We start from the raw sequence: 115,343 nt of genomic DNA, 5'->3' as shown, positions 1-115,343 counted from the left end.
TCCCGCCATAACTTTTTAGCGTGATGCCACGTGTGTCGTCTTCTTCATATGCCTCTTGTAACGAATTCAGTACTTGTTCTGCTTTTTGTTCTTCGCACTGTAACAATGCGGCTAACTGTCCAAGAGTTAATCCTTCTTCACCTGCAACGAATAAAAAACTTTCCGTCATCCCGACCAAACGGGTTTCGATATCCATTCCTATCATCCCTTCACATCAACGAGATTCGTAATTCTTCAAAATTATTACTCTGTCGTACTTTGACTTCTTGTAATTTCATCAGTTCGAGCAATGATAAAAATGTTAATACGAGCTCAGGTACAGTCGTCGTTTCAAACAGTGCATGGAAATCACATTCTCCACCATATAGTTCCAACTTACTCATGATCGAAGACATCTTATCACCGACAGATTGCTCGGACTTTGTTATACTCGCTGTTAGAGGCAGCTTTAGCTTCTTTCTGTGCAGCATTTTTTGAAATGCACCAATCAAGTCAAAAACATTCAATTGATCTTCCGTCTCAGTTACAATCGGTTCACCATAATCCGTTAAGTCTTCAGGCTCTTTGGTGAAATGCTCATCACGATAGGCTGCTGACTCACGAAGTGAGTTGGCTGCTTCTTTAAACTTCCGGTATTCCATTAAACGGGCTATCAATTCTTCACGCGGATCTTCCTCATAACCGAATTCTTCGATGAACGCTTCTTCTTCATTGACCGGTAACAGCATTTTGCTTTTCACTTCGAGCAACGTCGCTGCCAGTACAAGGTATTCACTTAATTCATCCAAACGAAGAACACGCATGGCATGCAAATGTTCTATGTACTGCTGTGTTAGCTCCGCCATGGGGATGTCATAAATATCAATTTCGAGCCGATTGATCAAATGCAACAACAGATCAAGTGGTCCTTCGAAGACTTCGAGTTTTACACTATAACTCATTTTTACCAACCTACCTAACCAGAAAGGAATGATTTGGATGCACCCTTACTACCATCCACTTTTTCTACAGTTTATTGTTTATTTCAATGACAATCAAGACTATTTCGAATGCCACGAAGTACTGGAGGAATATTGGAAAGAACAAGAGAACTTTTCAAAAGACCATCCGCTAACAGGCTATATTCTTATGGCTACTGGATTATATCATTGGCGCAGGGGTAATACAGCAGGTGCTTCACGTACTTTAAATAAGGCCATCACACGCTTCCGTGAGATGCCTGTACAATTTGATGACTATCTTGAAGAGGTGTCTATTGATGAAATCATCATGCAGCTAGAGCATTGTCTTACACGCATTGAATTAGGTGAAGATTTCTATACATTTCAGCTTCCAATCTCTTCAGAGTTAGAAGTTGAAGCAGAGAAATCTAAGCCTCTGATTGTATTACTACCTAAAAACAGCGCGTCTGTTATTCATAAGCATATGCAACGAGACAGGTCAGATATTCTTTTACAACGTGAAGAAAAGAAGAAGGGCAGCCGTTAAAGATCTGCGCCTTCTTCTTTTCTTAAACAACTTTGTATAAATGGCTCTGTAAAGTCAGTACTTTTACAGCCATATCCTGGATAGATCTCCTGCAATTCCTTCACCATCTTAAATGCAATTCCTTCTCCACGAAAAGATGGATTGACTGAAATATGCTGAACAGTGTACATCTTGTCATTGTCGTTGACTTCTACCCCTATTAATCCGATGTAATCTTCTGCTTCTTTGTAAAGAAATAGCTGCCACTGTTCATCACATAGATATTGCTGAACAGTCTCTTGCAATTTGCATAACATCTTCTCACTAGGGATATAAGATAAAAAGCCCATAGCAATTTTCTCTTGTGCCTTCTTAAAACGAATTAGATTCAATAGTAACCCCTTCTTTTCAGAAATCCTTTGTACAGTTTACATCATTACCCCATTTACTTCAACTCGCGCATCATTTGAAGCGCGGATCAATCACAGGAACAACAAAATACCAATAGATGACTCCCCAAATTATGGCCATCGCAACAATCGATATGAAAAGAATAATATTTTTCTTTTTCATCAGAAACTCTCCTCCCGATCTGATTGCAACGGAAGGTCCAATTTAATGATGTCTTCGTAAGTTTCGCGCCTTACTACCAACTGATATTGCCCTTTTTCCGCAAACACAACGGCAGGTCGAGGCAGTCGGTTATAATTGCTAGCCATGGAGTACGTGTAAGCTCCTGTACAAAAGACAGCTAGTAAATCACCGGTTTTCACTTTGGGCAAATTGGCTTTTTCAATTAATTTATCGCCTGACTCACAGCACTTCCCTGCGACTGTCCATTGCTGGTCATGTGGTTCGTTCATCCGGTTAGCAAGTGCACTAGAATAGTGGGCATCATATAAAGCCGGGCGAATATTATCTGACATACCGCCATCTACTGCTACGTATGTACGGACACCCGGCACAACTTTCGTACTGCCAGCAGAATAAATAGTCGTTCCTGCATCTCCTACGAGCGAGCGGCCGGGTTCAATCCAAATTTCAGGAATCGGATACTCATATTCCTCTGCCATCTTTTTCACTACATCTGCCATTTCCTCTACATAGACAGCTGGCTCAAGTGGCGTATCTTCTTCCGTATAGCGTATACCAAATCCTCCGCCTAAATTTAAGACAGGGCAGATAAATTGATAATTCTTTCGCCATTCAACCATTCTTTCCATCAGCACTTCTGCTGCGTATTTGAATGCATCGGTTTCAAAAATCTGTGAGCCTATATGACAATGCATGCCGAGGAAATGAATATATCCATGATCATGCAAAGCAAGAAACGCTTGATTCGTTTGGCCATTTTTTAAATCAAAACCAAATTTTGAATCTTCTTGGCCTGTCGTAATATAATCATGTGTATGTGCTTCAATACCCGGTGTTACTCGGATTAAGACATTCATCGATTGCTTTCGCTCATCCGCAATTTCTTTGATGATATCGATCTCCAAGAAATTGTCGACCACGATGCATCCGATGTTTTCTTCAAATGCGTATACTATTTCTTCCCTGCTTTTATTATTGCCATGGAAATGAATACGCTCGCGCGGGAATCCTGCTGCTACAGCCGTATATAATTCCCCACCTGAAACCACATCTAGAGACAACCCTTGTTGTTCTGCCAACTGATACATTGCGATTGAAGAAAAGGCTTTACTCGCATAAGCAACTTGTGCTTTAATATCTTTTTTTTCAAACGTTTCTTTAAATGCCTGCGCACGCTCTTTGAATAGCTCTGTATCATAGACCATGACTGGTGTTCCGTATTGTTTAGCCAATTCTGAAACGTCCACTCCACCGATTGTCAGATGACCGTTTCCATTCACTGCCTGTGTTCCATAAAGATGCATGTCCCATACCCCTCCCGAATTCTCTCAGATAACTTTATCACAAGAAGGCGGAAAGTAGCAACGACATGCAGAATATCTAACTAGTCCTATGACATCCTATCACGGTTCGGCGATTCAGTGATAAACGGCCGTGGATCGTCGATTGTCATAGGGAAACGAATCAATACTCGCAACAAAGCTTTCGGGAAGAATGGTGTGAACGGCCACAAATATGGCACATTCATCGGCTTTAACGAACACAAATAATAGTAAATTAAAGCAAGTGCTATGAAAAAGCCTGGGGCCCCTAGTAACGCAGTGGCAACTAATAAGAAAACCCTGAACACTTTTGTCGTAATACTTAATTCAAATGACGGAATGGCAAATGTCAAAATGGCACTAACCGCCACATATAGTACAACTTCTGAAGAGAACAAGCCTACGTCAATCGCCACTTGCCCAATGACAATAGCAGCAACGAGTCCCATCGCGGTCGACAGTGGTGTAGGAGTATGGATTGCAGCCATCCGCAACACTTCTATACCGACGTCAGCTATTAACAATTGGACAAATAACGGAACTTCTCCCCAATCATTCGGACCAATATACTTAATTGCTTCCGGAACGAATTGTTTTTCGACTGACATCAAATACCAAAACGGCAACATCACTAAACTAAAAAAAGTCCCTATGAAGCGTACCATTCGGATGAAAGTCCCAATCAAAGGTGCTTGTCTATATTCTTCTGCATGTTGTAAGTGATGCACAAGCGTAACAGGCACTAAAATGACGGAAGGAGATGTATCGACGATGATCGCAATATGGCCCTCGAGTAAATGCGCGGCACAAATATCGGCGCGTTCCGTATACCGAACAAACGGCATCGGATGAAATCCTTGTTTAAACAGAAATTCCTCGAGTGATTTATCGGTCATCGTCAAGCCATCTGTTTTCAATGCATCCAGTCGCTCTCGCACAAAATTCAAATGCTCTTCATTAGCAGCACCTTTCATAAAGGCAATGGCTATGTCCGTTTTACCTTTTACTGATGTCTCGTGCATTTCAAATCGTAGTTCCGTTGTGCGTAAACGCCTTCGAATTAATGCAGTGTTCGTCAAGATATTTTCCGTAAAACCATCCCTTGAACCTCGTATAACTTTTTCAGTATCAGGCTCTTCAGGATTTCTACCGGGGTATGATCGTACATCAAGCGCGAATGTGAAACCATCTTTCATAATGAATACAGCTAACCCACTTAAAATCACTTTTGCGAGTTGATCTTCATCCTTTACGATTTCCAGCGAATGATACGGAAAATAATCCATCAATGCGCGGTCAATGTTTTCAATAGGTTCACTTGTATATAGATCATTACGATATTGCATCTCCGTCAATAAGGTTGTTAAGACCTCTCCATCCACTAAACCGTTCATATACAGAAGAAGTATTTCTTTATCCCATAGGTGGATCAACCGTTTAGTCGCATCAAATGTTTCGTCTTCGCCAAACTGGTTGATGAACCACCTTTCCCCTTCTCGTATGGACGTAAATAGTGTATCGGTCAAATTACGGTCTCCTCGCCTTCTCGAGCGCATCTTCGGCATCTGCGCCCATCCATGTTTTCATTTGAGCTAGTATTTTCTTTTCCAACCGTGATACTTGAACTTGTGATATTCCGATTCGTTTCGCAATATCACTTTGTGTGTAATCTAAATAATAGCGCATATAAATGATTGTCTGATCACGTTTATTCAACCGTGTAATGACATCTCGTAACGGAATATGATCGAATACCCTCTCTGATCTATCGTCTCGAAGTTGATCCATTAACGTTAAGCTATCCCCATCACTCTCATACAATTGTTCATGTAGCGAGGCGGGATCACGGAGCGCATCTGAGGCTAGAATAATATCTTCTTGTTTCACTTCTAATATTTCCGCCATTTCCGAAATAGAAGGTGAACGTCCGTTTTTCTTAAAGAAATCATCGGTTGCGTGACGAATTTTATAACTTAACTCACGAATGGTGCGTCCTACTTTCACCATTCCATCGTCACGTAAATAACGTTGTATTTCTCCGACGATCATCGGTACAGCATACGTTGAAAACTTCACCTCATAGGATAGATCGAACTTATCTATTGATTTCATCAAGCCAATGCAGCCTATTTGAAATAAATCTTCTAAATCCGCACCACGCGAAGCGAAGCGTTGAACGATGGACCACACAAGTCTTGTATTGCCTTCTACCATCATTCGTCTAGCTTCTTTGTCACCCGCTTGTGATTCTTTGATGAGTTCTCGCATTTTTTCTTGTGACAATAGAGCGTGTTGCTTCTCAACAGATGCTTCCATATGTCACCTCATTCTACTTACTTCTGTGACTGGAGAAAAATTCTTCTCAAATGTCACGATTGTCCCATTTCCAAGGGTAGAATCTACACGGATACCGTCCGAGAAACTTTCCATGATCGTAAAGCCCATACCGGAGCGCTCCATTTGTGGTTTGGTCGTAAACATCGGCTCCATTGCTTGCTCAATGTCGAAGATACCCATTCCCTCATCTGTTACCGTCATTTTTACTGTGCGGTCGTCAATCGCTGCATGGATCTTCACCATACTTTTACCATCGCATTCGTAACCGTGGATAATCGCATTCGTAACAGCTTCCGAAACAATTGTTTTAAATTCCGAAAGTTCTTCCAGTGTCGGATCCAATGGTGCGATAAAACAGGTGAGTGCCATTCTGGCAAGTGCTTCATTTTGTTCTATCGCTAGAAACGACAAGGTCATTTCATTTTTCATGTACAACCCCTCCGATTTCGTCGATTGCTTCTTCGACTGTACATATTCTGACGACATCACCAAGACCTGCAAATTGGAATAATTTCTGCATTGTCGGAGATGGATTCAATATGAGTGTTTCTCCGTTTACGGGTACTAGATCACGCATTCTTCCAAGAATAAGTCCGATTCCTGCGCTGTCCATGAAGCCTAGTTGGTAGAGGTCCCAGATGATTGCACGCGTCTTTCCCGTGAATATAGCAGTAGATACTTCTTCTCTAATTTGATTGGCTTCGTGGTTATCGAGTTCCCCTGCTAGCGTGATTAAGACAATGCCATTTTCCAGTTGTGTAATAGTTGCCATGTGTAGATACGCCTCCTTCATGAAGGCATTGTCGCACATTTAGAACGGCTATCCTTTAGTTTTGACAAAACTAGTCAGCTGTCCCTAAAACTTCTTAAGTTGTGACAGAAATTAAACGGGCTGGAAAGATATCTTTAATCGACGTTCCACGCGACATCTTCCAGGCGGCCTACAGCAGTCGGGCTGAACTTCTCTGAAGAACTCTCCCGAAGATACGCGTTAGCCTAGCATCGGATTCATAGCTAGTCACTCCCTCGCTCCTTACCCGAGCTACACAAGAGTATGTACAGTTGCATTTGTTTTTACACATGAACGACAAAAAAGCCATGTGCTCTGAAGGGAGCCAATTTCTTGGCATGCTTCAGGTACATGGCTTTTATTCATTACAAGGAATGTATAAGCGGTGGTGCTGCTGTTTTTTCCTTTGAAATATGCATATGAGTTTGCAGCAGTTGGATCGAATCATCCACTTGCTCTGTGTTTGCATGGAGAATAGCGAGTGCCTCTCCCTTTTTTACAAAGTCCCCTATTTTCTTGCGCAGCACAATCCCGACCGCGAGATCAATGACGTCTTCTTTTGTTGCACGACCCGCGCCAAGATGCATAGCGGCAACACCTATTTCATCGGCATCGATTTTGGATACATAGCCGCTTTCAATAGCGGGAACTTCAATTTGATACTGTGCTTGCGGCAATAGATTTGTATTCTCAATGACTTTTTCGTTGCCGCCTTGTGCTTTGATTAACTCACCGAACAAACGCAGTGCGTCACCGTTTTCTACGACATTCTGTAGTTGTTTGCGTGCGCCTTCTTCAGTTTCTGCTTTGTTCGCTGCCAGCAACATCTTGCTACCAAGAACTAAACACAGCTCCGTTAGATCGGCTGGACCTTTTCCTCGCAGTGTTTCAATCGCTTCTTTTACTTCCAGAGCATTACCTATCGCAAGTCCTAGGGGTTGGTTCATATCCGAAATAATAGCACTTGTGTTTCTTCTAACTTCATTGCCGATCGCCGTCATGGCATCTGCCAATTGCTTTGAGTCTTCCAATGTTTTCATGAAAGCTCCTGCGCCTGTCTTGACGTCTAGTACGATAGCATCTGCGCCCGCCGCCAACTTTTTACTCATAATTGAGCTTGCAATCAGTGGAATGCTGTTGACGGTCGCTGTGACATCCCTTAACGCATATAGTTTTTTATCAGCTGGTGTCAAATTGCCACTTTGGCCGATTACAGCGATTTTCAAATCATTGACCTGTTGAATAAATCGTTCGGTAGAAATCTCTACGTGGAAGCCTTCAATTGCTTCTAGCTTATCAAGTGTGCCCCCTGTATGGCCTAGTCCCCGGCCACTCATTTTAGCAACTGGTACACCGCATGCTGCGACAAGTGGCGCTAAAATAAGTGTCGTAGTATCACCTACTCCGCCTGTTGAGTGTTTGTCTACCTTCACTCCTTCAATTGCAGATAAATCGATTTGATCGCCAGACTCCGCCATGGCCATCGTTAAGTAGCCTTGTTCTTCTGTAGTCATACCCTTAAAGTAAATGGCCATTAAGAAAGCACTCGCCTGATAATCTGGGATTGAGCCATCCGTATAACCCGTCACAAAAAACTCGATCTGTTCTTTGTTTAGTTCCTTTCCGTCTCGCTTGTTTTCAATGATATCCACCATTCGCAGCATAAAATTAGTCCTCCTTAACTAATGCAGACAAGAAACTTTCACCATGTTCAGGCTTATCCACTTGGAAATTTTCGGCAATCGTCGCCCCGACATCAGAGAATGTTTTACGGATGGGCAATTGCCCTGCTCCTTTGTTGGAAGGAGAGTAGACGAGTAACGGTACATATTCTCTTGTATGATCCGTTCCTTCATGAACCGGATCATTCCCATGGTCTGCTGTGATGATCAGTAAATCGTCCGGTTGCATTGCATCCATAATTTCAGGCAAACGTGCATCAAATTCTTCAAGTGCATTACCGTAACCAATCGGATCGCGACGATGACCATATAATGCATCGAAGTCTACTAGATTAACGAAACTAAGGCCTTCAAATTCTTTTTTCATCACCGAGACAAGCTGATCTACACCATCCATGTTCCCTGTTGTACGAACTGCTTCAGTCACCCCTTCACCATTGTAAATATCCGCAATTTTACCGATGGCGATAACGTCATAGCCTTTATCTTGCAATTCATTCATTACCGTTTTACCAAATGGCTTCAATGCATAATCATGACGGTTTGTAGTCCGTGTGAATGTACCCGGTTCCCCAACAAATGGACGCGCAATCACACGACCGACTAAGAATTCAGGTTGCAATGTAAGTTCTCTTGCGATTTCACAAATTCGATATTGCTCTTCAATTGGAATAATTTCTTCATGTGCTGCAATTTGCAGGACAGGGTCGCCAGACGTGTAAACGATGAGAGCTCCTGTGTTCATATGCTCTTCACCTAGTTCATCGATAATTTCCGTACCGCTTGCCGGTTTATTTCCGATGACTTTTCTACCCGTTTTTAATTCCAATTCATCTATAAGTTCTTTGGGAAAACCATTCGGATACACTTTAAATGCATCATCGATACGCAAGCCCATGATTTCCCAATGCCCTGTCATCGTATCTTTACCGACAGATGCTTCTTGCATCTTTGTGTAATATCCTTGTGCTTCTTTTTGTGGTGCGAGACCTTTAATTGGTGCAATATTCGCAAGACCGAGACGTTCCAAATTCGGTAGTTTCAGTCCATCCATTTCTTCACCGATATGTCCAAGCGTATTAGACCCAACATCGCCAAAAGCTTCAGCATCAGGTGCTTCGCCAATCCCTACTGAGTCAAGTACGATTAAATGAATACGATTATAACGAAATTTCTCCATATGAAAACCTCCAGTAATAGTAGTTTACGCTCTAGGATGATATTGACTGTAGACATCTTTCAAGCGTTTTTTGCTGACATGCGTGTAGAGTTGCGTCGTGGAAATATCGGCATGTCCGAGCATTTCCTGAACTGCGCGTAAGTCAGCTCCATTTTCAATCAAATGTGTGGCGAATGAGTGGCGCAATAAATGCGGTGAAATGACTTTCTGAATTCCCGCCTTCACTCCTGCCTCTTTCAAGATCTTCCAACATCCTTGTCTTGTCAGCCGTCTGCCATGCATGTTGAGGAACAACGCTTCAGTATCGCTGATGAACTTAGGACGCCCTTCATTTAAATACAAAGTACAGGCATCGATTGCTGAACGTCCAAGTGGCACGATTCGTTCCTTACTGCCTTTTCCAAATACCCGCACAAACCCCATGGTCAAATGAAGATCAGCCAAATCAATCGCTATCAATTCACTTACCCTCATTCCAGTCCCATATAACAATTCAAGCAATGCAATATCGCGCATACCTTGTGAAGTATGGCCATCAACGGCATGGATCAATCGTTCTATTTCAGGTATAGAGAGGACATCCGGCAGCTTTTGTTCAATTTTAGGCAATTCGATATGAATCGTGCAATCATGTGTCGTGATTTGTTCTCTTACTAAAAATTGATGGAACGAACGAATGGAGGAAATATGTCGGGAGAGGGTACGACTGGATTTACCACTATCTTTCAACTTCTGCAAGTATTGCAGAACCATCGTGCGTTCAATAGAATTAACTGTTTCTAAATTTAAACTTGCGATGTAACGTATATAGGCTGTCAGATCGCGTTGATACGACTTCACCGTATTTTGAGCCAATTGTCTTTCAACTGTTAAAAAGTGCACATAATCCTCCAATGCAAACTGTGCATCTTTCATAGACTTTCCTCCTTTCTTATGTAAAAAGTAAAAAAGGACAGCGCTTAGGCTATCCCATTGTCTTCCTGTTCTTTCTCTTCGTCTTTCGCTTTACAACGTTTACAAATTCCATGGAACGTCAGCCAATGATCTTTGACTGTAAAACCATACCGACCTTCTACGACTTTTTCTACTTCACCGAGTAAGTCTTCCTGAATTTCATCAACCGTTCCACATTCTAGACAAATTAAATGATGGTGGAACCGCGCAGCGCCTTCTTCTCGTAAATCATAACGCGCTACCCCATCGCCAAAATTAATTTTATCGACAACTTTTAGTTCAGTTAATAATTCTAATGTACGATATACAGTCGCCAGACCGATATCTGGAGCCTTTTCTTTTACTAGCAAAAATACATCTTCTGCACTTAAATGGTCTTCTTCATTTTCCAGAAGAACTGCTACAGTCGCTTCACGCTGAGGCGTCAACTTGTAGCTGGCCCCGTGCAATTGCTTCTTAATTCGTTCTATTCGGCTTTCCATACGACGCCCCCCTCAAATTGTTTCCATTATACCAAACTGTCGTTCCAGATGACAATAGAAAGGAAAGGTTCAGTTCATTATAGTGTGTAGTGGATATTACTTTATAAAATGAAAGATCGCTAGTTCCAGTATCTGCGTGATCAACAATAGAGCAATCAATGGTGGCACTGCAGTTAATGGACGATTTTTCTTACTAGCCGGTGGAGCAAAAAATGGCGGGTTCAACACTGAACATAAAATCAGGAACAACAAACAGCTGATCAATTGAAATGGGAACCACCAAATCGTATAGGATACCAACTTTAAGCCTGTCGACAATAAATAGGTGGATGACAAACCAAAAAAAGCACATTTAATCGCTCCGAGAAACATAGTGATAAAACGGACCCTTTTATATTTAGACAGAATGATGGCTAATAGAATAAAGCTCAACGTCACCACAACAGGTGACCACAAAGCCGCTTCAGATCCCTTCACTACGCGTTGATCATATAGACCGATGATCTGCTCTAGCGACGTGACAGGCCACTCCCTGAATAATAAAGCCCCTCCTATATAACTGATTGCGAGTATAACGAATAAATAGACAAAAGACAATGATCGAGCCATAAATAGGACACCTCCGCATCGTTTCTATAACATATGCTTGTCCGTCCAGAAATAGCTCAATCCTTTATAGGTTTTTTACATACCAGACAGCCGCAACTGTCTTCGCATCATAAATCCGTTCATTCGCAATTAACTCCTCTGCCTCTTCAACAGTTACTTCCAGCACTTCAATGAATTCATCTTCATCTCCTATAGCAGGTTGTTCCACTTTCTCAAGATCTTTTGCTATGTATAAGTGAATGATTTCATCCGCGAAACCTGGAGAAGTCGAGAATGTCTGCAAATATTCGAATGAATGTGCACGGTACGCTGTCTCTTCTTCCAGTTCACGAATCGCCGTTAGCTTAGGTTCTTCGCCCGGTTCAATCTTGCCTGCCGGTATTTCTAGCATCGTTCGTTCCAAAGGCTTTCTGTACTGTTCAACTAACACGATTTTTTTATCTTCAGTCAATGCGATAATCGCCACGGCTCCTGGATGTTTTACTAATTCTCTTTTTGCTAGTTTTCCATCAGGCAATTCTACTTCGTCTACTTGTACCGAAATGATTTTACCTGTAAAGATCTGTTCTGTTGAGAGGGTTCTTTCTTCAAACTTCATCCAGCACTCAACCCTTTCCATTGGTTTTATAGCCCGCTTTCATTGTACCATGAAACGAAAGGAGTGAGGCACATGAAGAAGCGTATAATAGGTTCTAGTAGTTTACTTGTTTCCGAAATTGGACTAGGTTGCATGTCATTACCGACTGAACTTGAATCGGCTCGTTCCGTACTTGATGAAGCAGTAGATCATGGTATCAACTACTTCGATACAGCAGATCTTTACGATAAAGGAACAAACGAAGAACTTATAGGAAAAGTATTGAAAGAAAAACGTCAAGATTTGATCATCGCGACGAAAGCCGGTAACAAGTGGCAGGGAGAAGATTCCTGGATATGGGATTCTTCAAAAGCCCATATTATGGACGCTGTAAAACAAAGTTTACGACGTTTACAACTCGAACATATCGACTTGTACCAACTTCACGGTGGTACGATGGAAGATGATGTGGAAGAAACAATTGAAGCATTTGACACATTAAAAAAAGAAGGCATCATACGTGAATATGGTATCTCAAGTATCCGCCCCACTGTAATCGAACGTTTTCTGAGTACTAGCCAAGCAGTTTCCGTCATGATGCAGTACAACTTGCTGGATCGCCGTCCTGAAGAATACTTTTCTTTGATTGCTGAAAAAGGTGCATCTGTTGTCGCTAGAGGGACGTTGGCAAAGGGTTTACTTACGAATGAAGGCGTGGAGCGTGCGAAGAATTTGAATGGCTTTGTATCTTATTCACAGTTTGAATTACAGCAGACAGTTCAGACACTTTCTAATGAAACGATTGACTTACAAGCATATGCCATTGCCTTTGTACTTAAAGAGCCCGCTGTAGCATCGGCTTTGATTGGTTCCAGAACACAAGAGCAACTTCGAGAGTCATTAAAAGCTTATGACTCGCCAATAGATTCACAATTGCTGACGATTTTAACAAACAAAACAGAGCCACATCAATATGAACAACATCGCGTGTAATATAAGAAAAAGAGCAACCGCATTTTTTGCAGGTTGCTCTTTTTCTTATTTATGATTAGCTGTTGCACTAACTAAGACAGAAGATGGTCCTTCCTTAACGCTAAGTGGCATAGCTTCCGCTTGATGTGCTTGTTGGACAGCTTGCTTCTTTTTTGAAGGAAGCATATTGAAAATGATATTCAAGAAGATTGCCGTGATACTTCCGAGTACAATCCCATTACTCGTTAGGATCTGTACACTTTCAGGTAATTCCTTAAATAGATCCGGTACAACTGAAACACCAAGACCAATGCCGATGGAACACGCTACAATCATTGCGTTATCTTGGGTTTTGGAAATAACAGGACTCAACATTTTAATTCCTTGCGAAACCACCATTCCGAACATCGCAACCATAGCCCCTCCAAGGACTGCCGGTGGGATAATGGTTGCAAGAGCCGCTATTTTCGGCAAGAACCCTAAAGAAATCAACATAATCGCGGTCACGAATATCACACGACGTGACTTCACACCAGATAATTGCATTAAACCCACGTTTTGTGAAAATGTCGTGTAAGGAAATGCATTGAAAATACCGCCAATAACGGAAGCCAATCCTTCTGCACGATAGCCTTTTTCCAACATTTTTTTGTCGATTTCTTCTTCACAAATATCACCAAGCGCAAAGTATACTCCAGTAGATTCTACAAGTGACACCATTGCCACCAACGTCATAATGGCGATCGGCAGTAGATGGAATGTAGGAGTGGCTAAATAAAACGGCATCACCATATGGACATAAGAAGCATCTTGTACATTGGAGAAATCTACGATACCCAGGAATATCGCTGCAATCGTACCACCAACTAAACCTAACAAAATAGCGATAGACTGCATAAAACCTGAAGTGAATCGGAACAGTAAGACAATGAATAATAACGTGCCAAATGAGAGTAAAACATTTGTCATCGATCCAAAATCTTCAGCACCTTGTCCACCGCCCATATTATTGATCGCAACAGGAATCAATGTAATTCCAATAATAGTTACGACTGAACCGGTAACGATTGGAGGGAAGAATTTCACGAGACTCCCAAAGAAGCGACTAATGAAGAAAATGATTACGCCTGAAGCAATAACCGCTCCGTAAATAGCGGAAATTCCATAGTCATTGCCTATTAAAATCATGGGACCTACAGCTGTGAATGTACACCCAAGAACCACGGGTAGACCAACGCCAAAATATTTATTACGTGAAATTTGCAACAACGTAGCGATACCACACATTAAAATATCAATTGAAACAAGATATGTCAGTTGTGTAGGAGTTAACCCAATAGCATTCCCCACAATGAGTGGTACCAATACTGCGCCAGCATACATAGCAAGTAAATGCTGAAAACCTAGCAGTGTTGTTTTCATCAGTTATTTTCCTCCCCAACAAATTGAACTTCACCGTTATTCAGTGACTGAAGCTCAGCTAGCGACTCTAAACGTACGCCTTCTTTACGAATCAAATCCCCGCCTGGCTGGAAGCACTTTTCAATGACAATGCCAACACCTGCGATAGTGGCACCTGCTTGTTTTGCGATATCTATGAGTCCTAGTGCAGCTTGTCCATTGGCAAGGAAATCATCGATGAGCAATACCGTATCTTCATTTGAAATAAAATCTTTAGAAACAGAAATATCATTCGATTCTTTCTTAGTGAAAGAATATACTTTCGCGGAGTATAAATGATCCGTCAATGTAAGTGATTTACGCTTTCTGGCAAACACTACCGGAACGCCCAATATCATTCCCGCCATTGTAGCTGGAGCAATACCTGAAGATTCAATCGTGATGATCTTTGTGATATTTTGATCGCTGAATCGTCTAACAAACTCTCTTCCGATTTCTTGCATCAGTAATGGATCAATTTGATGATTCAAGAACGAATCCACTTTCAGTACCTCTTCCGATAATACATTACCTTCTTGTCGAATCTTATTTTTTAGCAACTCCACGCTGTTGTGCTCCCTTCATTTTTCCGAATAAAAAAAGCGTATATGCCATACTCCCATATAACAACTATGAGAGAGCGGCATGTACGCTTTTAAAAATGAAAAAGCAATTCCTCTGTCGAACGACAAAGAAAGCTGCTTTTCATTCTCCCCATAGGCGGTCTATTTCCGGTAGACCGGTAGAAACTTACGGGCCATATCCCCGTGATTATATGAGTCTTATTTAACTGAATGCTAACAGTATAGCACGATTCGACAAATTTTCAATATGAATATTTACCAATTAGTTTGATAGTTTTAGGCTAGCAATCTTCTGGACATATTCTGGACAAAAAGTTGGGTTAGATTGGGATAAAGCATAATTTCAAAAGAGAGTGCAAAGGATTGAAGCGCCCCCTCCTTAGTGCCAATCCCTTACCCAAACAGTAGGGAGGAAAGATAAATCACTACGCCTACTGTAAAGCTGCTAGCTACGGTGTTGAACAAGACGATTTGGGCTGCTAGCTCGGGCTCAACATCGTATTCCAATGCTAGCGTGGAGCTATTTCGCGAAGTTGGAAACGAGCTGGCAATCCAGAGTGATTGTGCCGTTACACCTTCTATCCCTAGTAATAAAATCAACAACAACGCCACGGTGGGTGAGATAATGAGTCGACCGATAGCGCTTAAGTAGATCAAACGGTTCCACAGTGTCTTCACTTTAATCTGCGCTAACTGCGCGCCAAGTGTAATGAGCGCGATGGCGATAAAAGCATCCGATAAATGACTGATTGGCAACTCGATAAACTGTGGCAACTGGATATCTGCCAAGTTAAGCAAAGCACCTAGCCACAAAGCATGGATAATTGGCATTCGAAGGAACTGTTTCACAATATCTTTCCCGGACTGCGTGGAAGATACGAGATTATACAATCCATATGAATACGTCAGTAAGTTCTGATAGACGATCAAAACGATCTGAATAGACACCCCGAGTGGATTCTCATGAAAGACTAGCTGACTGACAGGTAATCCATAGTTTCCTGAGTTAATTAGAACAATACTGTTTTTCATTACGGCGGTCTGCTGGCGATTCAAACGCAAGAGCTTACTAAATACATGGCCAGTAAGTATTAAAGTGGTCGTAAATAATAGTACAAATATGAATACGTCAAGTAGGATGTCTATATCAATGACAGTATGATATAAGTTCATGAACACGGCAGCGGGTATTAAACAGTATGTCAGAATATTCCCCAATGCCTTAACATTAAAAGTAAATTTTATTTGTAAAGAAACGCCTATTGCTAATAAAATAAGCATCGGTGTGATAACATTTACAAAGACTATGAGTAAGTACTCCACAAAGGAATCTCCTTTCTGCTGTTTCAGCTACATACTTCTCAGAACAATCTTCAAGGAATACAGGAGGCTTCATAATGGAAAAAGAACGACCGAGTAAACATCTACATTTCCCTAAAAGTCAGTGGGTGTTATTAGCGGGTATTTTATTTTTAGCCGCTACCATCCGTTCCCCACTCACTTCTGTCGGACCTATTATCGGAAACATTCGCGATCAACTGCAAATTTCTAATTCGTTGGCCGGATTTCTGACTACAATCCCATTACTGGCATTTGCCATTGTATCACCTTTTACACCTCGCCTTGCGAAACGGTTTGGCATGTCACGAACGCTTTTCTATGCGATGATTATTTTACTGTTAGGCATCATCATGCGTTCTGTCGGCAATAGTATATTGCTACTGATTGGTACATTTTTAATTGGGGTAGGAATCGCTTTTGCAAACGTCCTATTGCCAAGTCTTCTTAAACTGAGCTTCCCCTTACATATCGGATTGATGACGGGTCTGTACTCAGTATCTATGAGTATATCTGCAACACTCGCTTCTGGTATCGCTTCTCCCATCGCCAATGAAACAGTATATGGCTGGCAAGGTGCGTTAGGCATTTGGGGAGTCATTACATTGTTAGCCATTATCGTATGGATTCCTCAGATACGTAAAAAGAAAGAAGTCATCAAAACAGCTCAGAAAAACATGAAGACAAAACCTGCTCTCCCTATTTGGCGTTCGCCACTAGCCTGGAGCATCACGATTTTCATGGGACTGCAATCGTTCCTATTTTATACGACAGCTTCATGGATTCCAGTTGTGTTGCAAACCAATGGCATGACTGCTGATGCTGCTGGATGGATGTTAGCGCTTGTCCAACTTGCACAATTGCCTATGATGTTCATCATACCAGTCGTTGCGGATAAAGTACGCGATCAACGTATCCTTGTCGTAGCTGTTTTCGCCTGTTATTTAATTGGCTACGGTGGCGTACAGTTTGGAAGCGAAGCTCTGACTGCACTTTGGATGATTTTCATCGGTCTGGGTGGCGGTTCAGCATTCGGACTAGCTATGATGTTCTTCACTTTACGTACGAATACACCAGACCAAGCGGCTTCAATTTCCGGGATGGCACAGTCGATTGGCTACTTACTAGCGTCTGTTGGTCCTGTGTTGTTCGGTATTCTTCATGACTTTACTGGTTCATGGACAGCACCACTGTATACCTTCATAGTGGTCGCAACTATTCTATTTATCAGTGGAATGTACGCAGGGAAAAAGCGCTATATTTCGCTTGAACCCAAACAGAATGAGTCGTAATGAAAAGTGCATTTTAACAAAAATAAAACGAAGAACCCCAATTCACAATGGAATTGGGGTTCTTCGTTTTATTTTGATAGTGGTTGCAACCCGTTGATCTGCGCTGCAGCCGGACGCGTTCTGGAGGAACAGAGTCGCCGGCTTCCGCTCCGATCAACTAAGCTAAGGCTTCAAACATTATTATAGTGATAGGTAAGCCTTTGAAGTGATCGCCAGCTTTTCCCCACTTCATACCGTACGTGAGACTTTCACTTCATACGGCGTTCTAACTAATCCAAATCAATTCAATCATCAACACTTTATGTGTCTCAACTCTTCCGTTTCAATAAGTCGGTGCCTTCCGGAGAAAGTGAACCTCTATTAGTCTTACAAGAACCTTATTAACCGATAAAGACTTGTCTAACATGATTGAATGAACCTTTTATTAGTCTAGTGGCTATCCCTTCACGTTCATTATTACGATAATATTCTTTTGGGATTGCAATTAATATGTATCTCCATTCCGATTGTCCAGACCAATATTCTCTTTTAAATCGACCTATATAATTAGTTTGCAGATTTAAATCGGATGTTTTTCTTCCACATTTATTACAGATGTTCTTATCTATTTTTCCAACAGTTGGGTTAATTAAGTCATCATCTTAAGTATAGGTTACTGGTATAAGCTGTGGAGAATACTGTGGAGAATACGGTGGAGATATGCATACATCATTTTCCGTCATTATTTTATTACTTGGTAACGGAATACCATTCTCATCTAAATCAAAATTGAATAGATTTGTTGAAATTCCAATTCTAAATCCATAGTAATGATATAGAATGTCTGCCATCTATTTTCTAATCGAGCAATTCTGACTGTTATCCCAAGTGTGAGGATTCACATATCTATCTGTCTTTATTAAATAGAAATACTGATTCTTTAAACGCGTTATTCACCAATCTGGCTCGTTTCTCGAAAATTGAGCCTAAGCTTTTTACCATTCGTAAAGCAGACTTATTTCAATAGTAGTGAAAAAAACAAATGGCACGCTTCATCCCAATGCCATTTGATGTTCTAATATGATTATAATTCGTTTATTAATTCAGCTTTTTATCCTCTAGACTGAACAAGTTCATCTGAAATGCTCTTACTCATTTTTATATTTCTAATTCCGCAGAAATCGGACAATGATCACTGCCCATGATTTCTGAATGAATGGCTGTTGTTTTTAGAGCCGACTGAAGACGCTCTGAAATAATAATGTAATCGATGCGCCAACCAATATTACGTGCACGTACGTCGCGCATATACGACCACCAGGTATAACTCTCTTTTAGACCCGGATTCATAAAACGAAACGTATCAATGAATCCAGTGTCTAACAATCGCGTCATTTTCCCGCGTTCTTCATACGTGAATCCCGAATTGCCAATATTAGATTTAACGTTACGAATATCAATTTCTTCATGCGCTACGTTCAAATCTCCGCAATAAATGACGGGCTTGATGGCATTCAATGACTGTAAATGCTCAAGTAAATCATCTTCCCATGCCAGTCGAAATGATAATCGCGCTAAGTCCCGCTGTGAATTGGGCGTATAACAATTGACGAGAAAGAATTCTTCAAATTCTAGCGTCAGCACTCGTCCCTCTGCTTCATGGTCCAGATCATTCAATCCATTACGTACAGAAAGAGGTGTTTTCTTCGTAAAGACCGCCGTACCTGAATATCCTTTTTTCTCTGCATAGTTCCAGTAGGATTCATACCCTTCAAAAGAAAGATCAATCTGTCCTTCTTGACATTTGATCTCCTGTATACAGAATATATCTGCCTGTACTTGTTCAAAAAAGTCACTGAAACCTTTTTTTACACATGCTCTAATACCGTTCACGTTCCAAGACACTACTTTCAATTTTACACAACCTGTCTATATTAATTACCGTTAAAACTCACTGCCAATTTTGCTGCAAGTTCAGCGTTTGACTTCACCAATGCAATATTGGCCTCCAGACTTTTACCGCCTGTCATTTCCTGAACCTTTTTTAACATATGAGGTGTGAGGTTCTTTCCGCTAATGCCCATTTGTTCTGCTTCTTTAAGTGCATCTGAAACCAATCCATCCATATAGTCCTGATCCATTGCATATTCTTCAGGAATTGGATTAGCGATAATCGCACTCCCCTCCAAGCCTAAATTCCATTTGACACGCAACATTTCTGCGATCATGTCGATTTCATCCACTCGGTAGTCTACATGATGTGTACTGCTTCTTGTGTAAAAGGCAGGAAAAATATCTGTTTGATACCCCATTACCGGCACACCTTTTGTTTCCAAATACTCAAGTGTTTTACCGATATCCAAAATAGATTTTGCTCCTGAACAAACAACTGCTACACTTGTACGGGCAAACTCTTCAAGATCCGCAGAAATATCCATCGTTTGTTCCACACCTCTATGCACACCACCAATGGCCCCAGTCGTGAATACACGGATCCTCGCCAAGTCAGCAAAGAACATCGATGCGGCAACCGTCGTTGCACCAGGTTTCTTAGTAGCAATTAAGTAACTGATATCGCGTCTAGATGCTTTGACAACACCTTTGCTGTCCCCGAACCGTTCCAACTCTTCATCAGTTAGCCCGATTTTTATTTTTCCGTCCATAATTGCAATCGTCGCCGGGACCGCACCATGATCACGCACAATCTGTTGAACTTCACGTGCAGCTTTCACATTCTCAGGATAGGGCATACCGTACGTAATAATTGTGGATTCCAATGCGACTAGCGGCTTGCCGTATTTCATCGCTTCTTTCACTTCTTCTGAATACGAAACATATCTTCTCATTATGAATCTTCCCCTTTACCGTTCAATTGCTATATATTCATAATAATCATTATACGCTCTTTATTCAATGTTCATCGACAATTATTTGATTAATAGAGTAGTGTTCTAAGTCCCATCCAGTCTCTTGGCCTAGCACTAGCTGGGATAATAGCTTGCCAAGAAGAGGTCCTACTGTTAAACCAGATGAACCAAGACCATTCGCAATCCAAACTTGCGGATAATCAGGTAATTGACCAATGACCGGCATAAAATTCGGTGTATGTGGACGAATGCCCACACGGACTTCAGCCAATACTGCTTCGCTCAGTACAGGTGCAATGGGTAAAGTATTCGACAATACCTCCAGTATTCCACCAGCTGTCGGTTGAATATCGTAATCATCAGTATCTTCGTGTGTTGCACCCGCAACGAATCTGCCGTCTTGAAATGGCACGAGGTACTGAGTGCTCGGCGGCATGATGACTGGCCATTCACCTGACGCTTCATGATTTGATTGTAAATGGAGGATTTGCGCTTTCTGTCCTATTACTTGAAGTTTCTTGCCAAATGACTCTGTAAATTCACTAGCCCATGCACCTGCCGCTATAATGATTTGATCTCCTTCAATAATTTGCCCATCCACCATAACACCACAGACTTTCCCTTCCTTTATGTACGGTATAGCGGAACCTTTTATATATTGCACTCCTCGTTTAACTGCCACACGTTCCAATGCACTAAGTAGTTGATCTCCTTCGACTTTTGCCGCACCAGAAATACGAACAGCTGCGTATTCATCCGATAACACAGGAAAATAGCTAGCCGCCTGCTCTGTATCTAGTAATTCCACTTCTCCAATCTCAGGTGCATGTTCTTTTCTTTTATTCAATAACTCAACTTTCTTTTCCAAACGGTTTACATCAGTATGAATCGCCAAAGCACCCACTTTCTTATATCCTGTTTCCACCTCGCCCTGCTCTTCCAATGAACGAATGAATTCCGGATAATAGGCGGCTCCAGCTGACGCTAATGCATACCAAGCCTTATTGCGGCGCTGAGATGCCCATGGACAAATAATGCCCGCTGCGGCTTTTGTGGCCTGTCCAGGCTCCTGTCTGTCGATTAGAACGACTTCTGCATATTGCGTAGACAAATGATAAGCAGCAGAAGCACCAACGATTCCAGCACCTATAATCAATACTTTTTTCATAAAAATCTGCTCCTTTTTATACTAGTTTTTAAAATCGACAAACTTTTCACTTTATTTTTCCTGAAAAAGCAGTATAATTACACTATTCGGAATTGAAGTTTCGGAATATTCTATATCTTAAGGGGTTTTGATGATTATGACGAGATTACCTATGCACATTCAACTTGCACAAAATAAAAAAGAAAAGCCAGATCCTAGCTCTCTAGTCTTTGGTAAATCATTTACAGACCACATGCTCATTATAGACTATGAGGAAGGCAAAGGTTGGCATAATCATCGCATCACTCCTTACGCTCCTTTAACACTTGACCCAGCTGCAATCGTTTTACATTATGGACAAACGGTTTTCGAAGGAATGAAGGCGTATCGTTCAGAAGAAGGAACCATTCGCTTGTTCCGTCCAGATCAAAATATGAAGCGCCTGAATTATTCACTCGATCGTCTATGTATGCCACGAATCGATGAGGAGAACGCATTGTACGCACTTAACCAGTTGCTGCAAATCGAGCAAGATTGGATTCCTACACTAGAAGGAACCTCATTATATATCCGCCCATTTGTCATTGCAACAGAAGCTTTCCTAGGTGTGGCACCAGCTAAAAATTATCAATTTTTCATGATTCTATCTCCTGTTGGCTCGTACTATAAAGAAGGGATTCATCCAGTGAAAATCCTCGTGGAAAATGAATTCGTCCGTGCTGCAAAAGGCGGAACGGGTAGCGCTAAAACTGCCGGTAACTACGCATCTGCTTTAAAGGCCCAGGAGACAGCAGACAAACAAGGGTACTCCCAAGTTCTATGGCTTGATAGCGTCGAGCGTAAATACGTTGAAGAAGTAGGAAGTATGAATATCTTCTTCAAAATCAATGGTGAAGTCATAACACCCGCGATCAACGGCAGTATTCTTGAGGGAATTACTCGAAAATCAATTTTGCAGTTACTGAGACACTGGAATATGCCAGTTGTAGAGCGTCAAATCTCGATGGATGAAATCCGATCTGCCTATGAAAATGGAGAACTGGAAGAAGTATTCGGCACAGGTACAGCTGCTGTTATTTCTCCTGTTGGAGAACTGAATTGGGATGGGTATAAAATGATCATCGGTAACGGTCAAACGGGTGAACTATCTTCACTTCTTTATAACACGTTAACGAATATACAAACAGGTAAAGAACAAGATCCATTTGATTGGGTATATGAAATTAAGAAACATATAGCAAAGCTTGCTTAGACGATGAAAAGCCCGTGTTTTCCATTACTGGAAAGCACGGGCTTTTGTTTATATAGAAAGTAAAGCTGCATCATTCGTAAGTTGTTCTCCACGAATACGTTGAAATTCATCCATTAATTTCGCAATAGTTAAGTGCTGTTTCTGCTCTTCTTCCACCTCTAGTATGATTTGACCCTTATCCATCATAATTAATCGATTTCCAAGGTCAAGTGCCTGTTGCATATTATGCGTTACCATCAACGTCGTTAGTTGATCTTTCTCAACTAAGCGTTTCGTTAAATCGGTAATCAGCTCTGCGCGGGATGGATCAAGTGCAGCCGTATGCTCATCTAACAACAAAATAGAAGGTTGCGTAAAAGTCGCCATCAACAATGACAACGCTTGACGTTCACCACCTGACAACAGTCCAACATTCGCTGTCATCCGATTCTCAAGATTCAAGTGCAATGTTTCAAGTGATGTACGGAATAAGTCCTTCCGTTTCTTATCTACTCCGCGGTGCAATGACCGTCGGCGGTTGCGAGAATACGCCATCGCTAAATTCTCTTCAATCGTCATTGTGGGTGCTGTACCTGACATCGGATCTTGGAATACTCGTCCAATCATTTTGGAACGTTTAAATTCCGCCAAACGTGTGACGTCTTTGTTATCGATATAAATAGAGCCAAAATCCGGTGTCAATGCGCCAGAAATCATATTCATCATGGTAGATTTCCCTGCTCCGTTACTACCTATGACGGTAACGAAATCACCCGGTTGTAAATGTAAGTTAATCTGGTCCAGCGCTACTTTCTCATCTGGAGTCGCTTCATTAAATACTTTATTGACTTGATCCAGTTTCAACAACGCTATGACCTCCTTTTGATGACTTTATCGCCATTCGTTCAGATTGTCTTTTCGCTTTACGTACTTTTTCCCGTCTCTTTTCGAGAATCTGCGGAATAATTAATGCCGCTATTACGATGACTGCAGTAATCAATTTCATATCACCTGAATCGAGAATTTTCACTTTTAACGACAGTCCAAGTACGATTCTGTAGATTACGGCACCAATAACCACGGCTAGTGTTGTACGGAAAATGGTTTTCGTCCCGAATATCGCTTCACCGATAATAACAGAAGCCAATCCGATGATGATCATGCCAATCCCCATACCGTTATCAGCGAATTTTCCATACTGTGCAATCAATGAACCTGAGAAAGCTACCAACGCATTAGAAATTCCTAATCCGAGAATAACGAGAGTATCTGTATTGGCAGAGAAACTGCGAATCATTTTTTTATTATCGCCAGTCGCGCGAATGGCCAAACCAACTTCGGTTTGCAAGAACCAGTCCGCTATGAATTTAATGATCACCACGACTAGAATCATCAGAACTACCGTTCCCCAAGTCGATGGTAAATGTTCCAAGCCAAGTCCTGATAAGAAACCATTGATTGCTTCATCAATTCCAAGATTACTCCAGAAACCTTGGAACTTACTGAAAATCGTTTCTGAATTTAAAAGCGGAATATTCGGGCGGCCTACTGAATTTTCTGTAGTTAGTCCCATTATCCGAAGGTTTATCGAGTACAGAGCTATCATCATGAGGATTCCGGATAGGAGTGGATTGATTTTTCCTTTGGTATGTAATAAGCCTGTTATACATCCAGCAAAAAAGCCAACCAAGATCGCGGTAAGTGTTGCAACAAGTGGATGATAATCAAATACAATCATCGTAGCCGCTACTGCTGCGCCTGTTACAAAACTTCCGTCCACTGTTAAATCTGGAAAATCAAGCACCCGGAATGTTAGATACACTCCGAGTGCCATGATCGCATAGATGATACCCTGCTCAACTGAGCCAAATACAGCTGAAAACATGCAAGATCATCTCCTAATTTTATTTATTCTGCAATCTCGGCATTCCAATCATCTTGAATTTTCAAGCCGATTGCATCCGCAGTCTCTTTATTCATCACTAACTTCAAATTCTGTGGTAATTGAACAGGTAATGATTCAGGCGTTTCTTCACCCTTTAGAATCTTTACTGCCATTTCACCTGCTTCATACCCGATATCGTAGTACTCAAAACCGTATGCTCCAAGCCCTCCACGTTTCACAGAATCAAATTCACCCACCATCATCGGAATGTTATTGTCATTCGCAACCGAGATGACAGATTCGAGTGCTGATACTACTGTGTTATCCGTAATAATATAAAATGAATCTACTGAACCGATTAATGATTCAGCCGCTTGCTTTACGTCTGCAGAAGTCGCAACAGATGCTTCTACAACTTCCATATCCATGTCTGCAAGGATCTCTTTGACGTGGTCTACTTGTAAGCGAGAGTTTTGTTCTCCCGAGTTAAATATCATTCCAACTTTTTTCGCACCTAAGTTTTCTTTCAAGAATTTCATTGTGTTCGGAATTGCATCCGGATGATTATCAGTAGTGCCTGTAACATTTCCACCCGGCTCTTCATTAGATGCAACAAGTTCCGCAGCTACTGCATCCGTAACTGAAGTGAAGATGATCGGAATGTCTTGAGTCGCGCTAGCTGCCGCTTGTGCACTCGGTGTAGAGTTAGCAAATATTAAATCTACGCCCGCTCCCGCCAAGTTGTTCGCGATGGTTGAGTTAGAACTATTATCATTTTGCGCATTTTGCTTATCATATTCTACATTCAGCCCTGCATCTTCAATCGCCTTTTGGAATCCTTCAAAGGCTGCATCCAAAGACGGGTGTTCAACAATTTGCGTCACACCAATTATGTATTTTTCCTCAGTGCTTGCTTTATCATTATTTTTATCATCTGCTCCAGAATCAGATGCCCCCTCTTTTCCACCACACGCGGCTAGAATGAGCACCATACTGAATAGTGCTGCTGCGTAAGTCACCCAACGTTTCTTCATTTAAATCCCCCTCAACTATTATCTATTACTCTTTCGATGTATTTAGAAAAGGTAATAATTATACGTAATCGTACCCTTTACTAAGTTATTCGTCAATGCATTATTCAATATTTTGCGTGAATTCTCACAAGTTAACCGATTATCCGATGTACTATTTCATATATTGCAAAAACTCGATTGAAAACGGCTCTATTTACGTAAAAAAATAGTGATGCGATTATTACATTCGCATCACTATTTTTGGTTATTTACTTAACTCATAATTCAGGAATCTCTTTGTACGCATTTCTTTCGGTGATTTGATTACTTCTTCTGGAGTACCCGATTCAATGATCATTCCATCATCCATGAAGATCACTTGATTAGCGACATTGCTTGCAAACTCCATTTCATGTGTCACCACAATCATCGTCATATGCTCTTCTGCGAGATTTCTCATCACTTGCAATACTTCTTTCGTCAATTGTGGATCTAAAGCAGAAGTCGGTTCATCGAATAATAAAATATCCGGATCCATCATCAACGCTCTCGCAATCGCTACCCGTTGTTTCTGACCACCTGAAAGTCTCGAAGGTAATTCATCAGCCTTTGAAGCCAGTCCCACTTTTTCTAGTAATTCGATACTTCTCAGCCCATAATCTTCGGCTTTTTCTTTCTTCACAAGTTTCGGTGCTAGTTCCAAGTTCTGTTTTACAGTTAAATGAGGAAAAAGGTTGAATTGTTGAAATACCATTCCCATTTTGGAGTTAATCATTTTACTATCGGTAGAATTTGTGTAAATGCCATCTTTAACTAGGTAATCTCCATCAACGATAATACTGCCGCCACCGACTTGCTCCAATTGAATAAGACTTCTTAACATGGTACTCTTTCCAGATCCCGAAGGTCCGATAATTGCCATTACATCATTTTTTTGAACATCAAACGAAATATCCTTCAATACTTCCAATGGACCGAATGATTTCTGTAAGTTGCGTACTTCAATGAAAGACATAATTTCCACTCCTCATTCGTATTGCAGCTTTCTCTCTAAGTACTTGAAAATTACAGTCAACCCGAATGCAATCAGCAAGTAGATCGCTGCTGCAATGAAGAACGGAATGATTGTAAAGTCCCTGTTAACGACTGTTTGTGCATAGTGTAGAAGTTCAGGAACAGCTACCGCATATAAAAGCGCGGTATCTTTTACTAAAGATACCGATTCATTCGCAATAGGTGGTAGCGTAACACGAAACATCTGTGGTAGGATGACGCGCACAGTCGTTTGCCATTTCGATAATCCAAGTACTTGTGAAGCTTCATATTGTCCTTTATCGATGGAGATCAATCCACCTCGGAATATTTCAGCAAAGTATGCTGAATAGTTCAAAATGAACGCTAGTGTAGCTGCGACAAAACGGTCAAAAACTAAATACTCACCAATTACCGGCAGAAGTGGTAAACCAAATACAAAGAACAATAGCTGTAATAACAAAGGGGTCCCACGCATGACGTATATAAAAGTCTGCGCCAAATAAGAAATTGGTTTAATACTACTTCTTACGGCAAGTGTCAGCAAGAATCCAAGTGGAATAGATAAGACGATCGCTATTATAAATAATAGGACAGTCGCTTTAGCTCCTTCCAACATAGGAATCAGCATAGATATAAAATATTCATAACTCATTAGTAAATTCCTCCAAAAAACCATTCCAGGTTTTATGTACTTCTCTTACAATACTACTATCAACGGAAGTCACACATACCACTTCCGTTGATATAAATTACTTCACTACTCAACGTAGAACTTTGTCTTCTCCGAACCATTCTGTGGAGATTTCAGCTGAAGTACCCTCTTCGTTCATAGTATCCAATGCCTCTTGAAGATTTTCAAGCAATTCTTCATTACCTTGCTTCACTCCAACGCCATATTCTTCTACTGCCAATGATCCGTCAAGTTTTGCAAAGACCCCTTTTTCAGTTGTCATATAATAATCAATGACGACTTCATCAAGTACAACTGCGTCGAGACGACCTGTTTTCAAATCGGTCAATGCTAGAACATTATCCGCAAATTCTGTGATATTTTTTAACTTTTCGTGAATCGGGTGGCTCTCTAGTGCGGGTCCAGCAGATGATAATGCTTGTACTCCTACTACTTTTCCATCTAGATCTTCAATTGCTTTCACGTCAGAGTCTACTAACGTCACAACGACTTGATTATTATCCAAATAAGGCTTCGTGAATAATACTTTTTCTTGACGTTCTTTTGTGATGGTATAGCCATTCCAAATTAAATCGATTCTTCCACTGCTAAGTTCCGTTTCCTTCGTTTTCCAGTCGATTGGCTGGAATTTTGCAGTAGCGCCCATATGCTCTGCTGCTGCTGTTGCCATGTCAATATCGAAACCTACTAAATTATTTTTATCATCACGGAATCCCATAGGCGCAAATTTGTCATCTACACCGATGATGATCTCTTTCGTTTCTTCTTTACCCGCGTCCGCAGTAGATTTGTCTCCTTCGGAAGACTTATCCGAACATCCAGCCAGCAGTAGGAATAATGCTGCGAACAATAAAGCAATAGTCGTCTTTTTCATTGGTTTTCCTCTTTTCTTCATTCTTTAGTACGTTAATGAGTTAACATACTATAAAAATACCATTAGATGCACGAAATGAAAAGGAGTAAAATTAAAAAACTGAAGACAATCTCCATATTGTTGGAGTTATCTTCAGTCTCAGAATTAGATGTGTCTATTCTCTTTTCTTTATTTACTTCTTCTAAACACTTTGTGTCCATCGTATGAAAAGACTAAAGGTTTGTTCTCGAGTATCGTTTCAATGTGCACAATACGTCCCCAGAGTTGATGGATATGCGGTAAAACATGTTCCAAGTAGGGGAGATCAAGTTCAGTGTTTTCATAGCGATGAATGAGATACAGTTCTCCATTACGCATATAGTCTCCATCGTCTACTACTATATAAGGAAAGCCACCGTTCACTCGCTGTCCAATTAGTTGATTCCGGACTGCGTCTGTCTGTTTATCGGATATTTTGTATTGGTTTTCCTGCTTTTGGAATACGTACAGATCTTCTTGTTTAATCAAGTCATCAGACAAATAATTTCGAATAAAAGAAGTATCATTTTCAATTTCACGCGCTTCAAATATTTTTTCCCGTCCCGTCATCGCTTCTTCACCACGTGAAATAGCTTCTTTAGCTAGTATATCGTACCGTTTCTCGATATCTTCATACATTTTGACACCGAGGTAATATGGATTAATTGAAGTCTTGGAAGGTTGTAGTACACTGGCATTAAGTTTTGCAAACTCGATTGTTTCTGAAGGTGTTAAATCCATTTGTCGAAGGATAGTTTGATGCCAATAGGATGCCCAACCTTCATTCATGATTTTCGTTTCCAACTGTGGCCAGAAATAGAGCATCTCCTCGCGTAACATCGTCAGGATATCCGCTTGCCATTCCGTTAGATTACGACTGTTTTCAAGAATAAATAATAAGATGTCTTTTTGTTGTTCTTTCGGATTCTTTTGGTGCATTTCAATCGCTTGTTGTCCAGGAATTGTCCGTTGATCAAGATCCCATAAATCCTCATATGCGCTTCTTCGGGGTGGTTGGACAATAAAAGATGACGGAATGATGTCTCGCGTCATACTTGGATCCACATGTTCTTGAATGGCTAATACCGCATCAAGAAATGTTTCCACACATTTCTTACCGTAGCGTACTTCATAGTCTGCAATTCGTTCGGCTGTAGCTGCCATGCTTTCCACCATGTCTTTACGTGTCTTTGAGAAATAGGTATTATTTTTGAAGAAATCACAATGCGCCAATACATGCGCGATGATTAGTTTATTTTGTATTAAACTATTCGTATTCAATAAAAATGCATAACATGGATTTGAATTTATAACTAGCTCATAAATCTTGCTCAATCCAATATCATATTGCAACTTCATCTTATGAAATTGCTTACCAAAACTCCAATGTGTGAAGCGTGTAGGCATTCCATAGGCACCAAATGTATACAGAATATCCGCTGGGCAAATTTCATACCGCATTGGATAAAAGTCGAGTCCAAATCCATTGGCAATCTCCGTGATTTCATCAATTGCATAATATAATGCCCGTTGATCAGTCAGCGTAACCCCTCCGTTCGCTTTTCGAAGAACTTCTTGAGCGCAAAGTAGACATCGCGGTTTTTTTGCAAAATATAATAATTGAATTTGGGATGTTCAATTGATTTATACGCAGACATCAACGTAGACATTCTACGGTGTTCATTGACTTCGGCATAACCAAACATATTCGATATCGCCAATAATTCATCTACGTGTTCCAAACATTTCTTATTGTCACTTGTCATATTCTCCCCGTCCGAAAAATGCACGGGATAGATATTATAACTAGTTGGTGGATAATATTCTTTAATAACTTCCAACGCTTTACTATAGGCAGATGAACATCTGGTTCCACCACTCTCTCCTTTGTTGAAGAAGTTTTCCTCTGATACTACTTTCGCTTCCGTATGGTGCGCAATGAATTCGATATCTACGGTTTCATACTTTGTCCGTAAAAACTTCGTCATCCAAAAGAAGAAACTTCGTGCCATATACTTTTCAAATTTACCCATTGAACCACTCGTGTCCATCATTGCGATGACTACTGCTTTAGATTGTGGTTTCTCCACGGGATTCCATGTTTTAAATCGTAGATCATCTTCCAGAATCGGTGCGACTTCAGCTTTTCCATTTATTGCATTACGTTTAATGGCAGATAACAATGTCCGTTTTTTATCAATATTACCGATTAACCCTTTTTTACGGATGTCTGTGAAATCAATGTCTTCAATCGTTGTTACAGATTGTTCTTTTTGCTCCAAGTCCGGTAGCTCCAATTCTTTAAAGAACATCTCTTCCAACTCTTCAATGGAAACTTCTGTTTCATAGATGTCCTGCCCTGGCTGATCACCCGCTTCTTTTCCTTCACCTGGCTGCGCTTTCTTTTCTCCTTGCGCCACTACGTCTCCTACCGCACTGTCGCCATCACCTTGGCCAACATGCTTGGACTTGTCGTGGTTGTAGCGAATTTTAAATTCATCTAATGAGCGAATTGGAATTTTGACCATGTCTTTTCCATTTGACAGTATAATGTTCTCTTCACTAATTAAGTCAGGTAAGTTACTTTTTAGCACTTCGTTTATTTTATCTAGATGGCGTTGCTGGTCTTGGTGGCCTTTGCGATGGAGAGACCAATTTTCTTCAGTGACAACGAATCGACTTTTCTGGTTTTCTTCCACTCGTATCCCCGCCTATCTCTCGAACAATTTGTTTCCCTATCATATGCGGTAGCTGATTGAATATTGACAAAACGGTAACAAAACTAAAAAGAGACCTCGTGATTTGAGGTCTCTTGATACAAAATTAAGTAGCTGGAATACGTTTTAGGCAGTGGTTTTGATTATTATTTTATTGATGCGCATTAAAGCTAGGATTGTAATCGTTTTACGACTTGAGCTGAGACATGGCTTGAAATAAGTTTAATCACAACAAAATAGACACTACCTACAATGACTCATCCTAGTAATTACTTCAACCGAATTGCGTCCTTAGCTAGAGTTGCCATCCCATCGCAGACAGCCATTCTACTCACGTTCCTTATCCGGCTTACCGATTTAACAAACTTCCTACGTAACGCAGGAGGTCATTTGCAGAGACGGAATTATAGCCATGTTCGTCTACTAAGCGCGCAACGACTTCATTCATTTTCTTCAGTTGTGTCTCATCGGGTGTAGTAGATGTTGTAGTAATCTTCACGACGTCTTTTAGATCGGTGAATAGTTTTTTCTGGATTGCTTCACGCAAGCGGTCATGGGATCGGTAGTCGAAGCGCTGGTGTTTTCTTGCGTATGCGGAGATGCGGATTAGGATTTCTTCTCTAAATGCCTTTTTTGCATTCTCCGAAATTCCTATCTGCTCTTCAAGCGAACGCATCAACTTTTCATCGGGATTAATTTCTTCTCCCGTCAGCGCGTCGCGTAGTTTATTTTTATTGCAGTACGCTTCGACGTTATCCAAGTAATTATCCATTAAGGTTTTTGCTGATTCTTCATAGGAATAGACAAAAGCTTTCTGAACTTCTTTTTTCGCGATTTCATCATACTCTTTACGTGCCATCGAAATATAATTCATATACGTGTCGCGGTCCTCACTCGAAATGGAGGCATGTTGATCGAAGCCGTCTTTTAACGCACGCAATACGTCTAGTGCATTGATGCTTGGAACTTCTTTTCGGATAATTGCAGAAGAAATACGATTGATGACGTAGCGTGGATCGATTCCGTCCATTCCTTCATCGATAAATTCGTTTTTCAGTTCTACCGCATCTGCATCGTTAAACCCTTCAACATTCTGTCCATCATACAGGCGCAATTTCTTCAAACGATCGATGCCTTGTTTTTTCGATGCTTTCAAACGTGTCAGAACAGAAAAAATAGCAGCCACTCGCAATGCATGTGGCGCAATGTGGACATGAGCCATATCACTGTCACGAATCATTTTTTCATAGATTTTTTCTTCCGCACTCACTTTCAGATTGTACGGAACGGGAATGACAATCAATCTTGAGTGAAGTGCTTCGTTCTTTTTATTACTAATGAATGAACGGTATTCCGTTTCATTAGTATGGGCAACGATCAATTCATCTGCACTAATCAGCGCAAATCTTCCTGCTTTAAAATTCCCTTCCTGCGTCAAAGACAATAAATGCCAAAGAAACTTTTCATCAAGCTTCAGCATTTCTTGGAATTCCATCATGCCACGATTCGCTTTATTTAATTCCCCATCAAATCGATATGCACGTGGATCTGACTCCGAACCATATTCAGCAATCGTGGAGAAGTCTATACTCCCAGTTAAATCAGCAATGTCCTGTGACTTCGGATCGGATGGTGTGAACGTTCCAATCCCAACGCGGCGATCTTCTGAAAACAGAATACGTTCTACTACCACATTTTCAATCTTACCTTCGAATTCTTCTTCGAGACGCAATTGATTTAAAGGAGATAGACTTCCTTCGATACGTATACCGTATTCTTCAAAGAATGACTTCCTTAAAGATTCCGGAATCAAGTGTAAGGGATCTTCATGCATCGGACATCCCTTGATAGCATACACCGCTCCTTCATCCGTTCGAGAATAGGCTTCCAGCCCACGTTTTAACATCGTAACAATAGTAGATTTACCACCACTAACAGGTCCCATCAATAACAATACGCGCTTCTTTACATCCAAACGCTTTGCTGCCGGATGAAAATATTCTTCTACTAAACGTTCAATAGATTCTTCTAGACCATATAACTCTTCATCAAAGAAATTATAGATTTTCTTGCCGTCTTTTTTTTCAATTCCTGCACTTTTTATCATTTCATAAATACGTGAATGCGCAGTCTGTGCAATTTCCTTACGTTCTTTTATTAATTCTAGATACTCCAAAAATGTACCTTCCCACTTCAACTGATTTTCTTCTTTGCGATAATTATGCAACTGACGAATGATATCCAACATATCTCCTCCAATTAGGCTATGATGTATCATCTTATGTTCATGAAGTGTAAAAGATTCATCACGTACTCTGGAAGAAAAATTGAAAAGCTACTATTACTACTACTTTCTTTATTAAAATTCCGTTAAGATAGAATGAACACGTTTGAAAAAGGAGATTTTTATGAGCAAACAACATAAAAAGGAAACAGTAGGGCATTTACTTAGACGTTATTTATTTATTTCAATTGGTGTAGTAATTACAGCAGTTGCGTTAGATTTATTTTTAATCCCTAACTCCGTAATTGACGGGGGCATTATCGGGATCGCACTCATATTGAATTTCATTTCAGGAGTACCTTTTGGTATTTTGATTTTACTCTTAAACTTACCTTTCCTGTTTTTCGGGTATAAACATATTGGCAAGAACTTTTTCTTCTCCTCTTCCTATGCGATTGCTTTGCTTGCCATTGTAGAATTCCCACTTAAAACCCTCGGTCCATTCGTAACAGACTCACTGCTAGCTACAGTCTTTGGTGGATTATTGCTAGGGGCCGGTGTCGGAACCATCATACGTAATGGCGGAGCGCTGGACGGGACGGAGATTCTTGGCATTTTACTTACAAAAAAAATCCCCTACAGTGTTGGAGAATTCGTTATGTTCTTCAACCTCTTCATTTTCGGATGGGCAGGTTTTGTACTCGGACCTGAAAAAGCAATGTACTCGATCATTACCTACTATATCGCCTCAAAAGCAATTGACATTGTGATTCAAGGCCTAGATGAGACCAAGGCCGTCTTTATTATCTCCGATGAATACGAGGAGCTTGGTGAAGCGATTCGTCTTCGACTTGGACGTAGCATCACCATGTTGCACGGTCGCGGTGGCTATTCGGATAATGAAAAAGACGTCATCTATGTTGTCGTGACAAGGCTAGAAATTTCAAAGCTAAAGCAAATCACCACCGACATAGATCCTTCTGCGTTTTTGACCATCATGAATACACAAGAAACACATGGAGCGACTTTCAAGTCACCTATACATTAAAAAAGCCGCCACTCATTCGAGTGGCGGTTTCGTGTCCCGTTTCGTGTCCCTTAATGGAAGACAATGGTTTTATTGTTTTCTACAATCACTCGATCTTCAAGATGCCATTTCACCGCACGTGCAAGAACACGTCGCTCGATGGTACGGCCAATTTTCTTCAATTGAACAATATCATCTCGGTGATCCACACGCTCGATGTCCTGTTCAATGATCGGCCCTTCATCCAAATCATTCGTTACATAATGTGACGTGGCACCAATCAGTTTTACACCGCGTCCAAATGCTCTTTCGTAAGGACGTGCGCCGATGAAGGCCGGTAAAAATGAATGATGGATATTGATGATTTGATTCGGGAAGTGACTGACGAATTCAGGTGTCAGTATTTGCATGTAACGTGCCAACACTAGTACGTCCACTTCGTATTCTTCCATTAACTTTACTTGCTGCTTCTCCACATCTTGGCGGATATCTTTGTTGGCTGGAATGTAATGGAAAGGAATACCGAGTGCTTCGACCATTCCGCGCGCATCTTCATGGTTACTGATGACCACAACGATATCAGTATTCAAATCGCCATTCTGCCATTCCCATAGCAATTCCATCAAACAATACGGTTCTTTGGACACAAATATAGCTGTTCGTTTTAGTTCTACTGCGTATGAAAAACGATAGTCCATCTCATGTTGTTTCGCAATGTCCCTAAAACTTTCTTCCATTTCTTCTTTTTTATCCAATAGATTGTCTAAATGGAATGCGATACGTAGATAGAACATGCCACCTTCTGGATCCGTTGAGTATTGGCTAGATTCTACGATATTTGCTTCGTAACGTAGCAAAAATGTTGAGACCGCGGATACGATTCCCGGTTTATCCGAGCATTTCACTAGCAGTCTTCCGATGTTTTTCTGTGCTGTAGATTGTTCTTCTAAATGTGTAGCAATTTTACTTTGGGCTGACATGTTTTCATCTCCTACAAATAATGTTACTGAATGAATAAGTTCCCCAGCCAGATAGGCTAGGGAACGGGTGAACTCATCTAATACAGTATGAAGCAAAGTAACGTTTTTCGCAAAAATGTTATTCCGCTGGTTTTTCTAAACCCTTACCCATCCCTTTTAGGAAGTTCATACCGAATGTTAACGCACGATTGATATCAGGATCATTGATAGCTTTCATCAGTTGCAAAACGCCTGTTTTCTGACCTTCTTCATTCGCTTGCTCAGCTTCAGATAACCCTTTTTGGACACTTTTTGAAAGTTGCTGAATGGTAGCTGGGTCTAGTGCGGTTAGAATTCCAGCTCCTGCCATCAAATTATTGAGCAAGTTTGTCACAGGTTCCCTCGATACTTGACCTAACGCTATGCCCGTAATCTTTTCTTTTGAATGAAGCATTGCTTGTAATGCGTCTAACGCACCAATCTTATGCAATTCACCCGTGATTTCCATGATTTTCTGCAGAGACTCTTCTTGTTCAGCAATCTTTTTCTGTAGTTCAGCCAACTTGTCTTGCTGTATTTCCAGTTCGGAACGTTCTGTTCTTTTAATAGAAGTTATGGGTGCCGCCATTGATATTCACCTCACTAATTATTGATCTGTTAATTGGACATATCCTGGTCGATTCCACTTACGTTCTACTTCTACACCATTTTGCGGGTGACGTTTTTTATCACGGTGGTTACTCTTAGGTAATGGATTATCCCCCTGCTTCTCGAGCACTTCCATGCGGACCTTTGTCTGCTTATAAGCGGGTGTATTTGTGCGTTCATCTGTGGCAGGCCCAGTTAGGAAGTTGATTGCAGATTGCTTATCTACTGAGTTCATTGGTAAGAATAATTCATTTTTTCTTACTCTATCTGTGACAAGTGCAGGAAGCTTCAACGCTCCATATGGAGAAATGAGTCTTACATAGGTACCTGTGACTACACCACGTTCTTTTGCTAATTCGGGAGAAATCTCTACAAATATATTGGGAACTTTTTCTTGGATCCCCTCTGATTTATTCGTCATATTTCCTTCATGGAAATGTTCAAGCATACGGCCATTGTTGATGTGAAGATCAAATTCATCAGGGAATTTTACTGGTTCAATCCAATCCGATAAAGCAAAGCGCGCTTTCTTATCAGGGAAATTAAAGCCATCGGTATAAAGAAGTGGTGTATTCTTTCCTTCTAGACTTCCCCAAAGGAAACTACCCCAACCTTCCAACATCTCGTAAGAAGCTTCTCCGAAAATAGGACTCAAACTTGTCATTTCAGCGAAGATATCACCTGGATGCGTGTAATTCCAGTTAGCGCCTAAGCGGTTTGCAACTTCTTGGATGATCCACCAGTCTTGGCGGGAGTTACCTTTGTTCGGCAATGCTTTATAAAGTCGTTGTACTCGGCGTTCCGTATTTGTAAATGTGCCATCTTTTTCAAGTGATGGTACTGCCGGTAAAATGACGTCTGCGTATTGCGCTGTACGCGAGAAGAAGATATCTTGTACAACGAGGAAATCGAGCTTCGACAGTACATCGTGTACATAATTCGCATTGGAATCCACTAGTGCCATATCTTCCCCTACAATATACATACCCTTCATAACTCCGGCATCAATCGAGTGAAGCATTTGAATATTATCAAGTCCTGGCTTACCCTCTATCTCTACACCATAAGCACGTTCAAATTTTTCTCGTGCTGCATCGTCTGTAATATGCTGATAGCCAGGTAACCAACCAGGCAAGCTTCCCATATCACATGCACCTTGTACGTTGTTGTGTCCGCGTAAAGGATAAGCACCTGCGCCTGGACGACGGTAATTTCCTGATGCTAGCAATAAATTGGAGATGGCTGCTGAAGTATCGGAACCACCTGTATTTTGCGTAACACCCATTCCCCATAAGATACATGTACCATCCGCATCACGGATCATTTCAGCTGTTTGAATCAATACTTTTTTTGAAACACCTGTTACCTCTTCTGCATATTCGAGTGTATAGCGATCTAATACTTCAGTAAAGTCATCAAAATGCAGAACATTCTCCTCAATGAATTGCTGATCATGCCAGCCTTGATCGATTAAGTATTTTGTCACTGCCATTAGCCAGACCTGATCCGTTCCTTGTTGAGGTGTCATAAAGATATCTGCGCGTTCAGCCATTTCATGCTTTCTGAGATCGGCTACGATTAACTTTTGACCGTGTAGCTTATGTGCGCGCTTTACACGTGTCGCAAGAACAGGATGACCTTCTGCAGGATTGGCACCTACAATGATGACCAAGCCCGCTTTAGCAATATCTTTAATAGTTCCAGCATCGCCACCCATTCCAACAGTACGGAATAACCCGTCTGTCGCGGGGGACTGGCAGTAACGGGAACAATTGTCTACGTTATTTGTACCAAACACTTGCCGAGCAAATTTTTGAATGACGTAGTTCTCTTCATTCGTAATTTTAGATGAGGAGATGACACCGATTCCGTCTTTACCATGTTCGTCACGGATTTGACCTAGATTTTTCGCGACTAGATCCAACGCTTCATCCCAGGATGCTTCAACAAATTCGTCACCTTTACGAATAAGAGGCGTTGTAATGCGTTCTTCACTATTCACGAAATCCCAACCGAACTTCCCTTTGACACAAGTCGAAATCTGGTTGACAGGCGCTTCGGAAACCGGTTGAATTTTTAATATTGTACGATCTTTCGTCCAGACTTCGAACGAACAACCTACTCCACAAAATGTGCAGACGGTTTTTGTTTTATTGATTGTGGATTCTCTCATCGCGGATTCAACATCGGAAATCGCCATGATACTGCTGTAACCTGGTTCTACATCCTTAATCAAATCAACCATAGGCTCCATCAACTCGTCACTCATGTTCGTCATAAATCCAGCTTCACCAAGCATCGTTTTTTCCATCAGGGCGTTGCATGGACAAACGGTAATACAATGGCCACAGCCTACACAAGAAGAATCATTAATCTTCGCTCCGCCATCCCATAAAACAATGGGACGATCGCGTTCCCAGTCAATTGAAAGCGTCTCATTTACTTGTAAGTTTTGACACACTTCCACACACTGACCGCATGCGATGCATTGATTGGGATCATAACGATAGAACGGATGAGTGAAATCCACCGCATCTTTTGAACATTTCGGTTCGTATGGATATTTTTGTTCTTCCACTTCCAAAAGTGCCACGGTATTATGTACTTTACAGTTTCCATTATTGTTATCACACACGGTACAATATAGTAAATGATTTTCTAAAATTCGATCCATTGCTTCCGTTTGTGCTTCCTTAGCACGCGGGGACGCTAATTTGACATCCATGCCGTCGACTGCTTGTGTTGAACAAGCACGTGTTAACTGGCCGTTTACTTCCACGATGCACGTATCACATGTTTGTATCGGGTCGACTTCTGGCAAATAACATATTTGAGGGTGCTCTATCTTATTTGCATTGATGATTTGAATGAGCGTCGACCCTGGTTCGAAGTTTAAAATCTTATCATTGATTGAAATTGACATACAGGCGTCCTCCTTCTCAAATAAAAAATCCACCATAAAAAAACCGTCATGACGGTATTTTTTATGGTGGAATAGTTTCTTAACAGGACTTGCTAAAGAACCGATCCATACTTACTATTACATGTAGGTTGATGAACTTCTAGCAATCGCATACTAGATTTCCATCTTATATATATTTAGTATAAAGTAATAAAGCGTATAATACAATGGCTATCTTTAAATAATTAGATTATTCTGTATATAAGTAAAGGAAGTGTCCTATGAAAAAAATTCATGAGTTTAATGATATCATCCGTAAATTACGAAAAGACTTATTTGGCAAGGGTCCTGAACGAATTCATACCATATTTATAGATAATATGGTGGTCTCTACTCTCTATGGTAATTTGACTCCGACTGAAAAGTTCATAGCCGGAACGCCAGAAGGAAAAGAGATGGTGCACCGCGCACGAACTAGTATGATTCAGGCTGTTTATGCAAAAGAACCACCTGTAGGCTTGGAGGAATTAGTCGAGGCGAAGTTTTTGCACTTATTCAGCGATTTTAAAATTGATGATGATATTGCGGTTTCGGTATTTTTATTCGATCGTTCGATTGACTGAAAGGAGGAAGGATTATGGAACAGCAACAACAACGATCCATTATTCGATTTCAGGATGGGAAAGTCTTTGAAAAAGCAGATCAAGTCGCCGTTGAATATGCAATCACAATTAAACTGAACAATAAAGAATTTGCGACGATTGTATGTACTCCGGAATATATCGAGGATATGACTGTGGGCTTTCTAGCTTCAGAAGGAATAGTACCGAAATGGGAACAAATCAAAGACATTCGACTTGATCTCGAAAATGGCTTTATTTACGTCAATACAGACAAAGTCTATCCTTTCTTTGAACAATTACAGAATAAACGCTATATCACATCTTGTTGCGGCATGAGCAGACAAGGATATATCTTTGCAAATGATGCACTGACAGCGAAAAAGATGGATAGTATCTCTGTTCAACTGATACCCACACAAATATTTTCTTTGATGAATCAAATGGAAGAACAGGCAGAAATGTTCCGACATACTGGTGGCGTTCACAATGCTGCTTTATGCGCACCAGACCAATTATTATTATCACGTATGGATATCGGCCGCCATAATGCGTTAGATAAAATTTATGGTCACTGTCTGAAAAATAATATTTCGGTTAGAGATAAGATCATTGTATTCAGTGGGCGTATTTCATCCGAAATTTTACTAAAAGTCGCCAAGATCGGTTGTGAAATCGTATTATCAAAATCTGCACCTACTGAATTAGCTTTGAATTTAGCAGATGATTTAGGAATCACGACGGTCGGATTCATTCGTGGAGAATCTTTTAACGTGTACACTCATCCCGAAAGAATCGTCATGGATGCCACCAGTCTTTTTCCAACTATATGAAAAAATAATATTGACAACTTTGTGAATTGCTAATAATATACTCCTTAATCCTATCCTACATTCCAGTAATCGTTTAACTATTGTCATTTTGTAACCGGGGACTTTATCAATATTTCTTTTACACTACCGATTAGTCAAAGTGTTTGGGTACTGGAATTAAAGCTATAGGAGAGGTTTGTTAAAAGGAGGACTACGAATGAAAAAAACGAAGAACCGATGGCTGATTGCGTTATCTGCAGTAGGTATTCACATTTCTATAGGATCTGTTTATGCCTGGAGTAACTTCACTAATCCACTCATTGACGAATTTGGATGGACCACAAGCCAAGTACAGCTGACGTTTAGTATAGCCATTTTATTTCTCGGTTTATCAGCTGCTTTTTTAGGTCACTTTGTAGAGAAATATGGCCCAAGAAAAGCAGGTTTACTTGCAGCTGTGTTCTTCGGAGTGGGAGTGACAGGTTCCGGACTCGCAGTAGGTATGTCTTCATTGCCTTTGCTGTATGTCTTTTACGGTATGCTCGGCGGAATCGGCTTAGGAGTAGGATATATTGCACCTGTTTCTACACTCGTCAAATGGTTCCCGGACCGCAGGGGGCTTGCTACAGGACTGGCCATCATGGGCTTTGGGTTCGCTGCAGCCATCAGTAGTCCAATCATGGAATACTTGATCAGCAACGTGGGATTACAAAACACTTTTTATATTCTCGGTGTATCGTATTTCCTAATAATGTTATTTTCTTCTTTGTATCTAGAAAAGCCAGAGGAAGGTTGGGCACCGCCTGGGTTTATTGAAAAAATTCGTTCAGGTAAAACGGAAGTTAAAGAAGATCTTGCTCAATTGACAGCCAATCAAGCAGTCAAAACGAAACGCTTTTATTATTTATGGCTTATGTTGTTCATTAATGTCACATGCGGTATCGCCATTCTCTCCGCTGCCAAACCAATGGCGATTGATAGTATTGGCATGACGACTATTCAGGCAGCCGCTTTAGTTGGTGTGCTAGGCATCTTTAACGGAGCCGGAAGACTTGGCTGGGCTGCAATTTCGGATTATATCGGCCGTCCCAATACGTATACCACGTTCTTTGTCATTCAACTTGTTTTATTTTCTATTTTACCATTCACTACAAACGCAATTATTTTCCAAGTCATTCTAGCCGTGATCTATACATGCTACGGAGGAGGCTTCGCTTCTATCCCGGCTTATATTGGCGATATTTTTGGAACAAGACAACTTGGGGCCATCCATGGCTATATTTTGACAGCATGGTCTGCAGCGGGAGTAGCTGGACCGATGTTTGCTGCATGGATGAAAGACACCACAGGTAGTTATGAAAGCAGCTTATTATTCTTCGCTGGCTTATTCGCGGTGGCTCTAATAATTTCGTTACTCATTCGGGTAGATATTAAAAGACTTCGCAATGAAAAAGAAGGAAGTATTCCAGTTGATCCTGCTATAGCCGCAACAAAATAAAAAATCGCGAACGTCACTTAAAAGTGACGTTCGCGATTTTTATTTTTCTGTTTGATTAAATGTATCTCCACCATCAATAGTTCCTAATTCAAAGCCATGTTCGAACCAATAAATTCGTTGTTTTGCTGTTCCGTGGGTGAAACTCTCTGGAACAACATAGCCTCTCGCACGCTTTTGGATCGTATCGTCACCAACCGCACCGGCGGCAGTAATTGCTTCTTGTAAATCTCCTTGCTCCAAGTATCCGCGTCCCTTCGCATGATGTGCCCAGACACCCGCAAAATAATCTGCTTGCAATTCAAATCTCACTAAATATTTATTAAATTCTTCTTCGCTCATTTTTTGACGGAGCGGCATAACTTGATCTGAAATTCCAAGGAGCGTTTGCACATGGTGTCCTACTTCATGGGCTACAACATAGGCCATAGCAAAATCACCGGGCGCTTTAAATGAATTCTGTAATTCATTATAAAATGCTAAGTCAATATACAGTTTTTGATCACCCGGGCAATAAAATGGTCCTGCAGCTGCACTTCCATATCCACAAGCTGTATCCACTTGTCCTGAATAAAGTACCAGCGTGGGGTTCTCATATTGAATTCCTTGTTGAGCAAATAACTCCGACCAAATGTCTTCAGTATCCGCAAGCACAACCGAAACAAAATCTGCCAATTCTTTATCTTGTTCGGTTTCCACGTATGGTTGATCAGGTACTGCTGAACTATTATCTAATAAATCAGTCGGATTTCCGCCTAAAATGAGAAATAATATAATACCGACAATTCCAAGACCACCACCGCCTAATGCAATCGCACCGCCTCCGCCACTCTTCCCTCTTCGATCCTCTACATTTGAACTTTTTCTGCGTCCACCTGTTTTCATACTATGTCCCTCATTTCGGCTTTATGTGATCTAAACTTTACATGCTTATGTAGATGCTGCTGGATTATAATTTACCCATTTTCGCAATGAAACAAACAAGACAATCCTCTTGTTAATTGAGCAATTTATTGCGAATTGGCAGATAGCTATTCCCCATGTATGATTTTTCATATATACTTTGTTTTAGAGTTGTAAATTAATGAAGGAGTGATTTTGTTGAGTAACCGAAAGTCTGTCTATAATTTTAATGCGGGTCCATCCGCTCTTCCACGCGAAGTTCTTGAAAAAGCACAAGCTGAACTAGTGGATTTCAAAGAATCAGGGATGTCTATTATGGAAATGAGTCACCGCAGTGCTACTTATGAACAAGTACATAATCAAGCAATTGAACGTTTGCGTTCTTTATTCACAATTCCTGAAAACTATGAAGTGCTATTCTTGCAAGGGGGAGCTAGTCTACAATTTGCAATGGTGCCTATGAATTTTTTAGCAGAGGGAAAAAAAGCCGGCTATATTATGTCGGGTGCATGGTCAGATAAAGCTCTTAAAGAAGCAAAGACAATCGGTGAAGTATACGAAGTAGCTTCTACAAAAAACACAAATTATAATCGCGTCCCATCCTCTAAGGAAATTACATTTGAAGAAACAGATGCATACGTGCATATTACCTCGAATAACACGATTTTCGGTACACAATTCCACGAGTTCCCTTCCACTGGAAATGTTCCGTTAATAGCGGATATGTCCAGTGACATTCTGTCAAGACCACTTGACATCAGTAAATTCGGAATGATTTATGCAGGTGCACAAAAAAACCTTGGACCTTCAGGTGTTACAGTTGCGATTATCCGCAAAGACTTGTTGGACAATGCGAATAGTGGCATTCCAGCTATTTTGAAATACCAAACGCATTCATCAAGCAACTCTTTATATAATACTCCTCCATCTTTCGGTATTTACATGTTGGGTGAAGTTCTTGGTTGGATGCAACAACAAGGCGGCATAGAAAAGATTGCGAAGCGCAATGAAGAAAAAGCGAATCTAATCTATGATGCGATCGATAACAGCAACGGTTTCTATAAAGGACATGCTGAAAAAGATAGTCGTTCATTGATGAACATCACGTTCCGTGTAGCGGATGAAGAGCTGGAAAAACAGTTCTTAGAAGAAGCTAAAGAGGCGGGATTTGTCGGGTTGAATGGTCACCGTTCCGTAGGCGGATGTCGTGCTTCCACTTACAACGCAGTACCATTTGAAGCTTGTCAGGCTTTACAGAAATTCATGCTTGATTTCCAAGAAAAACATAAATAAAAACTAAAAACCAAGCCACTTTATGAGTGACTTGGTTTTTTTACTGTTCTACAATTAAAAATTCTTTTGAAAATGCTAATTGTAAAGAACTAAACGTTTGGATATTCTTAAAATCTAAACCAAGCTCTGTTGACGCTTGAGCAATTGCTGGTAAGATGCCTGTAATTGTGCATCTTGTTCCTAATAGGGATAACACTTTTGTCACTTGAAAAATCTGCTGTGCTACCAGTGTATCAATCACGTTCACTCCAGATAAATCAATGAATAAATGTTCAATATCAGACTCTAAACTTTTATCAGGAATGCTTTCTAACATACTGCGTGCACGCAGTTCATCCATATCTCCAATTAGCGGTACTACGCCAATTTTTTCGGTAATTTTTATGACGGGTGAGCTTAATTCATTAATTAAGCTTTGTTGGATATCGAACTTGCTGTTGATGTATTCATTATAAGTTTGTGCGAAATTAATATAAATCTGATCAAATGCATTATTAATTGTGTCACTCCACCGCATATAATCTTCAATTGTAATTTCCTCTTTATGGACCAAATAAAATTCTTTTACGAAGCGCCAATAGGTTAAACGCACATTACTCAATGCATCAATTACATCTTCTATAGGTGTATTGCTGTTCACTCTACTTAGAGCGACAACCGCTGCCCATTTACTTTTGTTCTTCTCAAAGATTTCAGGATCATCAAGTAAACTGCTGATGACTGTTAAATTTGTAAGTTTATTTTGTTCACGAAGTGTTTCTTCCATTTCCGGTTGTGCATTAAGCGAGTAAATAGAATCCTTTTCCACTTTTCTCATTGCCAGCCAAGAAGTTGTAATTTCAGGAAGTTTTGCTAGTAAATATTCATAAAGCCTAACATCGATCTGTTTCATCTTACATCCTCCTGGATATATTCTTCCATCTTATTGAATGAATATAATTAATTGATTAGCATCAAAGTCAAAGATATTTAATATGACTCCAAGAACCGTTATGTATTTGTATATAGATTCATAATACGTGACTCCGTATTCTTTTTCATATTGTGCAATCGGATATATATACTGTTCGTCAGCAGGGATGGGCAAGAATTTCCAAGGTCTTGGAGACGCCTTAGTTTTTTCCGCATGCGCATCCCATAATGTATTATAAAAACTTTCTACCATTTCTTTAGTTAAATCATAATATATAACAGAATCTAGTATTTCAATAGTTTCTACATTCTTTTGCAACCAATAAACAATCGGATGCTCAATAGGTGCTGCATGAACACGTTTCAAAAGGTTTTCGGATATAGGTACTTTTTGAATATCTTGTTTCTTACGATACGTAATATACAAGAACCGCATTTATCCATCTCCTTTGTAAAAGACTTTTATAAAGGAATTACTTGACTAGTATAGCTACTTGCACGCTTAGTATTCTCTATGCTTTGTTCCATCATATCCATATTCCTCTAGTAATTCTTCAAAACTTTTATTTTTTTCACGTTCTTTTCGCTCTTGAATACGTTTTTCTTTTTCTTGTTCGAGTTTTATTTCTTCTTCCACTTTCATTTCTTGCTTCATGCCTTTTAATTTCGCTAACATATCTTCGCTCATTAAGTCCGAAAGTGAAGTTGCAGAATCATCTGTGATTTGCTTCCTTTGATTACTTGATACTTTTCGTTGTTTTTTCGACATATTATTCACTACTTTCTATTAGATAAAGAGTACTATTTTTTATTATTATCCATTTAATTGACAAGGGTTTTACATTGCCCTAATTCGCTTATATTACGTACAATAGATTAGGGGAGGGATGTTTATGTATAGTTTACCAAAAACCGTGACGTTAATCGAGGTTGGACCACGCGATGGTTTACAGAATGAAAAAAACAGTATTCCAACCGATCAAAAATTAGCTTTTATACATGCTTTGCAGCGAACAGGTTTACATGAAATGGAAATCACTTCCTATGTATCGCCTAAGTGGGTTCGTCAAATGTCAGATTCCAAAGAGATTATGGAACGGGTAAGCAAACTAGGCAGGAAACTTGTTCTCACGCCCAATGCACAAGGTGTTGAGAATGCCCTCCAAGCTGGTGGAGATAGCGTAGCAGTGTTTGTAGGAGTCAGTGATACATTCAATCAACATACTATCAATCGATCCACTGCGGAGAGTATAGAGACGCTACGACCGACTATCCATCAGCTTAAAAATAATTATCATTTTGTCAGGGCTTGTATTTCGACAGCATTTCACTGTCCGTATGAAGGTTTTATTCCACTTGAAAAAACTCTAGCTCATTGTAAGAAGTTTGTCGATATAGGTGTAGATGAATTAAGTGCGGTAGATACTGATGGTATGGCAAACCCTTTAGCCAGTTTCACTTTATTTCATGAACTGAAAAAGCAATTTCCGAACATTTTAATCACAGCACATTTCCATGATACCCGTAAATTAGGTTTGGCTACTATTTACGCCTCTTTGCAAGCCTGCGTTGATCGATTTGAAACGTCTGCCGGTGGCCTAGGCGGCTGTCCCTTTGCGCCTGGCGCTACAGGTAATGTCGCGACGGAGGATGTGCTATACCTATTGCAGTCAGTCGATATAGCTACAGGGATTGATATGGACAAAATATGTGCAGCAGTAGATGTAGTTGCACCTTATCTGTCCCGTCCTATTGAAACGGCGATGTATAATTTATATACAAGAAGAAAGTAAATAGAAAGGAGGATTTTGTTGAAACGTAGAGTAGTTTATATTATCGGTATAACGTCAAGTGTTATTACAGCCTTTCTAACATTTTTCGGTATCCTTGTAACCAATCGCCTGATGTATTTAAAAACAAAAGACTCAGAAGTTATTTTACAGCGCGAGATGATCGCTAAACGTTTTGATCGTCAGTGGTTTGAAACTGTAAGAAAAGACGATATTTGGATTCCATCACCTAACGGCTATAACTTACGCGCCATTTTCTTACGGCCTTTAGATACAACGCGAACAGTTGTTATTTGCCATGGTGTAACGGAGAACAAAGTGAATTCCATCAAATATGCTCGACTGTTTGAACGTTTAGGATTTAATTCTGTTATTTTTGATCATCGTCGACATGGTGATTCTGGTGGAAAAACAACAAGTTTTGGATTTTATGAAAAAATGGATTTGAAGGAAGTTGTAACAGCTGTACGTAAACGTGTAGGTAAGCGCGCTTTAATTGGTATCCACGGAGAATCTATGGGAGCCGCCACTACGCTTTTATACGCAGGTACGTATGAAGATGAAGCAGATTTCTATATATCCGATTGTCCGTTCTCGGATTTCTCAGAGCAACTACTGCATATTATTCGTACGGAGATGCCGTTTAAAACGTCCATGAGTTTACGAATCGCCAATTTATTTTTAAAGATTCGTGATGGCTATACTTCTGCGGCTGTTTCTCCTCGTGAAGTGATGAAATTTATTGATAAACCCGTGTTATTCATTCACAGCATGGAAGACACTTTCATTTTGCCTCAAATGACGGAAGAGTTATATGAATTAAAAGAAGGCGATAAAATGTTGAAGCTTTTCGCAAAAGGAGCACATGCCAAATCGTATAATGATAACCCTGATGAATATCTACAAACGGTTCAAAGATTTTTGAATCGTTTCCGTTTATATTCCTGACAATACTATATGGTAAAAAATAAAAAATCTCCGTGCTAGCGAATTTGCTAATCACGGAGTTTTACTTATTTTTTTTTAGCTGGCTTGTCTTGAACCTTGTTCATTTGAGCCATCATTTGGTTAATTTTCTTTTGTGAAGGTTTTTGTCCCATCTGCATCATCATCATACGTAACATTTGTTCATTAATTGGCGGATTGTCCTTCAAATAATTCATCATATATTTACGTGCTATGAAAAAGCCGAGAGCTACTCCGCCGATCAAAGCGACGACGATCAATAAAATTGCTATCCATAAAGTCATTACTGCCAAACCCCCCTCATAAAAATAGTTCGATTACATACTACCAAGAAGGATTATACAACATAGCAGCAGTGAATAGCAATGACTGTACACAAATTGTGCGGAAGTTTTTACATCATCGAATTTTCTAGTATCATGCGTTCTGAGTGTTTAAGTGGCTTGAGCCACCCACATTCTTCCTGTTCATTCATCACGGCAAAAAAACGATCTGTTGAAGTAGAGAGCGCTACAAATAAATCTAGATCCAACATGCGTGATCCTTGGCAATACACTTGTATACTATGCGTTCCCATTTTGATGAAGACTTCTCCTTTGATTAAGTGTGTCAAACGGTATTCATTATGGTATGAATCCAGTTCATCAAAACTTTTTGCCAAGTTATTCTGAATGATATGATCCAGTTCTCTTTGATTTAATTGATCACATAAATATTCAATTTCTTGATAGTTCGTAGAAGGACCTACTGTTAGTAGCTCAAATAATAAACGTTCACGACCCATTATGAAGGATTGATACGCTGACTTAATCTTAAAAATTTCATACTTCCTCATAACGAACACCTCCTACTGTCTATCATAGAACTTGTCCTCAGTAAATCGTGTCAGTTTGCGGAAAACTTCCTCACTATTATTGTCGTAAAGCTGCGCAAAAAACGCACGACTCTAGGAGCCGTGCGCTGGGTATTTAGTTATTTACTAGATTTTTCATTTCATGCACAACATTTTCAACCGTAAAGCCATACTTTTCAATGACTAAGTCGCCTGGCGCACTTGCACCGAATGTATCGATTGCCATGACAGTTCCTTCATCGCCCGAGTATTTATGCCACCCAAGAGAAGCTCCCATCTCAATCGCCACTCTCTTCTTGATATTCTTTGGAAGAACAGAATCTTTATACACTTGGTCTTGCTTCTCAAATAGATCCCATGAAGGCATGGAGACGACACTGACGTCGATGTCTTGCTCTTTAAGAGCTTTCTGTGCTTCAACCGCAAGACTTACTTCCGAGCCACTTGCAAGCAATAAACCATCCGCTTGCTCTTTAGTAGCAGGTGATATAACATACGCACCTTTTGAGACATTTTCCATCGCAAGTTCTTGTGAATTAGGCAATACTTCAAGGTTTTGTCTAGACAATACTAAGACAGTTGGTGTGTTTTTTGAAGTGGCAGCTATATGCCATGCTGCAGATGTTTCGTTTCCATCGGCTGGACGGATGATAGACAATCCAGGCATTGCACGTAATGAAGCCAATTGCTCAACAGGTTCATGAGTAGGTCCATCTTCACCGACCGCTACGCTGTCATGTGTGAAGACATAAGTAACAGGTAAGCCCATTAATGCTGACAGACGAATAGCAGGACGTACATAGTCGCTAAACACGAAGAATGTTCCGCCAAATACTTTCACTCCGCCGTGAAGAGTCATGCCGTTTAAAGCAGTCCCCATCGCGAATTCACGAACACCAAACCATATATTACGGCCTGCATAGTTGTCTACAGTAAAATCACCGGCATTTTTGATCGTCGTCTTGTTCGAACCTGCAAGGTCTGCACTCCCACCGAATAAAGCTGGAACTGCTTTAGCTAATGCATTAATTGAATCACCTGATGCTGAACGAGTCGCTACAGAAGCACCCGCTTCATAAACTGGCATTTGTTCTTTTAAATCAGTTGGAAGTTCATTTGCAATCGCTTGTTTAAACTGTGCTGCCAATTCTTTGTGCTCGTTTTCATAGCTTGCGAATAAATCATTCCATTGTTGCTCTGATTGAACACCTAGTTGGTCCGTTGCGGAATTAAAACGGTCATAGACTTCTTCTGGAACGTAGAAGTCCTCTTCGAATGTCCACTTGTAATACTCTTTCGTAAGTGCCATTTCATCTTCACCTAATGGCGCACCGTGTGCATCTGCTTTACCAGATTTGTTTGGTGAACCATAGCCGATCACAGTTTTCACTTCAATGATTGTTGGCCCACCTGTATTACCTTTTGCTTTTTCGATTGCATCAGAAACAGCTTTTGTATCATTGCCGTCTTCTACTCGTGAGTAGTTCCAGCCATATGATTCAAAACGCTTTCTAATGTTTTCGGAGAATGACATATCCAAATCGCCATCTAGAGAAATGTCGTTGCTGTCATATAGTACGATCAGTTTGTTTAATTGAAGATGGCCTGCCATGGAGATTGCTTCTGCCGCTACACCTTCCATCAAATCACCATCTCCACAAAGTGCATATGTGTAGTGGTCGACAATATCGAAACCTGGCTTGTTATACGTTGACGCTAAATGTTTTTCAGCCATTGCCATACCTACAGACATACCAATTCCTTGGCCAAGTGGTCCAGTCGTTGCTTCCACTCCTACTGTATGTCCATATTCCGGATGTCCAGGTGTCTTTGAATCCCATTGTCTGAAACTTTTCAAGTCATCAATAGTTAAACCATAGCCACTTAAATGTAATAAGCTGTATAGTAACATCGAGCCGTGTCCTGCTGAAAGTACAAAACGATCACGATTGAACCATTGTGGGTTTGATGGATTGTGGTGTAAATGTTGCGTCCATAGTGTATAAGCCACCGGCGCTGCGCCCATCGGTAATCCTGGGTGACCAGAATTTGCTTTTTCAATCGCATCGATTGATAATGTTCGGATTGTCGTTATTGCCAGTTGATCGGTTTTTTCGGTCATGCTGTACATCCTTTCCATCCTGCCTCATATGAGTGTTTTATAGTACATATTCCTTCTATAGTGTAGTCAATTCCACAATTAATTACAATGTTAATCCTTTACCTATCATCAATTTAGTGGTTTTAAATTGGCTCTAGCTTGTTTGACCTTTTCAGGTGTTACGTCATTTCCTTCTGGGTCCACTACTTTGACAGATTCGATAGTTTCACGCATACTTGAACGGAATGTTTCCAAGTATTCCTTTCTAAGCCGCGTCTGTTCTTTTGCTTCCTCAATCGATAATCCTGTTGTTTTCTTTTTATTTGCCAATTCATTTATGCGTTTTATTTTCTTTTCTGAGAGCACCTTTAAAAACCTCCATAAGTTAGTCGTTTAATAAAATGTAAACAACCTGGAGGAAAAGTGCAACCTATTAGCGTTCCAGAGCTAAAAACTCTTTATATCTTCTATGAACCGTCGCCTTACTGACAGCATGACCTAATCCATTTAATACATTTGCAATTTCTTCATACGTGAGACCTTTGTTACGGAGTGAGACAATTTCTTCTATCGGAAGCTCAAGTCTTTCACGCCCCAATGCTTGGTCAATATTCCGCAGATTCTTCGATGGATCATAGCCTTTGTCAACAGCACGCTTCATCCCTCTACGTATTTTCGCATTATGTAGTTTGCGTTGATATTCTTCTACGATTGCAAGAATTTCTAATAACATTGAATCCATTTCATTCAGTTCTATCGTACCGTTTGAATGATTGGTAATCACAGTCGTCTCACTTTTAGCGATTACATGCAATATTGCGACTCTTGCATTACCTCGTCCTAATCGTGTTTCGTCTTGAATAAATACTGCATCCACTGAACCGTCTTGAATTCGATCCAACATCGATAGAAGACCTTCACGATCCATGTCGTATCCACTCTGCCGATCTGTATAGATTCCAACGCAATCATATGATAACTCAGTAGCTAATTTTTCAAGTTCTTCTTGCTGCCTTACAATAGATTGTTCTTGTGTTTCTTTTTCCGTACTCACTCGGCAGTATATTACACATCTCTTTTCAATCATTTAGTTCCCACTCCTATTTCAGCTACTCGAATATCTGTTTGTTTATTAATTTTAACAGGCACCCGCAGTAATTCACCTGAAACGATTTGATCCGTAGGTAATTCATTTAAAGAACGTACCTGTTCGATCCAGTGGGTGGTCGGTATATCTTGTGAGTAATTAGAAGCCAACTGCCACAGTGTATCCCCTTCATTAACAACGATTTCCATATAGAGATCTTCCTCAGCCATTTTATCGAATTGAACCCAAGCAAATGATACACAAACTGCTAATAATACTGCAAAATAATAATTATTTTTAATAAATTCTTTAATAGACTCCATTATAATTCCTCCTCTAATTTTCGCTTTTAGAATACACGTTCGGAATACTTGTTCTTAATTATAAGAGAACATATGATTCTATGTCAAGTAAAATTAGAACCTTTGTTTGATTAGTAATCGAACACATGTTATACTATATTCAAAATAGTGGTTCAGTATTCCATTGCTCGCAAACTAGTAGAAGAGGTGAATCTGTTGAAGAAAATATCAAAGAGACAAGAAGAAATACTTGCGTTTATAAAAGATGAAGTGCGTTTAAAAGGGTACCCCCCTTCCGTTCGCGAAATTGGAGAAGCTGTCGGTCTAGCTTCAAGTTCTACGGTCCACGGTCACTTATCACGACTCGAAAGTAAAGGCTTCATACGTAGGGACCCGACAAAACCACGCGCCATTGAAATTTTGGATCCTGAAGGACTGGACGAGTTAAAAAGTGGCGTTATGCATGTACCGTTAATTGGTAAAGTTACAGCAGGGAATCCAATTACAACGATTGAAAATATTGAAGAGTACTTCCCATTGCCGGATACATTCGGTTCATCAGAAGAGGAAATCTTCATGTTGGAGATTGTAGGGGATAGCATGATCGAAGCCGGCATTTTAAACGGAGACCGCGTGATTGTCAGACAAACGCACTCCGCAAGTAATGGTGAAATTGTCGTAGCTATGACAGAAGAAGATGAAGCAACAGTCAAACGTTTCTTTAAAGAGAAAGACTATTTCCGACTCCAACCAGAAAACTCATCCATGGAGCCAATCATTGTAGATCAAGTTTCTATTTTAGGAAAAGTGATTGGTGTATTCCGTATGATTCATTAATAAAGAAAAAGTGTATCGAAAACCACATGAGGTTTTGATACACTTTTTTCTTTATACCAATTTCTTTTCAAGTAACTGTTCCATAGAATCTAGTACAGCTGATTTTACATGCTCATAAGTCAATCCGCCTTGAATATATGCTGTGTATGGCGGTCTGATCGGGCCGTCAGCTGTCAATTCGATACTGGAGCCTTGAATGAACGTTCCCGCAGCCATGATGACGTCATCAGCATAACCCGGCATATAGGATGGTTCCGGTGCATATTGGGCATTGATTGGTGAATTTTGCTGAATCATTTGGCAGAATGCAATCATTTGTTCCGCATTCCTAAAATTCACTGATTGAATTAAATCCGTACGAAGCTCACTGTAATGCGGTGTCGTATTCATACCGAAGCTACCGAAAAATGCCGATGTGAATAACGCGCCTTTAACCGCCTGACTAACTACGTGTGGTGCCAAGAAGAAACCTTGATACATCTCTAGTAACGTATCGAGAGAAGCTCCTGCTTCGGCTCCAAGACCTGGAGATGTCATACGATATGCACATTTCTCAACCAAGTCTTTCTTACCCGCTATGTAACCACCTGTTCTGGCAAGTCCGCCACCTGGATTTTTAATAAGTGAGCCTGCCATAAGATCTGCCCCAACTTCAACGGGCTCTTTCCTTTCAACGAATTCTCCATAGCAATTATCTACAAAGATTACAACATCCTCTTTCATGTTGCGGACTTCCTTTATAATCGCTTCAATTTCATGGATTCTGAATGAGGGATTGCTTGAATAGCCTTTAGAACGTTGAATCGCTACGATTCTCGTCTTCGATGAGATTGTTTCTTTTACTTTCTCATAATCAACGGAACCATTTTCTTTCAAATCAACATGCTGGTACGAAATTTGAAAATCTTCTAGTGAACCAGTATCTTTCCCTTTGCCCGAAATGATAGACTCCAACGTATCATATGGTTTACCTGTAATATATAGAAGTTCATCACCTGGGCGCAATATTCCAAACAAGCTAATTGTAATTGCATGCGTTCCGGAAATGATTTGATTTCTTACAAGACAGTCTTCCGCTCCGAATACGTCCGAATATACTTGTTCCAATACATCACGACCACTGTCGTCATAGCCATAACCTGTTGATCCCGATAAATGAAAGTCACTTACTTGATTTTTTTTGAATGCTTGTAAGACTTTTCTTTGGTTAAAAAATGCAACTTCTTCTACCGTCTTCACATACGGCGCGATGAGTTCTTCCGCTTCTTTTGATTTAGTTAGTAATTCTTCATTAATGGGTGCAATTTGCATGTGTAGTACCTCATTTCATTTTGTCATATTCTATTTTACCAGATGAAGTCTATATACTAAAAGAAAGACAATAAAAAAACAGGCAAGCGCCTGTTTATAGTTCATCTTTTAAAATAACTGGTTTTGCAGGAGAATACGTGGAAATCGCGTGCTTATAAATTAGTTGTTGCTTGCCATCCGTTTCCAGCAGCACCGTATAATTATCATACGACTTAATTAGACCCTTTAACTGAAAACCATTTAATAAAAAAATCGTAACAAATGTGTTATTCTTCCGTAAAGAATTTAAAAACGTATCTTGCATATTTCCTTGTGTCATTCAATTGCCTCCTTGTCACTGTTATTTAGTTATTCCATACTCACTTCTTAAAACCCTTTATTATCTTACAGGTTGTTTGAAATATTTCTTCCGCTGGCTGATTAGCATCAACCCACTGGACAGGCAATTTATTACGGAAATATGTTAGCTGCCTTTTTGCGTAATTGCGTGTATTTTTCTTTACCGCTTCTATTGCTTGCTCTTTTGTTAATTGGCCGTCAAAATAGGAAATCAGTTCTTTATAACCTATCGCTTGTACTGATTGAGTTTGGCGAATTCCTTTATTCCACAGTTGCTGTACTTCATTAAATAATCCCGCTTGAACCATTTGTTCTACACGCAGATCGATTCGTTCATACAGTAATTGTCGTGGGAGATCTAATCCAATAATTAAAGAATGGTACATGGGTTGATTTCCTTGCTGTTGTTCATGATCTTGTTTTGTTTGACCCGTCACTTCAAGGATTTCTAACGCACGTACTAGCCTTCTATGGTTATTTGGATGTATTTTTTCTGAACTTTTCAGATCCAATTCTGCAAGTCTTGCATGCAATACATCTGCACCTTCAGATTCAAGTTCTCGTTCTAAACGCGCTCGCACTTCAGGATCAGCTGCTTGTTCTGTAAATCGATAATCAAACAAAACAGACTGCACATACATTCCGCTACCACCGACAAGTATGGGTAGTTTTCCGCGAGATTGAATATCTGCTATCCATTGTCTGACGGCTAGTTGATATTCTGCTACGGAAAACGATTCCGTTGGTTCTTTCACATCAAAGAAATGATGTGGGATTCCTTGCATTTCAGAATGATGTATCTTTGCTGTGCCGATATCCAATTCTTTGTATACTTGCATGGCATCTCCATTAATGATTTCCCCATCAAACAAATTTGCAAGCGCTACACTAAGCGCTGTCTTACCTGAAGCAGTTGGCCCTACTATTGCTAGTACATCAACGGGTAGATTCATGTCGTCTCATCCATTCTACGATAGTCGTATACACATGTTTATAGTTGGTTTCCTGAAGCATCTCATGTCTTCCGCCTTCATAGAGCTGAACAGTCACTTGCTGTTGATTGGCTTTATCGAATTGTTTGGCTACTTTCCAAACTCCTTTAGCACGGTCTCCTACTAAATCATCTGTACCTGAGAGTAATAAAATCGGTAGTTCATTTGGAATATTCAACAAGAATTCAGGCGCTTCCAAAGAATTTAATCCTTCTAACAACACGCGGAACATTTGAGCAGTAGGCACGAATCCGCATGCCTCATCTACTTCATAATCAGTTACACTATCTACATCGCGTGATAACCATGCAAATTCCCCTTCATTAGGAAATTGTTTTGAATAATTACCAAAGACCAGACCATTCAAAAACTCATCCGGTTGCTCTTTAGGGAACTTCTCTTCTCTATACGCAGCCAATGCAATCGCAGCATGTGCAATGAGCTCAGAATTGGTTCCAGTACCTAATAAGATCACTTGATTTATTGTTGAACCGTATAGCTGGATATAGCGCCTTGCAACGAACGAACCCATACTATGTCCAAGGAGTACTAACGGAAGTTCAGGATATTGCAGTTGATAGGATTGATTCACTTCAAATGCATCGTCTACCAATTGGTCGAATGTAGCAGAGTCACTCAGATAGCCGTAGACATAGCCGTTTTCTATGGCTGTCTTTCCGTGGCCTCTTTGGTCATGCAACGTCACGACATACCCTTGTGACAGCAAGTACTGTGCAAATCGTTCATAGCGACGGCTATGTTCAGCCAATCCGTGAATGATATGTACACGAGCTATTGGCTTGGTCTTAGGTGTATAACTCGTACTGTACACTTTAGTACCATCACGCATCTTTATCCACTGGTCTGTCATGAACCTGCACTTCCTTTCGCTTCAGCAATCGCATTTTTTAAATCGTTTTCATAAATGGTTTTCTGGCTGTCGGTATAATGCAGTAACTTTGCCATATAGTTTGTTACTTGTGTCGCTAATAATTCCACAACATCGATTTGGAAATATAAATCCCCTTTTCTCCGGATAAAGAAATCACTTGGCGATGTGGCCATTTCACAATGAATACTATATAAAATCTCTGCACGTAAACTTATTGGCAAACTATTCTCTTCTGCTGAAATCGCATGGGCGAATCGGAACACTTGATCACTATTTCTTCCATAAAAGGAAGCAAGTCGTGCTCCTTGCTGTGAAGTTAAGCCGAACTGTGGAGCTCTTTTAGCCTGCAGACCAATAAATTGTTTTAAAGCTTCATCGTCTATGAAATCACTTCCAGAGACCGGCATATTCTTAGTTTCACATCGCTTGATAGAAGGCTTTTCTAACTGTTCATCAATTCGATCCACCACGACTTCCGCCATCTGCCGGTAGCCTGTTAACTTTCCTCCTGCAATCGTTAACAATCCAGGGACTGTTTCCCACACTTCATCTCTTCGTGAGATTTCAGAAGCAGCTTTGCCTTCTTGTGCGATCAATGGACGGATTCCAGCCCATGTAGATTCCACATGTTGACGTTGCAGATGAATGCTTGGAAAGATCTCATGAACCGCATCGATGATATAGTGTATATCATCTTCTGTCGCGATAGGATGCTGTTTATCATCCGTATAAAATGTATCAGTCGTGCCAATATACGTTTTATTATCTCGTGGAATGGCAAATAACATTCGACCATCTGAATTATCAAAATATACTGCTTGCTGCAATGGAAAGATAGATTGATCTACTACAATATGAGTACCTTTTGTAATATGCAATTGTTTTTTATTTTTGGTGGTGACTTTCTTCTGCAACTCGTCAACCCATGGACCTGATGCGTTGATCACCATAGAAGCCCCTACGGAGAACCTTTCGCCTGTTAGTTGATCACTTAAGACCACACCCACGACACGATCTTTCTCAAAGTTGAATTGTTCGCATTTCATATAGTTTAGGCAAAGCGCACCTTTTTCTGCTGCTTTCTTTAGTACCTCAATCGTTAAACGTGCATCATCAGTCTGATACTCCACATAATGCCCGCCTCCTTTTAACCGATCCTTTTTCAGTAATGGTTCAAGTTCAGCCGTTTCTTCTTTTGTCAGCATTTCACGTCTTTCTGATCGCTTTACACCTGCCAGTAAATCGTAAATGAGAAGTCCTGTAGAAGTGGAGTACTTGCCATACGTTCCTTTTTGATAGATCGGCAACAGCATCGGTCTGGACTTCGTGATATTACGGGAATTACGGAAGACAATTTCCCGTTCTTTTCCCGTTTCTGCCACTATTTTCACTTCCAGTTGTTTCAAATAACGCAAACCACCATGTATCAGCTTTGTTGAACGGCTAGATGTGCCCGCTGCAAAATCCTGCATATCGACAAGGGCAACCGAAAATCCTCTCATAGCTGCATCCAATGCGATACCCGCGCCTGTAATTCCCCCACCGACAACTAAAACATCGAACGAAAAGTTCCTCAAGTCCTGAATTCTGCTTGATCTTTCTAATGTAGAAAACATATAATCGCTCCCTTCTGATTCGCTCTGCTACATCACTCGTTTAAACATTTTCTCTAACTCATATGTTGTAAAATGAATTAACACCGGACGACCGTGCGGACATGTATAAGGGTTATGACAAGCCCCTAGATCCGAAAGCAAACGTTCCATATCTTCTTGCCTTAAATAGTAATTTGCTTTGATGGATTTTTTGCAACTCATCATAATGGCGCTTTCTTCACGCAATTTCTCGACATCGACTTTGCGTTTCTCGAGTACTTGCTCAATCATTTCTTCTATAATTGAGGTCGCTTGTCCTTCCGGAAACCATGAAGGATACTCTTTCACCGTATACGTCGCTGGACCGAACGCTTCCAGAAACACACCGACTTCTTCCAGTGCACTCTTACACTCTTCGATCTTCACTTGCTCATCAGCTGAATAATGAAAGACAAGTGGCAAAAGCAATTGTTGACGCTCACTCGCATCCACTTGTCCAAGCTTCACTTTAAAATATTCATATTTTATTCGCTCTTGCGCTGCGTGTTGATCAATCAAATAAAATCCATCTTCATTTTGAGCCACTATATATGTTCCATGAATTTGTCCGATAGGTGCAATGGAAGGGAAATGATTCATTTCCTGCTGTTCTTGCTCGTAGACGACAGGCTCTTCGGGCACTGATTCTTCCTGCGGCTCAAAAATAGTTTCAGGGAAGACTGATGTAGGTTGTTCTATGATAGGTTCGTTGACAGGCGCAATGGATGGCTGAGTATCTTTTTCATGTAATGGAACCGTCACTGCCGGTCGGTGATAAGAAGGCGTCCAAATCGTTTGTTGCTCTGAGTCTCTTTTAATAGGCTTCTCTTTCTTCACAGCGTCGGGAATAATCGTGACTCCTTGAATTGCTTCTCTGATGGCATCTTTTATCAAAGATAGTAATTCCCCTTCTTTACTGATACGGATATGACGCTTCGCAGGATGCACGTTTACATCTGTCAAAATGGGATCTGCCGTAATATCAATGACGGCAATCGGATACCTTCCAATAGGCAAGTATGTATGCATTGCATCGATAGCCGCCTGCGTCCCTGTATAGCTTTTAATCCAACGGCCATTCATTAGAAGTGAAATGTAATTTTTGGATGCGCGTGTCATCTCTGGAAGTGTAATAAAACCTTTCACCTTGAAATCAGCATCTTCTTTTTGAAACGGGATCATTTTACGTGCAACCGCGACACCGTATATATCTGATAATACCCGTAATAAGTCTCCTGAACCCGATGTTCTAAGAATTTCATGATGATCGTGAGTTAACGTAAAGGATACGTCAGGATGGCTTAGTGCTAATCGATTTAATAAATCAATTGTATGTCCGAGCTCCGTCTGAATTGTTTTCATATATTTCAAACGTGCCGGTGTATTGAAGAATAAATGTTGTATGAGAAAGTCTGTACCTTTTCGTAATGCTCCCGATTCATATTTCAGTACTTTACCGCCTTCAATTTCCACTACAGCCCCATCCACACCATCCGAGGTCCATAACGATACTTTTGATACTGCCGCGATACTTGCTAAAGCTTCACCACGGAAGCCAAGTGTACGGATTCGAAATAGATCATGCTCATTAGTTATTTTACTAGTAGCATGTCTTTCAAAACAGCGGATCGCATCTTCTTCAGACATACCTTTGCCGTTATCGGTCACACGAATCGAAGTTAAACCTGCCTCGACAAGAGATATTTCTATCTTAGTGCTTTGCGCATCAATCGCATTCTCCACTAATTCCTTGACGATAGAAGCAGGACGTTCCACCACTTCTCCTGCCGCAATTTTATTGGCCAGTGTGTCATCCATGATGTGAATTTGATTCATCCGCTTCACCCCTTCTTCTCTGTTGTCAGGCGTTCTTTCCACTCCATCATTTTTTGCATGGTTTGCATGGGTGTCATATTCATCAAATCAACTGTTTCTATTTCATCTAGTAATTTTTGTGTTTCTGCTGAAAGAGTCGGGTCATTATCTGTCTCAAACAAGGCCAGTTGCTCCGAAACAGAAGACACGGCTTTTGTTGTACTGTCATCTTCAAATCGCTGTAATAACGTTTTCGCACGTCCAACTACATCAGCAGGAAGGCCCGCAAGTTCGGCTACATGAATCCCGTAGCTTCGGTCAGCTGCACCAGGCAACACCTTATGCAGGAACACGACTTTACCGTTTTGCTCTTTCGCCGCGACATGGACATTCAATAAGCGATCCAACACATCTTCCAGTTGTGTCAGTTCATGATAGTGTGTAGAAAACAATGTGTTGGCACCGATTTCTTCATGGATATACTCCATCATCGCCTGTGCGAGTGCCATCCCGTCATACGTTGATGTTCCGCGCCCAATCTCGTCAAACAACAATAAGCTGTGAGACGACGCATGAGCCAATGCATATTGAGACTCCATCATTTCCATCATGAATGTACTCTGTCCAGATGCCACGTCATCTGCAGCCCCAATTCGTGTGAAAATTTGATCTGTAATAGGTAGTATTGCCTTTTCACAAGGAACGAAACAACCGATTTGAGCCATCACCACAGTTAAAGCGACTTGACGCATATACGTACTTTTACCTGACATATTCGGACCTGTAATGAGTAACATATTCTTATCTTCAGCTAGGGTACAAGAATTCGGAATATATAATGAATGATTCATCATTTTCTCCACGACTGGATGTCGGCCATTTTGAATGTCTACAGCCTTCCCTGTATGGAATTCTGGTCGGACATATTGATTCTTTTCGGATACTTTAGCAAATGACAGCAATACATCCAGTTCACTAATAACAGAGGCCAGTTGTTGAATTCTTTGCACATCGCCCTTCACTTGTTCGCGGATCGACTGAAACAAGTCCAGTTCCAATGTCTGGCTGTCTGCTTCCGCATTTAAGATCAATTCTTCTTTTTCTTTCAGCTCCGTCGTTATGTATCGCTCAGCATTGGCAAGTGTCTGCTTACGCTCATAGCGAGATAAGTCGGCTAAATGGATATTGGATTTAGTAATTTCGATATAATACCCAAAAATCCGGTTATAACCTATTTTTAGCGTTTTAATTCCTGTTAGCTGCCGTTCTTTTTGTTCGAGCTGCGCAAGCCATGTCTTTCCGTTACGGGATGCATTTCGCAGTTCATCTAGCTTTTCATGATAGCCGTCAAGAATTAATCCACCGTCTTTACTGGAGATCGGTGGGTTTGCTGCAATAGCATCCGTCAGCAATTGGAATGTTTCCCCGCAAGGATCCATTCGATCAGCAAAACGCTGTAACATCGGACGCTTCGATTCTTCGAGTAATTGTTTTATTTTCGGTATATGCGACAAGGAGTTTCGTAACTGTGCAAGATCACGCGCGCTTGCACTGCCCATGGAAATTCTTCCTGCAAGACGTTCTACATCATATACATCATGTAATTCTTCAAGTAATTCTTCACGCAAGAAATACTCATCAAGCAAGTTGTTTACCGTTTCCAGACGATCTTCAATCGCTTGGCGCTGTGCCAAGGGCTGGTGAATCCACATCCGTAATTTCCTTGCCCCCATCGCCGTAACGGTTTCATCCAGCACCCAGAACAACGTACCTTCTTTTTTACCGGAACGAATAGTTTGCACTAGCTCTAAATTCCGCATTGAGTTGGCATCAATCGATAACTTTGCATCTTTCTCTATATAGATAAAAGGTCGAATATGACCAAAAACCATCTTTTGCATACGGAGTAGATACGATTGCAATTTACGGCAAGCTTCCTGCAACTCTTCTGGCAGATGTTCATATGTATCGTGACCAATTGATCCTGAATGCTCCGTATCTTCAATCGAAAGCATTATTTCGCGACTTTCGAACAGTTCTGCCAAAACAGCATGTAGTGGTTGATCAACGACAATTTCCTTCATGCTAAGAGCTTCAATTTCTGCCAGTAGCGTTCGCTCGCTTCCTTCAATCAACTCTACTTTTCCTTCTCCAGTACCAACATCAAGGTACGCTAATGCATAACATTGATTTCCTAAGCTATCGATGGCACCGATAAAATGATTGGCTTCGACATCCATTGTTTTACCTTCTGTTAATGTCCCAGGTGTAATAACTTTCACGACTTCACGTTTAACAATTCCCTTTACGTTTCGCGGGTCTTCCATTTGTTCACATATCGCTACTTTATGTCCTTTATGAATCAATGTTTCAATATATCCAGTTGCGGAGTGATAAGGTATGCCACACATTGGTATACGTTCCCTTGCACCAGAATCCCTACTCGTTAACGTGATTTCTAATAATGCAGATGCGTTAACTGCATCCTCAAAAAACATCTCATAGAAGTCTCCCAGACGAAAGAATAAAAATGCGTCTGTATATTGCTCTTTAATTTTCAAATATTGTTGCATCATTGGTGTATGTTCAGACATGGTAAACCCTCTTTTTCTCGCTCATTTTCTATACATTATACCAAACACCTGTAGAGTTAACGAATCAAAAGGGGTTGCAGAAATTTTAAAAGGAAGATCAGCATAGATAATTAAATAAATATCCCGTATAAAAATGAATAAAAACTATTCCGGCTTTTGATTAGCGAGAATAGTTTATAATCATCGATTTCTATTTGGGTAAATGAGTTGCACGAATTTGTATTTCATTTCCATTCCCTCATGTGTTAGCAGTGTCAAGATAGATAAATTTATAAGCTATTTTATAATTGCCTAAAGACTCCTGCAAGTTCTAGGATGGTAAAGTTCACTTGACCTGCAACATTTTTTCTACTTAACGAAAAAACATCAAAAAAAAGCCGGTGAATCTCCGGCTTTTAAAATGGTGAATCTTTACGTTGTGGCGGTTGATGTGGTCTCTCTTTATTCGGCACTTCTTTATCCTTTTTATCCTCCATCACAATAGAAGAAGATTCTGCTTCCAGTATCGGCCATTCTTCATCATATGGATGAGGATGGATGGTAACAGAGACTTTTGTTTCACCAATCATCTCTACCAATAATTCTCTTTCAATGGAAATGGAGAAGTTTTGGCCGCATTCAGAAATACTTGCTTCTGTACAGTTCGGATGCTGTAATACCGTGACAATCGTCTCTTCTTTAGCGGATGTCGGCTCATCGCGATAATGCAATGCGATTTTATCCTTATAAGGAATCGATTCAGTAAAGACAGACGTTTTGGAATGATCATGATGTGAGTACCAAACATTTACGTCGAAACTTCCAGTTACCTCCACATGCGATCCAACTTTCTTTGCTTGTTGCGTGTGATTGATCACCCAGCAACCCAATATGCTGGAGGGACGATTAGGCGGCTTCAACAACTCAGTAGTTTCCGATCGATGCTTCCCTTTGGCAATAACAGCTTTCGTCACAATTTGTCGTAAGTTTTTCAGTTTTCTTCCTCCTTCTTTGGCTTCTATCCATCCTATGCAACAGCAGCCCAGAAATTGAAAAAAATCGGAAAGGAATTTTCTCCTTTACCGATTTTTTATTTAAGAAAGTGATTTCTTTTGAGTATTCTCTACATATGAGCCTGTTTCACCACGTAATAGATCACCGCCGGTAGACTCAATAATTTCATCTGTCACACTATTTGCAATCGTATTGGAAACCAATTGAAGCAAGTTATTCACTTCGTCTTGAGACTGTTTGAATTCTTGTACTAATGGAATCGCATCAATTTCCTCTTGAACTTGTTCGATTTTCTTTTCGATTGCTTTTAATGCTCGTTCTTTTTCGTAGTTTTGGAAATTTACTGCCTGTGTTTGAAGAGATTTCATACTAGCAATTTTTTCACGTACTTTTTGATTTTCATTGATCTGTGCTTCTGCACGTTTATAAAACTCTACTTCTTCTGTGTTTGCCAACATATGTGCTAAATCACGTGCTTTTTCTATAATTTCGTCTTTCGTAAACTTCTTTTCCATTATCCCATCACCTTTTCTTGTTGGACTACTCTAATGAATTCACCATTGAGTGACCATGATTTTGCTTCTTTAATACGAACTTCTACAATCTCACCAATTACGGAGCGCGGTGCTACAAAATTCACAAGTTTATTTTTTTCTGTATAGCCCGCTAGTACATCAGGATTTCTTTTACTTTCCCCTTCAACGAGCACTTTAACAGTTTGTCCTTCGTATGGCTTCATTGCTTCGGCAGACATATCGTTCACTAGCTTGTTAAGACGTTGCAAGCGTTCTTTCTTCACTTCCATTGGTATATTGTCTTGCATCTTTGCAGCGGGTGTACCTTCACGTGGTGAATAAATATATGTGAACGCCATATCAAAACCAACTTCACGATAGAGAGACAACGTTTCTTGAAACTGTTCTTCTGTTTCATTTGGGAAACCTACGATAATATCCGTTGTGAGTGATAGATTAGGTATTGCAGTTCTAATTTTGTCAACCAGTTCCAAATAACTCTCTCGTGTATACTTGCGAGCCATTATCTTCAGCACGTCAGATGAACCTGATTGTACAGGCAAATGAATATGATCTACCAAGTTTCCACCTTTTGCAAGGACTTCTATCAAGTGGTCATCAAAATCACGAGGGTGACTTGTAGTGAAACGAATTCTCGGGATATCAATTAAGCGTAACTCATCCATTAGATCACCTAGACGGTATGTAATATCGTCAAAATCTTTTCCGTAGGCATTAACATTTTGCCCGAGTAAGGTGATTTCTTTATACCCTTGGGCAGCCAACTGGCGAACTTCTTGAATGATATCTGCTGGTCGTCTGCTGCGTTCTTTGCCGCGCGTATACGGCACGATACAGTACGTGCAGAACTTATCGCATCCATACATTATATTAACCCATGCTTTAATCTTACCGTGACGGACTTTTGGCAAGTCCTCGATCACGTCGCCTTCCTTGGACCACACTTCAATAACCATCTCTTTAGACATATACGCTTCATGTAAGATGTTCGGCAAGCGATGGATGTTATGTGTCCCGAAAATCAAATCCACTTGATCATACGTTTTCAAGATTTTATTTACGACGGATTCTTCTTGCGACATGCAGCCACATACACCGATTAATAAATCAGGATTTGTTAATTTAAGCGGTTTATAATGCCCTAATTCACCAAACACTTTGTTTTCCGCATTTTCTCGGATTGCACATGTATTAAGCAATATGACATCAGCTTCTTTTACATTGTCAGTGGCATCATATCCTAATGCCATAAGAATACCAGCTATTACTTCCGTATCATGTTCGTTCATTTGACAACCAAATGTTCGAATAAAGAATTTACGACCTTGTCCCATTCCTTTAAAGCGTTGATCTATTTGAAAGTTATCGTGATATTCCACTTCTTCTTTCCCGCGTTTTTTTGCGTCTTTTAGAGAAGGCCCACTATACACAGACTCGAAATATTTGCTATAGTCTTTTTTCACGCTATCTGGTTTCGATTTGTCTTTTGTTGCGAGTCCAGCTTGCAAGCGCTGTTCTTCATTCATTGCAGAAGCCCCTTTCTATTACTTATCGGGAAATAAGCATACCTGATGTTATTATACTGAACTTTTGTGTGATATGACAGCAAAGCGGAAAAATGTCGCTGGTTTGTCATGAAAAAAAGACCACATATTGATTCGTGGTCTTTTGTATTCTACTTACGTTCCTTTTTTTCAACGAAAAGTTTGAGCGCTGTTCTAGCTTCTCCGTTGATTTCGATATCGGTGAAGGCAGGCGCGCAAATTAGGTCGCCTCCACTTGGTGCAACGAATCCTCTTGCGATTGCAATTGCTTTGATTGCTTGATTTAATGCACCAGCGCCGACTGCCTGGATTTCGGCATAGCCTTGTTCACGGATCACTGCAACCAATGCTCCTGCTACTGAGTTCGGATTTGAGCGAGATGATACTTTCAAGGGACTCACGATATTTCCTCCTTATTTTGCAATGTCTATGGAACGCGTATATTCCATACGACATCCTATGATAGACAAGAAGGATTTAGACACCTAGATAATTAGTTTTTGAACGGATGATCTTCGTTAATTCGGATTCGTTCAATTTTGAGCGCTTTACCAGTTTTGTCATCCAATTCTACAAACATGCCGTTTAGCTGTGGTCTTCCACTTTTCGGTACCTCGAAGCGGGTTGGTAAGTTGGTATAGAAGCGATACAATACGTCTTCTTTTTTCATTCCTAAAATTTCATCATACGGGCCTGTCATACCTGCATCCGTTAAATATGCAGTACCCCCTGGCAAGATTCGTTCGTCTGCAGTTTGGACATGTGTATGTGTCCCTACCACTACAGATACTTTTCCGTCCAAGTGCCATCCCATTGCAATCTTTTCACTTGTAGCTTCTGCGTGAAAGTCTACAAAAACCAATGGTGATGTTTGCAAAGCTTCTTCCACTAGTTCATCAGCTTTAGCAAATGGATCATCATGCGGTGGCAAGAATGTGCGACCATGTAAATTAATAACGGAAAGTGTAACACCATTTTTTGTAATGGATGTCATACCTTTACCGGGTGCTTGCTCTGAGAAGTTGGCAGGTCGAATCAAATAGTCCACTTCGTCAATGAAATCATAAATTTCACGTTGATCCCATGTATGGTTTCCCATCGTGATGACATCTACTCCAGCATGCAATAAATCATGATAGATGGCTTTTGTAATTCCTCTACCTGAAGCTGCATTTTCACCATTCGCGATAATTACGTCTGCTTGATATTTTCGCTTCAAACGTGATAAATAATCAATTACCATTTCTCTTCCCATCGATCCTACAATATCTCCAATAAATAGTACTTTCATCTGTATTAACCTCTTTCCAAAATGAAAACAGCTTCCAAACGAATCGGAAGCTGTTTTGTGTTAGGTATTATTTCGCATACTCTACTGCGCGGGTCTCCCGTATGACCGTCACTTTGATATGCCCTGGGTAGTTCAATTCTTCCTCGATTTGTTTTCGTATATCACGTGCTAAACGATGTGCGGTAATATCATCGATCTGTTCAGGACGAACAATGATTCGCACTTCTCGTCCAGCCTGAATAGCAAATGACTTCTCCACACCTTCGTATGATTCCGAAATTTCTTCGAGCTTTTGCAGACGTTTAATATAATTTTCCAATGTTTCACTGCGAGCACCTGGTCTTGCTGCAGATAATGCATCTGCCGCGGCTACTAGCACTGCGATAACAGAGGTAGCTTCTTCATCACCGTGGTGGGAAGCAATACTGTTAATGACAACTGGATGTTCCTTATATTTCACTGCCAACTCTTTACCAATCTGCACGTGACTACCTTCTACCTCATGGTCAATCGCTTTACCGATATCATGTAGTAAACCAGCGCGTCTAGCAAGTGTTACGTCTTCTCCAAGCTCTGCTGCCAGTAAACCAGTTAAATAGGCTACTTCAATGGAGTGTTTCAAGACATTCTGCCCGTAACTCGTACGGAAGTGCAAACGACCAAGAATTTTGATCATATCCGGATGCAAGTTATGAACACCTACATCGAATGTAGTTTGTTCTCCTTTTTCTCGGATTAACTCGTCCACTTCTCTTCTAGATTTGTCGACCATTTCTTCGATACGTGCAGGATGAATTCGTCCATCCTGAACTAATTTTTCCAAAGCCAATCTCGCTGTTTCTCTCCGGACTGGATCGAAACCTGATAGAATGACGGCTTCTGGCGTATCGTCAATAATCAAATCAATACCTGTAAGCGTCTCAAGTGTACGAATATTTCGTCCTTCACGACCAATGATGCGACCTTTCATCTCATCATTCGGCAAATTAACGACAGAGACTGTAGTTTCAGCCACATGATCTGCCGCAAACCGTTGCAATGCCAATGATAGGATTTCACGTGCTTTACGCTCGGATTCCTCTTTAGCCCGTTGCTCAGATTCTTTTGTCATGACAGCAATATCCGTAGAAAGCTCTTCTTCGACATCTTCCAAGATGATGCGCTTTGCCTCATCTCTTGTTAACGAAGAAATTCTCTCTAATTCGGTCTTCTGTGTAGTAACGAGTTGTTCCGCTTTGCGTTCCATCTCTTCAATATGCTGTTGTCTTTCTAATAGCGCATCTTCTTTGCGCTCTAGACCTGCTTCTCTTTTATTGAGCGCATCATCCTTGCGATCAAGGTTTTCTTCACGCTGTAAGAGACGGTTTTCCTGTTTCTGTAATTCCGTCCTTCTCTCACGGACTTCAGTTTCTGCTTCAATCCGCAGTTCGTGAGTTTCATCTTTCGCTTCTAACAGTGCCTCTTTCTTCACTGACTCCGCTTCACGCTTCGCCTCTTCGACGAGTTGGTTGGCAGTATGTTTGGCACCAGTTACTTTTGAATCATTCACATTTTTCAATATAAAAAAGCTAACAACTGCACCGACGATGAGACTTAGCAAAACGGAGATGAGTATTTCAATACCCATTGAGGTCACCTCCTCCTGCTTATTCTTTTCTTTTCAGTCGGCTTGTATAATCAATTTTGCCACGGCGAATATATTCACTTTACTAGTTACCGAAGCTTCTCGGTAATGTCCCGATGATCTGTGAAAACACCTAAGGCTTAACTTAATCCAACGGGTAGTAGAAAACCTGCTGTTTCGGGACTAATTTTCTATTGATGTCACTACTTTTTACTTAACTTTTCATTTTGCTGAATTAAGTTAAAATCAACATACCGCCAAAAACAATTGATTGGTTTGTTAAATATAGGACGTATATAATACGCCACTTTAATTGTATAGTTGTATTTTTATTGTGTCAAGGAATGATGGAGGAAAAATCATGCTCACAGACTCTTTTTGTTTTTTGCTTGAGCCTTTCCACTTCACATTTCACTTATTCATTCAAATGAGCTTTAGGTTCTATATTAGCTGGAAGTATGTCATTCCCATACTAATTCTTATAAATATTTATAAAAAAACCGCCAATTGGCGGTTTTACTTCCATATATAACTTACTTTTCTTCCGAAAGTGTTAATAAATCATCCAGCTCGTCCTCTTCATCATGCGCTGCAATCACATAGTTCGTAGCATTCAAACCGTATGATTCACGGATTTTAGACGCGATTTCATCACGCATTTTCAAGTTTTCCTTCAAGAATTGTTTCGCATTTTCACGACCTTGACCTAAACGTTCGCCTTCATAAGAATACCAAGCACCACTCTTTTGGACTACTTCCAATTCAGATCCTAAATCTAGAATTTCACCTTCTTTTGAAATTCCTTCACCATACATGATGTCTACTTCTGCTGTACGGAATGGTGGTGCAACCTTATTTTTCACGACACGAATTCTTGTTTTATTACCCATAATATCGTTAGCTTGCTTGATTGCTTCACCTCTACGTACTTCGAGACGAACAGAAGCATAGAACTTCAATGCACGTCCACCTGGTGTTACTTCTGGATTCCCGAACATGACACCTACTTTTTCACGAATCTGGTTAATGAAGACTGCAATAGTATTGGATTTATTAATAGCACCAGAAAGTTTACGTAATGCTTGAGACATCAACCGAGCTTGCAAACCAACGTGTGCGTCACCCATCTCGCCTTCGATTTCAGCTTTTGGTACAAGTGCTGCTACTGAGTCCACTACCACGATATCTACCGCACCTGAACGAACAAGTGCTTCTGCAATTTCCAATGCTTGCTCACCTGTATCTGGCTGTGATAATAGCAACTCGTCGATATTGACACCTAGCTTTTGTGCATAGACAGGATCTAATGCGTGTTCTGCATCAATAAACGCCGCAGTACCACCACTTGCTTGTACTTCTGCAATTGCATGCAAAGAAACGGTTGTTTTACCAGAACTCTCTGGTCCATATATTTCAATTACTCGTCCACGTGGATATCCACCTATTCCTAGCGCCGCATCCAAAGCTAGTGAACCTGATGATGATGTATCAATTTGAAGATCAGTCTTTTCTCCCATTTTCATGACAGAACCTTTACCAAATTGTTTCTCTATTTGTTTTAATGCCATATCTAATGCCGCTTTACGATTGCTCAATTACAATTCCTCCTCAAACTCTTTTTCTACTCTTATTATACCTTTTCCCAACAGAATACACAAGAATTAAACGAACGGGTATTCGATAAATCAGTAATAGAAATTGAAAAACAAGCGCAAAAAGCTGAGATGAATTGAATTTTGCCAGCTAATTCACTAGCAAAATTCAATACTTCAGTTCTTTTTTCTCTTTGATTATTTGAATGAGATAATGTAAAGCAAATTGAACAGAACGTTTACGATTTGTATTACGAGAACCTGATAGCTGAAGTCTATAAGATGTTGTCTTCATACCTTCTGCTGCAATGCCAATCCAAACTGTACCGGCTGGCTGACCATCATGTGGCTCAGGGCCAGCAGCACCAGTCAGGCTCACTCCAAATGTTGTAGTGAATCTCTCCCGAACGCTTTCCGCCATCGATTCAGCGCACTCTGCACTGACAATCCCATGGTAATCAAGTAATGATGGTAAAATACCCAATTGCTCCACTTTCATCTCTTTATTATATACCACAAGGCCGCCTTTTAGCGCGTTACCTATTCCCGCTTCTGAACCAAGTTCCGCCATAAACATACCGGTTGTTAGACTTTCTGCAGCAGAAATAGTCCAGTCATTTTGAAGCAACAATTCAGTCGTTTTGGAAGCCAGTGTATCATCATCCACACCGTAGATAAACTCCCCTACAATAGAACGAATTTCCTGTTCCACAGGTGATATCAATTTCTGTGCTTCTTCTTCCGTTTTGGCTTTTGCGGTAATACGTAGGTTAACCATACCCGGTGAAGCAAGTGGTGCAATTGTTGGATTCGTCTGCTTCTCAAGAATAGCTTGGATACGGACTTCCAATTCCGATTCGCCTATTCCTTGTAACTTCAATACCTTTGAAGAGATTACATCTTGTTTACCATATACACCGAGTAAGTATGGAATTGCTTCTTGTTCAAACATGGGCTCCATTTCATGCGGTGGGCCGGGCAGCAAAATATACTGTTTACCATCTTTTCCTATTGCTATGCCTGGTGCCATACCATTTCGATTCGGCAATACCGTAGAACCTTTTAATACAAGGGCTTGCTGTTTATTATTTTCAGTCATTACTTTTCCGACTTGGGTAAAATAATCTTCGATCGTTTTCATCGCATCGTCATCAGATATAAGCTCACAACCCAATTCACTTGCAATAGTTTGCTTTGTCAAGTCATCTTTTGTGGGTCCGAGACCGCCACTAAAGATCAGGATGTCTGCACGTTGCTGAGCCAACTGAATTGTTTGTGACAAGCGTTTAGGATTATCCCCTACAACGGTGTGGCAATACACATCTATTCCAGCTTCAGCTAATTTAGCCGATATGAACCTAGCATTGGTATTCGTGATTTGTCCCAGAAGAAGTTCAGACCCTACCGCAATAATCTCTGCTTTCATGAATACACTTCACTCCTCACATTGACTCCACTAAAATTTTGCGATTTTTAACAAAGTAATCGATACCTGACCATACTGTAAATACTAATGCAATGTACAACATGATGGTTCCAAATGGAATACCAATCGCTTCGAAGAAAATATTATGCAATAAAAGGAATGATATCGCTAGTAGTTGCGTAACTGTTTTAATTTTACCTAACTGGTTCGCTGCAACTACTTCCCCACCACCCGCTAAAATCAACCGTAATCCTGTAACCGCAAATTCTCTACTGATAATAACAATCACAATCCATGCAGGAGCCGTCCCCATTTCCACTAATAAAATAAAAGCAGCTGAGACTAGTAATTTATCTGCTAACGGATCCAAAAACTTCCCCATATTTGTTACTAAATTGTTTTTCCTTGCTAAGTATCCATCTAGCCAGTCAGTTGTAGAAGCTATGATAAAGATGATCGCGCCCACCAAATGTTCAACAGGCATTTCTACTCCACCTAGCTGAATCACTCCCCAACCAAAGTCCACTGTAAGAAACAAGATGAAAATAGGGATCATAAATACTCTCGAGAGCGTAATTTTATTTGGTAAATTCATTACATGTCCGCCTTTCTAACGGTAAAATCTACTTATAAAGAATAAAATAATCACCTCTTTAGATGACTATTTTATTATGGTTTTTTTAACACAATGTTTTGTGGGACGAGATCTGTTGGGTAATCTACTCGTTGTCCATTAACAGTCAGTTCTGCATTTTCGTAATTACCAACTCGTATTCTCAAACTTTCTGCATCGTCCGCTTGAATTTCAATTGTTTCGCCTTCTTGTACTACTCGGGCACCACTTGGTTTCGGCATGCGTTCTTCGCCATCTTGATCCGTTACTGAAATCCAAGAGTTACCCGTAGTCTTGATAACCACTGTGATATTTTCAGGATCAGATAATTTGAATATAGAGGTTTCACCCACAGTAGAAGCGTGTTCAACAGGCTTCTTAACCACTTGGTTTGAATCCTGTTGCGGATCAGTTACAACTGACGAAATAGGGTCTGATGATTCATCATCTACAGTTGGTTCTGATGCATTGTCTCTTAGTAAAGTATAAACAATCACTAAAATCATTATAATAAATAGTGCAACAATTATTTTTGGCATTGCTTCTTTTAATTGGTTACTCTGCTTTGAACCTGCACTACGTTGCATAGTCGCTGGCACAATTTTTTCCTGTTTTTCTTGCACTGCCGGTTCATACTCATCTTGATAAAGACTCAGTATTTCATCCGCATCCAAGTCAACCGCTTCTGCATACTGTTTAATAAAAACACGTACATAGAAAGCGCCAGGAATAACTTGAAATTCTTCATTTTCAATTGCTGATAGATAACGTTGCTGGATTTTCGTACTGTCCTGCAAAGCTTCTAACGTCAATCCTTTTGAAATCCTCGCTTCTTTTAAACGAGCACCTATTCCGATCAAATTCAACACCCACCTAACTCATTTCAATCAATTAAACATATTAAAGCCGCCCATAGTATTACGGTTGGATAGTGGATCATTCTTCTCTAAAATGTCGTAAGTGATCTCTTGATCTACAGTCGTCCGCAACTCTATAATTATATCAAAATCTTCCATTGTATATTCGGATTGCTTCACAAACATATCCGGATGCTCAACCACTTTAATTGTCGGCAAGCCCATAATTTCACGTACTAATTGCATATGACGTTCGTCAGAAGTTTTTCGTGTCACGATCCCGTCAAGTATAAAAATGTTATCGTCTGAGAATTCATCCCCCATCATACTCGTTCTAATCGTTTGTTTAATCATCGTGGAAGATAAAAAGACCCATTTTTTATTAGCACAAACACTTGCCGCTACTACGGATTCTGTTTTTCCTACCCGCGGCATTCCACGGACACCGATTAGTTTATGACCATCTTGTTTGAAGATCTCTGCTAAAAAGTCCACTAAGATTCCAAGCTCACTTCTTATGAATTGATAGGTTCTTCGGTCATCGGTACCGCGCTGAATATAATGTCCATGTCGGACAGCTAATACATCACGCAATTTAGGTTCTCTGATCTTATGGATGACAATCGCATCCATAGTAGAAGCGATCAACTCGAAACGTTTAATTTGCTGATCATGATCAGTGTGAACGAGCATACCACGGTATCTGCCATCTACCCCATTAATAGTCACAATATCTACTCGTAACATACCAAGTAGGGAAGCAATATCCCCTAGCAATCCAGGCCGATTGACTTGCAACTCATATTCGACATACCATTCTCCCATTCAACACACTCCTTCATAAAACTACTTTTTCCAGAACGCACAAGTATGCACTTAGTTCTATAATAGCGGATTGCCAAAGCGAATAAAAGAAAAAAAGAAAAGGACAACAGGCATTGTCCTTTTCCCAAGGCTTTAAATATACCAGCCACCATTGATTTGAATTATTTCACCTGTCATATAATTTGCTTTGCCACTCAACATAAATTCGACCATATTCGCTATTTCTTGCGGTGTCCCGACTGACAAAAGCGGAATCTGTTCAAGTACCATCTGACGTTCCTCTGCAGAAAACTCTTGATTCATGCGGGTGTCGATCCATCCCGGGGCAATAGCATTGACCCGTATGCCTGAATACGCGGATTCCTTTGCATATGCTTTGACGAAGGCATGCTGTGCACCTTTGACTGCAGAATACATTACTTCACCTGCAGCACCAGTACTGCCCCATATTGATCCGATAAATACAATATAGGAGACCTCATGCTTGCGTAGTTTTTCAGATAACAGTGCGATTAAACGGGCTGGATTCTGCATGTGGACCTGCCACAATTCCGACATTTCCATTTCGCTTGTCTCCGATAACAGTTTGACAACTGACTGACCGTTAGCTACAACAATTGCTTGAACGCTTTGAATGTCAGCTGCCAATTTCTCTGCTGCCCATTCAACTCTAAAGTCTGCTTGCACACTACGGAATTGTTGGTTGGGATAAGTCTTTTCCAATTCATAACGCAATAGATCGAGCTGGCTTTTATTTGCATTATAGTGCATATACAAAGACCACCCCGCTTTAGCTAGTTGTTTACAGATCACTTCCCCAATCCCTCCGGATGCACCTAAAACGAGTGCAAAACGCTTCATACTCATTGCTTCGGTGGCATGACTTTGAAGATTGTATAGCTATTGTCATCGGAGAACGTTGCAAATGCTTCTTTTAGTTTATCCATCGATAACTTCTCTAAAGTTGGTACGACATCGAATAAATTCATATCGTTAAATTCATATCGTGTGTATTGGTTCGCGATAAATTCGATGGAATTCAATGAACGCATAAATTGACCAATTTTCTTTCTACGCATCCTATCCAAATCTTCTTCTTGCACTGGCCAATTTAATTTTGCGTCTTTAATCGTATGACGAATCAATTTTTCCAAGCGCTCTGGCTCATCTGTATCAGAACCGACCATCGCAAAACCGTAGCCTTCTTCCAAGGAAAACTCATATGAGAACGATTCATCAACTAAGCCTTCTGCGTTCGCTTTTTCATAAAATGCAGATGTACGACCGAATAGACTATCTAATACGAGGTTTGCTGACAATTCCGTTTCAAGCATCTCTTGTCCTTGTAAATCTACCTTGGTACATTTCATACCGATATTCAATTTCGGTTTTGAAACATCCATCGTCAATGTACGTGCAGGCACATCGACTTCATTTGATTCTGACGGGAATTGGCGTTCAATCACCTCTGGTTTATCGAACGATTTCTTTGCTTGATCTTTTTTAACAAACGCCATCATTTCTTCCGGCTTCACTGCTCCCACGATAAACAGTAACATGTTGGATGGATGATAGAATGTCTCATAACATGTATATAAATGTTCAGCTGTAATGTCCTGAATAGACACTACAGTCCCGGCAATATCGATTTTTACCGGATGGTTTTCATAGAGGTTTTCAATTGTGCCAAAATATAATCGCCAGTCGGGCTGGTCATCATACATGGTAATTTCCTGGGCAATAATACCCTTTTCTTTATCAACAGTTTGTTTCGTGAAATAGGGTTGTTGAACAAAATCGAGTAATATTTTTGTGTTTTCTTTTAGTTTATTGGTTGCAGAAAAAAGGTATGCCGTTCTACCAAATGTTGTATAAGCGTTGGCAGAGGCACCATTTAAACTAAACTTCTGAAAAACATCTCCATCTTCTTTCTCAAACATTTTGTGTTCTAGAAAATGGGCAATACCATCAGGTACTGTAATGAGTTCATCTTTGCCATGCGGTTTAAACGTACGATCAATGGACCCATATTTCGTCGTAAACGTTACAAACGTTTTAGAAAATCCACGTTTCGGTAGAATAACAACTTTTAAACCATTATCTAGTGTTTCAGTATAAATCTTCTCTTGTAGTTGATCAAAATTTACTTCTTTCATTCGGAAACATCCTCCTTACCTGACAGCAAATACACAATTTCCAATTGAATTGTATTCGCCATTTCCTTTATATCTTCCAATGTGACCGATTCCCACTTTTCGATTAATCGTTCAGCCGTGAAGTTCTCGTCTAATTCTTTATATTGATCAAAAATTTCAATCTGACTGCGGGCTGAATCATTTGCACTCAAGATGCTGTTTTCTAGAAGTGCGACCGTCTGACTTAACTCGACTTCTGTACTCTCGCCATTTTGTAATGCCGTTAGTTGCTCAAGAATTAACTTGACAGCTTTCTCTTCCAAATCCGCATCAATACCCGCCGTGACATAGACGATACCATAATGCGATGCAAATGCACTATTCGCATAGTATGCCATACTTTCCTTTTCTCTCACGTTCATGAATAATTTACTATGAGCAAAGCCACCGAAAACACCATTTGTTATTTGCATCTTATGGTAATCAGGATGATGGAAAGATACAGGTGTATGGAAACCAAGATGAAGTTTACCTTGTTTCATGTCTTGTTTTTCTCTGACTGTATTCACAGAACCTGACACTTTCACATCCAATAATTCATTTTGTTTCGCCGCATCTCTAGCTGCAAATGGTAAGAACTGTTTAATTTGCTCAATGATATCATTCTCATCTATATCGCCCACTACATAAATATCAATCAAATCATTATTCATCATATCTTCATATGTAGCATAAAGACTTTCACTTGTAATTTCAGACACCGCAGTTTCTGTGCCGTAAGCTGAAATTGATGCCGGGTGATTCGGTCTCATGATTTCAAGCATGCGTTTCTGTGCGAAACGTGTTTTGTCGTCATATATAGAACGAATCCGATCACGGACATTACGTTTTTCCCTCTCTGTTACATCGGGATCAAAAGCCTTATCCGTTACATTTGGATCAAACACTACAGAACGAATCAATTGCCACAACTGTTTAAAGATGTCTTCTCCTGCAAAAAATTCATCGTTTACACATTCTGTATAAAGTGAAACCATATGCTGAGAGCTTCTCTTTGAGACGTCCGTAAATAATACTGTACCGTACAACTCGTCAAGCGCCTTGCGCATTGAACTTAATGTTGGGTACTGCTTCGTCGAATCCTCCATCACATTTGCTAACACTGTACGTTCAGAAGCTTTCTTTTGATCCAGTGGTGCTTTCCACTTAATTGTCACATTCACCGTTTTAAATTGTTCCGTTTTACGTATATACAAATGTACGCCATTTTGTAATTTTGTTTTATTGAACATACAAACACCTCGTTTACCTTATTATATGTATTCCTAGTCTCACTATACATTTTAGCCTGCCATTTGGAAAATGATACAACTTTCGTGCGCTAAAGATAGACTTTAGCCAGGACTGAAGCGGAAGATGAATGAAATCTTGATTTATTATCACTACAACCTTAGAAAAGCTAACTGAAGAGTATGTATCTCCAGCTAGCTTTTCTAGTTTTTATCTATTTCCTTTAACGTAAGGTTTACCAAGTGCTTTTGGTGCTTTCGCTTTTCCTAGGAATCCAGCAAGCGCTAGAATAGTTAAAACGTAAGGGAATATATGGAAATACACTGGTGGGATGTCTGCTAAGAACGTAATACTAGAAGAACTGATGGCTAATGCCTGCGCAAATCCGAAGAATAGCGCGGCTCCCATAGCTCCTAGTGGGTGCCATTTCCCAAAGATCATCGCTGCAAGTGCCATGAATCCTTGCCCATTTATTGTCGCATGTCCGAAATCATTCGTGATGGTTTGAGAATAAACTGCCCCACCAATCCCGGCCAGTCCACCAGAAATCAGAACTGCGATATAGCGAATTTTTGTTACTTTAATTCCCATCGTATCTGCCGCCATCGGATGCTCTCCTACTGAGCGAAGACGTAAACCAAATGGCGTCTTGTAAATAACAAACCATGCAATAAATGCAACAGCTATCGCCAAAATTGAAGAGCCATAAACTAATTTAAAGAACATGGGTCCTATGATTGGGATATCTTCCAAAAATGGTACGTTGAATCTTGGGATTTTTTGTTGAATGAAATCAGTTTGACCTTTACCAAAAATCATTTTTACTGAGAATAATGCAATGGCAAGTCCTAACATGTTAATCGCTACACCTGATACTACTTGATCCGCTCGGAACGAGATAGACGCTATAGCGTGAAGTGTTGCAAACAAAGCCGAAACGAGCATTGCCACAATTAATGCAATCCAAGGTGTCCATGCACCAAAGGTATCCGCGAAAAACAGGTTGAACAGGATCCCGATAAATGCACCCATAATCATGAGGCCTTCCAATCCAATATTGATGACTCCGGATCGCTCAGAGAATACACCGCCAATTGCTGTAAAAATAAGAGGAGCTGCAGAAGCAATTGTTATAGGTATGATGAAATATAATACATCTAACATGTCACTTTGCCTCCTTCTTGTTGCGCAAACGTATGAGTCCTACACGGATGATGTATCCGCAAGCAACAAAGAAAATAACCAATGCTATAATAATTGAAACAATTTCTACTGGAATGCCTGCTTCATTCGGCATATTATTCGCACCATATTTCAATGAACCGAATAATGTAGCCCCGAAGATGACACCAAGTGGCGTATTCGCACCAAGCAAGGCTACAGCGATTCCATCAAAACCGATCCCTGTAAAGCCACCCATGGAAGACATGTTACCAAACGTACCAAGCGCTTCCATCGCGCCTCCTAGTCCAGCGAACGCACCAGAAATGACCATTGCAAGAATAATATTCTTGTTGGCGCTCATCCCCGCATATCGGGCTGCATTATCGTTATATCCTACAGATTTCAATTCATATCCAGTCTTCGTTTTCTCTAAAATGAACCACATGACAACAACCATAGCCAATGCTACAAAAATTCCGTAATGCAATGTGGAGTAGTCCGTTAGATTTGATAAGAACTCCGACCGAAGCGAGGCCGATTCATGGATACGCTCCAATTTGAATCCACCACCGGAGAGTGTTTTAATTAATGCGTTAACCACATGTAAGGCAATGTAGTTCATCATAATCGTGACAATAACTTCATGTACTTTCAATGTTGCTTTCAAAATACCTGGTACAAGTCCCCAGAGTGCCCCAGCAACAGCAGCTGCTATGAGTGCAAAAGGTAAGTGAATAATTTTAGGAAGATCGAACGCCATCCCAACGTAAGCCGCAGCAAACCAGCCCACAATTAGTTGTCCTTCTACTCCGATATTAAAAAGTCCAGTTCTAAATGCAAACGCTACTGCAAGTCCTGCTAGTAAGTATGGACTGATTTGACGAATAGTTTCACCAATGGCATAAGAATCACCGAAAATACCATTCCATAATGCCATATAGCCTGTGATTGGGTTATAATCACTGATCAGCATCACGATCGCGCCTACTAAGAGCCCTAAAAAGATCGAAATCACCGGGACCAGTATATTGATCATTTTATTCGACATGATGTTCATCACCGTCCTTCTCAGCAGCTAGAACTTTTTTCTCAGCAACATCTTTTGAATGGCCTGCCATCATTAATCCTAGTGCTTGTTCCGTTGTCTCTTGTGGAATTACGGTACCTACTATAGTTCCATCATAAATAACTGCGATTTTATCTGAAACGTTCATGACTTCATCCAATTCAAATGTAATGAGTAAAACCGCTTTTCCACTGTCGCGTTGCTCAATTAGACGCCGATGAATAAACTCGATTGCTCCAACGTCCAAACCACGAGTAGGTAATGCCGCAATCAGTAAATCCGGATTTCTCATAATTTCCCGTCCGATGATTAGCTTTTGCTGATTCCCACCGGATAATGCTCTCGCTAATTCATGTGTACCTTGCGTTCGCACATCGTACTCTTTGATCAGTTCTTCTGCTTTTTCATTGATCACTTTATAATCCATGATTCCACCTTTAGATAATGGTTCATGATAATACGATTGAAGCGCGGTATTATACGCCACTGAAAAGTCTAATATAAGTCCGTGCTTGTGGCGGTCTTGTGGAATATGTCCAATACCGGTTTCAGTAATTTTTCGCGGTTTTTTATTTGTGACATCTTCATCATTGATGAGAATCTTCCCGCTCTTCACTTTAGTTAAGCCAGTAATTGCTTCGATTAATTCGGATTGGCCGTTCCCATCAATGCCGGCAATTCCAACAATTTCACCGCGGCGTACTGAAAGATTAAGGCCTTTTAATTTAGCAACACCCCGGTAGTCATTAACTTGTAGATTTTCTATCTTCAATACTTCTTCAGTAGGATGAGATGGACCTTTTTCCGTTTTAAATGTGACTTGACGTCCTACCATCAACGTCGCCAACTCTTCGGGATTCGTTTCCGATGTAATAACAGTACCAATTCCTTTACCTTTGCGGATGACAGTTACTTTGTCTGAGACATTCATAATTTCCGCCAGTTTATGGGTGATCAAGATGATTGATTTTCCTTCTGCAACGAGCTTTTTCATAATATTCAATAATTCATCAATTTCCTGAGGCGTTAATGATGCGGTAGGTTCATCAAATATTAAGATATCTGCTCCACGATAAAGTGTCTTAAGAATTTCGACACGTTGTTGCATACCTACGGAAATATCTTCTATTTTGGCGTAAGGATCCACATCTAGCCCATACATCTTAGAAATTTCCGCTACTTTTTTCGCAGAATCCTTAATGTTGATAATTCCAGATTTAGTTGGCTCACTACCTAAAATAATATTTTCGGTAACCGTTAAATTCTCCACCAACATAAAATGCTGATGCACCATCCCAATTCCTAGATCATTTGCCACGTTGGGATCAGTGATGGCTACATTTTCGCCACGGACACGAATTTCGCCACCATCCGGTTGATACAAACCAAATAATACATTCATTAGGGTCGATTTCCCAGCACCGTTTTCACCTAGCAATGCGTGAATCTCGCCTTTCTTCAGTTGTAATGTAATATGATCATTCGCATAGAAATTTCCGAACTTTTTTGAAACGTCTAGCATTTCAATTACATAATCCATCCCAATCACTTCCTTGCCCATAATTGAATTCAATAGAATTAAGTAGCACGACTCTTCTCTTCAATAATACGTGATAAAACCCCCATGTGAAAAGTTGAAAGCTTTACCATTTTTATAAGTAGCTTACAGATATTTTTTTATTATTAATCTTAGAAATTAATAAAATAAAAGTTCCGGAACAATGACCAAGGAACCTTTATTTTATTAACTTAATGAAATGAAGGCCGGATATGAAACCGGCCTTCATCTGTTTAATGACCTTATTTCTTTTTTTCTACAAACTCTGGTACTTCAATTTCACCATTTGCAATTTTTTGTGCATGTTCATCAATTTGATCCAATACGTCTTGTGGAATAGCACCACGTGAATCAGCAAGACCTAAACCGTCATCTGAAAGACCATATACTTTTGTTTCCCCACCAGGGAAGTTACCAGCCATTGACAAATCGGCAATGTCTTTAACTGCTACGTCAACACGTTTTAACATAGATGTAAGTGTAACGTTGTCATCTCCAACTTTACCTTCTTCGTACTGGTCAGAGTCAACACCGATTACCCATACGTATGCATCTTTATCTGCTTGCTTACGTTCTTTCGCTTCTGAGAATACACCGTTACCCGTTCCGCCAGCAGCGTGGAAAATAATGTCTACGCCAGAAGAATACATACGACCCGCCTCTGCTTTACCAAGTTCCGCTTTATCAAATGCACCTACATATTTTGAATCTACTTTGATTTCAGGCTTAACTGATTTAACACCCTCAAGGAATCCAGCTTCAAACCGCTCGATTACAGGATTGTCCATACCACCAATGAAACCAATCTTATTTGATTTTGTCATTAATCCAGCAGCGACTCCAGCTAAGTATCCGCCTTCTTGTTCTTTAAAGAGGATGCTAGCTACGTTTGGAGCATCTACTTCACCATCAATAATTGAGAATTGAGTATCTTTTTGTTGTGCTGCAATATCTTCAATTGCATCTTCCATCAAGAAACCTACTCCGAAAATTAAGTTGAAGTCACGACGAGCCAAGTTGTTAAGGTTAGTTGTATAATCTTCCGGGCCAGTTGACTGAAGGTAATCGTATCCGCCGGTTCCTTTTTCCCATCCTTGATCTTCCCCGAATTCTTTAACGCCTTTCCATGCAGATTGGTTGAATGATTTATCATCAATTCCTCCAACGTCAGTTACCATAGCAATTGAGAATTCGCTTTTCTCACCGTTGTCCCCTGTTGCCGGCTTTTCACCCGCATTGTTTTTGTCCTTATCGTCAGAGCCACATGCTGCTAACATTGTACCTGCAGCTAACACTAAAGACATCGCTAGACCAAATTTTCTTTTTTTCATGATTAATGACCTCCCCTGGATAATTTTGGTATTATGTTAGGACGCTATACGTCTTATACCCTATCGACACTACTTTTTACCCAATAATTGGATACGAAAGAATCATTGTTAATTAATCACTTGGGAATTTATTACCTTTCCCCTTTTGACGTTCATAAAAACAGTGGCTGTGTTACATTGCATGGTAGCGCTTTCCGCTCTGCTAAATATTGGATGATACACTCTATTCTAATAGCCTGGAATGATAATTCCCTTCTACCTTCACTATAACATTTACTTAGGTAGAAGGAAATATCTAGCCAAAATTACGAATAACTTCGACTTATCAAAATAAGAACAACTGAAGCCTTACATTTCCAGCTCTGACTTATTGAGTAATACCTGTCTTGGCTTACTACCTTCAGGCGGTCCAACCACACCACGTGCTTCCATTTGATCCACTATACGTGCAGCTCTAGCATATCCAACTCGGAAACGCCTCTGAATCATTGAAACGGACGCGGTTTGCATTTCTACTACCATTTGTACTGCTTCATCATACAAATCATCGGTTTCTTCATGCGGAGCTAATACTTCCACTTCAGTCGGAATCATCTCTTCCTGATACTGAGCTTTTTGTTGTTCGATAACGAAATTCACTACCGCTTCCACCTCTTCATCTGAGACAAATGCGCCTTGTATACGTGTAGGTTTTGAAGCACCAGCAGGCAGGAATAACATATCTCCTCGCCCCAACAACTTCTCTGCACCGCTACCGTCCAGAATAGTCCGCGAGTCGATTGCTGAAGATACAGCAAACGCAATTCGAGAAGGGATATTTGCTTTGATGATACCCGTAATAACATCCACACTTGGACGCTGAGTGGCGATGATTAAATGAATACCAGCAGCTCTCGCCATCTGTGCGAGACGTGTAATGGAATCCTCTACGTCACTTGACGCGACCATCATTAAGTCTGCCAACTCATCGACGATCACAACAATATACGGCATCCGCGGATGTTTCTCATCGTGCTCTTCATTCCATTGTTCAATATGGTTATTATACCCTTCTATATTTCGTGTGCCAGTATGGGAAAATAACTCATATCTGCGCTCCATTTCAGAGACAACTCGTTGCAATGCTTGCGCCGCTTTCCTAGGATCCGTAACAACAGGCGCCAATAAATGTGGGATACCATTGAAAACATTCAACTCTACCATTTTGGGATCGATCATCATCATTTTCACTTCATGTGGTTTCGCCCGCATGATGATACTCATAATGATACCGTTGACACAGACACTTTTACCGCTTCCCGTAGCACCCGCAATCAATACGTGAGGCATTTTATTCAGTTCTGTCATCATGGCTTGTCCTGTCACATCACGACCTAAACCTACTAGCAACTTGGACTCGGGAGGATTATTTTCCTTAGATTCCAGCACTTCACGTAAACTTACCATCGCCACTGCATTGTTTGGCACTTCTATTCCAACTGCCGATTTACCAGGAATTGGTGCTTCGATACGAATTCCGCTAGCTGCCAATGCCAATGCAATATCATCCGCCAAACTAACAATGCGACTTACTTTCACACCGGTATCAGGCAGGATTTCATATTTAGTGACAGCTGGTCCTAAATGCACTTGTGTCACTCGTGCTTTGACCCCAAAGCTTAGGAACGTTTTCTCTAGTTTTTTGGCGTTTGCTTGAATTAAATCATATTCTCCAGACTGATCACTGGCTACAGGCGGTTCCAATAAATTGGGCGAAGGTAGAATATACGATTCGTTTTCTTGCTCTCCACCCATTACAGGATAATCAACCGCAGGATCTTTAGGATCAAGTGTAGTGTCCACTTTATCTATCGACTGCTTTTCTTGTACAATTTCTGGTTGTGCAGCCTGTTCGATTTTCGCCGTGAAGCTAGAGATAATCGGTTCACTGGCCGGTTCTGGATAATCATGTACTGCTTCCATTTCAGAAGTGTCTACCGGCTTCGCCTTCGGCTTAGTCTTTCTATTACCGCGCGCACTTTCTTTACGTTTTTCTTCAAGTGACTTGACTGATTTCTTTTCTCTCGCTGCCCACTTTTTCTTAATAGCATTCATCAAGATAGGTGTTTGTTCGACCAGAAACGGAATCAAAGCCTTTCCCGTCAACAAAATGATACCAATGAGCAGTAACAGCACACCGGCCACTGTAGCGCCTGATGAATCAACTAGTGAATAAAACATCGCGAACAGCACAGCGCCCAACATACCGCCACCCAGCGTCCCTGTTTGGTCATGTATACCATCATTGGTGATGAGAACTTTCCACGTTTCCTTAAGTGCAGAATTTGACATCAGAACTTTGCTTTCATACAATGTCTGAAATAAATGAACATGACTGAACAACAGCATACTACTTAAGATGAATAAACACCCGATGACAATTCGGTGCTTATATCCCCCTATTTGTCTCTTGATCATGAATATCAACGCTTGTACAATAATCAAAAATGGCAATGCAACATACCAATTGCCCAATAAGAATCGGGAGAAAGCCGATAAACCTCGACCGATGACACCGAATTCAAAGATCATGATAATTGCGATACCGATTAAGACGACACCTAAAATTTCAAACCAGAGTGGTTGCATTTGACTTTGCTGTTTTTTCTGTTGTCTTTTCTTCGCTGGTGCTCTCTTTTTAGCACGTTTCTTCGCCATTTGCCAACCCCCTTTCTGAAAAAAAGATTTCCAGCCATAAAGGCATGGAAATCCAATTGTTCTTTAATTAGTCAACAAACAGTTTGGATCAGTATTCCATGATGATTGGGATAATCATAGGGCGACGTTTTGTTTGCTGATATAAATACGAACTCAATGTCTCACGGATCTCTTGTTTAATGTTTGTCCATTCAAATGTTTCTTTATTCACATACTTTTCGACAATTTTAGTAATCAGCTTTGTCGCTTCTTCAAATAATTCCTCTGATTCGCGTACATAGACAAAACCTCTTGAGACGACTTCAGGGCCTGCAGCGATTCGTTTTTGCTTTCTGTTCAATGTCACAACGACTGTAAAGATCCCATCTTGCGATAATAGCTTACGGTCACGCAACACGATGTTTCCTACATCACCTACACCAATACCATCGATCAAGACGTTACCAGCTTGTACTCTACCCGCCATACGAAGCTTTTCATTCTTGAATTCAACAATGTCGCCTTTATCCGCAATGAAGATACGGTTTTTAGGCAGGCCAATTTCTTGAGCTAGCTTGGAGTGTGCAATCAGCATACGATATTCCCCTTGTATCGGAATAAAATATTTAGGTTGCATCAAGTTTAACATCATTTTCAAATCTTCAGCGGAACCGTGACCGGAGACGTGTACATTTCGTGTGGACGTCAGTACAGTCGCGCCAGCCTTTGCTAATTCATTCATCATCTTGTACATGGAAGTTTCCATAACAGGAGATGGCGTGAATGTAATCAATACCGTATCTGAACTTTTGATATTAATTTCTCTATGATGTTTACGGACAATTTTCTCCAACGCTTCTAGTGGCTCGCCTTGGTTACCCGTAACAATAATTACGATGTCCTGATCATCATAACGCTCCATGTCTTTTACTGGAATTACAATATCTTCTTCCACTTGTAAATAGCCTAGTTTTAATCCGACTTCAAAGTAGCTCTCTAAACTTTTACCAACAACTGCAACTTTCTTTTTCTGAGCTGCTGCCTGATCTAGTACTTGCTGAATACGAATGAAGTTTGATGCATACAAGGCTACTAATATTCTTCCTTGTGCTTCGTGGAAAGTTTTAAAAAGACGTTTTTCAATTACAGACTCGGATGTTGTATACCCCGGACGCTCTGCTTCTGTAGAATCGGACATCAAGATAAAGACGCCTTCTTCACCAAGTGTAGCCATTTTCGCAAAATCAGGGCGATATTTGCCTTTTGCTGCTTGGTCAAATTTAAACTCACCTGTATTGACGATTGCACCTTCACTTGTGTGGAAGACAATCCCTAGAGAGTCCGGGATACTGTGAGTCGTGTAAAAGAATGTTACATGCGTGCGTTTGAAGTTCATGCGGCTCTTGCTTGTCACTTCAAAGAAGCGAACATTAGATGGTGCTGGCATTTTCTTCAAATGTTCTTTCGCTAACGCTAATGTCAACTTTGTACCGTAGACAGGAGCTTGTACTTTCTGTAATAGGTACGCAATAGAACCAATTGCATCCTCGTGGCCGTGCGTTAAAAAGATTCCTTTGACCCGATCTTTATTTTCTTCCAGATAGGTCATATCAGGTATTACGAAGTCAATACCTAGCATTTCCGTTTCAGGGAACATTAATCCGGAATCCATAATAAATAGTTCATCGTCAATTTCAACGACGTACATGGACTTCCCGACTTCTCCTACTCCACCTAGTGGAATCACTCTAATTAATTCATTTTGTATTTTCGTCACATTGTTTCCTCCTATATTCTATTCCCGCCCACAACGACTAAACTCCATTATACGAGATAGTAGGCGTTCAGTACAAACAAAAAAAGCCGGAATGGTCGTCCGGCTTTTGTTTATTACAGAATCCGTGTTCTTTTTTCAAATTTTTCAAGCGTTTCATCAATTATCGCAGCTTCTTTTTCATCCATTTTCACAAGTGGTAAACGAACGCCACCTGTTGGTACCCCTGCTTTTTCTAGCGCATATTTCACGGGCACAGGATTCGGTGTCGAGAACAATGCTCTAAATACCGGTAATAATGAACGGTGAAGATCAGCAGCTTCTTTTATGTTGCCATTTTGGAAAGCTTGAATCATTTTTTGCATTTCATTGCCTACGATGTGCGCAGAAACTGAAATAATGCCTCTACCGCCAATTGCAAGCAATGGCAGAGTCAATCCATCATCTCCACTGTACACTTCAAAATCTTCCGCTGTTCCTTCAATGATTTCTGCCATCTGCTCCAAATTTCCACTCGCTTCTTTAATCGCTTTAATATTATCAATTTTCGATAATGCAATAACGGTTTCAGGAAGCAAGTTGACAATGGAACGACTCGGAATATTATATAGCAATACAGGCAATGTTGTGGCGTTAGCAATTTTTGAAAAGTGTGCATACATACCTTTTTGGTCTGGCTTATTATAGTAAGGTGTCACAAGCATGATTCCGTCAGCCCCTGATTGCTCAGCAGCCTTAGTCAGCTCTATGGATTCAGCGGTATTGTTTGTCCCTGTGCCTGCAATCACAGGAATACGCTTATTCACAACCTTTACTACAAAGTCCAGTAATTCCTTCTTCTCCGTACTAGTTAACGTTGGGGATTCACCCGTCGTACCGCTGACAATGACAGAATCTGTCCCATTTGCGATCAAATGCTCAAGCAAGCTTGTTGTCCGGGCGTAATCAATCGTACCGTCAGGAGAAAAAGGAGTGACCATTGCTGTCCCTACATTTCCAAGTTGCACATTGATCATTCCTTTTCGTTATCATTCTTCATTCTACTAAACTAATTTATTTGATAAGCGCCTCGGCGATTTGCACTGAATTCAATGCAGCACCTTTTAATAAGTTATCCGATACAATCCAGAGGTGGAATCCTTTTGGGTTATCTAAATCTTTACGGATCCTTCCTACAAACACTTCATCTTTATCTTCTGCATAAAGTGGCATAGGATAGAGTTGTGAAGCCGGATCATCCTGCAAGACAATTCCTTCCGCATTTCTCATCAATGACTGGATATCTTTAACTGTGACGTTGTCTTGGTCAATTTCAATGTAGACCGATTCTGAATGTCCAGATACAACTGGTAATCTGACACATGTCGCTGCTACCGCCATGTTTTGATCGCCGAATATTTTCTTTGTTTCATTGATCATTTTCAGTTCTTCCAATGTATAGCCCGACTCATCAAATGAATCAATTTGTGGAATCGCATTGAATGCGATCGGATAATGACGTTTTGCAGAAGCGGAAGGTAATACTTCTGCTTGTATTTCACTACGATCCGTGAATTTCTTGCTTTGTTCCGCTAATTCATCAATCGCTTCCACACCGGCACCTGAAACTGCCTGATAAGTAGATACGATTAGCTTGCTCAGTCCGTATTGGTCTTTAATCGGCTTAAGCGCTGCTACCATCTGAATAGTAGAACAATTTGGATTCGCAATGATTCCTGAATGGTTTTTCAACTCTTGTGGATTCACTTCTGGAACGACAAGTGGTGTATTAGGATCCATGCGGAATGCACTTGTGTTATCAATTACAACCGCTCCGCTTTTCACTGCATCGTGTGCAAACTTCTCGGAAATACTCCCACCTGCACTAAAGAATGCAATGTCGATACCTTCAAAAGCTTCCGGAGTCGTTTCTTGTACAATGTACGTTTTTCCACCCGCTATGATTTCATTGCCCGCGGAACGTTTGGATGCAAGTAACTTAATGGAAGTGGCAGGGAAATTACGCTCTACTAACTTCTCAAGTATTTTCGTACCTACCGCTCCGGTCGCGCCGACAATTGCAACAGTAACATTCTTCATCTATATCTTCCTTTCAATTATTAACAAGCAATCATGAGGACCGATTGTAAAGTCCTCGTCTCGTTAATTGTTATTGAACGAATTATAACATATGTTGCAGAATTTAAAAATCTATTTTCATGCATTATTATGAATTATTAGTAACGGCTGTAATTGTTTACTATCTATCGCAGATGCAACAGTAGCGGGTAATAATGAGAAATCAGAAATTAAGGAGTTCGGTTTTTTTATGCAATCATCTTGACCAAATGGAATAAAAAAGACGTGTTTCATATTCAATAACTTCATGAGATTCATTCCGTTAAGTCCTAGTGCGTCATTTGTAGAAATACCAAGTACAACCGGTTTACCATTACGCAATGTTGCTTTAGCCGCCATTAAAACAGGTGAATCAGTGGCTGCATTAGCGAACCTACTCATGGAATTACCTGTAAGCGGTGAAATTACCATGCAATCAAGCGGATTGGATGGACCGAATGGTTCCGCTTCAACAATACTTGCCACTACTTTCTCGCCTGTCGCTTCTTCTATTCGTTTAATCCACTCTTCACCTGTACCAAAACGCGTTGCAGCATGAAGAACTGAATGTGTAATAATTGGAACGACAATCGCTCCTTCTTTTTGCAACGAAGCGATCATAGGAAGCAATTGGTCGTATGTGCAATGTGAAGCAGTGATGCCTAATCCGATTCGTTTTCCTTTGAGCATTTAGTTCCCCTTTCGTCTATACTTATTCTCAAAATCGCGTCAACCAATACAGCTGCCGCATCCTCAGGAAAATGCTTCCCGGGCAATTTGAGGTGTATCGTATAGTATTCAGTGGAATTGGAATGCTTTAGGCACCCAGGTGTTGAAGAGACATCAAAAACATGAACAGTACCACTTTGATTGGGATCGAGCCATGGAGCCGGAATAGTGTTTACTAAGTAGCCATGTGTGAATATTGTAGTGTCATTGAGCGGTAGTGTGTTAAATCCAAATATCTCCGCTTCTGCTAATTGCTCATCAGCACGTGCAACTATTGTGACAGTAGCTTGCAGTTGATGCAATGTATGAGCAATCGCTTTTCCTACTCTGCCAAATCCTGCAATGTAAAAATGCTTACCAGCAATCTGGCGTTTTGTATGCTCATAAAAAACATGAACGAACGCTTCTGCAGTTAATTGTGCATTTCTCCAAATGAATTGCTCATTTTCTAAATAATTCGTATGCTTAATACCTTTCTCAACAAGCTGTTGTCTCCATTCCGCTGAAGTACTACCGGAATAAACAGAAGAGCCTACTTTCAAATAGTCTGCAGGTATGCTTTGTTCCATCATCAATAAAGGAAGCAGAAGATGATCAGGCTTTGTACTAATCAGAGTTTGCTTTAATTGTTCATTAAACGTATCAGTACATATATATTCACTGTCAATTCCTGATTTTACCAATAGTTCATTCGCTATACGCAAACGTTGATCGGTGCCTACCACAAGCCATTTAGTCATACCCTTCCACTTCCTTTCTGTTCAGCTCATGTGTTTTGCCAAACAAGATCCGATCTTCGCCAACCAGCACAATTTCATGCCATGGAATATATTCAATGATATCCTGGTCTTTTTGCCTAAAAAGAGTTTTCCCTAACTTTTTCCTTATTTCAAATCCAATGATTGTTCCTGTTTTGCGGTCGAACAACAAATCTGTTTCCGCCAAAAAACCATACCTCATACCTTCTTCTACTTGAATCAGCTCTTTTTGTGCCAGTTCTGATAATCGCATGGAAGTCCTCCCCTATATAAGATCTCTTTCATCATATGTATGGGAGATGGGAAGTCGACTAGTTCTGTAGTTTTTTTAATTGCTGAATATTTGATTTGGGCGCAATAATTGATGTTGCACGATCACTTGTTAAAATTTGCTCACCTAGGCGATAGACACTTCGTTTTTCAACGTTTTCAATTTGTCCTACTACTTCATCGATTGTCTGATGTTTGCCAAGCACTAATTCATTGCGACCATTTCTATACATACGTGATTCAGAGCCTTCCAAACCGAGCACAAAACTGCCTTTAAGTTGCTCTTTGGCATTGTGCAATTCTTTATCTGTAAGACCGTCATGAAGCACTTCAGCGATCACTTGGTCGATTGTACGATACGTCTCTTGAAAGTTTTCAGGAGAGGTCCCACAATAAATGACAAAGGAACCTGCATTTTCATACGCAGCATAATACGTGTGGACCGAATACGCTAGACCGCGGTTTTCTCGAACTTCCTGAAACAACCTAGAAGACATCGTTCCGCCGAGAATACTATCGAATAAGCTTAACTCATAAATCCTTTCGTGAGTCGAAGGCAATGAAGGATAACCAAAGCATACATGGGCTTGTTCAATATCTTTTACTTTGATGATCTGTTGTGCCGTAAAATTCGGTACTCTTTCCTCTATTATCGAAATAGCATCCTGTTTTTCACTTTGATAGCTTCCGAAGTTTGCCTCGATCAACTTGATTAAACGTTCATCATAGTTTCCTGCAATTGAAATGACCAAATTTTCCGGGCGATAGTGTTTCGCCATGAATTCTTCAACCATTTCTTTCGTAAATGACTTGATTGTTTCAATTCGTCCTCCTACAGGCTTGCCAATAGCATCTTCCGGGAACATTCCAGCCCATAATCTTTCATCAACATCTTCATCGGGCATATCTTCAACAGAAGATATTTCATCCAGGATGACAGACTTTTCTTTTTCCATCTCTTCTTCTTTGAATTGAGAATGGAAAAACATATCGGATAAAACTGTCAATGCATAAGAGGCATGATGACTTAACACAGTAGTGTAATAGCAAGTCATTTCTTTAGAAGTAAAGGCATTCAGATCGCCTCCAATCTGATCGAACTGCTCAGCAATCATTCGTGCACTTCGTGTATCTGTTCCCTTAAACAGCATATGTTCAATAAAATGGGCAATTCCCTCTTGCTCTTTTGTTTCATTGGCTGAACCTGCGTGCACCCAAACACCGATCGCTACGGATTGTAAATGTGGCATCTTTTCATGGATAATACGTACACCATTTGAACAATTATATTTTTGAATCATAGATTTCACTCCTTATGTAAAGTACAAAAAGCCTCCTTCGCCGCAACTTGTGCAGGAAGAGGCTTTTTTGACCGATTGATTGTTGATTGTTTATTCTTTGTTAGCTTGTTCTTGTTTTTGTTCTTTTTCTTCTAGAATGACTACTTTGCGTGAAAGGTTTACTCGACCTTGTCTGTCGATTTCAATTACTTTTACAAATAGTTCATCTTCTAATTTTAATACATCTTCCACTTCTTTCGTACGTGCTTCCTGAATTTCCGAAATATGAAGCAAGCCATCTTTGCCTGGGAAGATTTCTAAGAATGCACCGAACTTCTCAATACGCTTAACTTTTGCTAAGTAGTATTCGCCTACTTTCGCTTCACGTACGATATTTTCAATCATGTTCTTAGCTTTTTCATTCATTTCAGAGTTTGGTGATGCGATATAAATCGTTCCATCTTGCTCTGTATCGATTTTAACTTGAGTTTCTTCGATAATTTTATTAATTACTTTCCCACCTGGTCCGATCACATCACGAATCTTGTCCGGTTTGATATGGATGACGATAATCTTCGGAGCGTACTCAGATAATTCTTCACGTGTTGAAGAAATTGTCGTCAACATATGATCCAGAATTTTGATACGACCGATTTTTGCTTGCGCAAGAGATTCTTCTAAAATCTGTCGAGATAAACCATCGATTTTGATATCCATTTGAAGAGCAGTAATACCATTATTAGTACCTGCTACTTTAAAGTCCATATCGCCTAAGTGGTCTTCCATTCCTTGAATATCTGACAGAATAGAATAATCTTCATCTTTTTTGATCAATCCCATTGCAATTCCTGCTACAGGTGCTTTTAGGGGTACGCCAGCGTCCATCATAGCCATTGTAGAAGCACAGATCGATGCTTGTGAAGAAGAACCATTAGACTCCAATACTTCAGCAACTAGACGCATTGTGTAAGGGAATTCTACTTCATCTGGAAGCATAGGCAGTAATGCCCGCTCTCCTAATGCACCGTGACCAATTTCACGACGACCCGGACCACGAATCGGACCTGTTTCACCGACACTGAAGTTCGGGAAATTGTAATGATGCATAAAGCGCTTAGACTCATCTGAACCAATGCCATCAATAATCTGATTTTCACCAAGCGCACCTAATGTACATACACTTAGTACTTGCGTTTGTCCACGTGTGAATAATGAAGAACCATGCGTGCGAGGTAAGAGTCCTGTTTCAGATGATAATGGACGAATTTCGTCAAGTCTACGGCCATCCGGACGAACTTTGTCGACTGTAATCAAACGACGTACTTCATCTTTCACCATTTGCTCAAGAACCGCTTTCACTTGCTTAATTGTCACATCGTCAGCTTCAGCTTCTGTGTAATGCTCAAGTACAGCTGCTTTCACTTCGTTGATTGCCTCTTCACGCGCGTGCTTTTCTTCAGTTTGGATGGCTGTCATAAGTTCATTTTCACAACGATCTTTTACTTCTTTACTGATATCCGCATCCAGTTCGAATAATTCAATTTCGAACTTTGGCTTGCCAATTTCATCTATAATTTTTTCTTGGAATTCGACTAATTTCTTAATTTGATCGTGACCAAACATAATTGCTTCTAACATGATCTCTTCAGAAACTTCTTTAGCTCCTGCTTCTACCATGTTGATTGCATGTTTTGTACCTGCAACGACTAAATCAATTTCTGATGTTTCAAGCTGATCCGGTGTAGGATTGACGATGAATTCTCCATCTATACGACCTACTTGAACGCCTGCGATTGGACCATCAAATGGAATATCCGAGATAGATAAAGCCAAAGAAGACCCGATCATAGCTGAAATCTCAGAGGAACAATCCTGATCCACTGACATAACAAGTGAAATCACTTGTACATCGTTACGGAAGCCATCAGGGAATAAAGGTCTGATTGGACGGTCAATTAACCGGCTAGTCAATACAGCATTTTCTGAAGGGCGCCCTTCACGCTTGATAAATCCTCCTGGGATCTTACCAACCGAGTACATGCGTTCTTCATAATTCACTGTAAGTGGGAAGAAGTCTAGAGGTTTTGGTTTCTTAGAAGCAGTCACCGTGGAAAGTACTGTTGTTTCGCCATAGCGAACGAGCACCGCACCGTTAGCTTGCTTTGCAAGTTGGCCGGCTTCGATTGTAAGCGTACGTCCAGCCCAATCGAGTGTATAAACTTTTTTCTGTTCTGACATTGTAGAACTCCTCTCTATTGTAAAACTGTATACATCTAGTATGTAATTAGTAATAGTGTATCAAACGTGATACATGTATGCGAAATATTTCATCTTAATTCCATAGAAAAAAGCGGGCAAAGCCCGCTTCTCAGTCTTATTAACGGCGTAAGCCAAGTGATGCAATAAGATCACGGTAACGTTGAACGTTAGTTTCACGTAGATATCTCAATAGACGACGACGTGTACCAACCATTTTGTACAAACCACGACGTGAGTGGTGATCTTTCTTGTGAGTACGTAAGTGGCCGTTCAGGTTATTGATCTCTTCAGTAAGGATAGCAATCTGAACATCAGCAGATCCAGTATCATTTTCATGAGTCTTGAACTCGTTGATCAATTCAGCTTTGCGCTCTTGTGTAATAGCCATCCTTTTCACCTCCTAAATAAAAGTATCCCCATCTCCCGAGCAAACGTTGGTGACTCGTGTTGCCAAGAAGAGGTTCGTGTATTGAACACTATTGTATCATATCACGGCATTATGTCAGTTGCAACAACCAACTAGTCGGTTAATAAGTCCTTAGCTGTTTGCTTGTCTTTTCCGATTTGTGTTTTTAATGCATCAAGTGAATCGAATTTTTGTTCAGAACGTATATGGTATAACCATTCAATTGCCATTTTTTGTCCGTAAAGATCCATATTGACGTCTAGCAGATGAACCTCTGCAGTAGGAATTCGGTGTTCTGGATCATGAAATGTTGGCTTTACGCCCATATTGCAGACGCCCCGGTACCATGTATCTCCTATTAGGCATCGCACGGCATACACACCACTAGCGGGAACTACATGTTCTTTAGCAGTTTGGATATTAGCTGTCGGAAAACCTAACTGACGGCCTCGTTTTTCTCCATGTATCACTTCACCCAATGTACGGAATGGACGACCGAGAAGCGCTGCTGCTGTTTCTACATCACCAGTAGATAGCAGTTGGCGAATTTCCGTCGAAGACACTTTGTTCTCTTGATCGAAAGTCACTTTAGAAATGACTGTTGTGCCAAAATCACCTTCCGATAGCTCTTGCATATCTTTCATCGTTCCAGAACCTTTTGAACCAAACGTAAAATCGAAGCCAGCAGTAACATGTTTGACACCGAGCCCTTTGATAAAGATGTCGATGAATCTTTGTGGTGAAAGACTAGCTAGTTCCCAATCAAAACTGACAATGAATAGCGTATCCACACCAAGAGATTCAAGTACTCTGACTTTTTCTTCAATCGGTGTAATATATCCAACGTTTTTCCCTGAAAACAACTGTGAGGGGTGGGGGTCGAATGTCATGACGGCTGTCTCGATCGATAAATCATCTGCAACTTTTTTTGCATTGCGAATGACTTCTTGATGTCCTCTATGTACACCATCAAAAAATCCAATAGCTAATGAAAAAGCAAGTTGTTGTGGAATATTTATCGAATCCGGATATCGTAATCTATAGATTTTCATTTCTATCTCTCCTTACTCACTAGCTAGTAGCATTTTTTCCGGTTTCATTAAACCCGGCTTTGTTGGATGATTTTGATAGATGGCCAACACACGACCTTCGAACATCATCATGATGGAAGGGTGATCTGTTAGTAGTGATACTGCGGGAAGCACTTGACCATTTCGTATAGATTCCAACGATGCCTCTTCGATTTCAAATTGCGGAAAATCAGTCAATACATCTTCGATTGGACGCAAAATCGTCTGCACTTGATCTAGCTCCATCATTTGTGCTACTTCTGCGAGAGTTTTACAATGTGATTCATCAAAATTTCCTGAAACAGTTCGGACTAACGAATCCATATGCGCTGGGTATCCAAGAAGTTCACCAATTTGCACAGCTAACGTCCGAATATAAGTTCCTTTACCACATCTTATTCTAATGGAAAATGTCACTTCTTCACCAGTGAATAGTTGATCTTCATTCAATAGATCAATTTGATAGATCTGTACTTTGCGAACTGGCCGTTCTACTTCAATGCCTTTTCGCGCATATTCATACAGCCGTCTGCCGTTTACTTTTACCGCTGAATACATGGGTGGAATTTGAGTGATTTCCCCTGTTAATTGCTCTAACGCCTCTTCAATTTGGTCCCTTGTTAATTCCTTGTATGTCAAATCACTTGTTACGGTCTCACCTTGCGCGTCTTCGGTTTCCGTAGAGCGACCTATAGAAACGGTCGCGATGTACTCCTTACCCGCATCTGTAATATATGAAGCGACTTTTGTGGCTCTTCCTATACAGATAGGCAAGACACCTTCCACTTCAGGATCTAACGTGCCTGTATGCCCCACCTTTTTCGTCCGTAATATCTTTCGAAGCTTAAAGACACAATCATGCGACGTCATACCTTTCTCTTTCCACAAAGGTAGAATACCGTTCATCTTACCCCTTCTTCCTAAATTCATTCAGAAAAACTTGCTCTATGTAAGAAGAGAGGAAGTCATACCGCCTAAGCGATTATGAACTTCCTCCTTTTGTTTATTGTTCGTTTTCGTCATTTACTTTGCGAATCAAGCTTTCAATCCGGTTACCGTAAGCGACTGATTCATCAATTTCGAATTCAAGTTCAGGTGTTTTGCGTAGGCGGATTCTTTGACCAATTTCTGATCGAATGAAACCTTTTGCTTTGGAAAGCCCAAGTAACGAATCTTCCTTTTCTTTATCCGTCCCTAGAACAGAAATAAAGATTTTCGCTTGTTGTAAATCTCCAGTTACATCAACACCAGTCACCGTCACAAATCCGATACGTGGATCCTTAAGTTTTTGGCCGATAATATCGCCCAATTCTTTCTTCATTTGCTCAGCTATACGATTAGCACGCACTGACATGGCAATTCACCTCGTTCTTTGCTCATAAGTAGTCTACTGTACACGCAGTCATTTCCCAATTAGGATTGGATTCAAACAGACGAATCGCTCGTCTCACTTCTCGTTCCGCAGCATCTTTGGAAGATGCCACGGCAACTAAAGCGAATGTAGTACGTTGCCATAAATCCTGATGATCAATTTCTGCAACAGATACATTATAGGAGTTTTTCACTCGATCCCTCATCTGATTCAAAACGGCTCGCTTGTCTTTTAAAGAAGCCGCTGCTGGGATGTAGAAAGAACATTCCGCGTAAACAATCATGCTCTTTTAATTTCTTCCATAACGTACGCTTCGATGATATCTCCTTCTTTGACATCATTGAATTTTTTAATTGTAATACCACATTCATAGCCTTTTGCAACTTCTTTTGCATCATCTTTGAAACGCTTCAATGTATCTAATTCGCCTTCAAAGACTACAATGTTATCGCGCAAAACACGAACGCCAGCGTCTCTTGTGATTTTACCATCGATTACATAGCTTCCTGCAATCGTTCCGATCTTAGATACTTTAAACGTTTCACGAACTTCTGCCTGACCTATTACTTTCTCTTCATACTCAGGATCCAGTAGGCCTGTCATAGCTGATTCGATTTCTTCAATTACTTTATAAATAACACGATGCAGACGAATGTCTACGCCTTCTGCTTCTGCGGCACGTTTTGCATTGGTATCTGGACGGACGTTAAATCCAATAACGATTGCGTTAGATGCAGCTGCCAAAGAAATATCGGACTCATTGATTGCCCCTGCACCCGTGTGGATAATTTTGACGTTAACGCCTTCTACTTCAATTTTCATAAGAGAAGAAGCCATTGCCTCGACCGCACCTTGTACGTCTGCTTTAACAATTAAGTTCAATTCTTTCATTTCGCCTTGTTTCATTTGATCAAACAAGTTATCAAGTGTTACACGTGTTTTCTCCACACGCTGTTCTTGAAGTGCTTCTCCAGCACGTGTTTCACCGATTTGACGAGCAGTTTTTTCATCTTTAAATACGACGAAACGATCTCCTGCAAATGGAACATCGCTCAATCCAGTTATTTCTACTGGAGTGGAAGGACCTGCTTCTTTTACACGACGACCAAGGTCACTGACCATGGCCCGAACGCGACCATACGTATTTCCAACAACGATTGGATCTCCTACATGCAATGTACCATTTTGTACAAGCAATGTAGCAACAGAGCCTTTTCCTTTATCGAGCTGCGCTTCAATTACAGTACCTCTAGCTCTAATAGAAGTATCAGCAGTAAATTCGCCCACTTCTGCAACTAATAGAACCATTTCTAGTAACTGATCAATTCCTTCACCTTTTAGTGCGGAAATTGGTACGAAAATCGTATCGCCGCCCCAATCTTCTGCCACTAAACCGTGTTCAGTCAATTCCTGCATTACACGATCAGGATTTGCAGACGGTTTATCCATTTTGTTAACAGCTACAATGATTGGAACTTCTGCCGCTTTCGCATGGTTAATTGCTTCAATTGTTTGTGGCATAACACCATCATCCGCTGCTACAACTAGGATTGTTAAGTCAGTAACTTTCGCACCACGTGCTCTCATCGTTGTAAAAGCTTCGTGACCTGGTGTATCTAGGAAAGTGATTTTCTTACCGTTAGCTGTAATTTGGTACGCTCCAATATGCTGAGTGATTCCACCCGCTTCACCTTGTGTTACTTTGGTGTTACGAATTGAGTCAAGCAATGTTGTTTTACCATGGTCAACGTGACCCATAATCGTGACAACTGGCGGTCTTTCCGTTAGTTCACCTGGTACTTCTTCTTCCTCTTCAGGATCTTCGAAGTAGATCTCCAAGTCTGTTACGTCTATACGGATCTCTTCTTCAACTTCAACTTCGTATTCCGCACAAATTAGCTCGATTGCATCTTTATCTAATTCTTGGTTAATGGTTGCCATTACACCAAGCATGAACAACTTTTTGATGATCTCAGAAGGTTCTTTACCTAATTTTTTGGCCAACTCACCCACAGATAACGACTCATAAAAAGTAATTTTATCTGGTAGCGGCACTTCAACCTTTTGTGCAGGTACTGCCGGACGGTATCTACGACGTCCTTGGTTAATACCGCGTGCTGGTGGTCTACCACCGCGACCGCCGCCTGGACGTCCACCGCCGCCAGCTGGACGTGGTGAACCTGCACCTTGCCCTTGACGTGGTGGCTGAGTGCTTCCCGCTTTCGGAGCTGATGTAGATTGTCCTTGAGGACGTGTTGAAGCTGGACGATTCGATCCGCCTTGGCTACCAGCAGGACGGTTAGTCCCTTGTGTTGTAGCTGGTTTATTTGTATTGCTTGGACGATCCGCTCTTTGGCCTGCTGGTTTGCTCGCTGGCTTAACTGTAGTAGTTTTCACTTCAGGCTTTTTCAAATCACCGAACTTTTCATCTAATTTTGCAATTGAAACTGGATCTAATTCTTCCATATGGCTCTTAATCACAATATCACTCTTAAGTAATTCTGCAGCAAGATCTCTACTTGTTTTTCCTATTGATCTGGCATATTCATGTACTTTCATTTTCGTCATTAGCCCACCCCCGATTAAATTCATTGAGAAGCTCGGATAACTTTTTTGCGAATCCTTTATCTGTTAGTGCCAAGACGACTCGAGCTTCTTTTCCAATTGCATGCCCAAGTTCTTCACGACTTCCAAATACATACTTCTCAACGTTATACGTATTACATTTATTCGTTAATTTTTTCATTGTGTTCTTTGATGCATCACCTGATAGGATGACCAGATGCGCTTCACCTGAACGAACCGCCTGCACGACTAAATCTTCACCCGTTGCAATTTTACGTGCACGAGCCGCCATGCCAAGCAATTGATAAATTTTTGAAGGATCTTTTGTCATTTAATTGCCTCTCGACGAATTGCATGCAAAAGGTCTTCGTAGACTTCATCTGGTACTTTGACATTCAATTGATGTTCAATCGAGTGTTGTTTACGTGCTTTTTCTACGGCATCCTCCGTTTTGGAAACGTATGTACCGCGGCCTGACTTCTTTCCTGTCAAATCTACGGATACTTCGCCTTCTTTCGTACGGACAATTCGAATCATTTCTTTTTTAGGTAACATGTCACCAGTCGCTGCACATTTACGCAAAGGGATTTTCCGATTGTTCGACATCAGCATGCAATCCTTTCCAAATCAATCTTCTTTGTCTTCATCTGCGTATAAATCAAAATCTTCAGCTGATTTAGCTGGTGTTTCATCTTCATACTCGTAAGCTTCCAAGAACTCATCTGCACTAGCATCTGGCTCTTCTATTAGAACAGCTAGAGATTCTTCACGGGGATAGATCCCTAATTCTCTGGCATCCGTTTCACTTTTGATATCAATTTTCCAGCCTGTTAATTTAGCAGCCAATCTTGCATTCTGGCCTCTTTTCCCGATTGCCAATGAGAGTTGATAATCTGGCACAACAACAGTAGTGGAACGTTCTTCTTCGTTTACTTGTACATCAATTACTTTTGAAGGGCTCAACGCATTTGCAACGAAGATTACCGGGTCTTCAGACCATTCTACGATATCTACCTTTTCGCCATTCAATTCATTTGAAATAGTTTGTACACGCGCACCTCTTGAACCGACACAAGAGCCTACAGGATCCACTTCTTCGTTTGTTGTGTAAACAGAAATTTTCGATCGATCGCCCGCTTCACGTGCAATCGATTTGATTTCTACTGTACCATCGTATATTTCAGGTACTTCCAGTTCAAATAAGCGCCGTAATAGGCCTGGATGAGTTCTAGAAACAAACACTTGCGGTCCGCGTGCTGTTCTTTCAACTTTGGTAATATATACTTTGATGCGATCGTGTGGTGCATATGATTCTGTTTGAATTTGTTCGCTTGACGGCAAAACCGCTTCCACTTTTCCTAATCCAACGAATAAGTTTTTCGGATCCATACGCTCTACGATTCCGTTGACGATATCTTCTTCACGATCGATATACTCTTCATAGATCAAACCACGTTCAGCTTCACGTACACGCTGCGTTACAACTTGCTTAGCAGTTTGAGCAGCAATTCGTCCAAAGTCACGCGGTGTGACTTCTTCTTCAACGACATCGGTTAGTTCATATACTGGATTGATGAGTTGTGCATCTTCCAATGAAATTTGTAACCGCTCGTCTTCCACTTCTTCAACTACGTCTTTACGTGAATAGACAGCCATTGTGCCTTTATTTAAATTCAAATCCACACGTACGTTTTGTGCTTGGTTAAAATTTCGTTTGTACGCTGTTACAAGCGCCGCTTCAATTGCATCGACTATTACGTCTCTTGAAATACCTTTTTGCTGTTCAAGAGCTGTCAGTGCGTCGAGTAGCTCACTACTCATGTTCATCACTCCTACATTCCAATTATTGTTGCATTTGGTTCTTTGGCCACTAGCGCAAAGCTAGACAAAGTTTTGTTTTTACTTTAAAAGTCAATTGCTAATCGTGCGAGTGCAATTTTTGTTTTGTCAATTTCGACTAGTACTTTTCTCGTCTTGATCCGTATTTCCACTTTTGCATGGTCCGGTCCGTATCCAAGTAAATATCCCTCGAATTCTTTCATACCATCAATCGGTTCATACGTTTTGATGAATACGTATTGGCCCACGGCTTTTTCAAAATCTTCATCTTTTTTCAAAGGTCTTTCCGCCCCGGGAGAAGACACTTCAAGGAAGTAATTTTGCGGAATCGGGTCCACAAGGTCTAGTTCCTCGCTTAGTTTATTACTAACCGCCGCACATTGATCTATATCAATGTTGCCTTCTGGCGTATCAATGTAGACGCGTAGAAACCAATCGCGACCTTCTTTCAAGAACTCAACATCAACCAGTTCAAGACCCAATTCTTCTACGATCGGCCTTGCTAACTGTTCGACTTCCTCTATAATTTTACTCAAATGGTATCCCTCCCGAAATTCAAAATAACAACAGAAAAGAGCGGGAAGCCCCACTCTTTTCCGCAAGACGTATAGCAAAAGTTGTTTTAATCGTATCACAAGGCCTTTTACAATGCAACTGAAGCAACCGCCATAAGCCCATTAGAATAGGGATAGTTGGTTCGCTTCAGGCATTCCTTCCATGCAACCGAGGTTATCCAGATACTCTACAACCGTTTTAGATACCCGACCTCTCTTCTGGAAGTCTTCTTTCGATAAAAACTCCCCGTCTTTTCTCGCTTCAACGATCGTCTTCGCAACGTTAGTTCCTAGTGAAGGAATTGAGTTAAATGGCGGAATCAGCTTATTGCCTTCAATAAGAAACTGGGTCGCATCAGATTTATAGAGATCAGGCTTCGCAAATGTATATCCTCGCTCAACCATTTCCAATGCTATTTCCAAAACCACTACTAAGCTCTTCTCTTTTGGAAGGGCATCCAATCCTTTGGCGTTGATCTCTTTGACTTTCGCCCGAATACTTGCAGAACCTTTACACATCGTCACCAAATCAAAGTCGGTCGCTCGAACGGTGAAGTACGTAGCATAATACATGATTGGGTGATGAACTTTGAAGTACGCGATTCGCAATGCCATTAATACATATGCCGCAGCGTGGGCTTTAGGGAACATGTACTTGATTTTTTTACATGATCCGATATACCATCCCGGCACTTTATTCTCTTTCATCGCTTCTTCAAATTCAGGAGTCAGCCCTTTCCCTTTTCGCACAGATTCCATAATCTTAAATGCAAGTGAAGGTTCAAGCCCCTGATAGATTAAATAAACCATAATATCATCACGACAACCGATCACTTCTGATAGTTGACATGTTTTATTCTGGATTAACTCCTGTGCATTACCAAGCCAAACGTCAGTACCGTGAGATAGACCGGATATCTGTATCAATTCTGAGAATGTAGATGGTTTCGTCTCTTCTAACATCTGTCGAACAAATCGTGTGCCGAATTCGGGCACTCCAAGAGTTCCTGTTTTACAGTCAATTTGTTCTTCTGTGACGCCAAGTGAAGACGTCCCACTAAACAATTCCATAACCCCTTTATCGTCAGGCGGTATAGTCATCGCATCGATGCCTGATAAGTCTTCCAACATTTTGATCATCGTTGGATCATCATGGCCTAGAATATCTAGTTTCAACAGATTATTATCAATGGAGTGGAAATCAAAGTGCGTTGTTTTCCAGCTAGATTCAAGATCATTCGCTGGGAATTGAATCGGTGTGAAATCATAGATGTCCATTGTATCCGGCACAACAATGATGCCACCCGGGTGTTGTCCTGTATTTCGCTTAACGCCTGAGCAACCTTGAACAAGCCGGTCAATTTCTGCACCACGCATTTGGATATCATTGTCATTCATATACCCTCGCACATATCCATATGCAGTTTTTTCAGCTACCGTACCTATTGTTCCAGCACGAAACACATAATCTTCGCCAAATAACTCTTTTGTATAGTTGTGTGCATGTGCTTGATACTCACCACTGAAGTTCAAATCGATGTCAGGAACCTTGTCTCCCGCAAACCCAAGGAAGGTTTCAAACGGGATATCCTGACCATCTTTTTTAAACATCGTCTGGCAATTCGGGCATTCTTTATCCGGCAAATCATATCCTGAACCAACTGAACCATCATCAAAAAATTCATATTTTTTACATGACGGACAAACGTAATGTGGCGCCAACGGATTCACTTCTGTAATTTCCATCATAGTTGCAACAAATGAGGAGCCGACAGATCCCCGCGAACCGACCAAATAGCCGTCATCTAATGATTTTTTAACCAGTTTATGCGAAATGAGATAAATAACTGAGAAGCCATTATCAATAATAGACGTTAATTCTTTTATGATTCGCGCTTCAACGATCTCTGGCAATTTTTCACCGTATATTTGATGTGCCATTGAATACGTCAGATCACGTACTTCATCTTCCGCACCTTCAATTGTTGGTGTATACAGATCATCTTTGATCGGTTTCACTTCACCTATACGTTCTACGATTTTCAATGGATTGTCTACTACAATTTCTTTCGCTACATCTTCACCTAAAAACTCAAATTCTTTCAACATTTCATCTGTCGTACGGAAATGAACTTCCGGTAATGAGTGCCGATTCAACGGATTTGCTCCACCTTGTGAACGAACAAGAACTTTTCGGTAGGTTGAATCCGTCTCATCTAGATAATGTACATTCCCCGTTGCACAAACTGGTAAGCCCGTTTTCTTCCCAAGCTTGATCATCTTGCGCATAATATCCTCGAGGTTCCACTCATCTCGAATTAAATCGAGTTCGAGTAAATGCGAGTAGACAGGCTTTGGATGAAGTTCCAAGTAATCATAAAAGCTTGCGATTTCTTCTACTTCCTCCATCGGCTTTTGCATTAACCCTTCGAATACTTCCCCTTTGTCGCAACCTGAACCGACGATTATTCCCTTACGATACTTCACGAGTAACGAACGTGGTATACGGGGCACGCGATAGAAAAAGTCCATATGCGAAATAGATACTAGTTTAAATAGATTTTTCAACCCTTCATCATCTGTAGCAAGCAAAGTGCAGTGTGAGGGTCGTGAGCGCTTATAGGCATCTCCTTCCCCAATATTCTTATTGAGGTCATCAAGCCACATGATCCCTTTTTCTTGCGCTTCTGAAAGTAGGCGTAGAAATAGATAAGCAGTAGCTTCTGTATCATAAATGGCACGGTGATGTTGTGTTAATTCAATATCGAACTTTTTAGCCAATGTGTTCAAACGGTGATTTCGCAGTTCAGGATACAGGAAACGAGAAAGCTCCAATGTATCGATGACTGGATAAGCGATGGTTTCTATTTTCGCCCGCTTACATGAAGCATAAAAGAAGCCCATATCAAACGATGCATTATGTGCAATTAACACCGCATCTCCGATAAACTCTATAAATTCCGCCATGACGTCTTCAACTTCTGGTGCATTCTCTACCATATCATCTGTAATGCCTGTCAAGTTTGTCGTCACGGACGACAATGGGTGATGCGGATTGGCAAAGCGTTCAAATCGATCAACGATTTCTCCATCTTTCACTCGGACAGCTGCAAGCTCGATGATCGTGTCGTACACAGCTGACAAGCCTGTCGTCTCAACGTCGAATACAACGTATGTATCCGTTTCAAGCATACGGTGTTGCTCTTCATAGACAATCGGTACACCATCATCCACCAGATTGATTTCTAAACCAAACAACACTTTGATACCATGTTTTTTACCAGCATTATAAGCATCGGGGAAAGACTGAACGTTCGCATGATCTGTAATCGCAATCGCTGGATGTCCCCACTTAGCTGCTTGTGCCACTAATGCCGAGGCTGAAACGACTGCATCCATTTGACTCATGGAAGTGTGCGCATGTAACTCTACACGTTTTTGTCCGTCAGGTGCTTTGTCTTTTCGTTCAATAGTGGGAATAACGGCAATATCTTGTGCCATCATGATTAAGTCCCGTACGAATGTATCGTTCTGTATACCACCGCGAGCTCGTACCCACATACCCTTTTTAAAGGATTTCATAATTTCTGCATCTTCATTATCACGCGAAAACATTTTGACTAAGATTGAATCGGTGTAGTCTGTTACTTTTAGTGTCAATAATGAACGACCACTTCGCAACTCTCGTACTTCTGCATCAAATACAAACCCTTCAATAATTAAACGTCTTTCTTCATCTTGTATTTCATGAATAGGAATAATTGGCTCATTTGCTTTGATCGGCGTACCAAGCGATAACACCCTATCGGAATCTCCCTGCTCGCTTTTCATCGTTTCACGTTGTTGCAACTGATGATACGCCTGCTTGGATAACAGGTCTTCTTCTTGTTGCTTTTGCGAAAGAAATTGCTGCCGTTCTTTTTCTGCATTATCGTTTTCAATAATCGAAACATCGAACATATACTTCGGAAAACCGAATTGCTGATAGAGTGTTGATAATATATCCACGTATTTATTTTTTAATGTTTGACACTCCAAATCGCTTGAGCAAGTAAGCAATAACTTCTCACCGTGTATCTTGGGCCTTTGTTCCACTAAGCATTGACGTATAGGAGGAGATATGTCCGCTAGCTCCTCTACAATAAATGGCCAATAATCTATTATTAATTGTTCATTCACTTCATTTTTTCTAACGTCCATTTCAAGATGGACATTCGCTATAGCAGCGAACGTTTCATGAACACGTTGTTGCATAATTTGAAAAACCTCAATAGGTAACACTTCATCGAGTGTTATATTGAATTTCCACACTCTCGTTTTCTTCTGTACGGTTACACGATTCAACTCACCGTTTTGAAAATAGGTCATGAACTGATCATCTGTCAGTCCGGTCTGTTGCAGCAAAGTTAAAAACTTTTGGGCGGCATCCATATAAAATTCCTCCATTCTATCGCGAAAAGAAGGGAAGTTCCGTTAACGGACTCCCCTTCTTGGATTAATCTGCACTAAAGAAGGATTGTAGCTTTTCCAACACTTCTTCCTTTTGCCAATCTATTGATTCGCCACTATGGCGGTACATGACCTCCACAACACCTTCACTTGCTCGTTTACCGATTATAATACGGACTGGTAAACCAATCAAGTCAGCGTCAGCGAATTTCACACCCGCACGTTCGGCACGATCGTCATATAACACATCGTATCGATAAGACTCTAGAACCGCATATAACTCATCCGCGAGCTGTGTTTGCACTTCATCTTTGACATTCGTTGTAATCAAATGAATATCAAATGGTGCTAAATGCTTCGGCCACTTCAATCCTGTTTCATCATTGAATTGCTCGGCAATTGTAGCCAGTAAACGGGAGATACCCAGACTATAACTTCCCATAATAAAAGGCTTTTTTCTGCCATTTTCATTGAGGAATGTTCCTTTCATCTGCTCACTGAAGACGGTGCCTAATTTACGGAGATGTCCTATCCCTATTCCTTCAGTGAATTTAATCGTACCCATTCCGTCAGGAGAACTGTCCCCTTCTTGAACGAAACGGATATCTACATAATCATCAATAGCAAAATCGCGTTCCGGGTTGACATTCAATAAGTGATAATCGTCAATATTCGCGCCCGCCACTACGTTCACCATTGCTTTGATTGCATGATCTGCATATACCCTTACACCTATCGGTAATTTCACAGGACCAATCGAACCGGCATGACAGCCTAGCAATTCTTCAATCTGTTGTTCTGTTGCCAGCTCCATATGTTTCACATGTAAAAATCGCTTCAATTTATATTCATTGACGCTATGATCGCCTCGACAAATCACCATAATAAAATCATGGTCCACTTTATACACCAATGATTTGATTACACGCTCCGGACTAACTGATAAAAATGAAGTGAGATCTTCAATCGTTCGTTGATTCGGAGTGGAGACTTTTATCATCTCTAACTGCTTTTCATCGGACGGCTCATAATCAACATGTACTTCAGCAAATTCCATATTCGCAGCATAAGAAGAACTATCGCTATATGCTATCCGATCTTCCCCGTTGTCGGTCAATGCTATGAACTCATGTGAACCTGTTCCACCATCCGATATAACCATGCGGAAATGCATACCAAGACGAGTTAGCATATTAGTGTAGGCCTGCATGACTTCTAAATACTTTTCATCCAAGCTCTCTTGCGTTGAATGGAATGAATAGGCATCTTTTCTTATGAATTCTCTGCTATGGAGTAAACCCGCACGCGGCTTTATTTCATCACGGAATTTGGTTTTGATTTGAAAAATTGTTAATGGTAACTTTTTATACGATCGAACTTCATCACGCAGTAAATCAATGATTGCTTCCTCATCGCTTGAGCTCAATGACAATTGATTGGTCTGTCTATCAGCAACATGGAACATTTCCTTACCGTAAGAATCCCACCGTTCGGTTTCCTTAAGAATACTTGAGCTTTGCAGCGACGGCATAGAAATTTCTATGCCTTCAACAGCTTCCATTTCTTCACGAATTATCGTTTCGATTTTCCTAAGAACTCTTTGTGCAAGAGTTAAATATGTGTAAACACCATTGGCATTCTGACGGATATAACCTGCTCGCAGCAATAACTGATGCGAACGCATCTCTATATCGGATGGATTTTCACGCATTGTGGGTATAAACGTTTTCGATTGTTTCATCATATACTTCCACCTTTTTTAGAAGAAAAATCGTTGGATGTCATTCCATGTCACAACAAGCATCAAAACCATTAATAACATGATACCTACAAAATGCACCATACCTTCTTTTTGTTTATCAATCGGTTTGCCCCTTAAGCCTTCAAACAGGAAGAACAATAGTCTTCCACCGTCTAACGCAGGTAATGGCAGCAAGTTCATGATTCCTAGATTAATACTTAGCACAGCGGCCCAATTCATTAAATTGAAAATCCCGTGTTGAGCAACTTCTTCAGTTGCTTTATAAATACCTACAGGACCGGACAATGCGTCTATTGTGAACTGACCTGTCACTAGCATACCTAATAGTTCAAAGATTTTCACTGTCCATGTGTAAGTCTGCTCGGCACCGAACACTATGGATTTAATAAATCCTTTTTCCAATGGACTTGAGTACATAACACCGATTTGACCGAATTCCTGTCCAGCATCTTCCACTGTATCAGGTACTACATCTAAAACCACTTGCTTACCCGCTCGATCAACTTCAATTGACATCGGGACTCCGGCACTTTTTTGAATCGCTTCAGAAAACTTTGTCCAAGAATCAATCGACTTTCCGTCTACTCCCGTGATTAAGTCATCTTTTTTCATTCCAGCCATTTCTGCCGGCGTATTCGGCTTCACTTCCGAAATAATCGGTTCATTGGTTGGTACACCATTCATTAGTCCAAGAGCTAGGAATATGAAAAATGCCAAGATGAAATTGAAAAGCGGCCCTGCAAATATTGCCAATGCTCTGCTGCCTAGTGGCTTGGATTCAAACTGACGATCGTATGGAGCAATTAATGTTTCCTGCCCTTTTTCAATAATCATAGCCGTTCTGGAAATTTTCAGATGAACCAATTGTCCATCTTCATCATATCCTTCAATATATAATTCTTTATCTAAATCCGACTTCTCTACTTCTACGTTTAAAACATTCGGATTGGAAACATTTCGATTTAAGTAAATCTTTTCTATTTCGTCTTGTGCATTCAATAATAACCCTACACGGTAACCCGGCTGCAATTCGACGGTATCGAAATCTTCACCAGCCATCCGGACATATCCCCCTAAAGGCAATAAGCGGATTGTGTATTGCGTTTCACCTTTGCGGAGGGCTAAAATTTTAGGTCCCATTCCGATAGCGAACTCTCGAACCATGATACCGGCCCTCTTAGCAAACAAGAAATGACCAAACTCATGAAATGCTACAAGTGTCCCGAATATTACTATAAACGCAATAACCGTTTCCATTCAGTAACCACCTTCACCGGCTGTAACAGCCTGAAATTAATCTTGATACTTAACTATACCATAGACTTTTTTCCGCGTATTGCGATCTGTCTCCAAAATTTCTTCCAAATTAGGATTTTGAATAGTTTGATGCTGCTGCATCATTTCTTCAATAATTTCTTCGATTTGCAAGAAAGAAATATGACCTTCCATGAACAGTTGAACCGCCACTTCATTTGCCGCATTCATCGCTGTAGGCATAGTGCCTCCTTCCCTACCTGCATCATATGCAAGTGACAAGGCTTTAAATCGTGTATAATCCATTTTTTCAAAATGCAATTTGCCAATTTCATCGAGACGAAGACGTTTAGCATCGGCCATTTGAATACGATCCGGATAGGTCAGTGCGTATTGAATCGGAACACGCATATCAGGTGAACCTAGTTGTGCCATGACGCTTGTATCTTCAAACTCCACCATGGAGTGGATAATACTTTCTTTATGTAGTAGGCATTCTATTTGATCATATGGCATCGCAAATAAATGATGTGCTTCTATTACTTCTAATCCTTTGTTCATCATCGTTGCCGAATCAATAGTTAACTTGTTACCCATTGACCAATTCGGATGTGCGAGTGCTTGTTCTACTGTAACATTTTGAAGTTGATCCCGCGTATAGTCCCTAAAACTCCCACCCGATGCTGTTAATATCAAGTTTGTGATCCGTTTCGGATTCTCACCATTTAATGACTGGAACAATGCAGAATGTTCACTATCTACTGGAACAAGGGGGACATTATGACGTTGTGCCGCTTCTACAACGAGATTCCCTGCTGCTACCAGTGTTTCTTTATTCGCAATAGCAATCGTCATTCCCGCTTTAATCGCCGCAAGTGTCGGTCTCAGTCCTACACTGCCGATTACTGAGTTTAGTAAGACATCCGCTTCCATTCCTACCGCTGCTTCAATAAGTCCTTCATCACCATGAACGAATTGAACTTTAGGAAACTCTTTTTTTAAGCGTGCTGCATCTGCTTCCTCTAAAACAGAAACTAATTTGGGTTGAAATCTTGCAATGATTTCACTTACTTTTTGTATGTTTCTTCCTGCTGACATCGCCGTTAATTCAAAGCGATCAGGATGGGCTGCAATAATGCTTAATGTTTGAGTTCCGATTGAACCGGTAGCACCAAGCAAATTGATTTTCTTCATATTATGAACTTCCTTTCCATTATCCTATGAATTGAACAAAGTGAAGCAATGGGAGTACAAATAGTAAGCTGTCAAATCTGTCCAAAATGCCTCCATGTCCAGGCAACAGCTTCCCAGAATCTTTGACGTTATAGAAACGTTTCAGTGCTGATTCAACTAAGTCACCCATTTGACCTATAATGGATGCCACTATTGTAATGATAATAAACGACACGAATGACGTAGCGATAGGATAGAACATATTATAAATCAACGTAATCACGATCGCGGAAATTATTCCCCCAATAAATCCTTCAATTGTTTTATTAGGTGAAATATCCGGCCATAGTTTTCGTTTACCAATTTTACGTCCAACAAAATAGGCACCGGAATCTGTTGACCAGATAATAAGTAACGCATAGCCTATGTACTCTAAACCGAATAAGCGAGTTTCGATCAAATAATAAAAACCGATACCGACATACAGCGCACTAATTGCACTGAATGCAATATCTTCGAATGTCCACTTATTTTTCATTACTACAGTATAAACCAATAACAATAATATCAATACATAAATCATTTCAAGTTTTTCTAATTTCAGGAAACTTTCAACTTGTTCTGTCCATCTAGATGGAAGTAAAATGACGAGTAGAAGTAACCAAGAGATTAATCCACCGATAGAAAAAAGAGACATTTTACGCATACGTAGTAGTTCATATAAACCAATCGTAGATATCGCAAAAATCATCATAATAAAAGGTAATCCACCGACGATAATCAATGGCACAAAAAATGCGAGAGCTACAATAGCAGTGATGATTCTTTGCTTCATCTTTTCTGATCTCCTTCCAAGCTTCCAAAACGTCGATTCCTTTTTTGGAAATCTTCTATTGCTTGTAAAAAGCAGTCTTCATCGTAATCTGGCCATAATACATCCGTAAAAATGAATTCTGCATAGGCAAGTTGCCATAGCATAAAATTGGACAAACGTACTTCACCGCTTGTGCGAATTAGTAGGTCAGGTTCTGGCAAATGGGCAGTCATTAGTTTGGATTCGATTGAACTTTCATTAATTTCCTCCACTTTTAATGTTCCAGCAGCCACTTCTTCAACTAATTCTTTCATTGCATGAACTAGCTCTACTCTGCTACCATAATTCATCGCGAAATTTAAAATTAAACCTTTGTTATCTTTAGTTTGCTCCATTGCTTTCTCAATCGCTTTTTTTGTATGCTTCGGAAGCGCATCCATATCTCCGATCATTTCTACTTTGATGCTTTTTTCCATTAGCTCGGGTAAATACGTAGTAAGAAATTCGCCGGGAAGATTCATCAAGAAGTCAATTTCCATTCTGGGCCTCTTCCAATTTTCAGTTGAAAACGCATAGAGAGTGAGTACTTTCACGCCCATAGCATTTGCAAAATTGGTAATTTGCCTAACGGTTTTCATTCCTTCATGGTGGCCTGCAATTCGCGGCATTTTACGTTGCTTCGCCCATCTTCCATTTCCATCCATGATAATCGCCACATGGTTAGGAATTTGTCTATTTTTAACGGCTTCAATCCGTTCGTCCAGCAACTGAATGTCTGCCGTTTTTTTTCGCATTAGTTTTCTAAGCATAGCGTTCCCCCACTTGGCTCAATTCGGATACTCCTACTGACTATCCTACCAAATTGCATGGTAAATAGCATGCAAAAGAAAGAAAAGAGCGTCCTAAAAGTAGGACGCTCCTCCTTATAGAAAGTTCTGTACTCAGATTTCCAAGATTTCATTTTCTTTATCTTTTGCAGTTTGATCAATTTTTTCGATAAACTCATCCGTCATCTTTTGTACTTGTTCATTGTAACGGCGCAATTCATCTTCAGTAATTTCTGCATCTTTTTCAAGCTTTTTCAACTCTTCATTACTATCACGACGAACATTACGAATTGCCACTTTTGCATCTTCTGCTTCACGCTTAACATCTTTCACTAAATCTTTACGACGCTCTTCTGTAAGCGCAGGGACAGCAAGACGAATAACTGACCCATCGTTAGACGGCGTAATGCCGATGTCTGATTTCATGATGGCTTTCTCGATTTCACTGATTGTAGTCTTATCATAAGGCTGAACTACTAACAAACGTGGTTCTGGTACGGAAATTCCAGCCATTTGATTTAAAGGTGTAGGAGCTCCATAATAAATAACAGAAATTCTGTCTAATAGGCTCGCGCTAGCTCTTCCAGCACGGATAGATGCCAACTGTCTTGAATAGGCGCTATGTGCTTTATCCATACGTTCTCTCGTCTGATCCATTACTTCTTTTGTCATTGCTTATTCCTCCTAACAACCGTCCCGATTTTATCACCTAGTACGGCTTTTTTAATATTACCATTATCCATAATTGAGAATACTACGAGCGGGATATCATTGTCCATACATAGAGTCGAAGCAGTGGAATCCATCACTTCAAGTCCTTGACTAATCACTTCAAGATAGGACAGTTCTAAGTATTTTGTAGCTGTAGAGTCTTTCATCGGATCAGCAGAATAAACACCGTCTACGTTGTTCTTCGCCATTAAAATAACATCTGCTTCAATTTCAGCAGCACGTAAAGCAGCTGTTGTATCTGTGGAGAAATAGGGGTTACCTGTTCCTGCCGCAAATATTACGACACGATTTTTTTCTAGATGACGGATTGCTTTCCGACGTATGTAAGGTTCAGCTACTTGTCTCATGTCAATAGAAGACATTACTCGAGTTTCTGGTCCTAGCTTTTCAAGGGCATCCTGAAGAGCAAGAGAGTTCATAACCGTTGCAAGCATTCCCATGTAGTCAGCTGTTGTACGGTCCATCCCCATTTCACTTCCGACTTTCCCACGCCAAATGTTTCCGCCACCTACTACTACAGCTACTTCTACGCCAAGTTCTACTACTTCTTTCACTTGGCTTGCAACTGATTTAACAACTTCCGGAGACAATCCGTAGCCTTGATCCCCAGCTAATGCTTCTCCACTTAATTTTAACACGATGCGCTTATATTTTGGAATACTCATGTTGGCCCTCCTGGAATTTCCTATTCTCAAAAAAGAGGAACACATGATGGATGTGCCCCTCTGTACGATTGGATTATACTTAGTTACCTTTTACTTGGCTCATTACTTCGTCAGCAAAGTTGTCTTCGCGCTTTTCAATACCTTCGCCCACTTCATAACGAATGAACTCTACTAATGTTCCGCCAGTTGTTTTCACGAAATCACGAACTTTTTGATCAGAATTCTTAACGAAAGCTTGATCCAAGACACAGATTTCCTCGAAATATTTACCAAGGCGTCCTTCTACCATTTTCGCTACGATATTTTCCGGCTTACCTTCGTTTAAAGCTTGCTCAGTCAATACGTTACGTTCTTTTTCCACTTCGTCAGCAGATACTTCGTCGCGTGAAATGTATTTCGGGTTCATCGCTGCGATATGCATTGCTACATCTTTCGCTGCATCAGAATCTGTTGAACCTTCAAGAACAGTCAACACGGCGATACGTCCGCCCATGTGCAAGTAAGGACCGAAAGCGTCTTGATCTGTTTTCTCACGAATTTCAAAACGGCGAAGAGTAATTTTCTCTCCAATTTTAGCTACTGCGTTTGAAATGTGTTCAGAAACTGTCAAACCATTATCTAATTTCGCTGCGTTAGCTTCTTCTACTGTAGCAGGTTTCGTAGCAAGTAAGAACTCAGAAATTTCCTTAACAAGTGTTTGGAAGCCTTCGTTTTTAGCTACGAAGTCTGTCTCAGCATTCACTTCAAGTATAACTGCTGCATTACCTTGAACTAAAATGTTTGCGACACCTTCAGCTGCAATACGATCTGCTTTTTTTGCTGCACTTGAAAGACCTTTTTCACGCATATATTCCATTGCTGCTTCCATGTCACCGTCTACTTTAGTTAATGCCTTTTTGCAATCCATCATACCTGCGCCTGTTTTTTCACGAAGTTCTTTAACCATTTGGGCTGTAATTGTTGCCATTTGAAAATTCCTCCTATTAAATATCATTTGAAATTGCTTATTGCTTTTAAAAAAGACGATAAGGGGTACGCCACTTATCGTCTCATCATTTACTCATTTCAGTCTGCAGTAACAGTTGCTGTTTCGTTTACTGTTTCAGCTACTTCGTCGTCTTCACCTTGACGGGATTCAATCAAAGCATCTGCCATTTTGCTTGTAAGTAAACGTACTGCGCGGATTGCATCGTCGTTCGCAGGAATGACATAGTCGATTTCGTCCGGATCACAGTTAGTATCAACGATTCCAACGAGTGGAATATTCAATTTGATTGCTTCAGCTACCGCGATACGCTCTTTACGTGGATCTACGATAAAGATTACATCTGGCAAGCCTTTCATGTCACGGATACCGCCTAGGAATTTCACAAGACGCTCGTGTTCTTTATTTAATTGAGAAACTTCTTTTTTAGGAAGTACGTCAAACGTGCCATCCTCTTCCATTTTCTCAATAGCTTTCATACGTGCTACACGTTTTTGAATAGTGCCGAAGTTCGTCAATGTTCCACCCAACCAACGTTGGTTGATGTAATACATTCCAGCACGTTCTGCTTCTTCTTTGATTGCTTCTTGTGCTTGTTTCTTCGTACCTACGAAAAGGACTTTACCACCATCAGCACCGACTTGGCGCATGAAGTTGTAAGCTTCCTCTAATTTTTTGACCGTTTTTTGAAGGTCGATGATGTAGATGCCGTTACGCTCCACGAAGATATATTTCTTCATTTTTGGGTTCCAACGACGTGTTTGGTGTCCGAAATGTACACCAGCTTCTAGCAATTGTTTCAT

At 40.5% G+C, this 115,343-nt stretch carries 108 protein-coding genes and 1 riboswitch (2 of these 109 only partly in view); of the genes, 12 read left to right on the top strand and 96 right to left on the bottom strand.

The features are described 5' to 3' along the window. On the bottom strand, positions 1-196 hold the start of the coding sequence (gene scpB / locus CSV73_RS01430) for an SMC-Scp complex subunit ScpB (protein ID WP_085133359.1). 416 nt of this gene lie to the left of the window's left edge; only the first 196 of its 612 coding nucleotides appear in the window; its start codon is at positions 194-196; the stop codon falls past the left edge of the window. 13 nt (positions 197-209) lie between these two features. Beyond that, entirely contained in the window at positions 210-941 is a 732-nt protein-coding gene (locus CSV73_RS01425) for a segregation/condensation protein A (RefSeq protein ID WP_085133358.1), read from the bottom strand. A gap of 37 nt (positions 942-978) precedes the next feature. Between CSV73_RS01425 and CSV73_RS01420 the strand changes: the two genes are divergently transcribed. Continuing rightward, positions 979-1,488: a DUF309 domain-containing protein gene (locus tag CSV73_RS01420; RefSeq protein WP_085133357.1), complete on the top strand. Its 510-nt coding sequence runs from the start codon at positions 979-981 to the stop codon at positions 1,486-1,488. Here the strand turns inward: CSV73_RS01420 and CSV73_RS01415 are convergent. The 12 genes from CSV73_RS01415 to CSV73_RS01360 all read right to left on the bottom strand — a co-directional run bounded on the left by CSV73_RS01415 (position 1,485) and on the right by CSV73_RS01360 (position 12,015). Next, positions 1,485-1,859 carry a GNAT family N-acetyltransferase gene (locus CSV73_RS01415; protein WP_085133356.1) on the bottom strand — a complete coding sequence of 125 codons (375 nt, stop codon included), beginning with the start codon at positions 1,857-1,859 and terminating at the stop codon, positions 1,485-1,487. The two genes, CSV73_RS01420 and CSV73_RS01415, sit on opposite strands and share 4 nt — an antisense overlap. A 180-nt stretch (positions 1,860-2,039) precedes the next feature. Continuing rightward, on the bottom strand, positions 2,040-3,365 hold the full coding sequence (lysA, locus tag CSV73_RS01410) for a diaminopimelate decarboxylase (protein WP_099626415.1): 1,326 nt from the start codon (positions 3,363-3,365) through the stop codon (positions 2,040-2,042). Positions 3,366-3,451: 86 nt separating this feature from the next. Further along, entirely contained in the window at positions 3,452-4,909 is a 1,458-nt protein-coding gene (locus CSV73_RS01405) for a spore germination protein (protein WP_085133354.1), read from the bottom strand. A 1-nt stretch (position 4,910) separates the two neighbouring features. Continuing rightward, positions 4,911-5,699 carry a SigF/SigG family RNA polymerase sporulation sigma factor gene (locus CSV73_RS01400; RefSeq protein WP_085133353.1) on the bottom strand — a complete coding sequence of 263 codons (789 nt, stop codon included), beginning with the start codon at positions 5,697-5,699 and terminating at the stop codon, positions 4,911-4,913. A gap of 3 nt (positions 5,700-5,702) precedes the next feature. Further along, on the bottom strand, positions 5,703-6,149 hold the full coding sequence (gene spoIIAB / locus CSV73_RS01395; protein WP_099626414.1) for an anti-sigma F factor: 447 nt from the start codon (positions 6,147-6,149) through the stop codon (positions 5,703-5,705). Then, positions 6,139-6,492: an STAS domain-containing protein gene (locus CSV73_RS01390; protein WP_232319169.1), complete on the bottom strand. Its 354-nt coding sequence runs from the start codon at positions 6,490-6,492 to the stop codon at positions 6,139-6,141. The genes spoIIAB and CSV73_RS01390 overlap by 11 nt, the downstream gene beginning before the upstream one ends. Before the next feature lie 383 nt (positions 6,493-6,875). Next, positions 6,876-8,171 (bottom strand): pyrimidine-nucleoside phosphorylase, encoded by a 1,296-nt coding sequence (locus tag CSV73_RS01385; protein WP_099626578.1) that lies wholly within the window; start codon positions 8,169-8,171, stop codon positions 6,876-6,878. A gap of 7 nt (positions 8,172-8,178) precedes the next feature. Beyond that, positions 8,179-9,372 carry a phosphopentomutase gene (deoB, locus tag CSV73_RS01380; RefSeq protein ID WP_099626413.1) on the bottom strand — a complete coding sequence of 398 codons (1,194 nt, stop codon included), beginning with the start codon at positions 9,370-9,372 and terminating at the stop codon, positions 8,179-8,181. Between the two features lie 24 nt (positions 9,373-9,396). Then, a complete protein-coding gene (xerD, locus tag CSV73_RS01375) occupies positions 9,397-10,287 on the bottom strand; it encodes a site-specific tyrosine recombinase XerD (RefSeq protein WP_085133349.1) in 891 nt (296 codons plus the stop codon). Between the two features lie 44 nt (positions 10,288-10,331). Then, positions 10,332-10,808 carry a ferric iron uptake transcriptional regulator gene (gene fur, locus CSV73_RS01370; RefSeq protein ID WP_085133348.1) on the bottom strand — a complete coding sequence of 159 codons (477 nt, stop codon included), beginning with the start codon at positions 10,806-10,808 and terminating at the stop codon, positions 10,332-10,334. 96 nt (positions 10,809-10,904) lie between these two features. After that, positions 10,905-11,417, bottom strand: a complete 513-nt coding sequence (locus tag CSV73_RS01365) for a hypothetical protein (protein WP_085133347.1) — start codon at positions 11,415-11,417, stop codon at positions 10,905-10,907. Positions 11,418-11,481: 64 nt separating this feature from the next. Further along, positions 11,482-12,015 carry an NUDIX hydrolase gene (locus tag CSV73_RS01360; protein ID WP_085133346.1) on the bottom strand — a complete coding sequence of 178 codons (534 nt, stop codon included), beginning with the start codon at positions 12,013-12,015 and terminating at the stop codon, positions 11,482-11,484. Between the two features lie 72 nt (positions 12,016-12,087). Here CSV73_RS01360 and CSV73_RS01355 point away from each other — a divergent pair, with 72 nt between their 5' ends. Then, positions 12,088-12,987, top strand: a complete 900-nt coding sequence (locus CSV73_RS01355) for an aldo/keto reductase (protein WP_085133345.1) — start codon at positions 12,088-12,090, stop codon at positions 12,985-12,987. A 45-nt stretch (positions 12,988-13,032) separates the two neighbouring features. On the opposite strand, the gene CSV73_RS01350 is transcribed toward CSV73_RS01355, so the two are convergent. From CSV73_RS01350 to CSV73_RS01340, 3 genes are all read right to left on the bottom strand, one after another. After that, complete coding sequence (locus CSV73_RS01350) at positions 13,033-14,388, bottom strand: nucleobase:cation symporter-2 family protein (protein ID WP_085133344.1); 1,356 nt, start codon at positions 14,386-14,388, stop codon at positions 13,033-13,035. After that, positions 14,388-14,972 carry a xanthine phosphoribosyltransferase gene (locus CSV73_RS01345; RefSeq protein ID WP_085133342.1) on the bottom strand — a complete coding sequence of 195 codons (585 nt, stop codon included), beginning with the start codon at positions 14,970-14,972 and terminating at the stop codon, positions 14,388-14,390. The genes CSV73_RS01350 and CSV73_RS01345 overlap by 1 nt, the downstream gene beginning before the upstream one ends. 131 nt (positions 14,973-15,103) lie before the next feature. Then, positions 15,104-15,205, bottom strand: a riboswitch (purine riboswitch). Positions 15,206-15,383: 178 nt separating this feature from the next. Next, positions 15,384-16,313 carry an AEC family transporter gene (locus tag CSV73_RS01340; protein WP_099626412.1) on the bottom strand — a complete coding sequence of 310 codons (930 nt, stop codon included), beginning with the start codon at positions 16,311-16,313 and terminating at the stop codon, positions 15,384-15,386. A 74-nt stretch (positions 16,314-16,387) separates the two neighbouring features. On the opposite strand from CSV73_RS01340, the gene CSV73_RS01335 reads away from it, so the two are divergent. Then, positions 16,388-17,620 (top strand): CynX/NimT family MFS transporter, encoded by a 1,233-nt coding sequence (locus CSV73_RS01335; RefSeq protein WP_085133340.1) that lies wholly within the window; start codon positions 16,388-16,390, stop codon positions 17,618-17,620. Between the two features lie 1,137 nt (positions 17,621-18,757). Here the strand turns inward: CSV73_RS01335 and CSV73_RS01330 are convergent. From CSV73_RS01330 to CSV73_RS01320, 3 genes are all read right to left on the bottom strand, one after another. Beyond that, complete coding sequence (locus CSV73_RS01330; protein WP_085133337.1) at positions 18,758-19,513, bottom strand: exodeoxyribonuclease III; 756 nt, start codon at positions 19,511-19,513, stop codon at positions 18,758-18,760. Between the two features lie 20 nt (positions 19,514-19,533). After that, positions 19,534-20,445, bottom strand: a complete 912-nt coding sequence (locus tag CSV73_RS01325) for a pseudouridine-5'-phosphate glycosidase (RefSeq protein WP_085133336.1) — start codon at positions 20,443-20,445, stop codon at positions 19,534-19,536. A gap of 64 nt (positions 20,446-20,509) precedes the next feature. Continuing rightward, positions 20,510-21,634 (bottom strand): NAD(P)/FAD-dependent oxidoreductase, encoded by a 1,125-nt coding sequence (locus tag CSV73_RS01320; RefSeq protein WP_099626411.1) that lies wholly within the window; start codon positions 21,632-21,634, stop codon positions 20,510-20,512. Positions 21,635-21,764: 130 nt separating this feature from the next. Between CSV73_RS01320 and CSV73_RS01315 the strand changes: the two genes are divergently transcribed. Further along, the gene (locus CSV73_RS01315; RefSeq protein WP_369802562.1) at positions 21,765-22,865 is read left to right on the top strand and encodes a branched-chain amino acid aminotransferase; all 1,101 of its coding nucleotides are present in this window, start codon (positions 21,765-21,767) and stop codon (positions 22,863-22,865) included. Positions 22,866-22,913: 48 nt separating this feature from the next. Here CSV73_RS01315 and CSV73_RS01310 read toward each other — a convergent pair whose 3' ends face one another. From CSV73_RS01310 to CSV73_RS01270, 9 genes are all read right to left on the bottom strand, one after another. Further along, positions 22,914-23,711 carry an ABC transporter ATP-binding protein gene (locus CSV73_RS01310; RefSeq protein ID WP_099626410.1) on the bottom strand — a complete coding sequence of 266 codons (798 nt, stop codon included), beginning with the start codon at positions 23,709-23,711 and terminating at the stop codon, positions 22,914-22,916. Beyond that, positions 23,686-24,729: an ABC transporter permease gene (locus tag CSV73_RS01305; protein ID WP_085133333.1), complete on the bottom strand. Its 1,044-nt coding sequence runs from the start codon at positions 24,727-24,729 to the stop codon at positions 23,686-23,688. The genes CSV73_RS01310 and CSV73_RS01305 overlap by 26 nt, the downstream gene beginning before the upstream one ends. Before the next feature lie 23 nt (positions 24,730-24,752). Then, the gene (locus CSV73_RS01300; protein WP_099626409.1) at positions 24,753-25,763 is read right to left on the bottom strand and encodes an ABC transporter substrate-binding protein; all 1,011 of its coding nucleotides are present in this window, start codon (positions 25,761-25,763) and stop codon (positions 24,753-24,755) included. Between the two features lie 244 nt (positions 25,764-26,007). Beyond that, positions 26,008-26,757, bottom strand: a complete 750-nt coding sequence (locus tag CSV73_RS01295) for an amino acid ABC transporter ATP-binding protein (RefSeq protein WP_099626408.1) — start codon at positions 26,755-26,757, stop codon at positions 26,008-26,010. A gap of 12 nt (positions 26,758-26,769) precedes the next feature. Continuing rightward, positions 26,770-27,429, bottom strand: coding sequence for an amino acid ABC transporter permease (locus CSV73_RS01290; protein ID WP_099626407.1), 660 nt, complete (start codon positions 27,427-27,429; stop codon positions 26,770-26,772). 109 nt (positions 27,430-27,538) lie between these two features. Continuing rightward, positions 27,539-28,342: an amino acid ABC transporter substrate-binding protein gene (locus CSV73_RS01285; RefSeq protein WP_085133329.1), complete on the bottom strand. Its 804-nt coding sequence runs from the start codon at positions 28,340-28,342 to the stop codon at positions 27,539-27,541. 168 nt (positions 28,343-28,510) lie between these two features. Next, complete coding sequence (locus CSV73_RS01280) at positions 28,511-29,902, bottom strand: SpoVR family protein (protein ID WP_099626406.1); 1,392 nt, start codon at positions 29,900-29,902, stop codon at positions 28,511-28,513. Next, complete coding sequence (gene yhbH / locus CSV73_RS01275; RefSeq protein ID WP_085133327.1) at positions 29,899-31,059, bottom strand: sporulation protein YhbH; 1,161 nt, start codon at positions 31,057-31,059, stop codon at positions 29,899-29,901. Before yhbH ends, CSV73_RS01280 begins: the two co-directional genes overlap by 4 nt. Before the next feature lie 367 nt (positions 31,060-31,426). Further along, on the bottom strand, positions 31,427-33,325 hold the full coding sequence (locus CSV73_RS01270; RefSeq protein ID WP_369802561.1) for a PrkA family serine protein kinase: 1,899 nt from the start codon (positions 33,323-33,325) through the stop codon (positions 31,427-31,429). Between the two features lie 160 nt (positions 33,326-33,485). Here CSV73_RS01270 and CSV73_RS01265 point away from each other — a divergent pair, with 160 nt between their 5' ends. Further along, positions 33,486-34,349: a YitT family protein gene (locus CSV73_RS01265; protein ID WP_085133325.1), complete on the top strand. Its 864-nt coding sequence runs from the start codon at positions 33,486-33,488 to the stop codon at positions 34,347-34,349. A gap of 50 nt (positions 34,350-34,399) precedes the next feature. On the opposite strand, the gene purU is transcribed toward CSV73_RS01265, so the two are convergent. From purU to fdhF, 3 genes are all read right to left on the bottom strand, one after another. Then, complete coding sequence (gene purU, locus CSV73_RS01260) at positions 34,400-35,308, bottom strand: formyltetrahydrofolate deformylase (protein WP_099626405.1); 909 nt, start codon at positions 35,306-35,308, stop codon at positions 34,400-34,402. Between the two features lie 118 nt (positions 35,309-35,426). Next, the gene (locus CSV73_RS01255; protein WP_085133323.1) at positions 35,427-35,915 is read right to left on the bottom strand and encodes a helical membrane plugin domain-containing protein; all 489 of its coding nucleotides are present in this window, start codon (positions 35,913-35,915) and stop codon (positions 35,427-35,429) included. An 18-nt stretch (positions 35,916-35,933) separates the two neighbouring features. Beyond that, positions 35,934-38,858, bottom strand: a complete 2,925-nt coding sequence (gene fdhF, locus CSV73_RS01250; RefSeq protein ID WP_085133322.1) for a formate dehydrogenase subunit alpha — start codon at positions 38,856-38,858, stop codon at positions 35,934-35,936. A 260-nt stretch (positions 38,859-39,118) separates the two neighbouring features. Between fdhF and CSV73_RS01245 the strand changes: the two genes are divergently transcribed. From CSV73_RS01245 to CSV73_RS01235, 3 genes are all read left to right on the top strand, one after another. Beyond that, complete coding sequence (locus tag CSV73_RS01245; protein WP_099626403.1) at positions 39,119-39,460, top strand: Na-translocating system protein MpsC family protein; 342 nt, start codon at positions 39,119-39,121, stop codon at positions 39,458-39,460. Positions 39,461-39,474: 14 nt separating this feature from the next. Continuing rightward, positions 39,475-40,290: a formate dehydrogenase accessory sulfurtransferase FdhD gene (gene fdhD, locus CSV73_RS01240; RefSeq protein WP_099626402.1), complete on the top strand. Its 816-nt coding sequence runs from the start codon at positions 39,475-39,477 to the stop codon at positions 40,288-40,290. 196 nt (positions 40,291-40,486) lie between these two features. Beyond that, a complete protein-coding gene (locus CSV73_RS01235; RefSeq protein ID WP_099626401.1) occupies positions 40,487-41,767 on the top strand; it encodes an L-lactate MFS transporter in 1,281 nt (426 codons plus the stop codon). Between the two features lie 39 nt (positions 41,768-41,806). On the opposite strand, the gene ypfJ is transcribed toward CSV73_RS01235, so the two are convergent. After that, on the bottom strand, positions 41,807-42,649 hold the full coding sequence (gene ypfJ, locus CSV73_RS01230; protein ID WP_099626400.1) for a KPN_02809 family neutral zinc metallopeptidase: 843 nt from the start codon (positions 42,647-42,649) through the stop codon (positions 41,807-41,809). A gap of 213 nt (positions 42,650-42,862) precedes the next feature. Between ypfJ and serC the strand changes: the two genes are divergently transcribed. Further along, on the top strand, positions 42,863-43,960 hold the full coding sequence (gene serC / locus CSV73_RS01225) for a 3-phosphoserine/phosphohydroxythreonine transaminase (protein ID WP_099626399.1): 1,098 nt from the start codon (positions 42,863-42,865) through the stop codon (positions 43,958-43,960). 40 nt (positions 43,961-44,000) lie between these two features. Here the strand turns inward: serC and CSV73_RS01220 are convergent, their stop codons facing one another. From CSV73_RS01220 to CSV73_RS01210, 3 genes are all read right to left on the bottom strand, one after another. Beyond that, complete coding sequence (locus CSV73_RS01220) at positions 44,001-44,852, bottom strand: STAS domain-containing protein (RefSeq protein WP_085133316.1); 852 nt, start codon at positions 44,850-44,852, stop codon at positions 44,001-44,003. A 30-nt stretch (positions 44,853-44,882) separates the two neighbouring features. Next, on the bottom strand, positions 44,883-45,308 hold the full coding sequence (locus CSV73_RS01215) for a hypothetical protein (RefSeq protein WP_085133315.1): 426 nt from the start codon (positions 45,306-45,308) through the stop codon (positions 44,883-44,885). Positions 45,309-45,374: 66 nt separating this feature from the next. Next, positions 45,375-45,641: a YqkE family protein gene (locus CSV73_RS01210; protein ID WP_099626398.1), complete on the bottom strand. Its 267-nt coding sequence runs from the start codon at positions 45,639-45,641 to the stop codon at positions 45,375-45,377. A 124-nt stretch (positions 45,642-45,765) separates the two neighbouring features. Here CSV73_RS01210 and CSV73_RS01205 point away from each other — a divergent pair, with 124 nt between their 5' ends. Together CSV73_RS01205 and CSV73_RS01200 are read left to right on the top strand one after the other, a co-directional pair. Then, entirely contained in the window at positions 45,766-46,665 is a 900-nt protein-coding gene (locus CSV73_RS01205; protein ID WP_099626397.1) for a hydroxymethylglutaryl-CoA lyase, read from the top strand. A gap of 18 nt (positions 46,666-46,683) precedes the next feature. Further along, positions 46,684-47,610, top strand: coding sequence for an alpha/beta hydrolase (locus CSV73_RS01200; protein ID WP_099626396.1), 927 nt, complete (start codon positions 46,684-46,686; stop codon positions 47,608-47,610). A gap of 65 nt (positions 47,611-47,675) precedes the next feature. Here CSV73_RS01200 and CSV73_RS01195 read toward each other — a convergent pair whose 3' ends face one another. From CSV73_RS01195 to yneA, 6 genes are all read right to left on the bottom strand, one after another. Continuing rightward, a complete protein-coding gene (locus CSV73_RS01195) occupies positions 47,676-47,912 on the bottom strand; it encodes a YneF family protein (protein WP_029053123.1) in 237 nt (78 codons plus the stop codon). A 110-nt stretch (positions 47,913-48,022) separates the two neighbouring features. Further along, positions 48,023-48,463, bottom strand: a complete 441-nt coding sequence (gene sirA / locus CSV73_RS01190; RefSeq protein ID WP_085133312.1) for a sporulation inhibitor of replication protein SirA — start codon at positions 48,461-48,463, stop codon at positions 48,023-48,025. 133 nt (positions 48,464-48,596) lie between these two features. After that, complete coding sequence (tkt, locus tag CSV73_RS01185) at positions 48,597-50,603, bottom strand: transketolase (protein WP_099626395.1); 2,007 nt, start codon at positions 50,601-50,603, stop codon at positions 48,597-48,599. Positions 50,604-50,711: 108 nt separating this feature from the next. After that, entirely contained in the window at positions 50,712-50,948 is a 237-nt protein-coding gene (locus CSV73_RS01180) for a DUF896 domain-containing protein (RefSeq protein WP_085133310.1), read from the bottom strand. A gap of 67 nt (positions 50,949-51,015) precedes the next feature. After that, complete coding sequence (locus CSV73_RS01175; RefSeq protein WP_085133309.1) at positions 51,016-51,669, bottom strand: YneB family resolvase-like protein; 654 nt, start codon at positions 51,667-51,669, stop codon at positions 51,016-51,018. Continuing rightward, entirely contained in the window at positions 51,666-51,992 is a 327-nt protein-coding gene (gene yneA, locus CSV73_RS01170; RefSeq protein ID WP_085133308.1) for a cell division suppressor protein YneA, read from the bottom strand. The genes CSV73_RS01175 and yneA overlap by 4 nt, the downstream gene beginning before the upstream one ends. 195 nt (positions 51,993-52,187) lie before the next feature. Here yneA and lexA point away from each other — a divergent pair, with 195 nt between their 5' ends. Next, the gene (gene lexA / locus CSV73_RS01165; RefSeq protein ID WP_099626394.1) at positions 52,188-52,808 is read left to right on the top strand and encodes a transcriptional repressor LexA; all 621 of its coding nucleotides are present in this window, start codon (positions 52,188-52,190) and stop codon (positions 52,806-52,808) included. Between the two features lie 51 nt (positions 52,809-52,859). Here the strand turns inward: lexA and CSV73_RS01160 are convergent, their stop codons facing one another. The 54 genes from CSV73_RS01160 to rpsB all read right to left on the bottom strand — a co-directional run. Next, on the bottom strand, positions 52,860-54,119 hold the full coding sequence (locus tag CSV73_RS01160) for a methionine gamma-lyase family protein (protein WP_099626393.1): 1,260 nt from the start codon (positions 54,117-54,119) through the stop codon (positions 52,860-52,862). A gap of 94 nt (positions 54,120-54,213) precedes the next feature. Further along, positions 54,214-54,438, bottom strand: coding sequence for an RNA chaperone Hfq (gene hfq, locus CSV73_RS01155; protein WP_085133305.1), 225 nt, complete (start codon positions 54,436-54,438; stop codon positions 54,214-54,216). Between the two features lie 40 nt (positions 54,439-54,478). Further along, the gene (gene miaA / locus CSV73_RS01150; protein WP_085133304.1) at positions 54,479-55,411 is read right to left on the bottom strand and encodes a tRNA (adenosine(37)-N6)-dimethylallyltransferase MiaA; all 933 of its coding nucleotides are present in this window, start codon (positions 55,409-55,411) and stop codon (positions 54,479-54,481) included. Beyond that, complete coding sequence (locus tag CSV73_RS01145; protein WP_099626392.1) at positions 55,395-56,321, bottom strand: alpha/beta fold hydrolase; 927 nt, start codon at positions 56,319-56,321, stop codon at positions 55,395-55,397. The genes miaA and CSV73_RS01145 overlap by 17 nt, the downstream gene beginning before the upstream one ends. Beyond that, positions 56,318-57,958, bottom strand: coding sequence for a glycerol-3-phosphate dehydrogenase/oxidase (locus CSV73_RS01140; protein ID WP_085133302.1), 1,641 nt, complete (start codon positions 57,956-57,958; stop codon positions 56,318-56,320). Before CSV73_RS01140 ends, CSV73_RS01145 begins: the two co-directional genes overlap by 4 nt. A 27-nt stretch (positions 57,959-57,985) precedes the next feature. Further along, positions 57,986-59,812 (bottom strand): DNA mismatch repair endonuclease MutL, encoded by a 1,827-nt coding sequence (mutL, locus tag CSV73_RS01135; RefSeq protein WP_085133301.1) that lies wholly within the window; start codon positions 59,810-59,812, stop codon positions 57,986-57,988. 5 nt (positions 59,813-59,817) lie between these two features. After that, entirely contained in the window at positions 59,818-62,385 is a 2,568-nt protein-coding gene (gene mutS / locus CSV73_RS01130; RefSeq protein ID WP_099626391.1) for a DNA mismatch repair protein MutS, read from the bottom strand. 395 nt (positions 62,386-62,780) lie between these two features. Next, positions 62,781-63,338, bottom strand: a complete 558-nt coding sequence (gene cotE, locus CSV73_RS01125) for an outer spore coat protein CotE (RefSeq protein ID WP_085133299.1) — start codon at positions 63,336-63,338, stop codon at positions 62,781-62,783. A gap of 120 nt (positions 63,339-63,458) precedes the next feature. After that, a complete protein-coding gene (locus tag CSV73_RS01120; RefSeq protein WP_085133298.1) occupies positions 63,459-63,893 on the bottom strand; it encodes a YlbF/YmcA family competence regulator in 435 nt (144 codons plus the stop codon). After that, positions 63,893-65,440: a tRNA (N6-isopentenyl adenosine(37)-C2)-methylthiotransferase MiaB gene (gene miaB / locus CSV73_RS01115; protein WP_099626389.1), complete on the bottom strand. Its 1,548-nt coding sequence runs from the start codon at positions 65,438-65,440 to the stop codon at positions 63,893-63,895. Before miaB ends, CSV73_RS01120 begins: the two co-directional genes overlap by 1 nt. Before the next feature lie 149 nt (positions 65,441-65,589). Further along, positions 65,590-65,859 (bottom strand): stage V sporulation protein S, encoded by a 270-nt coding sequence (locus CSV73_RS01110; RefSeq protein ID WP_085133296.1) that lies wholly within the window; start codon positions 65,857-65,859, stop codon positions 65,590-65,592. A gap of 92 nt (positions 65,860-65,951) precedes the next feature. Continuing rightward, complete coding sequence (locus tag CSV73_RS01105; protein ID WP_085133295.1) at positions 65,952-66,749, bottom strand: TIGR00282 family metallophosphoesterase; 798 nt, start codon at positions 66,747-66,749, stop codon at positions 65,952-65,954. A gap of 67 nt (positions 66,750-66,816) precedes the next feature. Continuing rightward, positions 66,817-68,376, bottom strand: a complete 1,560-nt coding sequence (gene rny, locus CSV73_RS01100; protein WP_085133294.1) for a ribonuclease Y — start codon at positions 68,374-68,376, stop codon at positions 66,817-66,819. 530 nt (positions 68,377-68,906) lie between these two features. Then, on the bottom strand, positions 68,907-69,968 hold the full coding sequence (recA, locus tag CSV73_RS01095) for a recombinase RecA (RefSeq protein ID WP_085133293.1): 1,062 nt from the start codon (positions 69,966-69,968) through the stop codon (positions 68,907-68,909). A gap of 166 nt (positions 69,969-70,134) precedes the next feature. Continuing rightward, the gene (locus CSV73_RS01090; RefSeq protein ID WP_085133292.1) at positions 70,135-71,391 is read right to left on the bottom strand and encodes a competence/damage-inducible protein A; all 1,257 of its coding nucleotides are present in this window, start codon (positions 71,389-71,391) and stop codon (positions 70,135-70,137) included. A 16-nt stretch (positions 71,392-71,407) separates the two neighbouring features. Next, complete coding sequence (gene pgsA, locus CSV73_RS01085; RefSeq protein WP_085133291.1) at positions 71,408-71,986, bottom strand: CDP-diacylglycerol--glycerol-3-phosphate 3-phosphatidyltransferase; 579 nt, start codon at positions 71,984-71,986, stop codon at positions 71,408-71,410. Positions 71,987-72,060: 74 nt separating this feature from the next. Beyond that, entirely contained in the window at positions 72,061-72,864 is an 804-nt protein-coding gene (locus tag CSV73_RS01080; protein ID WP_158232261.1) for a helix-turn-helix domain-containing protein, read from the bottom strand. A 27-nt stretch (positions 72,865-72,891) separates the two neighbouring features. Then, positions 72,892-73,686, bottom strand: coding sequence for a DUF3388 domain-containing protein (locus CSV73_RS01075; RefSeq protein WP_085133289.1), 795 nt, complete (start codon positions 73,684-73,686; stop codon positions 72,892-72,894). Positions 73,687-73,818: 132 nt separating this feature from the next. Then, the gene (gene ymfI / locus CSV73_RS01070) at positions 73,819-74,547 is read right to left on the bottom strand and encodes an elongation factor P 5-aminopentanone reductase (RefSeq protein WP_085133288.1); all 729 of its coding nucleotides are present in this window, start codon (positions 74,545-74,547) and stop codon (positions 73,819-73,821) included. Positions 74,548-74,549: 2 nt separating this feature from the next. Beyond that, the gene (yfmH, locus tag CSV73_RS01065) at positions 74,550-75,842 is read right to left on the bottom strand and encodes an EF-P 5-aminopentanol modification-associated protein YfmH (protein WP_085133287.1); all 1,293 of its coding nucleotides are present in this window, start codon (positions 75,840-75,842) and stop codon (positions 74,550-74,552) included. Beyond that, entirely contained in the window at positions 75,839-77,113 is a 1,275-nt protein-coding gene (gene yfmF / locus CSV73_RS01060) for an EF-P 5-aminopentanol modification-associated protein YfmF (RefSeq protein ID WP_085133286.1), read from the bottom strand. The genes yfmH and yfmF overlap by 4 nt, the downstream gene beginning before the upstream one ends. 208 nt (positions 77,114-77,321) lie before the next feature. Then, positions 77,322-78,275 carry an ABC transporter permease gene (locus CSV73_RS01055; protein WP_085133285.1) on the bottom strand — a complete coding sequence of 318 codons (954 nt, stop codon included), beginning with the start codon at positions 78,273-78,275 and terminating at the stop codon, positions 77,322-77,324. A 1-nt stretch (position 78,276) separates the two neighbouring features. Then, positions 78,277-79,323, bottom strand: coding sequence for an ABC transporter permease (locus CSV73_RS01050; protein WP_085133692.1), 1,047 nt, complete (start codon positions 79,321-79,323; stop codon positions 78,277-78,279). Beyond that, the gene (locus tag CSV73_RS01045; RefSeq protein WP_099626388.1) at positions 79,313-80,881 is read right to left on the bottom strand and encodes an ABC transporter ATP-binding protein; all 1,569 of its coding nucleotides are present in this window, start codon (positions 80,879-80,881) and stop codon (positions 79,313-79,315) included. Before CSV73_RS01045 ends, CSV73_RS01050 begins: the two co-directional genes overlap by 11 nt. A gap of 260 nt (positions 80,882-81,141) precedes the next feature. Then, entirely contained in the window at positions 81,142-82,230 is a 1,089-nt protein-coding gene (locus CSV73_RS01040) for a BMP family lipoprotein (protein WP_099626387.1), read from the bottom strand. 348 nt (positions 82,231-82,578) lie between these two features. Beyond that, positions 82,579-84,927: a DNA translocase FtsK gene (locus tag CSV73_RS01035; RefSeq protein WP_099626386.1), complete on the bottom strand. Its 2,349-nt coding sequence runs from the start codon at positions 84,925-84,927 to the stop codon at positions 82,579-82,581. A gap of 88 nt (positions 84,928-85,015) precedes the next feature. After that, positions 85,016-86,683 carry a ribonuclease J gene (locus tag CSV73_RS01030; RefSeq protein WP_085133281.1) on the bottom strand — a complete coding sequence of 556 codons (1,668 nt, stop codon included), beginning with the start codon at positions 86,681-86,683 and terminating at the stop codon, positions 85,016-85,018. A 113-nt stretch (positions 86,684-86,796) separates the two neighbouring features. Next, on the bottom strand, positions 86,797-87,687 hold the full coding sequence (gene dapA / locus CSV73_RS01025; RefSeq protein ID WP_233202826.1) for a 4-hydroxy-tetrahydrodipicolinate synthase: 891 nt from the start codon (positions 87,685-87,687) through the stop codon (positions 86,797-86,799). Positions 87,688-87,733: 46 nt separating this feature from the next. Continuing rightward, positions 87,734-88,759 (bottom strand): aspartate-semialdehyde dehydrogenase, encoded by a 1,026-nt coding sequence (asd, locus tag CSV73_RS01020; RefSeq protein ID WP_085133279.1) that lies wholly within the window; start codon positions 88,757-88,759, stop codon positions 87,734-87,736. Positions 88,760-88,876: 117 nt separating this feature from the next. Beyond that, the gene (locus tag CSV73_RS01015) at positions 88,877-89,467 is read right to left on the bottom strand and encodes a dipicolinate synthase subunit B (RefSeq protein ID WP_029053157.1); all 591 of its coding nucleotides are present in this window, start codon (positions 89,465-89,467) and stop codon (positions 88,877-88,879) included. Then, positions 89,440-90,246, bottom strand: a complete 807-nt coding sequence (locus CSV73_RS01010) for a dipicolinate synthase subunit A (protein WP_099626384.1) — start codon at positions 90,244-90,246, stop codon at positions 89,440-89,442. The genes CSV73_RS01015 and CSV73_RS01010 overlap by 28 nt, the downstream gene beginning before the upstream one ends. Next, positions 90,239-90,517: a YlmC/YmxH family sporulation protein gene (locus tag CSV73_RS01005; protein WP_099626383.1), complete on the bottom strand. Its 279-nt coding sequence runs from the start codon at positions 90,515-90,517 to the stop codon at positions 90,239-90,241. Before CSV73_RS01005 ends, CSV73_RS01010 begins: the two co-directional genes overlap by 8 nt. A 58-nt stretch (positions 90,518-90,575) precedes the next feature. Then, complete coding sequence (locus tag CSV73_RS01000; protein WP_085133276.1) at positions 90,576-91,835, bottom strand: M16 family metallopeptidase; 1,260 nt, start codon at positions 91,833-91,835, stop codon at positions 90,576-90,578. Positions 91,836-91,925: 90 nt separating this feature from the next. Next, positions 91,926-94,052, bottom strand: coding sequence for a polyribonucleotide nucleotidyltransferase (gene pnp / locus CSV73_RS00995; protein ID WP_099626382.1), 2,127 nt, complete (start codon positions 94,050-94,052; stop codon positions 91,926-91,928). Positions 94,053-94,191: 139 nt separating this feature from the next. After that, a complete protein-coding gene (rpsO, locus tag CSV73_RS00990) occupies positions 94,192-94,461 on the bottom strand; it encodes a 30S ribosomal protein S15 (RefSeq protein WP_029053162.1) in 270 nt (89 codons plus the stop codon). A gap of 131 nt (positions 94,462-94,592) precedes the next feature. Then, positions 94,593-95,531 (bottom strand): bifunctional riboflavin kinase/FAD synthetase, encoded by a 939-nt coding sequence (locus tag CSV73_RS00985; protein WP_099626381.1) that lies wholly within the window; start codon positions 95,529-95,531, stop codon positions 94,593-94,595. Positions 95,532-95,543: 12 nt separating this feature from the next. After that, complete coding sequence (gene truB / locus CSV73_RS00980; RefSeq protein ID WP_085133273.1) at positions 95,544-96,455, bottom strand: tRNA pseudouridine(55) synthase TruB; 912 nt, start codon at positions 96,453-96,455, stop codon at positions 95,544-95,546. Between the two features lie 97 nt (positions 96,456-96,552). Further along, the gene (gene rbfA / locus CSV73_RS00975) at positions 96,553-96,903 is read right to left on the bottom strand and encodes a 30S ribosome-binding factor RbfA (RefSeq protein ID WP_085133272.1); all 351 of its coding nucleotides are present in this window, start codon (positions 96,901-96,903) and stop codon (positions 96,553-96,555) included. 22 nt (positions 96,904-96,925) lie between these two features. Beyond that, positions 96,926-97,204, bottom strand: a complete 279-nt coding sequence (locus CSV73_RS00970) for a DUF503 domain-containing protein (protein WP_085133271.1) — start codon at positions 97,202-97,204, stop codon at positions 96,926-96,928. Further along, positions 97,201-99,489: a translation initiation factor IF-2 gene (gene infB / locus CSV73_RS00965; RefSeq protein WP_099626380.1), complete on the bottom strand. Its 2,289-nt coding sequence runs from the start codon at positions 99,487-99,489 to the stop codon at positions 97,201-97,203. The genes CSV73_RS00970 and infB overlap by 4 nt, the downstream gene beginning before the upstream one ends. Further along, the gene (locus tag CSV73_RS00960; RefSeq protein WP_085133269.1) at positions 99,467-99,817 is read right to left on the bottom strand and encodes a YlxQ family RNA-binding protein; all 351 of its coding nucleotides are present in this window, start codon (positions 99,815-99,817) and stop codon (positions 99,467-99,469) included. The genes infB and CSV73_RS00960 overlap by 23 nt, the downstream gene beginning before the upstream one ends. Next, positions 99,814-100,092, bottom strand: coding sequence for an RNase P modulator RnpM (rnpM, locus tag CSV73_RS00955; protein ID WP_085133690.1), 279 nt, complete (start codon positions 100,090-100,092; stop codon positions 99,814-99,816). Before rnpM ends, CSV73_RS00960 begins: the two co-directional genes overlap by 4 nt. Positions 100,093-100,113: 21 nt before the next feature. Continuing rightward, positions 100,114-101,307, bottom strand: coding sequence for a transcription termination factor NusA (nusA, locus tag CSV73_RS00950; protein WP_099626379.1), 1,194 nt, complete (start codon positions 101,305-101,307; stop codon positions 100,114-100,116). Between the two features lie 83 nt (positions 101,308-101,390). Next, complete coding sequence (gene rimP / locus CSV73_RS00945; RefSeq protein ID WP_085133267.1) at positions 101,391-101,861, bottom strand: ribosome maturation factor RimP; 471 nt, start codon at positions 101,859-101,861, stop codon at positions 101,391-101,393. A 141-nt stretch (positions 101,862-102,002) separates the two neighbouring features. After that, on the bottom strand, positions 102,003-106,325 hold the full coding sequence (locus tag CSV73_RS00940; RefSeq protein ID WP_099626378.1) for a PolC-type DNA polymerase III: 4,323 nt from the start codon (positions 106,323-106,325) through the stop codon (positions 102,003-102,005). Positions 106,326-106,374: 49 nt separating this feature from the next. After that, positions 106,375-108,069 (bottom strand): proline--tRNA ligase, encoded by a 1,695-nt coding sequence (locus CSV73_RS00935; RefSeq protein ID WP_099626576.1) that lies wholly within the window; start codon positions 108,067-108,069, stop codon positions 106,375-106,377. 18 nt (positions 108,070-108,087) lie between these two features. Beyond that, positions 108,088-109,347, bottom strand: coding sequence for an RIP metalloprotease RseP (gene rseP, locus CSV73_RS00930; RefSeq protein ID WP_085133265.1), 1,260 nt, complete (start codon positions 109,345-109,347; stop codon positions 108,088-108,090). Between the two features lie 36 nt (positions 109,348-109,383). Next, entirely contained in the window at positions 109,384-110,538 is a 1,155-nt protein-coding gene (dxr, locus tag CSV73_RS00925; protein WP_099626377.1) for a 1-deoxy-D-xylulose-5-phosphate reductoisomerase, read from the bottom strand. 19 nt (positions 110,539-110,557) lie between these two features. Next, positions 110,558-111,352, bottom strand: coding sequence for a phosphatidate cytidylyltransferase (locus CSV73_RS00920; RefSeq protein WP_085133263.1), 795 nt, complete (start codon positions 111,350-111,352; stop codon positions 110,558-110,560). After that, complete coding sequence (locus tag CSV73_RS00915; RefSeq protein WP_085133262.1) at positions 111,349-112,140, bottom strand: undecaprenyl pyrophosphate synthase; 792 nt, start codon at positions 112,138-112,140, stop codon at positions 111,349-111,351. The genes CSV73_RS00920 and CSV73_RS00915 overlap by 4 nt, the downstream gene beginning before the upstream one ends. Before the next feature lie 132 nt (positions 112,141-112,272). Further along, positions 112,273-112,830, bottom strand: coding sequence for a ribosome recycling factor (gene frr, locus CSV73_RS00910; protein ID WP_099626376.1), 558 nt, complete (start codon positions 112,828-112,830; stop codon positions 112,273-112,275). Beyond that, entirely contained in the window at positions 112,827-113,555 is a 729-nt protein-coding gene (pyrH, locus tag CSV73_RS00905) for a UMP kinase (protein WP_085133260.1), read from the bottom strand. The genes frr and pyrH overlap by 4 nt, the downstream gene beginning before the upstream one ends. Positions 113,556-113,634: 79 nt before the next feature. Further along, positions 113,635-114,522, bottom strand: a complete 888-nt coding sequence (gene tsf, locus CSV73_RS00900) for a translation elongation factor Ts (RefSeq protein WP_085133259.1) — start codon at positions 114,520-114,522, stop codon at positions 113,635-113,637. A gap of 98 nt (positions 114,523-114,620) precedes the next feature. Further along, positions 114,621-115,343 carry the 3' portion of a 30S ribosomal protein S2 gene (gene rpsB / locus CSV73_RS00895; RefSeq protein WP_029053181.1) on the bottom strand. 15 nt of this gene lie beyond the right edge of the window, so the window shows 723 of its 738 coding nt (coding positions 16-738); its start codon lies off the right edge, out of view — the gene reads right to left on this strand; it ends in the stop codon at positions 114,621-114,623.

The organism is Sporosarcina sp. P1, from assembly GCF_002743155.1.
Taxonomy (GTDB): domain Bacteria; phylum Bacillota; class Bacilli; order Bacillales_A; family Planococcaceae; genus Sporosarcina; species Sporosarcina ureae_B.
The sequence above is the reverse complement of the archived record's forward strand: the minus strand, read 5'-3'. Positions and strand labels throughout refer to the sequence as shown.

Coding starts and splice junctions, on each gene's coding strand:
- CSV73_RS01425 (WP_085133358.1), bottom strand. CDS start 941: ATGAGTTATAGTGTAAAACTCGAAGTCTTCGAAGGACCACTTGATCTG.
- CSV73_RS01420 (WP_085133357.1), top strand. CDS start 979: ATGCACCCTTACTACCATCCACTTTTTCTACAGTTTATTGTTTATTTC.
- lysA (WP_099626415.1), bottom strand. CDS start 3,365: ATGCATCTTTATGGAACACAGGCAGTGAATGGAAACGGTCATCTGACA.
- CSV73_RS01400 (WP_085133353.1), bottom strand. CDS start 5,699: ATGGAAGCATCTGTTGAGAAGCAACACGCTCTATTGTCACAAGAAAAA.
- spoIIAB (WP_099626414.1), bottom strand. CDS start 6,149: ATGAAAAATGAAATGACCTTGTCGTTTCTAGCGATAGAACAAAATGAA.
- CSV73_RS01390 (WP_232319169.1), bottom strand. CDS start 6,492: ATGGCAACTATTACACAACTGGAAAATGGCATTGTCTTAATCACGCTA.
- deoB (WP_099626413.1), bottom strand. CDS start 9,372: ATGGAGAAATTTCGTTATAATCGTATTCATTTAATCGTACTTGACTCA.
- xerD (WP_085133349.1), bottom strand. CDS start 10,287: ATGAAAGATGCACAGTTTGCATTGGAGGATTATGTGCACTTTTTAACA.
- fur (WP_085133348.1), bottom strand. CDS start 10,808: ATGGAAAGCCGAATAGAACGAATTAAGAAGCAATTGCACGGGGCCAGC.
- CSV73_RS01365 (WP_085133347.1), bottom strand. CDS start 11,417: ATGGCTCGATCATTGTCTTTTGTCTATTTATTCGTTATACTCGCAATC.
- CSV73_RS01360 (WP_085133346.1), bottom strand. CDS start 12,015: ATGAAGTTTGAAGAAAGAACCCTCTCAACAGAACAGATCTTTACAGGT.
- CSV73_RS01355 (WP_085133345.1), top strand. CDS start 12,088: ATGAAGAAGCGTATAATAGGTTCTAGTAGTTTACTTGTTTCCGAAATT.
- CSV73_RS01350 (WP_085133344.1), bottom strand. CDS start 14,388: ATGAAAACAACACTGCTAGGTTTTCAGCATTTACTTGCTATGTATGCT.
- CSV73_RS01335 (WP_085133340.1), top strand. CDS start 16,388: ATGGAAAAAGAACGACCGAGTAAACATCTACATTTCCCTAAAAGTCAG.
- CSV73_RS01325 (WP_085133336.1), bottom strand. CDS start 20,445: ATGAGAAGATATGTTTCGTATTCAGAAGAAGTGAAAGAAGCGATGAAA.
- CSV73_RS01320 (WP_099626411.1), bottom strand. CDS start 21,634: ATGAAAAAAGTATTGATTATAGGTGCTGGAATCGTTGGTGCTTCTGCT.
- CSV73_RS01315 (WP_369802562.1), top strand. CDS start 21,765: ATGATTATGACGAGATTACCTATGCACATTCAACTTGCACAAAATAAA.
- CSV73_RS01305 (WP_085133333.1), bottom strand. CDS start 24,729: ATGTTTTCAGCTGTATTTGGCTCAGTTGAGCAGGGTATCATCTATGCG.
- CSV73_RS01300 (WP_099626409.1), bottom strand. CDS start 25,763: ATGAAGAAACGTTGGGTGACTTACGCAGCAGCACTATTCAGTATGGTG.
- CSV73_RS01295 (WP_099626408.1), bottom strand. CDS start 26,757: ATGTCTTTCATTGAAGTACGCAACTTACAGAAATCATTCGGTCCATTG.
- CSV73_RS01290 (WP_099626407.1), bottom strand. CDS start 27,429: ATGAGTTATGAATATTTTATATCTATGCTGATTCCTATGTTGGAAGGA.
- CSV73_RS01285 (WP_085133329.1), bottom strand. CDS start 28,342: ATGAAAAAGACGACTATTGCTTTATTGTTCGCAGCATTATTCCTACTG.
- CSV73_RS01270 (WP_369802561.1), bottom strand. CDS start 33,325: ATGTTGGATATCATTCGTCAGTTGCATAATTATCGCAAAGAAGAAAAT.
- CSV73_RS01265 (WP_085133325.1), top strand. CDS start 33,486: ATGAGCAAACAACATAAAAAGGAAACAGTAGGGCATTTACTTAGACGT.
- purU (WP_099626405.1), bottom strand. CDS start 35,308: ATGTCAGCCCAAAGTAAAATTGCTACACATTTAGAAGAACAATCTACA.
- CSV73_RS01255 (WP_085133323.1), bottom strand. CDS start 35,915: ATGGCGGCACCCATAACTTCTATTAAAAGAACAGAACGTTCCGAACTG.
- fdhF (WP_085133322.1), bottom strand. CDS start 38,858: ATGTCAATTTCAATCAATGATAAGATTTTAAACTTCGAACCAGGGTCG.
- CSV73_RS01245 (WP_099626403.1), top strand. CDS start 39,119: ATGAAAAAAATTCATGAGTTTAATGATATCATCCGTAAATTACGAAAA.
- fdhD (WP_099626402.1), top strand. CDS start 39,475: ATGGAACAGCAACAACAACGATCCATTATTCGATTTCAGGATGGGAAA.
- CSV73_RS01235 (WP_099626401.1), top strand. CDS start 40,487: ATGAAAAAAACGAAGAACCGATGGCTGATTGCGTTATCTGCAGTAGGT.
- ypfJ (WP_099626400.1), bottom strand. CDS start 42,649: ATGAAAACAGGTGGACGCAGAAAAAGTTCAAATGTAGAGGATCGAAGA.
- CSV73_RS01220 (WP_085133316.1), bottom strand. CDS start 44,852: ATGAAACAGATCGATGTTAGGCTTTATGAATATTTACTAGCAAAACTT.
- CSV73_RS01215 (WP_085133315.1), bottom strand. CDS start 45,308: ATGCGGTTCTTGTATATTACGTATCGTAAGAAACAAGATATTCAAAAA.
- CSV73_RS01210 (WP_099626398.1), bottom strand. CDS start 45,641: ATGTCGAAAAAACAACGAAAAGTATCAAGTAATCAAAGGAAGCAAATC.
- CSV73_RS01205 (WP_099626397.1), top strand. CDS start 45,766: ATGTATAGTTTACCAAAAACCGTGACGTTAATCGAGGTTGGACCACGC.
- CSV73_RS01195 (WP_029053123.1), bottom strand. CDS start 47,912: ATGACTTTATGGATAGCAATTTTATTGATCGTCGTCGCTTTGATCGGC.
- sirA (WP_085133312.1), bottom strand. CDS start 48,463: ATGAGGAAGTATGAAATTTTTAAGATTAAGTCAGCGTATCAATCCTTC.
- tkt (WP_099626395.1), bottom strand. CDS start 50,603: ATGACCGAAAAAACCGATCAACTGGCAATAACGACAATCCGAACATTA.
- CSV73_RS01175 (WP_085133309.1), bottom strand. CDS start 51,669: ATGATTGAAAAGAGATGTGTAATATACTGCCGAGTGAGTACGGAAAAA.
- yneA (WP_085133308.1), bottom strand. CDS start 51,992: ATGGAGTCTATTAAAGAATTTATTAAAAATAATTATTATTTTGCAGTA.
- CSV73_RS01160 (WP_099626393.1), bottom strand. CDS start 54,119: ATGCAAATTGCACCCATTAATGAAGAATTACTAACTAAATCAAAAGAA.
- hfq (WP_085133305.1), bottom strand. CDS start 54,438: ATGACACAAGGAAATATGCAAGATACGTTTTTAAATTCTTTACGGAAG.
- miaA (WP_085133304.1), bottom strand. CDS start 55,411: ATGAATCTACCCGTTGATGTACTAGCAATAGTAGGGCCAACTGCTTCA.
- CSV73_RS01145 (WP_099626392.1), bottom strand. CDS start 56,321: ATGACAGACCAGTGGATAAAGATGCGTGATGGTACTAAAGTGTACAGT.
- CSV73_RS01140 (WP_085133302.1), bottom strand. CDS start 57,958: ATGTTTTCTACATTAGAAAGATCAAGCAGAATTCAGGACTTGAGGAAC.
- mutL (WP_085133301.1), bottom strand. CDS start 59,812: ATGAATCAAATTCACATCATGGATGACACACTGGCCAATAAAATTGCG.
- mutS (WP_099626391.1), bottom strand. CDS start 62,385: ATGTCTGAACATACACCAATGATGCAACAATATTTGAAAATTAAAGAG.
- CSV73_RS01120 (WP_085133298.1), bottom strand. CDS start 63,893: ATGGAAAAGAAGTTTACGAAAGACGAAATTATAGAAAAAGCACGTGAT.
- miaB (WP_099626389.1), bottom strand. CDS start 65,440: ATGAATGAAGAACAGCGCTTGCAAGCTGGACTCGCAACAAAAGACAAA.
- CSV73_RS01105 (WP_085133295.1), bottom strand. CDS start 66,749: ATGAAAGTACTATTTATTGGAGATATTGTAGGATCGATGGGAAGAGAA.
- rny (WP_085133294.1), bottom strand. CDS start 68,376: ATGGGTATTGAAATACTCATCTCCGTTTTGCTAAGTCTCATCGTCGGT.
- CSV73_RS01090 (WP_085133292.1), bottom strand. CDS start 71,391: ATGAAAGCAGAGATTATTGCGGTAGGGTCTGAACTTCTTCTGGGACAA.
- pgsA (WP_085133291.1), bottom strand. CDS start 71,986: ATGAATTTACCAAATAAAATTACGCTCTCGAGAGTATTTATGATCCCT.
- CSV73_RS01075 (WP_085133289.1), bottom strand. CDS start 73,686: ATGGGAGAATGGTATGTCGAATATGAGTTGCAAGTCAATCGGCCTGGA.
- ymfI (WP_085133288.1), bottom strand. CDS start 74,547: ATGAAGCGTTTTGCACTCGTTTTAGGTGCATCCGGAGGGATTGGGGAA.
- yfmH (WP_085133287.1), bottom strand. CDS start 75,842: ATGAAAGAAGTAAATTTTGATCAACTACAAGAGAAGATTTATACTGAA.
- yfmF (WP_085133286.1), bottom strand. CDS start 77,113: ATGTTCAATAAAACAAAATTACAAAATGGCGTACATTTGTATATACGT.
- CSV73_RS01055 (WP_085133285.1), bottom strand. CDS start 78,275: ATGTTAGATGTATTATATTTCATCATACCTATAACAATTGCTTCTGCA.
- CSV73_RS01050 (WP_085133692.1), bottom strand. CDS start 79,323: ATGTCGAATAAAATGATCAATATACTGGTCCCGGTGATTTCGATCTTT.
- CSV73_RS01045 (WP_099626388.1), bottom strand. CDS start 80,881: ATGGATTATGTAATTGAAATGCTAGACGTTTCAAAAAAGTTCGGAAAT.
- CSV73_RS01040 (WP_099626387.1), bottom strand. CDS start 82,230: ATGAAAAAAAGAAAATTTGGTCTAGCGATGTCTTTAGTGTTAGCTGCA.
- CSV73_RS01035 (WP_099626386.1), bottom strand. CDS start 84,927: ATGGCGAAGAAACGTGCTAAAAAGAGAGCACCAGCGAAGAAAAGACAA.
- asd (WP_085133279.1), bottom strand. CDS start 88,759: ATGAAGAATGTTACTGTTGCAATTGTCGGCGCGACCGGAGCGGTAGGT.
- CSV73_RS01015 (WP_029053157.1), bottom strand. CDS start 89,467: ATGCTCAAAGGAAAACGAATCGGATTAGGCATCACTGCTTCACATTGC.
- CSV73_RS01010 (WP_099626384.1), bottom strand. CDS start 90,246: ATGACTAAATGGCTTGTGGTAGGCACCGATCAACGTTTGCGTATAGCG.
- CSV73_RS01005 (WP_099626383.1), bottom strand. CDS start 90,517: ATGCGATTATCAGAACTGGCACAAAAAGAGCTGATTCAAGTAGAAGAA.
- CSV73_RS01000 (WP_085133276.1), bottom strand. CDS start 91,835: ATGATTCAAAAATATAATTGTTCAAATGGTGTACGTATTATCCATGAA.
- pnp (WP_099626382.1), bottom strand. CDS start 94,052: ATGTCAGAACAGAAAAAAGTTTATACACTCGATTGGGCTGGACGTACG.
- rpsO (WP_029053162.1), bottom strand. CDS start 94,461: ATGGCTATTACACAAGAGCGCAAAGCTGAATTGATCAACGAGTTCAAG.
- CSV73_RS00985 (WP_099626381.1), bottom strand. CDS start 95,531: ATGAAAATCTATAGATTACGATATCCGGATTCGATAAATATTCCACAA.
- truB (WP_085133273.1), bottom strand. CDS start 96,455: ATGAACGGTATTCTACCTTTGTGGAAAGAGAAAGGTATGACGTCGCAT.
- rbfA (WP_085133272.1), bottom strand. CDS start 96,903: ATGTCAGTGCGTGCTAATCGTATAGCTGAGCAAATGAAGAAAGAATTG.
- CSV73_RS00970 (WP_085133271.1), bottom strand. CDS start 97,204: ATGATTGTTTACGCGGAATGTTCTTTCTACATCCCAGCAGCGGCTTCT.
- infB (WP_099626380.1), bottom strand. CDS start 99,489: ATGACGAAAATGAAAGTACATGAATATGCCAGATCAATAGGAAAAACA.
- CSV73_RS00960 (WP_085133269.1), bottom strand. CDS start 99,817: ATGACAAAAGATCCTTCAAAAATTTATCAATTGCTTGGCATGGCGGCT.
- rnpM (WP_085133690.1), bottom strand. CDS start 100,092: ATGTCGAACAATCGGAAAATCCCTTTGCGTAAATGTGCAGCGACTGGT.
- nusA (WP_099626379.1), bottom strand. CDS start 101,307: ATGAGTAGTGAGCTACTCGACGCACTGACAGCTCTTGAACAGCAAAAA.
- CSV73_RS00940 (WP_099626378.1), bottom strand. CDS start 106,325: ATGGAGGAATTTTATATGGATGCCGCCCAAAAGTTTTTAACTTTGCTG.
- CSV73_RS00935 (WP_099626576.1), bottom strand. CDS start 108,069: ATGAAACAATCGAAAACGTTTATACCCACAATGCGTGAAAATCCATCC.
- rseP (WP_085133265.1), bottom strand. CDS start 109,347: ATGGAAACGGTTATTGCGTTTATAGTAATATTCGGGACACTTGTAGCA.
- dxr (WP_099626377.1), bottom strand. CDS start 110,538: ATGAAGAAAATCAATTTGCTTGGTGCTACCGGTTCAATCGGAACTCAA.
- CSV73_RS00920 (WP_085133263.1), bottom strand. CDS start 111,352: ATGAAGCAAAGAATCATCACTGCTATTGTAGCTCTCGCATTTTTTGTG.
- CSV73_RS00915 (WP_085133262.1), bottom strand. CDS start 112,140: ATGCTTAGAAAACTAATGCGAAAAAAAACGGCAGACATTCAGTTGCTG.
- frr (WP_099626376.1), bottom strand. CDS start 112,830: ATGACAAAAGAAGTAATGGATCAGACGAGAGAACGTATGGATAAAGCA.
- pyrH (WP_085133260.1), bottom strand. CDS start 113,555: ATGAGTATTCCAAAATATAAGCGCATCGTGTTAAAATTAAGTGGAGAA.
- tsf (WP_085133259.1), bottom strand. CDS start 114,522: ATGGCAACAATTACAGCCCAAATGGTTAAAGAACTTCGTGAAAAAACA.